The organism is Roseomonas sp. SRI_022 (assembly GCF_057586215.1).
In genome coordinates this window covers 114,364-228,255 of sequence record NZ_JBYCZL010000006.1, presented here as the reverse complement: position 1 = coordinate 228,255, position 113,892 = coordinate 114,364, and the positions used below count along the sequence as shown (strand labels likewise).

The window sequence follows — 113,892 nt, the reverse complement described above, 5'->3', positions numbered from 1 at the left end:
GGTGGATGAGGCGATTGCCGCGCTGGGCGCCGAAGCCATCGGCTGCATGGAAGCGGCGAAGGACCTGACGGTCGAGTACCTGAAGACGCGCAAGCAGTTCGGGCGGCCGATCGGGTCCTTCCAGTCGCTGCAGCATCGTGCGGCGGAGATGATGGTCTGCCTCGAGCAGGCGCGCTCCATGGCGATGCTCGCTGCGATGATGGCGAGCGAGAAGGACGATGCCGAACGGCGCCGCCAGATGCGTGCTGTGAAGGTCGAGATCGGCCGCAACGCCCGCTTCATCGGCCAGCAGACCGTGCAGATGCATGGCGGTATCGCCATGACGATGGAGTATGCCGGCGGCCACTACCTGAAGCGGCTGACCGTCATCGAGAACATGTTCGGCGACATGGACCACCACCTCGCGGCGCTGAGCGAGGAAGGTGGGGTGTTCGTGGCGGCTTGAGAAAGGAAGGTCGGGGGAGGGAACTCCCCCGATCCCCCTCCTTTTTCTGACTTCTGGCGCCGGCCGCCGAGGTCAGTCTCCAACAGACAAAAGTCGGTGGTGGATTCGGGGGAGGTGTTCCTTCCCCGTCTTTCTTACTGGTTCAACGCTGCCCAGACGGCCTCCGGCGTCGCCGGCATGTTGATGTGCTTCCCGCCCAGCGCATCCGAAATCGCGTTCATCACCGCCGGCAGCGATCCGGCACACCCAGCCTCACCGCAGCCCTTCGCTCCCAATGGATTGGTCTTGCAGGGCGACGGCGCGCTCTCGAAACCAAAGCTCGGCAGGTCGTCCGCGCGCGGCAGGCCGTAATCCATGTAGGACCCGGTCAGCAGCTGCCCGTCCTCGGAATAGGCAACGCGTTCGATCAGCGCCTGGCCGATGCCCTGCACGATGCCGCCATGCGCCTGGCCTTCGACCAGCAGCGGATTCACGATCACGCCGAAATCGTTGACCGAGGTGTAGCGGTCGATTTTCACGTTGCCCGTGTCGGGGTCGATCTCCACCTCGCAGACATGGCAGCCATTGGGATAGGCCATCGGTGCCTGGTCATAGACCGTGCGGCTGTCGAGCGCGTTCGGCACCTCTTGCGGAACCGGCCCGATCTCGCGCAGCCGCGCGGCCAGCTCCATGATGCCGATGCCGCGGTCGGTGCCGGCGATGGTGAAGCGGCCGGCGGCGAATTCGATGTCCTCGGCGGCGGCTTCCAGGATGAAGCCGGCGGCGCGCTGGCCCTTCTCGATGACGATGTCCGCGGCTTCCAGGATGGCCGCGCCGGAGGCCATCAGCGACTTCGACCCGCCGGTGCCGCCACCGGCGATCAGTCGGTCGGAATCGCCCTGCACCAGGCGGATCCTGTCGAAGGGCACGCCGAGCTTCGCGTGCAGCACCTGCGCGAAGGGCGTCCAATGACCCTGGCCGTAGTCGAGCGTGCCGGTGACGATGGTGACCGTGCCATCGGGCTCGAAGACCAGTTCGCCCTGCTCCTTCATCGGCGGTGCCGTGCATTCCAGGAAGTTGCCGATGCCGCGCCCGCGCAGCATGCCGCGGGCCGCGCTGTCGGCCTTGCGCGCCGCGAAGCCATCCCAATCGGCGGCATCCAGTGTCTTGTCGAGCAGCGTGGAGAAGTCGCCGGAATCGTAGACGGACCCCGACGGCGCGCTGAACGGGAACTGCTCCGGCCGGATGTGGTTCAGTTTGCGCAGGACGATCGGGTCGCGGCCGGTCTCGCGCGCGGCGGTTTCGATCAACCGCTCCATGAAGTAGTTGCCCTCGGGCCGGCCGGCGCCGCGATAGGCGGAGACCGGCGTGGTGTTGGTTACGACGTTCTTCGTCTCGACCAGCAGTAGCGGCGTTGCGTAATTCGACTGGATGTTCTTTGAGAAATTGCCAGTCCCCATCAGGTTTCCGACGGTGGACAGGTACCCGCCCATGTTGCCGTAGGAGACGAGCTTCACCGCCAGGAAGCGCCCATCGGCATCGAGGGCGAGCGAGGCCTCCGTCTCATGGTCGCGCCCGTGGCAGTCGGACAGGAAGGACCCCGTGCGTTCATCCGTCCACTTCACCGGGCGGCCAAGCGTCTTCGCCGCATGCAGCACGCAGGCATATTCCGGATATGCGGAAGCCTTCATGCCAAAGGACCCGCCGACATTGCCGGTGAGGATGCGGACCTTCTCGACGGGCACCTTCAGGATGTCATTGGCCATCTGGTTGCGCAGGCCGAACACGCCCTGGCTGCCGACGCGCAGGACGTAGCGGCCCTCAGTGGCATCCCATTCGCCGATCGCGGATCGCGGTTCCATGGCGCAGACGACGATGCGGTTGTTGCGAATGTTCAGCGTCGTGACATGCGCGGCCTTGGCGAAGGCCTCGGCGGTCTTCTCCGCATCGCCGTAGCGGAAGTCGAGCACGACATTGCCGGGGACGTGGTCATAGAGCTGCGGCGCGCCGGGGGCCGCGGCGGCCGAGGCCTCCGTCACCGCATCCAGCGAGTCGATGTCCATCTCCACCGCCTCGGCGGCATCCTTGGCCTGCATCTTCGTCTCGGCGACGACGAAGGCGACCGGGTCGCCGACGAAGCGCACCTTGTCGGCGGCGAGCGGCCCGCGCTGGATATTGATCAGCGGGCTGCCGTCCTTGTTCTTCAACGGCAGCACGGACCGCATCGGCCCGTACTCGGCCATGTCCGCGGCGGTATAGACGCCGAGCACGCCGGGCATTGCCTTCGCCGCCTCGGTCCCGATGCTGTTGATGACGCCATGCGCGTAGGGGCTGCGCACCATGACGCACCAGACCTGGCCCGGCACGGCGAGGTCGTCGGTATAGCGCCCCTGGCCCTGCAGCAGGATCGGGTCCTCCTGCCGCGGCACGGGCTGCCCGATCCCGAATTTCATCGTGGTGGGATCGGCCAGGATCGCATCGGGCATTGGGGGGCCTCAGGGGCTGTGAACAGATACCCCTAGGTTAGGCGCTGTTTGCTGCGCTGCAACCCGGGCACACTGCCTTGACCCCCGTATCGCCACTGCGGAGTGTCGCGCCGCAGCAGGAGGGCAGCATGGGGCGGATCGTCGTCGTCGGATCCTACAATCGCGATTCCGTGCTGACGGTGCCGCGCTTCCCGCAACCGGGCGAGACCCTGTCCGCCACCGGCATGTCCCGCTTCCACGGCGGCAAGGGCAGCAACCAGGCGGTCGCCGCCGCCCGGGCCGGGGCCTCGGTCACCATGGTCGCCGCCATCGGCGATGACGCGGCGGGGCAGGGCGCGCACGCCTTGTGGGCGGCGGAAGGCATCGATGCCCGCGCCGTGACCACCCTGCCGGACCTGCCGACCGGGGAAGCCCTGATCCTGGTTGATGCCCGGGGCGAGAACGAGATCGTCATCCTCGCCGGCGCCAATGCCGCGCTGCCGGATGCAGCGGCCACCGCCGCGGTGGCGGGTGCCGTGCTCGTCGTCGCCCAACTCGAAACGCCCCTCGCCGCCACCGAGGCTGCCTTCCGCGCCGCCCGGGCGCACGGCATCCGAACGCTGCTCAACGCCGCGCCGGCGCGCGACCTGCCAGCCGGGCTGCTCGACCTGACGGACATCCTGGTGGTGAACGAGACGGAAGCCGCGCTGCTCCTGGCACGCCATGCACCCCCCAAAGGCCTGGCCGCTTTCCTCGCGCCCCACCACGCGCGCGGCGTAGTGCTGACGGCGGGCGCGGCCGGGGCCTATTGGGCTGGACGGGACGGTGCCGTCATCCATGCGCCGGCCACCCCGACCGAGGTCGTGGACAGCACCGGCGCCGGGGACGCCTTCATCGGCGCGTTCGCCGCGGCCCTGGCATCCGGTTCGGCGGAACCGCAGGCGCTGCGGCGCGGCGTGGTGGCCGGGGCGCTCGCCTGCCGGCGCGCCGGGGCCGTGCCATCCCTGCCGCGCCTGGAGGAGATCGAGGCGGCGCTGGCTCAGTAGCGGTAAGCGTAGGGGTCCGGCGGCGCCATATAGGGCTGCGGCTGCCAATAGGAGCCCGGCGGTTGCTGATACGCCTGAGGTGGCTGCTGGTAGACCTGGGGCGGCTGCTGATAGGGCACCTGCGCACCGACATAACCCGGGCCGGGCGAGGGGTAGTAGGCCTGCGCCCCGACCGGAGCCGGGGCATAGCCCTGCGGCGCATACTGTTGCTGCGGCGGCGCATAGGTCTGGCCGTAGCCCTGCTGCGGATACCCACCCTGGTATTGCGGCGGCGTCGGCGTCGTGGCCGCACCCAGCGCGGCACCACCCAGCCCGCCCGCAAGCGCCCCGATCGCCGCACCCCGGCCGCCGCCGGCGATGCCGCCGATGGCCGCACCGGAACCGGCGCCGATCAGCGCGCCGCCGGCGGCCCGCTGAGTGGGATCGTAGGGATTGGTGCAGGCCGCCAGCAGGGCCAGCAAGCCGATGGGGATGATCCGTGCCGGATTCGGCATGGTGCGGTCCTTCCTGGGGAGTGCCCGTGATTGCCACCAGTGGTGCCGCAGCACCATGGCGGCGGTATGGCGACGCAAGGCTGGGTTGCGGATCTGGCGCCGCATACTACCGGCGCTCGAACCCCCGGCGAGGGTCGAGTGGCATGGCGGCGCCAGGGGGCGTTCCGACATAGCGCCCGGCTGGCAGCGGCCGTTCAAAGCGATTGTCGATGCTCGGGGCGGGGCGGAAGCCCCAGACCGGCGGCGGTGGCCGGTTCCAGCCCGGCGGCTGGTGCCATGCCGGCGGGCCGTACCAGATGGGTGGGCCGGCCGATACCCAGCCGTAACTCAGCGACGTGCCCGAAGGCTGCGGTGGCGGTGCGGTCGTGGTCTGCGGAATCGCCTGGCGCGGCGGCGGGGCCTCCGGCGGTGGGGTGGATGGCCCGTAGAGGATCTGCGGCTCGGTCTGGCCGTAGATCACGCGCGGCAGGGGCGGTTCGGGCGATTGCGCGAAGGAGGGGCTGCCGAGGGCCAGCAGCGCGATCAGGGCGGCGGCGGGGCTGTGGCGGTGTGCCATGGCGTTTGAACCATCCTAGCACGAAATAGTGCCCCAACGCCGTGGCGGAATTCAGACCGGCCGGTCGCCCTTCTCGACGCGCAGGGTGCGGTTATCCACGCCGGGCAGCATGCGGGCCGGATCGCGCGTGACGATCACATCGAGCACCGTCGGGCTGGCGGTGTTCGCCAACCCTTCGCGGATCGCGCCGGGCAGTTTCGACGGGTCCTCCACGCGGATGCCGTGGCAGCCGAAGGCACGGGCGGCTGCGGCGTAGTCGGTCTCCACCAGTTCCGAGGACTGGTACTTGCCCGGCCCATACACCGCATGCTGGAGCGCCTTCACATAGCCCGAGGCACCATTGTTGAAGACGCAGAGCACGTAGTTGGCGCCAACGCGGCGCGCCGTCTCGATCTCCCCGATCGTCATGTTGAAGCCGCCATCGCCGGTCAGGCCGACGACGCGGCGCCGCGGACCTGCGGCCATCTGCGCGCCCATGGCACCAGGCGCGCCATAGCCGATGGAGGCGAAGCCACGATCGGCGATGAAATGGCGCCCCGCCTTCCTGGTGTCGAACAACAGCCCGCCCCAATGCCCGGCGAAGCCGCCATCGGCGACGAGGATGTCGTCATCGGCCATGGCGATGTTCAGCTCGTTGATCAGGCGGCCGACATTGATCGGCGTTTCGTTCGATTCCAACCGGTCGGCCGCGCCGACGCGCCAGGCGGCCATCCGCGGGGCGACGGCGGCGGCGAAGTCCGCGCGGCCATCGGGCAGGGGGCCGCTCGGCAGGGCGGCAAGAAGATCTTCCAACGCCAGGCGCGCATCGGCGGCGAGTGCGACATCGGCGCGCGTCGTGCGACCGATCTCCTCCGGCACGATCTCGACATGCACGATGGGCACGCCGGCGGGCATCAGGGCGAAGCGCTTCGTCGCGATCTCACCCAGCTTGCAGCCGACGACCATCAGCAGGTCGGCTTCCGCGATGAAATCATTGGCGATGCGCGAATAGCGGCCGAACAGGCCGGCGGAGAGCGGATGCGTGCAGGCGATCGCCCCCTTGCCCGACATGGTGTGCGCGACCGGGATGCGGCCGGCTTCCGCCAGGGCGAGCAGCGCATGGTAGGCGCCGCTGACATGGATGCCGCCGCCGACCAGCAGCAGCGGGCGCTTCGCCTTCGCCAGCAGCGCGACGGCGCGGTCGAGTTCGCGTGGGTCCGGCCGGGTGCGCCGCGCCTGCGCCCGCAGCGTGCCGGGGTCGGCCCAGATCTCGTCGGCGTCGAAGGTGTGTTCGCCGTGGCAGACATCCTCCGGCACGTCGAGCACCACGGGGCCCGGGCGGCCCGACGTGGCGACGGCGAAGGCGCGGCGGACGAATTCGGGGATGCGCTTCGTGCTCTCGACGCGCATCAGCTCCTTGCAGGCGGGGCGCAGGATCTCCACCTGCCGCGCTTCCTGCGTCATGTTCTTCCAGGCGTGGTCGCGATTGGCATCGCCGGTGATCGCCACCAGCGGAATGCCCGCGTTGAGCGATTCCACGAGACCCGTGACGAGGTTCGTCGCCCCCGGCCCCAATGTCGCATCTACCACGCCGGGCCGGTTCGTCACCCGCGCCCAGGCGTCGGCGGCGAAGGTGCCGCAACGCTCGTCGTTGATCAGGTGATGCTTCAGGCCGAGCGCGCGCACTGCCTCATAGAAGGGCAGCAATTGGAAGCCACCCATGCCGAACATCGGGCCGACATGATGCGCTTGCAGCATGCGGGCCAGCGCCTCGCCGCCGGTGATGGTCAGCGTCGTGTTGGAAGTGCTCACGCAGGGCGATCCTTCATGCTGGCTTCGGCGAGCAGGGTGACGGCGTCGCGCACCGTCCCGCCGGGCTTCAGACCCAGCGCGGCGGCACGCGCGTTGACGGCGGAGACGATGCCGGTCTCGACGGCGGAACGGCCATCGCCGATCCGTGCCGTCCATGCGGAATAGGTCGCGGCCGCAATGCCGCGCGCATCCAGTGCGGGCAGACGTGTGAAGCCCGCGCCGTCGATGCCGCCATCGGCATCGTTGTAAAGCGCGGCGAAGACGGCGGCGCGCGCGGCGGTCTCGGGCCGCCCGCCCAGCAGCCCGCCATGGCTGCCGGTGACGACGACCGTGCCGTCATCGTCGGGCGTCATCAGCGAATTGGAATCCATCGCCGAGGCGCGGGCGCGGCCGGACACGCCGATGGGGAAGCGGGATTCGACGCTGTCGGGCGGATCGATCACCGGCACTGGCGCGGCGGCGAGGCGACGCGCGGCCTCCCGGCACCACATCCCCGGTTCGACACCGAGTGTGGCAGCCGCGCGGTTGACATGACTGACGATGCCGCGGCCCAGCAGGTCGAAGCCATCGCCGATGCGCGCGCTGCGATGCGAACAGCAGGCGGCGGGAATGCCGAGCGGTTGCAGGTAGTCGAGCCCCGCGATGCCCGCTGCATCGAGGCCGAGCCCCGCATCGTTCAGCAGCACGCCGGCGACGCGCGCCTTGGCCGAGAGATAGGCGGCATAGACCCCGCCATGGGAGCCGCCGACGATCACCCGCCCTTGCGCCTCCGGCCCCAGCCGGGTGACGCTGTCCACGACAATGAGCCGGTCCAGCATGGCCGCGTTCCTTCTCCCTGATGCGGGAGTAGAGCGCCGCCGAAGGGCTGGCAACAGCGGAGAGAACCGATGTCGGGCACGTCCAACGAGACGGCGCGGCGGGTTGCGATGCTGCGCGACATGGCGCGCATCCGCGCCTTCGAACGCGAAGCCGTCGCTGCCATGCGCGCGGGGGAGGCGCCGGGCGTGGTGCATCCATCGATCGGGCAGGAAGCGGTGGCGGTCGGCGTCTGCGCCAATCTGAAGCGCGCGGATCGCATCACCTCCACGCATCGCGGGCATGGGCATGCCATCGCCAAGGGCGCGGATGCGCGGGCGATGATGCTGGAACTGCATGGCCGCGCCGGCGGGTCCTGCGGTGGCAAGGGCGGGTCGATGCACATCGCGGATTTCGCGGTGGGGATGCTGGGGGCGAATGGCGTGGTGGGCGCCGGCATTCCGATCGCCTGCGGCGCGGCGCAGGCGATCCGCCTGACGAAGGAGGATGCGATCGTCGCCTGCTTCTTCGGTGATGGCGCGGTCAATCGCGGGCCGTTCCTCGAGGGGATGAACTGGGCCGCGCTGTACCGCCTGCCGGTGCTGTTCGTCTGCGAGGACAATGGCTTCGCCGCCTTCACCCGCAACAGCGCGGTGACGGCGGGCGGTGGCCCGGCGGTGCGTGCGGAGGCCTGCGGCGTGCCGGCCACAGCCGTGGATGGGGAGGACGTGCTCGCGGTGGATGCGGCCGCGGCCGAACTCGTCGCGCGGATCCGCGGCGGCGCCGGACCGCAGTTCCTGCACGCGAAGTGCTACCGGTGGGAAGGTCACACCGGCACCGATGCCGCAGCCTATCGCCCCGCCGAGGAAGCCGCTGCTGCGCGGGATCGCGACTGCATCCGCCGCCTCGCCGCGTTGCTGGATGCGACGGAGGTCGCATCCATCGAGGCCACGGCCGTCGCGGAGATGCAAGGCCACCGCGCCGCCGCCATGGCCGCGCCCTGGCCCGATCCCGGGGCTGCCTTCAGCGACGTGCAGGATGCGGGGGCGCCGGCATGACGCGCATGAGTTTCGCCGAGGCCGTGCGGCGCGCGCTCGCCGAGGAGATGCGTCGCGACCCGCTGGTCTGGGCATTGGGCGAGGACCTCGTGCAGGGCGGCATCTTCGGCCAGTACAAGGGGCTCGCCGATGAGTTCGGGCCGGAGCGCATCGTCTCCACGCCGATCTCCGAGAGCACGATCATGGGCGCGGGCCTGGGTGCCGCGCTGTGCGGCACGCGGCCGGTGATCGAGATGCGCATCGCGGACTTCACGCTCTGTGCCATGGATGAGTTGGTCAGCCAGATCGCCAAGGTCCGCTACATGTTCGGCGGGCAGGGCAGGGCGGCGCTGGTCGTACGCATGCCGCAGGGGATGTGGCGCAATTCCGCCGCGCAGCACAGCCAATGCCTGGAAGCCTGGCTGACGCATATCCCCGGGCTGGTCGTCGCCGCACCCGGCACGCCGGCCGATGCGGCGGGGCTGCTGAAATCCGCCATCCGGTCGGATGACCCGGTGGTGATGATGGAACCGAAGAACCTCTGGACGGCCGAGGGCGAGGTGCCGGAGGAGGTGTCGCCTATCCCCTTCGGTATCGCGCGCCGCGCCGCGCAGGGCAATGCGGTCACGGTCGTGACCTGGTCGGCCTGCGTGCCGGTGGTCGAGCAAGGCGCGCGCGACAGCGGCATTGCCTGCGACGTCTTCGACCTACGCAGCCTTTGGCCCTGGGATGAGGCGGCGGTGATCGCCTCCGCGCGGCGGACTGGGCGGTTGCTGGTGGTGCATGAAGCCGTGACCGTGTCGGGGTTCGGGGCCGAGGTGGTCGCGCGCGTCGTCGAGGCGCTGGGACCGGGTGGGCTTCGCGCGGTGGAACGGCTCGGCGCGGCGCGCGCGCCGGTGCCGTTCAGTCCGGTGCTGGAAGCCGCGATCCGCATCACGCCCGGGCGCGTCGCCGCCGCCATCCGCGGCATGGCGGTATCCTGACGAGCGGCAAATCCCTTCCACCGGAAGACGGAGCCGTGCAATCTCCGGCCGTGGTAGCGGTGAGGCGGAGCAGCGCCTGTTCGCGCTTGCGAACTGCGTGCATCCATGCTCGCTTCCGCGCCCCACCAATATGAGGAGGCATCAGTCATGAGCATCTCGATCGGCCAGGTCGCGCCCGATTTCGAGGCCGACACCACCGAAGGCCGCATTCGTTTTCACGAATGGATCGGCGATGGCTGGGCCATCCTGTTCAGCCACCCCAAGGACTTCACGCCGGTCTGCACGACCGAGCTTGGGACCATGGCCGGGCTGAAGCCGCAATTCGACAAGCGCAATACCAAGATCATCGGCCTGTCCGTCGATCCTGTGGACAGCCACAGCCGCTGGGCGGATGACATCCGCGAGGTGACGGGCCATGCCGTGACCTACCCGATGATCGGCGATCCCTCGCTCGAAGTGTCCAAGGCCTATGGGATGCTGCCGGCCGATGCGGGCACCACGTCGGAAGGCCGCACGGCGGCGACCAACCAGACCGTGCGCGTCGTCGTCTTCATCGGACCCGACAAGGCGGTGAAGGCCTATCTGGCTTATCCGATGACGGCCGGGCGTAACTTCGACGAGATCCTGCGCCTGCTCGACAGCCTGCAGCTGACCGCGAAGCACAAGGTGGCGACGCCGGCCAACTGGAAGCATGGCGAGGACGTGATCATCGCCGGTTCCGTCGATAACGAGGCGGCGAAGAAGCTCTTCCCGAATGGCTGGAAGGAGCCGAAGCCCTATATCCGCATCGTCCCGCAGCCGTGATCGCGGCGCGCGGATAATACTCGCACCCGACCGATCGGTCGGTGCATGCTTCCTCCCAACCAGAGGTTGGGAGGAACAGTATGTACGGCGCGCCGGGCCGGCGTTCGTTGCTGGCCATCTCCGGGGCCGCGCTGGTGGCGCGGCCCGCCATCGCGCAATCCCGCTACCCTGACCGGCCGATCCGGGTTCTGGTGCCCTGGACGCCCGGCGGGGCGACCGACATCCAGATGCGCTCGGTCTGCGAACAGGCGTCGCGGCGGCTCGGCCAGCCTGTCATCGTCGAGAACAAGCCCGGCGCCTCCGGGACGCTCGGCGCGCTGCACCTGTCGCGGGAAGCGCGACCGGACGGCTACACGCTTGGCCAGATGCCCAATGGCGTCTTCCGCATGCCGGCGATGACGGATCGCCCGCAATGGGACCCGACGCGCGACTTCTCCTGGATCATCCGCCTGGTGGGCTACATGGGCGGGGTGGTGGTGCGCCCGGACAGCCCCTGGCAGAACATGCAGGACGTCGTCGCCTATGCGCGGGCCCATCCCGGACGGATCAGCTACGGCACGCCCGGGGCGAACACCACCGACATCCAGATGACGCGCTTCGCGCGGCTCGCGGGCATCGACTGGGTGGCGGTGCCCTTCCGGGGCGCCGCGCCGAATCTGCAGGCGCTGCTGTCCGGCGACATCCACTTCTCGGCCGAGACCAGCGCTTGGGCGGATATGGCACTGGAGGGCCGGTTGCGTGTCCTCGGCGTGTGGATGAGTGAGCGCGCCGCCCGCTTCCCCGACGTCGCCACCTTCCGCGAGCAGGGCTTCGACGTGCTGGGGGAAAGCACCTACGGCATCGCCGGCCCGCGCGGCATGGACCCCGGCGTGGTGCGCATCCTGCACGATGCGTTCAAGGAGGCGCTGTACGATCCGGCGCATCTCGCGACCATCGCGCGCTTCGACATGCCGGTGCGCTACCTTGGCACCGAGGACTACGCGACGGCGGCGATGATGCAGAATGAGGAAGAGAAGCGCACGGTGCAGGAACTGGGGCTGCGGGCGTCCTAGCCCAGCCCCATCACATGCGGCAGCCATAGCGCGATGCCGGGGAAGGCGACGACCAGTGCCAGCGCGACGAACATCGCCAGGATCATCCACACCACCCAAGGGATGGTACTTTCCATCCCCACCCCCGCGATGCGGCAGGACACCATCAGGTTCACCGCCATGGGCGGGGTGAACTGGCCGATCGCGATCTTCATGGTCAGGATCACGCCGAACCAGGTCAGGTCCCACTGGAAGGAATTGGCGATCGGGATCAGCACCGGCAGCAAGATCAGGAAGGTGGACACGCCATCGAGGAACATCCCGATGACGATCAGCACAAGCATCAGCAGCCCGATCGTCCCGTATTCGCCAAGGCCGAGTCCCACCACCCAGGTCGCGATCGGCTGCACGATGCCGAGCGTCGAGGTCGACCAGGCGAAGACCGAGGCCAGCGCCACCACGATCAGGATCACGGCCGAGAGCTCCCCGGCCTCGACCAGCATCTCATAGACATCGCGGAGCGTGAGCGAGCGGTAGACCGCGAATCCGACGAACAGCCCGTAGGCGACGGCCAGCACGGCGGCCTCGGTCGGCGTGACAAATCCCGACCGCATCGCGCCCAGGATCACCACGGGCGCCATCAGGCCCCAGATCGCCTCCTTGAATGTCTGCCACACGCGCAGGCGTTCCTCGCTGCGTGCCTTGCCGCCGAAGTCCTTCAGCATTGAGATGATGACGATCGGCACGATGATCGCGATGCCGGCGAGGATGCCGGGGAACATGCCCGCCATGAAGATCGCGGGCACCGACACGCCGGGTACGAGCACCGCGTAGATGATGAAGGCGATCGAAGGCGGGATCAGGATGTCCGTCGCTGCCGCGGCCCCCACGGTCGCTGCGATGAAGGATCGCGGATAGCCATCCTTCACCATGGATCGCGTGACCACCTGCCCCACGGCCGCCGATGTGGCCGGGCCCGAACCCGAGATACCGCCGATCACCATCGCCACCAGCACGGCGACCGAGGCGAGCGCCCCGCGCCCCGCGCCGACCAGCGCGGTCGCGAAGCGCACCAGGCGTAAGGCCACCCCGGTGCGGTCGAAGACGCTGCCGACCAGCACGAACATCGGGATCGCCATCAGCGGATACTTGGCGATGCCGGCATAGACATTGGTCGGCATGGCGAAGAGTGACTGGTCGGCGAGCGCGATCGCCGTGGCCCCGGCCAGGCCGAGCGCGACAGCGATCGGCACCCCGGCGAGCAGCATGATAGTGAACAGGGCGAAAAGGGTGACGCCGATCATCGCTTCAGCCGTCCTGCCCGCGCATCAGCCGCATGAATCGTCCCGCCGCCCGCAACACCACCACGAGCGAGAGCAAGGGCAGGCAGCCGGTATAGAGCCAGTTGGGATGGCCAAGGCCGTTCGACAGCACCTCGAACCGGTACTCGTCATAGGCGAGGAGCGTGCCGTACCAGACCAGAAGCCCGAAGCAGATGATGGTCAGTACCATCGCCGCCATCTCCGCCTTGCGCCGGAAGTCGGGCGAGCGGCCATCCACCAGCACGCCGATCCGGATATGCCGCCCCGTGGCCGTCGCCAGCGCGGTGCCGAGCAGCGCGACCACCACCATCAGCGCCACCGAGTATTCCTCGGTGAAGGCGAGGGAGACATTGGTCAGGTAGCGCGTGACGACATTGGCCGAGGTGATCGCCACCATCGCGGCCATGGCGGTTGCGATCAGCACTTCCTCGACACGCAGGGAGATGCGCGTCGGGGGATTGATGCGCTCCGCGGTCGGATCGGGTTCGGCGCTCACCTCAGGATGCGGCGCTGCGGATGGCGGCTTCGGCCTTGCGGACCAGGTCGGCGCCGACGGTCTGCGACCACTTCTCATACACGGGGCGTGTCTTCTCGGCGAAGGTTCGCTTCTGCGCCGCGGTCAGCGCGGTGACCTCCACGCCGCGGGCACGCAGATCCCGGATAGCGGAATCGTCGCCGCCGTCGAGGCCAAGCCCGCGTCGCGTCAAGGCGATCTGATTGCGGCCAGCCTCCTCGGCACAGTCGCGGACCAACTGCTTGTCGGCGTCGTTGAAGCTGTTCCAGACGCTGCGGGACAGGGTGAAGATCAGCGGGTCGTTGACGTAGTTCCACACCGTCAGGTGCTTCTGCGCCAGCGTGTCCATGCGGAAGGCGAGGAACAGGTTGATCGGGTTCTCCTGCCCATCCACCGCGCCGGTGGACAGCGCGGGCTGGAGATCAGCGAAGGACATCTGTACCGGATTGGCGCCGAGGGCCTGGAAGATCTCGGTGAAGATGGCACCGGCGGCGAAGCGGACCTTCAGGCCGCGCATGTCGTCGGGGGTGCGGATGGCGTGCTTGGAGTTTGAGATTTCACGGAAGCCGTTCTCGCCCCAGGCCAGGGGCACGACCTCGCGCCGTTCCATCACGCCGAAGATATCGCGCCCGACCTCGCCGCGGATCAGCGCGTCGAAGGCCTTGTGGTCCGGCATCAGGAAGGGGAGCTGGAACAGCCCGACCTCGCGCACTTGCGGCGCGATGTTGATGGTGCTGAAGACCCCGAAATCGATCACGCCTTGGCGCATCGCGACGAGTTCGCGCGTCTGGTCGCCACCGACCAACTGGCTGCCCGGATAGACCTTCACATTGATCCGGCCGCCGGACCGCTGGGTGACGAGCTCGGCCCATTGGAAGGCGCCCTCGGCGAATGGAATCGGGCGGTTGCCGACCACCGACAGCTTGTATTCCGGCCGGTACTGCCCCTGGGCGCGGGCGAAATGGGGCAGGGCGAGGCCCGCCCCGGCGGCGCCGAGCAGCAGCGTGCGGCGCGACGCGCCGGTCCTGGTCGTGGTCATCTGGCGTTGTCTCCCATGGGCTGCGCCGGCAGGCGACGCTTGGGCGCCAGACTGGCCCGGCCGGGCCAATCCCCGCAAGCGCTTGCGGGCGCGGCCACGGCACGGCAGACGGGGGGGCAGGAGGAAACAACGCATGATCCCCACGTCGAACCTCGCCAGCCTGCTGCTGCAGACGGCGCGACGCCTGCCTGACCGCCCGGCGCTGATCTGGCGCGAGCAGGCCTGGAGCTGGTCGGTGGTGGCGGCGCGGGCGGCGGCGGTGGCGGGGGCCTTGCGCGCGCGTGGCATCGGCAAGGGCGACCGCGTGCTGGTGCATGCCCGCAACGGCAATGCGATCTTCGAATCCTGTTGGGCCTGCTGGCTGATTGGCGCCGTCTGGGTGCCGACCAATTTCCGGCTGAGTCCGCCGGAGGCAGCCTATCTGGCCGCCAATGCCGGCTGCCGCGCGCATGTCTTCGACGTCGCCTTCCCCGAGCACCGCGCGGCTGCGAAGGCAGAGAACCCCGCGTGCCTGCTGGAGGTCGCGATCGGGGAGGGGGCTGGCCTTTCCTGGGAGGATCTGGTCGCCCAGGGCGCTCCGGTTACGGAGACCGAGGCGGTGGACCGCGATCATCCCGCCTGGCTGTTCTATACCTCCGGCACCACGGGGCGGCCCAAGGGTGGGACGCTGACACATGGGCAACTCACCTTCGTCGTGGTTAACCACATCGCGGATCTGATGCCGGGGCTGACGGATCGTGATGCCTCGTTGGTCGTCGCGCCGCTGTCGCATGGCGCCGGCATCCATGCGCTGGCGCAGGTGGCGCGCGGCGCGGTGTCGGTGCTGCTGCCGGGCGAAAGGCTTGATGTGCCGGAGGCTTGGCGACTGGTCGAGCAGCATCGCGTAACCAACATGTTCACCGTGCCGACCATCCTGAACGCGCTGTGCCGCGATCCGAGCGTCGATGCCGTCGACCATTCCAGCCTGCGCCACGTCATCTATGCCGGCGCGCCGATGTACCGGGAGGACCAGAAGCACGCGCTGCGCAAGCTCGGCCCGTGCCTCGTGCAGTATTTCGGCCTGGGCGAGGTGACCGGCAACATCACCGTGCTGCCGCCAGAATGGCACAGTTTGGAGGATGATCCGGCCTTTCCGATCGGGTCCTGCGGCTATCCGCGCACGGGGATCGAGATCGCGATCCTTGATGCCGAGCACCGGCGCCTGGCACCGGGAGAGACCGGCGAGATCTGCGTGCGCGGCCCCGCGGTGATGGCCGGGTATTTCGCGAACCCTTCAGCCAATGAGGAAGCCTTCGCCGGCGGCTGGTTCCATACCGGCGACCTTGGGCATCTCGATGCGCGGGGCTTCCTGCACATCACGGGACGGCAGTCGGACATGTACATCTCCGGCGGATCGAATGTGTATCCGCGGGAGGTGGAGGAAGCGCTGCTGACGCATCCCGCCGTGGCAGAAGCCTGCGTCGTCGGCATGCCACACGAGAAATGGGGGGAGGCGGGCGTCGCCGTGCTGGTCGCGGCCGAGGGCGCGGTGATCGATCCTGCCTCGGTGATGGCACAGCTCGATGGTCGCCTCGGCCGGTACAAATGGCCGGCGCGCATCGTGGTGTGGGATGCGCTGCCGCGCTCAGGCTACGGCAAGGTGCCGAAGAACGAGGTGAAGCGATTGCTGGTGGAACGCGGCGAGGCGTAGGGCCCCGCCGCGCGATTTCTCAGCCGCGCCCCTCGAAGGGCATCTTCGTCGCCTTGATCGTCAGCGTGAAGATGTTCGATTCCAGTGGCAAGTTCGCCATGTGCAGGATCGCCTGGCCGACATGGTTCACGTCCATGGTCGGTTCGACGGCGGTTGTCCCATCCGCCTGCTTCACGCCCCGCGACATGCGCGCGGTCATCGGCGTCGCCGCATTGCCGATGTCGATCTGGCCGGCGCAGATGTCGTATTTCCGGCCATCGAGCATCACTGACTTGGTCAGCCCCGTGATGGCGTGCTTGGTCGCGGTGTAGGGTGCGCTGTCGGGGCGCGGCGCATGCGCGCTGATCGACCCGTTGTTGATGATCCGTCCGCCCTGCGGCGTCTGGTCCTTCATGATGCGGAAGGCGGCTTGGGCGCAAAGGAACGACCCGGTCAGGTTCACCGCGACGACGCGCGACCAGTCGGCGAAGGTGAGGTCCTCGAAGGCGGTGCCGGGGACGTTCTGGCCGGCATTGTTGAACAGTAGGTCCAGCCGGCCGAACTTCGACTTCACCGTACCGAACAGCGCATCGACCGCCGCCGGGTCGGCGACATCGGCGGGCACCGCCATGGCGCGGGGGCCGGCGGCGCCGGCGAGGCCGATCGTCTCCTCCAGCGCATCCTTGCGGCGGCCGGTCAGCACGACCGACCAGCCGCCGCCCAGCAGGGCGAGTGCTGCGGCGCGGCCGACGCCGGTGCCCGCGCCGGTGACGACGGCGACTTTGGTGCTCATGGGCATTCCCTCATGCTCGTGGATGGGCGGCACTCTGCGCGGGGGCGGCGTGTCAGTAAACCGCGCGCCCGCCGGAGATGTCGAAGACCGCGCCGGTCGAGAAGGAGCAATCCTCCGAGGCCAGCCAGCAGGCGAGGGCGGCGATCTCCTCCACCTCGACGAAGCGGTCCATCGGGATCTTGGATCGCATCCAGGCGATCTGCTGTTCGGTCATCTGCTTGAAGATGTCGGTCGCGGCGGCGGCCGGCGTGATGCAGTTGGCGAGCACGCCGGTCTTCGCGAGTTCCTTGCCGAGCGACTTGGTGAAGCCGATCAACCCGGCCTTGGAGGCGCTATAGTGGGAGGCATTCGGATTGCCTTCCTTGCCGGCGATGGAAGCGATGTTGACGATCCGACCATAGCCGGCCGCGATCATCCCCGGCACGACCGCGCGGGCGACAAGGTAGGGCGCGATCAGGTTCACCTCGATCACGCGGCGCCATTCGGCGGGCGGCAATTCCCAGGACGGCGCGTTGCCGCCGGTGATCCCGGCATTGTTCACGAGTATGTCCACTCGCCCATGCGCGGCGAGCGTCGCGGCCAGTGCCGTGGCGATCGCGTCTTCCCGCGTCAGGTCCAGGGCATGGGCGGAAGCGCGGCCCAGCGCGGCGGCGGCGGCATCGCCCGCCGCAGCGTCCATGTCCCACAGCGCGACAGCCGCACCCGATTCGATGGCGCGGCGCGCAATGGCCAGACCAATGCCGCGCGCCCCGCCCGTGACGATCGCCACCCGCCCTGTCAGATCCAGCCTGTTCATCCCGCGTCCTTCCCCGATGGCCGGGGCAGTCTCATCCACGGATCGAGCGACGGGAAGTGGGTCGGTAACCGGCTGGTTCCCAGGGCGCGAATTTCCCTCCTATACTCGGCGCACAGCCGGCACGAAGCCGGCGGCAAAGGGAGAGTACGTTCATGAACCGTAGGCAGTTGCTGGCCGGCGCAGCCGCTGGCGCGTCCATCCTGTCCCGCCCCTGGGCGGCCCGTGCCCAACAGGCCATCACCCTGAACGGCGCCGTCCAGTTCAACGACGACCACGTCTTCACCCGCGCCCTGGTGCGGTTCGAGGAACTGGTGAAGCAGTACTACACCGCCCAGCCGGTGAACTTCGTGCTGCACAAGAATTCCAGCCTGGGGCTGGAGAAACAGTATTTCGAATACATGTCGGCCGGCCGCGGCGCGGTGGACTATGGCATCGTCTCACCGGCGCACATGTCCACATTCAGCCGCGCGGCGCCCTTCGTCGACGCGCCCTTCCTGTTCCGCGACCTCGCCCATTGGAACGCGGTGCTGGACCAGGACATGTTCGCCCCGGTGGCGCAGGAGATCGAGCGCCGCGCCCGCGTCGGCCTGATCGGCTATGCCGGCGGCGGCGTGCGCAACATCTTCGCCAACAAGCGCATCACCAACATGGCGGAGCTCCGCGGCCTCAAGGTCCGCGTGCAGGGCGCGCCGATCTGGTCGCGCACCTTCCAGGCCGCCGGGATGTCGCCCTCGGTCATCGCCTACAACGAGGTCTACAACGGCATCCAGAACAACGTCATCGAGGCCGGCGAGAACGAGGCCGCGGGCGTCGAGGCGATGCGCTTCTACGAGGTCGCGCCCAACCTCATCATGACGCAGCACGCCATCACCATCCGGCCGATCTGTTTCGCCTCCCAGACGCTCGCCCGCCTGCCGGCGCCGTTGCAGGAAGCGATCAAGCGCGCTGGCAAGGAGGCCGGGACCTTCGGCCGGCAGGCCGAGAGCGGCGAGGATGGCCAGAAGATCGCCGAACTCGAGCGGGCGGGCCGCCTGCGGCGGGTCGAGTTCACCGAGCGCGCCGCGCTGAAGCGCGCGGTCGATCCGGTGATGGTCGCCTATGCCCGCGAGGTGGATGCGGAAGCCATCTTCAACCGCATCAACGCCACCACCGCGTGACCACCGGCGGGCCGGCGGCGATCCAGCCGCCGGCCGCCATCTCCCGAACCCTTCGGAGCCACCCATGCCCCAGACCGGCCTGCGCGGCCTGGTGCGGCGGGCGGCCGAGCTCTACGCCCGGCTGCTCTCGGCACTGCTAGCGATCTTCGTCCTCATCCTCGTCTTCCCGGTCACGCTGCAGGTCGTCTCGCGCCAGACCAGTTGGCTGCCGCACTACATCTGGACCGAGGAGATGGCGCGCTTCCTCCTCGTCTGGACCGTGATGATCGGCGCCATCGTCGGCCAGAAGGAGGGCATCCACTTCATCGTCGATCTCTGGCCGGAGCTGAAGGGCAGGGCGCGGGCCTTCATGGACATCGTCTCGGGACTGTTCGTGCTGCTGTTCGGGGCGACCTTCCTGTGGTTCGGCATCGAGTTCGTGGACTTCGCCTGGTTCCGCATCAGCGAGCTGGCGGAACTGCCGCTGTGGTTGATCCACCTGCCGTGGCCGATCCTTGGTTTCTCCTGGCTGCTGTTCGGCGGTGAGAAGTTCGCGGACGACATCCGCATCCTGATCCACGGGGAGCCGGCCTGATGGGTGGTAATGCACTGGACGCCACCCAGGCGGCCTGGATTCTGTTCGGCCTGTTCTTCACGCTGCTGGCGCTGCGCGTGCCGGTGGCCGTCGCACTCGGCCTCGCCTGCCTGCCGATCCTGGTGATCGAACAGCGCCTCGGGCCCATGGTGCTGATGCAGGAGACGTTCAACGCGTATAACTCCTTCATCCTGCTCGCCGTGCCGTTCTTCCTGCTGACGGCGAACCTGATGAATGTCGGGGGCATCACCGACCGGCTGATGACGCTCTCGCGCACCATGGTGGGGCATTTCCCCGGTGGGCTCGCGCAGATCAACGTCGTGCTGTCGATCTTCTTCGCGGGCATCTCCGGATCGTCCACCGCCGATGCCGCATCGCAGTCGAAGATCTTCATCGATGCCCAGCGCAAGGAAGGCTACGATGACAGCTTCTCGGTCGCGATCACCGCGGTCTCGGCGGTGCTCGCGGTCATCATCCCGCCATCCATCCTGATGATCGTCTGGGGCGGGGTGTTGACCGTGTCGATCGGCGCGCTGTTCCTCGCGGGTATCATCCCCGGCCTGCTGATCGGGCTGGTGCAGATGGCGACGGTGCATGCCTACGCGAAGGCACGCGGCTACCCGACCTATCCGCGCGCGACCTTCCGGGAATTCGCCTGCGCGCTGCTGGTGTCCATCCCCGCGCTGATGACCCCGGCGATCATCATCGGCGGTAAGGTCTTCGGCTGGTTCACCGCGACCGAGAGCGCCTGCATCGCCGTGCTCTACGCCGGCGGGCTGTCGCTGCTCTACTACCGGGAGATGGGGCTGAAGCAGTTGTGGGAGGCGCTGGGCGAGACCGGCCGGCTCGCCGCGGTGGCGCTGTTCTGCGTCGGCACAGCCTCGGCCTTCGGCTGGCTGCTGGCCTATTACGAGATCCCGAAGGCGATCCTGACCGGCGTGTCCGCCTGGGGCATGGGCAAGATCGCGACGGGCTTCTTCATTGCCGGGGTCTTCCTGGTGGTGGGCTGCTTCCTCGACGCGATTCCGGCCATCATCATCGTCGGCGCCATCCTCCAGCCGCTGGCCTATGGCGTCGGGATCGACCCGGTGCATTTCGCCATGATCGGCATCGTCAGCCTGGCCTTCGGCCTGGTCACGCCGCCCTATGGGCTGTGCCTGATGATCGCCTGCCACGTGGCTGGGATGCGGATGGCGGACGCGCTCAAGGATACGATGATCATGCTGCTGCCCATGTTGGGGGTGCTGATCCTGGTCATCATCTGGCCCGACGTGGTGCTGTTCCTGCCGCGACTGGTCTCGCCGGAATTCCTCAACTGACAGCGGGGCAGGGGCGCCGCACCGGGTTCGCTTGACGATCCCGGGGCGGCGCCTCAGCCTGCCGGTCCATCTCGGCGTCAAGGGCCGCTCCGGCGGGGCGGCCCGGCGTCGAGACCTACCCGTTTCGAGTGGACCGCCAGCCCATGCCCGCCCAGCGCCCGCCGCGGATCTTCATCGACGGGTACAACCTGTCTCTCCAGCAAGGCACCGGCGTCGCGACCTACGCGCGCAACCTCTCCTTCTGCTTGCGGGACCTCGGCGCCGAGGTTGGCGTGCTTTACGGCACGAAGTCATCGACCATCAGCATGAACTCGCTGATCCGCGAGATCGCCTTCTTCGATCCGCTGGCAGGGCGGCCGTCCAAGCTGGCGGAGATCGTCCACGTCATGCGACGTGCCCTCACCACGCCGCTGGGCGAGATCGCGACGCAGGTGCCGATCACCGGCCGGGTTGTGCGCGACACCTTCCGCGCCCGGCTGCCGCATTTCGATCATGTCTGGAACGTCCAGAACCTCTTCGACGCGCAGCGGCTGCACTTCAATCTCTACGTCAACCGAATGTCGGTGCATTTCCGCCATCCGCCGCAGGTCATGCACTGGACCTATCCGCTCGCGCTCAAGGCGCGCGGCGCGCGCAACATCTACACCATGCACGACCTGGTGCCGCTGCGCCTGCCTTACACCACGCTCGACAACAAGCGGAGCTACTTCCGGCTGACGCGCCAGCTCGCCCGCCGCGGCGACCACATCATCACGGTCAGCGAGGCGTCGAAGCGCGACATCGTCAGCCTGCTCGGCATTCCCGAGGAGAAGGTCACCAACACCTACCAGGCGGTCGAGATCCCGGCCCGCTTCGCCAACAAGCCGGTCGCCGACGTGAAGACGGAGGTGGAGGGCACCTTCGGCCTCGGCTACCAGAAGTACTTCCTGTTCTTCGGCGCCATCGAACCGAAGAAGAATGTCGGGCGCCTGATTGAGGCCTATCTCGCCTCCGGCGTGAAGGACCCGCTGGTGATCGTGGGCAAGAAGGCCTGGAAGTCGGAGGAAGAGCTCCGGCTGCTCTTCGAGAATGAGCATGTCCGCTACCTGATGACGCGCGACGGCATGACCGAGACGCGCTATCGCGTGCAACTGGTGGACTACGCGTCCTTCCCACTGTTGGTCAGCCTGATCCGCGGCGCGAAAGCGGTACTGTTTCCCTCTCTGTATGAAGGCTTCGGCCTGCCGGCGCTGGAATCGATGCTGCTGGGTACGCCGGTCATGACCTCCAACACCTCCTCCATGCCGGAAGTGGTGGGCGATGCGGCGATGAAGATCGATCCCTATGACGTCCGGGCCATGGTGGACGCGATTCGCGCCCTGGACACGGATGCGGAGCTGCGCGCCCGGCTGTCGGAGTTCGGCCCGCGCCAGGCTTCCCTCTTCTCGCCTGAGCGCTATCAGGTGCGGGTGCGCGACGCCTATGGCAAGTTGGGCGTGAAGTTGGGCGGCTGAGTCGGTCTATGGCATACCGCCAGCCAGGCGGAACGAGCGGGGATTGCGATGGATCAGCCAGGCCACGACAGCAGTGGCGCCACGCCCGGGGAGGAACTGCGCCAGGCTGATTCACTGCGCGACCAACGCATGTGGGACGCGGCGGTCCTTGCCTATCGCGGCTATCTGGCACGCCGGCCCGACGATTGGCGCGCCCGGGTCCAGATGGGCCATTGCCTGAAGGAGGCCGGCGACGTCGCCGCCGCCCTGGCTGCCTATCGCGAGGCCGTCGCGGGGGCGCCGAACAGCCCCGACGCGCATCTGCATATCGGCCACGCCCTGAAAATGATGGGGGAAGGCCAGGGGGCTTGGCGCGCCTATGCCCGCGCCCTGGAACTCGAACCCGACAATATCGAGGCGGCGCGCGGGGCGAAGTCGCTCGCCTTCCTCGCCTCGGCGGTATCGCGGCATGCGCGCGCGCCCGGCCAGGCGCTGCAGATCGTCTTCGACAGTTCCGACCTCGTTGCCTATGTCTATGGCAACCGCACGCCGACCGGCATCCAACGTGTGCAACTGAACGTCACGGCGCGGGCGCTGCTCGACCCGCTTGACGGCGTCGCGACGGCGGCCGTTGCCTTCGACGAGGCTTCCGGTTTCTGGCGCGAGATCGGGCGCGACCTGTTCCTGCGCCTGTGGCGCCTATCGCGCAGCGGCGGCGAGGTGGCCGACCCCGCCTGGATCGAGGTGGTGTCCGAACTGCGCCAGACCATGCGCGACGGGGCTGATTTCGTCTTTGCCCCGGGTGCGAGCCTGGTCAATCTCGGCACCTCCTGGTGGATCAAGGACTACTTCCTGCGGGTGCGCCATGTCGCCCGCCGCTATGGCGTGCGCTACGTGCCGCTGATCCACGATTGCATCCCACTGATGGCGCCCGAGCATTGTGCGCCCGAACTGGTCGAGGAATTCGCCCAGTGGTTCTCCTCCATGGCGGCGCTGGCGGATCGCGCGCTGGTCACGTCCGAGTGGTCGGCCGCCGATGCGCGGCGCATCAGCGCCGAGGTGGTGCCGGAACGCGCGCTGCCCGTGACGGTGGTCAGTCCCAATGCTGATCTGCGACAGGAACTTGGCGTCGCAGCGACGGAAGGCTGGACGCCGCGTCCAGACCTGCCGGAACCGCAGGAGAGTTTCGTCCTGTGCGTCGGCACCATCGAGAGTCGTAAGAACCACCTTCTGCTGTTCCATGCCTGGCTGACGCTGATCCGCCGGCACGGCGCGGCGCGCGTGCCGCGGCTGGTCTGCATCGGCAAGCCGGGCTGGCTCGCCGATGCGGCGATGACGCTGTGGCGCAATTCGCCGGCGCTGCAGGAACGCGTGTCCATCGCGCATGGCGTGCCGGATGTGTCGCTTGCTGCGCTGTATGGCCGCGCCATGTTCACCGTCACCAACAGCTTCTACGAAGGCTGGGGCCTGCCGGTGACGGAGAGCCTGTCCTTCGGCCGCATCCCCGTGGTCGCGCGCAACACCTCTCTGACCGAGGCGGGGGGCGATGCGGCCATCTATTTCGAGCCGGACAGCCTGCCGGACCTGCTGGCGAAGCTCGAGCGCCTGATCTTCGACGAGGCCGAGCGCGTGCGGCTGGAGGCAGTGATCCGCGACACGGTCTCGCTGCGTAGCTGGGCGGACATCGCGGACCAGGTGATGCAGGAGGTCGCAGGGCGCAGCGGCGAGGCGAGCGGTGCCGCGGTGCCGCGCCTGCAGGTGGCACCCGCCGTGATCTATCCGCTGCGCCTGACCGGCGGCGGCGCGGCGGAACGCGCCAAGGCCATGGCGGATATCGTCCGCGATGGGTTGGCCTGGCATCCGCTGGAGCGCTGGGGCTGCTGGACGCGTCCGGGCCTCGCCAAGTTGCGCCTGCCGGTCGACCCGGCCGTGGCGGATGGCCGGCTGCGTCTTTATCTCGGCTGCGTGGCGCCGCCGGAAGCGCAGGGCATCCGCCTGCGAGCCTTCGGCTCGGCCTCTCCACCCGGCCCGTTCCAGACCATCGCGGCTGAGCCGGGTGGCGAAAGCCGCTTCTCCTGTGTGCTCGACTGCGATGCGATCGGCGGGGAGGTCATTGTCGAGATCGACGGTGGGCTCGGGACCGTGATCGAGGCCGCGGACGATTCCGTCGGACGCCTGGTCGGCCTTGGTCTCACATCGTTGATGCTGTGCCGCCCGGAGGATCTCCAGGCGCGGCTCGATTTCCTGGAGCGTCAGGCCTACCGGGTGCTGGGGCCGGATCGGTAGGATATCGACTTTCGGCGGGGACAGGTCCGCGAACAGGGGCCGCGCGACACGGCCTGGAACAGGGAGACAGAATGATGGCCAGGTTCGAATTGCGACGCCGCGATCTGCTGTTGGCCTCGGCCGGTGTCTTGGCGGCGCCAGGCTTGCCGCGGGCGCAGGCGCCGGCGGTCAAGCTCGGCATCCTGCAGCCGGTGACCGGCGCGTTGTCGCAGGATGGCGAGTATGGGCGCCTCGGCGCTGAGCTCGCGATCAACGAGATCAATGCCGGGGGCGGCATTCGTGCCCTGGGTGGGGCGCGGATCGAGACCGTGTTCGGCGATGCGCGATCCAACCCCGACGGCGGCGTCGCGGAAGTCGAGAAGATGCAGGCCGAAGGCGTGCTCGCCGTGGTCGGCGGTTTCGCCAGCCCGATCTGCCTGGCCGCGTCGCAGGCGGCATCCCGCTACGACCTGCCCTATGTCGTCGATGTCGGGGTGTCGGACCAGATCGTCTCGCGCGGGCTGACCAATACCTTTCGCTTTGGGCCGGGCTTCGGTGTGGTGACCAATGCGGCGCTCGACAACCTCGTCGCGCTGAATGACGGCGCGGGCAAGCCGTCCCGCACCGTGGTGATCGTGCATGAGGACGGGCTGTTCGGGTCCGGCATGGCGCGGCTGCTGAATGCCGAACTGCCGAAGCGCGGCTTCGAGGTGCTGGAGACCATCGCGCATCCGACGCCGGCGCGCGACATGAACAACGTCGCACTGCGCATCCGCGCGCTGCGGCCGGATCTGGTGATCCCGTCCTCCTACTATGCGGAGTTCGTGCTGCTGTCGCGCACCATGCAGCAGCAGCGCATTCGGCCGAAGGGAATCTACTGCGTGCTGAACGGGGCGGCGTCGAACTACCGCTTCGTGCGGGAATTCCCTGATGCGGCGAACCTGGTGATGGACTGCAACCACTGGCCCGATCCGCGCAAGCCCAAGACGGCCGAGTTGCGCCGCGCGGTCGAGGCGCAGAACCGCTTCTGGCTCTACAACATCCCGCTCAACTACTCCGCGGTGATGCTGGTGGCCGATGCGCTGGAACGTGCGGGACGCGCCGATCGCGCGGCGTTGACCCAGGCGCTGGCGGCGACCGATGGCAGCTTTACCAAGCACATCATGCCCTATGGCCCGACGCGCTTCGTCAATGGCCAGAACCAGTCCGGCGCGCCGGTGAACACGCAAGTGCAGGGCGGCGACATCAAGGTGATCTTCCCGCGCGACTTCGCCGACGCGCAGCCGGTCTACCCCGTCACCGGCTGAGATGAACCTGCCACCGGAGATCATCCTGGAGGCCGTGCTGAACGGTCTCCTGACCGGGGCGGTCTATGGGCTGGTGGCGCTCGGTCTGACGCTGGTCTACGGCGTGCTGCACATCATCAACTTCGCCCACGGCGCGCTGCTGACGGCGGCGATGTATGCGGCCTATGTCGCGCGGACGGCGTTCGGCGTGGACCCTTACGTTGCTGCGCTGCCGCTGGCGGCGCTGTTCTTCGGCATCGGATACCTGGTGCAGCGCCTGGTGATCGGGCCGGCGAGCCGCGGCAAGGACGAGAACATCCTGCTGGTGACACTCGGCCTGTCCATCATCATCGAGAACCTGATGCTGGCGGTGTTCCGCTCCGACACGCGCAGCATCGACGTGCCCTACGCGATGGACGTCGTCGAGTTCGGCCCGGCGCTGTTGTCCTGGCCGCGGCTGGTCGGCTTCGCGGCGACGTTCGCCGTCGGCGTGGCGCTGTATCTGCTGTTGACCTTCAGCGCGACCGGCAAGGCGATCCGCGCGGTCGCCAAGGAACGCACGGGCGCGGCGCTGGTCGGCATCGATGTCGCGCATATCTACGCGGTGACCTTCGGCATCGGCACGGCGTGCCTCGCCATTGCGGCCGCGCTGCTGCTGCCCTCCTTCTATGTCTCCCCGCGCGTCGGCAACGCCTTCGTGCTGGTCGCCTTCACCATCGTGGTGCTGGGGGGCATGGGCAGCGTGGTCGGCGCGCTGGTCGGCGGGCTGGTGATCGGCGTGGTGGAGAGCCTGTCGGGCCTGTTCCTCGGCGAGAGCCTCGGCCAGATCGGCATCTTCCTGATCTTCATCCTGGTGCTGCTGGTCCGCCCGACAGGGTTGTTCGGGGCGAAGGCGTGATGCCGATCATCGCCTTCGGCGCGATGATCGCCGCGGCGCCGCTGCTGGTCGCCAGCAACGTGGTGCTGAACTTCCTGGTCTTCACCATGATCATCGCGCTGGCGGCGCAGGGGTGGAACCTGCTTGGTGGCTATGGCGGCCAATATTCCTTCGGGCATGCGGCGTTCTTCGGGACCGGTGCCTATCTGACCGCGATCCTTCAGATGCGCTTCGGGATGAACGCCTATCCGGCCTTTGCGATGGGCGTTGCGCTGGCCGCGCTGGTCGGGCTCGCAATCGGCGCGATGGCCTTCCGTTCGGGACTGAAGGGATCCTATTTCGCGTTGGTGACGCTCGCCTTCGCCGAGGTGTTCCGCGTGCTGGCCAATGCGAGTGAGATCACCGGCGGCGCGGCCGGCACCTTGATCCGGCTGCAGGCCGATCCCGCGAATTTCCAGTTCGCCGGGCGCGGCACCTTCCTTTGGGTGGCGGGCGCGCTGGTGACTCTGGCGCTGGTCGCCACACGGGCGCTGGAGCGATCCCGCCTCGGTGCACAACTCGTCGCGGTGCGGGAGAACGAGGCCGCCGCCCAGGCGCTGGGCGTCGACGTGCTGGCGGTGAAGCTGCGCGCCATCACGCTGTCGGCCGGCATGACCGGCGCGGCGGGCGGACTTTATGCGCAGTACTTCCTCTATATCGATGCCAATATCGCCTATGGCACCTGGATCTCGGTCGAGGCGCTGCTGGCGCCGATCGTCGGCGGCGCTGGTACGGTGTTCGGCCCACTGCTCGGTGCGGTGATCCTGCACGGCCTTGCCGAGGCGACGAAATCCATCGCGGGCCGCATCCCGGGCATCGATCTGGTGGTGTTTGGCATCGTGCTGATCCTGGTGGTCCGCTTCCCGCCGCGCGACATTCCCGGCCTGCTCGGACGGTGGCGGCGATGACCGGCACCGGTCCCGATCCCGCCTTCCTCGCCGTGCGCGGCGTAACCAAGCGCTTTGGTGGCCTGGTCGCGGTGAACGACGCGACGCTCGATGTCGCGGAGGCTTCGATCACGGGGCTGATCGGCCCGAACGGCGCGGGCAAGACGACGCTGTTTGCCGTGATCGCGGGTTTCGAGAAGCCGACCGCCGGGCTGGTGCTGATGGAAGGTGAGGATATCACCGGCCGCCGCCCGCATGACCTTGCGCGCATGGGGTTGGCGCGCACCTTCCAGATCGTGCAGCCCTTCGCGGGCTTGAGTGTGCGGGAGAACATCGCGGTCGGCGCCTTCCTGCGGGAGGCAAAGCGCAGCGCGGCTCTGGACGCAGCGGAGCGGGTGGCCGAGCGCGTGGGTCTTGCCGATCAACTCGACAAGCCCGCCGCCGCGCTGACGGTTGCCGGGCGCAAGCGGTTGGAGGTGGCGCGTGCCCTCGCCACGCGTCCGAAGCTGCTGCTGTTGGACGAGGTGCTGGCGGGGCTGAATCCCTCCGAGATTCGCGACATCGTCCCGGTGGTGCGCGCCATCCGCGACGGCGGCGTGACGGTGCTGATGATCGAACACGTCATGCAGGCGGTGATGAATTTGTGCGACCGGGTGCATGTGTTGGCACAGGGCCGGATCATCTGTTCCGGCACGCCGGCGGAGGTGGTCGCCGCCCCGGCGGTGGTGGAGGCCTATCTCGGCCAGGGCGCGGCGAAGCGGCTCCAGGGTGCGGGTGATGCTTGAGATCCGCGGCCTCGAAGCGGGCTATGGAATGACGACCGTGCTGCGTGGCGTGGATCTGGACGTGCCGGCTGGCCGGATCGTTGCGGTGCTCGGCGCCAATGGTGCGGGCAAGACGACGTTGAACATGACGATCAGCGGATTGGTGAAGGCGCGCGCCGGATCGATCACCTTCGAAGGCCGTCGCATCGACGGCCTGGCGCCACCTGCGATCGCTGCGGCCGGGCTGGTGCATGTGCCGGAGGGCCGCAAGGTGTTCCCCAACCTGACGGTGCGCGAGAATCTCGACCTCGGCGCCTATCGTCGGGCGCAGGCCAACCGGGCGCGCAACATGGAACGCGTCTTCGACACCTTCCCGCGCCTGAGGGAGCGCATCCGCCAGCGCGCCGGCACGCTGTCGGGCGGCGAACAGCAGATACTGGCAATCGGGCGTGGCCTGATGGCGGAACCGCGCCTGCTGATCCTTGACGAACCCTCGCTCGGCCTCTCGCCCTTGCTGGTGGAGGAGATGTTTGCCCTGATCGGTCGCCTGCATGGGGAAGGGCTCGCCATCATGCTGGTGGAACAGAATGTCGCGCAGAGCCTCGATATTGCCGATGAGGCGCATGTGCTTGAGAACGGCGCGTTCGCCATCGGCGGCACGGCGGCACAGGTGCGCGCGGACCCGCATCTGCAACGCGCCTATCTCGGATTGTAGCAGGCCATGAGCATCGACCCCGTCACGCTCGCCGTCCTCAAGGGGCGGCTCGAACAGATCGCCGACGAGATGGACGCGACGCTGTATCGCAGTGCATTCAACCCGATCATCGCCGAGGCGCGCGACGCCTGCCACGGCCTGTATCACGCACAGACCGGCGACACGCTCGTGCAGGGCACCAAGGGTCTTCCGATCTTCGTCGGCGCCATGGCCTTCGCGGTGCGGGCGGTGATCGCCAAGGTCGCAGCGGACGGGGGGCTGCACCCTGGCGACACCTTCCTGTTCAACGATCCCTACGATGGCGGCACGCATCTGAACGACTTCCGCCTGGTGCGGCCGGTGTTTCGGGACGGTCGGTTGTTCTGCTGGCTGGCGAGCGTCGGGCACTGGCTCGACATCGGCGGCAACGTGCCGGGCAACTACAACCCGCGCGCGACGGAAAGCCACCAGGAGGGCGTGCGCTTCCCGCCGGTGAAGCTGATCCGGGGTGGCGTGATGCAGCAGGATATTCTCGATATCCTGGCGGCGAACTCCCGCGTGCCGCAATCGAACTGGGGCGACCTGAACGGGCAGTTGAACGCGCTCGATCTCGGCCAGCGGCGCCTGATCGAGTTGCTGGATGAGTACGGCGATGCCGCCGCGGCGGAAGCCTTTGACGTGCTGATGGACCGCGCAGAGGCACTGATGGGCGCGGAGATCGAGGCGCTGCCCGACGGTACCTACGCCTTCGAGGATTTCCTCGACAATGACGGCGTGGTGGATGAGCCGCTGCGCATTGCGCTGACCATGACGATCGAGGGCGGTCGCATGGTGCTCGACATGTCGGCTTCGTCCCCGCCCTGCGCAGGGCCGGTGAACATCTCCGTCGCGACCACGGTCGCCGCCTGCTACGTCGCGCTGAAGCACGCCTTTCCCGACGTGCCCGCGAATGCCGGGGTGTTGCGGCCGGTGAGCGTCGTCGCGCCGGAGACGACGCTGCTCGGCGCGCGCGCGCCGCGTCCGGTCGCCGGATATACCGAGACGATCCTGCGGCTGATCGGCGTGATCTTCGGTGCGCTCGGCAAGGCGAAGCCGGATCGCGCAACCGCTGCGCCATTCGGCACCATCAATGCGCTGTCGCTGTCCGGCCTTCGGACGGATGGCACGCGCTGGGTGATGTTCTCCTTCTTCGGCGGCGGCCTCGGCGGCAATCCGGAAAGCGACGGGCTGCACCATGCGAACAACCCGATCTCGACCGCGACCATCCCGCCGGTCGAGATCCTGGAGGCGGCGAACCCGGTGATGGTGACGCAATGGGCGCTGCGGCCCGATAGCGGCGGACCCGGCCTGCATCGCGGCGGCGTTGGCGCCGTCTATGAGATCGAGGCTCTGGCCCCCGGCGCCACCGAGTTCGCCCTACTCGGCGAACGCGGTCGCTTTGCGCCCTTCGGGGTCGCCGGCGGCGCGGCCGGCGCGATGAACACCTTCCATTGGGATTCGGATGATGGCCGGCGCACACCGCCGATGGCGAGCAAGGTGGTCGGCGTCTCCATCCGCCAAGGCCAGCGCGTGCGATTGGAAAGTCCTGGTGGCGGCGGCTGGGGCGATCCGCTGGCGCGCTCGGTTGATGCCGTCGCGCGCGACATTCGGCTTGGCCATGTCAGCCGTGAGGCCGCCATCCGGGACTACGGCGTGACCGTAGCCGCGGATGGGAGCGTGTCGCGATGAGCGGCCCGATCGTCGGCGTCGATGTTGGCGGGACCTTCACCGACCTGTTCCTGTACGATGCGGAGACGGGCGCGCTGCGCACCGCGAAGGTGCCGTCGAACCGTGGCGACGAAGCCTCGGGCTTCCTCGCCGGGCTGCGCGCGCTGGGGGGCGCCGCGACGATGGATGCCGTCGTGCATGGCACGACCGTCGGCACCAACGCGCTGCTGGAACGCAAGGGCGCGCGCCTCGGTGTCATCGCCACCGTCGGCTTCCGCGACGTGCTGGAAATGCGGCGGCGAGACCGCCGCCACACCTGGGGTCTTTGGGGGGACTTCAGGCCGATCGCCGATCGTGACCTTCGGCTCGAAGTGCCGGAGCGCACCCTCGCGGACGGTACGATCCGCACGCCGGTCAACCTCGATGCCGTGCGCGATGCGGCCCGCGCGCTGCTCGCTGCGGGCGCCGAGGCGTGTGCCATCACCTTCATCAACGCCCATGCCAACGCCGCGAATGAAGCCGCGGCGGCGGAGGTCGTGCGGGCCATCTGGCCCAACCCGCATGTCTCCGTCTCCTCGGAGATCCTGCCCGAGATCCGCGAGTTCGAGCGTGGTTCCACGACGGCGCTGAACGCCTATCTCCAACCTGGCGTGGCCGGATACCTGGCGCGCCTCGAAGGCGCGCTGGCCGAGGATGGCTTCACCGGCCGCTTCCACATCGTGCAGTCGAATGGCGGCATCATGTCCACCACGACGGCACGGCGGATGCCGGTGCGCACGGCCCTGTCCGGCCCGGCAGCCGGCGTGATCGCCGCCGCCGCCATTGCCCGTGCGGCGGGGTTTGACAACGCGATCACCTGCGACCTCGGGGGCACTTCCTTCGATGTCTCGCTGGTCGCCGGTGGGCGGATGGAACTCGCCGCGCAGGCTACGATCGATTTCGGCCTGGTGATCCGGTCCCCGATGATCGAGATCACCACCATTGGTGCCGGCGGCGGGTCCATCGCGCAGGTGGATCGCGGCGGACTGCTCCAGGTCGGGCCGGAAAGCGCGGGCAGTCGACCAGGGCCGGTTTGCTACGGCCAGGGCAATGATCGGCCGACGCTGACGGATGCCAATGTCGTGCTCGGCCGCATCAATGCGGAACGGCCGATTGGCGGTGCGCTGGCGCGCCTCGATGTGGATGGCGCGCGCGTCGCGATCCAGCGTCACGTCGGCGATCCGCTCGGCCTCGACGCCATGGCCGCGGCGGAAGCGATCCTGCGCGTCGCCAACGCGAAGATGGCGGGCGCCATCCGCCTTGTCTCCATCGAGCGTGGCCACGATCCCGGCCGCTTCGTCGCACTGCCCTTCGGCGGCGGCGGCGCGCTGCATGTCGGTGCGCTGATCCGTGATGTCGGGCTGAAGGCCGCGCTGGTGCCGCGCTACCCTGGCGTGACCTCGGCGCTTGGTTGCATCATCGCCGATGTGCGGCATGACCAGGTGCGGACGCTGAATCTCGCGCTTGATACGCTCGATGCTTCGGCGCTGGACGCGCGTATGGTTACCGAGGCCGAGGCCGCGCGGGCCGTCGTCGCAGCGGCCGGCCTGCCGGTCGAGGCGATCGAGACTGTCTTCGAACTCGACATGCACTATGCCGGGCAGACCCATACCGTCGCTGTGCCGCTGCCGGTGATCCTGCAGGACGGCACGACGGGAATCACAGCGGCCACGGTGCGCGCGGCCTTCGAATCTGCCTACAGCCGCGCCTTCACCCGCCTGCTGCCGGGCTTGCCCGTGCGCATCGTCACGCTGCGCACCGCGGCGATCGGGCGGCGCCCGGCCTTTGACCTCGCGATGCTCGCGCCACCGGCGGATGCGACGATGGACGCCGCGGCACGCGGCACGAGGCCGGTCTGGTTCAGCGGGCGCTGGCACGACACGGCGATCTACGCGCGGCTCGACCTGCCGGCCGGTTCGGTCGTGGCAGGACCGGCGATCCTTGAACAACCCGATGCGACGGTCGTGGTCGATCCCGGACTTGCGGCGCGCACTGACCGATTCGGCAATCTGATCATCGAAAGGGCGTGACATGGCCCATGACGCCATCCCGGTCAGCGAGACCGCGCTGCTGCTGTGCGACCTGCAGAACGACTTCATCCATCCCGATGGTGCCTATGGCCGGGCGGGGCAGGCGGCGGCCGCGATCGCGGCGCTGCCCGCGCGCCTGAAGCCGCTGGTCGATGCGGTGCGTGCCAGGGGCGGCTGGATCGCGTCCACCCATTTCACGCTGGTGCCGGGGAAGGGCGGTGAGCCCTTCATCGCCGAGCATCTCCGCCAGATGCGTCCTTTCCTGAAGAAGGGCGATTTCGCGCCGGGGTCCTGGGGTCATGCGCTGGTCGATGACCTCGCGCCGTCGGACCTCGCCGTCGAGAAGCTCGGCTACGACGCCTTCTGGAACTCGCGCCTGGAATGGGCGCTGCGCAAGGCGGGGGTGCGGCGGCTGCTGGTCGCCGGCATCGTGACGAACGGCGGTGTCGCCTCGACCGTGCGCGGGGCGCATGTGCGGGAATTCGACGTCACGCTGCTCGAGGATGGCTGTGCCGCCTTCTCCGAGACGGTGCACCAGGCGGCAGTCGAGGGATTGCGCCCGGTCGCCACGGTGACGACCGTCGCGCAGGCGATCGCATCAATCGATGCGGGCGCCTGACAGGCGCACCACCTCGCCCCAGCGGGCGATCTCGCGTGCGACGAAGGCGGTGTAGTCGGCGCGGGACAGCGGTGGGGCCTCGGCACCGATCTCGGCGCGCCGCTGCGCGACGTCGGGCGCGGCGAGGGCGGCCAGCGCCTCCGCATGCAGCCGGTCGGCGATCGGGTCCGGCAAGCCCGCCGGGCCGGAGAGTCCGAACCAAGTCGAAGCCACCAGATCGGGGAAGCCCTGCTCGACGATGGTCGGCACATCCGGCCAGCCGGCGATGCGGTGCTCGCTCATCACCGCGAGGATACGCACGCGGTCATTGCGCCCGGCTTCCTGGAGTGTGGTGACCATCGCCTCAATCTGGTTGGCAACCACGTCGTTGAAGGCCGGGCCGCTGCCGCGATAGGGGACGTGGGTCAGCTCGATGCCGGCCAGGCGCTTGAATAGTTCCTGCGTCACATGGCTGGAGGACCCGTTGCCCGGCGAGGCGACGCGAACGCCGCCGGGATCGCGCTTCGCCCAGGCGGTGAATTCCGCGATGTTGCGCACCGGCCGGTCGGCGTTGACGATCAGCACATTCGGGATCGCCGCCAGCAGCGCGATATGGGTGAAGTCCCGCATCGCGTCATAGGGGATGGCCCGATAGACGGAGGGGCCGACGCCCTGGCTGGCGATGTTGGACACCAGCAGCGTGTGGCCGTCCGGCGCGCTCCTCGCCACGGCATCGCTGCCGATGGTGCCGCCGGCACCGCCGCGGTTCTCGACGACCACCGGCTGGCCGAGCGCGGCCGCCATGCGCTGCGCCACCAGCCGCGCGACGACATCCGTCGCGCCGCCCGGGGGGAAGGGCACCACCAGCCGCACCGGGCGTGTCGGTGCCCAGGGCGCAGGCTGGGCGCGGACCAGGCTGGGTGCTGCCAGCATCATGCCGAGGAGGATGCGACGGTTCATGACGGCTCCCTTCAGGCGACGGTGGCGGCGGCGCGCAGGCCGGTGATCATCGAGGAGCGCAGCAGATGCTCCCGCGCGCGGATGGGATCGCCGGCAATGGCCTGCATCTCCGCGAGCAACTCGGCGCGGCGGGCCGGGTCGCGCTCGCGCATGCGCGCACGGTTGCGGTCGGCCTGGGCGATGATCTCGCGCTCCGCGATGGGGCGACGGCGGCGGGTGTAGCGGTCGAGATGCGAGAGCTCCGCCTCGCCGCGCCAGACCGGCAGCAGATGCGTGGCGAGTTCGAAGGCGTCGTGGATGCCCCCATTCATGCCCATACCGCCCGAGGGCGAGTTCAGATGCGCGGCATCGCCGCACAGAAGCATCCGTCCGCGCCGATAGTCCTGCACGATGCGCTGGTGGATGCGATAGGGGCGCAGGTCCGGCACCTCATAGGCCGTGGCCTTGGGGTGGATGGCCTGGAGCTTGCGCTCGATGGCCTCGGGCGTCAGCGCGGCCTCGACATCCTCGCCGGGCGCGGTGTGCAGGCTCGCGCGCCATTTTCCAGGCACGTGCAGCAGCGAAAAGGTGCCGGAGAATGCCGGATGCTCGGTCCAGATGTAGTTGACGTTCGACAGGCCGCCGAAGGCCTCGGCGAAGTCGAAGAGCGTGGTGGCGAGGATTGTTGTCTCGGGATAGGTCTCGCCAGAGAAGGGCATCTCCATCGCACGGCGGACCACGCTGCGTGCGCCGTCGCAGCCGATGACGAAGGCGGCGCGGATCGGGTCGAAGCCACGTCCGGACAGCGTCACGCCATCGGCGTCCTGCTCGACGGCCTCCACGGCGCAGGCGAAGCGGGGCAGGGCGCCGGGATGCTCGGCGTGCATCTTCGCGAGGATCAGCCGCGACAGCTTCCATTGTTCGGCCTGCAGCCGGTAGGGATGCGCCGTGTCAGGCGCGATCACCGACAGGTCGAAGACCGCGCGCGCGCCGTCTTCGTGCCGCCGGATCTGCCAGGTCGGGGTCGTCAGCCCCTGTGCGACCAGCGGGGCGCCAAGGTCCAGCGCATCCAGCATGTCGAGCGTCGGTGGATGGAAGGTGGAGGCACGCAGCTCCTCGCTGATGTCGGCCTCGGCCTCCAGGAGCATCACGGGCAGCCCGGCGCGTGCGAGCAGCAGCGACAGCACCAGCCCCACGGGCCCGGCACCCACGATCGCGATTGCACCACGTTCCGCCGTCATCTTGACCTCACTCGTCAGACCACATCATGCAAGGCATATACCTGTGGCAATGCGTCATCGCCGTCCAGACCGCGCGATGGAAGGGGATCCCATGGCGATCGAATATGGCAGCGAGGGCCTGCTCGGCGTGCTGACGCCACAGGCCAACACGACGGTCGAACCCGAACTCGCGATCCTGCTGCCGCCGCGCATGGCCATGCTGAATGCGCGGATGACCAGCCCGAAGCGCACGATCGAGGAAAGGCTGATCGACTATGTCGACGGCCTGGATGACGCGATCGGGCAGTTCGCCAATGCGCCGGTTGGGGCGATCGCCTTCGCCTGCACCGGTGCGTCCTATCTGGTCGGTGCGGCGGCCGAGGATGCCGCCGTGGCGCGGATCGAGGCACGCATCGGCGCGCCATTCATCACCGCCGCGCGGGCGGTCTGCGATGCCTTCCATGCGCTGGGCGCACGGCGCATCGGGCTGGTCTCGCCCTATCCCGCGGCGCTGACCGAGGCCTCGGCCGCCTATTGGACCGCGCGCGGATTCTCGGTCGGACGGATCGTCGCCGCGGCGGCGCCGGAGGCCGCCTTCCACCCGATCTACGCCATGTCCGCCGGCAGTGCGGCCGAGGCGCTGTCCGGCATGTCCGGTTCCGGCGTGGAGGCCGTGGTCATGCTGGGCACCGGTATGCCGACATTGAAGCCCATCCTCGACCGGCCGGAGGTCGATGGCGCACCAGTGATCTCCTGCATGACGGCGCTTGGCTGGCGCAGTGTCGTCGCATTGCGGGGGGAGGCACCGGACGGCAGCTTTCTGCGCCGCTGGATCGCGGGGGAAGGCTGGCGCGAACGCTATGCACAGCGCATGGACGCAGCCGCGGCGGTTTGACCGGAGCCGCTGGCTGGTCGATCCTGCCGGCACCGGAGGAGACCATTCATGCCCCAATACCCCTTCACCGCCGCCGACCTCGAAGCGCTGCGCCAGTGGGATACGCCGACCATCTGCAACGCGCTCGAAGTCGTCGCGCCGCATCGCCGCGGGTATGGCTTCACCGTGCGGCCGATGACCGCGGTCGATCCGGAGCTGCCGCCGATCTGCGGCCTGGCGCGCACCGGCACGCAGCGTGCGGCCTTCCCGTCGGGCCGCAGCAAGGAAGCGGACAAGGCGATGCGCGTCGCCTGGTACGAGTACGTCGCCGATGCCGCGCTGCCGACCATCGTCTGCCTGCAGGACCTGGATGACACGCCCGGCGTCGGCGCCTTCTGGGGTGAGGTGAACAGCGCCGTGCACCAGGGCCTCGGTGCGCAGGGCGTGGTGACCAACGGTTCGGTGCGCGACCTCGACATGTTCGCGCCGGGCTTCCAGGGCATCGCGGGCGTCGTGAACCCATCGCATGCCTATGTGCATATCGTGGCGCTGAACCTGGACGTCACGATCCATGGCATGCAGGTGAAGCACGACGACGTGGTGCATGCCGACCGGCATGGCGCCGTCGTCATCCCGCACGACGTCGTCACCAAGATCCCGGCCGCCATCGACCTCGGCGCGCGGAAGGAGAAGGTGATCCTCGACATGGTGAAGTCGAAGGGCTTCAACGTGGCGAAGCTGAAGGAAGCGCTGCTGAAGTCCGAGGACATCCACTGAGGGCCATGCGCGCGCCGCTTTGTTCCGTGCTGCCCGGGTGGGTCGACCACTACGGGCACATGAACCTCGCCTACTACCTGGTGGCCTTCGATATGGCGACGGACGCGCTGTGGCCGTCGCTGGGGCTCGGGCCGGCGTTCCGCGCGCGCGGCCTCGGCACCTTCGCTGCGGAATCCTGGCAGGCCTATACGCGGGAGGTCATGGAAGGCGCGCCACTCGCCTTCGACAGCGAGGTGCTGTCCTTCGATTCGAAGCGCCTGCTGTGCCGCCACGTAATGTTCCATGCGGCTGAGGGCTGGCAGGTGGCGGAGAATGAGGTGCTGTATCTCTGCATCGACCTCGATGCCCGCCGCGTCGGCGCCTGGCCGGAGGAGGTGCTGGCACGCTTCGGCACGCACGCCACCGGCGGCGCGCCGAAGCGGCTGGCGCTGAAGCGTTAGTTCAGGCGCTCGCGGATCCGCGCAATGCCGGCCTCGGCGCATTGGTCGTCGAGATGCCCGCCGGGGGCGCCGCCGACGCCGATGGCGCCGACCACCTCATCGCCGATGCGGATCGGCATGCCGCCACCGACGATCAGGAAACCTTCGATATCGACCAGCCGCGCCGCACCGGGATTGGTGCGGACGGTCTCCAGGATCTGGCTGGTGTTGGCGCGCATGCTGACGGCCGTGTAGGCCTTGGCGCGGGCCGATGCGACGGTGTGCGGCCCGGCGCCATCCGCGCGCAGCAGCGCCTTCAAGACGCCCGAGCGGTCCACGACGGCGGCGGAGACGCGGAAGCCGCGTCCGATGCAGGCCTCGACAGCCGCGGCGACCGCCTCCGCTGCCAGGCTGGCGCTGATGTTCCGCTCGGTCACGACGCCCTGCGCAAGGCTCGTCACCGGCGCCAGGACAAGGCTGGCGAGCAGGACCAATTGGCGCATGGCGCACCCTTTCGGCGGAGTTCGGGCGCGGATGCTCGCATGCCGCCCCGGCCGCCGGAAAGGGGTGTCAGGCCGCGTGGCGCGGGACGCCGCCGACCACCGTTGCCGCCACGCGCGTGTCGCGGATCGCGGCCGGATCACAGGCAAGGATGTCGGTGTCGAGCACCGCCAGGTCAGCGAGCTTGCCGACCTCAAGGCTGCCCTTCTCCGCTTCCTCCCGCTGTGCCCAGGCGCCAAGGGTGGTGTAGGCGGCCAGCGCCTGCATGGGTGTCACGGCCTCGGACGCATCGAGGTCCGCGCCGGTCTGGCTGCGCCGTGTCACCATCGCGCCGAGCGCGGTGAAGGGATTGACGCGGCAGACGGCAAAGTCGGAATGCCCCGGGGCGGGGATGCCGGCCTGGATCAGGCTGCGATGAGGCCACATGTGCCGCAGCGCCGCCTGACCGCGATTGGCGACATAGGCCTCGCCCAGTTCGTCCATGAAGCCGGTGGCCGAGGAATCGACGAAGCCGCCGCGCTTCAGCCGCGCGAGGATCGGCGGCGTGACGTAGCAGCAGTGCTCGACCCGCATGCGATGGTCGGTGACCGGATGCGCGGCGAGCGCGGCCTCCATCACATCGAGGGCGAAGTCGATGCCACGGTCGCCCACGCCTTCGATCATCACCTGCAGCCCGGCCTTGTGCGCGGCGGTGGCGCGTTCGGTCAGGTCATCGCGATCGTACAGCAGCATGCCGGTATTCGGCACCGGCTCGCCAGGCACCGCCGCGCCGACATAGGGATCCCAATAGGCAGCGGTGCGGCCGGAGGTCGAGCAATCAGGGCACCACTCCACGCCGATCAGCCGCAGCCATTCATCGCCGAAACCGGAACGGATGCCCGCGCCGATCAGGTGCGGGATCAGCGGCTCGTCCCGGCCCGAGGCGATGATGCCCATGCGCATCCGCCAGCGCCCGTCGCGGTGCATCTGCTGATACGCGCGGATCGCCTTCGCCGGCGTCAGCGAATTGGCCACCGAGGTGATGCCATGGCGCAGGCACTCGTCCTGCACCATCTCCATGCCCTCGGCGATGTCGGATTCGCTGTCGGCGTCATGGATGGCGTTGAGGAAGATGTGCGCCGCCGTCTCCCGCACCAATCCGGTGAAGGCGCCGGTCCTCGGGTCGCGGTCGAAGGCGCCGAAGGGCGGGTCGGACGCATCCGCGGCCACGCCGCAGGCGGCGAAGGCGGCGCGGTTCGCGAGACCCAGATGCCCGTCCGTGCGCAGGATGAAGACCGGATGGCCGGCGCTCGCCGCGTCCAGTTCGTCGAGCGTCGGATAACCGCCGGAGGCACGCTCGTTCAGCCGGTAGAAGGCGCCCCAGCGGCCGGTCGGCAGGGTCTCGCAGACGCGGCGGATGGTGGCGAGCAGCGCGTCGCGCGTCGCGACGCGGTCCGGCGAAACCAGCGTCCAGGTGCGCAGGCGCACCGCATAGGAATCCGGATGCGCGTGGCTGTCCACGATGCCTGGGATGACGCGGCGGCCCTCGGCGTCCAGCACGCGCGTGCCGGAGCCGACATGATCGCGCATCGCGGTGGAACTGCCGATGGCGACGATGCGCCCGCCGGTCGCCGCCAGCGCCTCGGCCTGCGTGCCCGCCGCATCCATCGTCGTGATGCGGCCGTTGAGAAGGACGAAGTCGGCGTTCATGCGGCAGCCCTGTCCATGTGGTCGCGCAACCGATACCAGCTGCCAACGATCGGCAGGAACCAGTTCGGATTCCCGTTGTAGAGCGGCATTGTCGGGAAGTTCAGCCCGTCCAGCGCGAAGCCTTCATTGTCCGCGCCGGCGATCTTCAGTGCCGCGCGATGGCCGAGCCAGGTCGCCATCGCGACCCCGGAGCCCTGGCATCCCGCGGCATAATGGACGCCATCCTGCACGCCGATATGCGGCAGGAAGTCGAAGGTGAAGGCGACATTGCCGGTCCAGGCATGGGTCAGCCGCACATCCTTCAACTCGGGAAAGACAGCGAGCATGAAGCCGCGCAGCACGGGTGCGGCGGTCGCAGGCTCCGTGGGGCCGAAGCTTGCGCGGCCGCCCCAGAGGACGCGGTTGCCGTAAGGTGAGGGGCGGAAGTAGTTCAGCACGCGTCGCGTGTCGCTGATCATCCGGCGGCCGGGGAAGAGCCGGTCCATAGTCTCGGCTGGCAATTCCTCGGTGGCGATGATGTAGGAGCCGACCGGGATCATCCGCTTCGCGAGCCACGGCATGGCCGACCGCCCCTGGGCATCGCGTGAATAGCCATTGGTCGCAACCAGCACCGCACCGGCGCGCATCTGGCCGCGATCGGTGGTGATCAGGAAGCCGCTGCCGTCCGGCCGTATGCCGGTGACGCGCACGCCATCGATCAGGCGCGTTCCCGCGCGTTCGGCGGCGTCGGCGAGCCCGCGCGCATACTTGCCGGGATGCAGACTGCCGGAGGCCTCGGCGATCATACCGCCATGGTAGTGATCGCTGCCGAGTGCCTCTCGCTGCCGGTCCTTCGGCAGCATGTGGGTCGGCAGCCCGGTCACATCGGCAATGAACTCGGCGCGCGCGGCCAGCGCGTCGTAGTGCTTCGGCGTCCATGCCGGCACGAAACGGCCGCAGCGGATGTAGTCGCAGTCGATGCCCTCCCGCGCGATCGTCTCCTCGATGAAGGGGAATGAGGCGGCGGCGGCCCCGGCGATCGCCCGCGCACGCTCGGCGCCATAGGTCTTCTGCAGCGCGCCGGAGGCGACCTTCAGCCCACCCGAGACCATGCCGCCATTGCGCGAGGAGGCACCCCAGCCGATGCGTTCCGCATCGAGCACGGTCACCTCATGCCCCAGGCGGCGCAGCGTCAGCGCCGCCGAAAGCCCGGCATAGCCGCCACCGACCACGGCGACGCCGGCGCTGTCGGGCAGCGTGCCGTCGCGCCCGGGTGGCTCCGCCGCCTCCCACCACCAGGGGGTTGTCTTGAAGCCCGGCGCGAAGATGGGGTTCGCGGAGGTCATTGCCCGATCAGCCTGCTCATGGTGTGATTTGCACGGGAGAGTTCACGCCGGCGCAGCGACATTCGCAAGTGGCCGCACGCCCGCCCTGGCATGCGTCGTGCTTCGCGCTGTTTGCGCAATGCTGCGCGCAACGGCGCGGGCCCAGTGAGGAGAGACGGTGATGCAAAGCTTCCAGCAGGATTGTATCGAACTGGCCTTGCGCAAGTATCGCCGTGGGGAGGTCGATCGCCGCACGCTGCTTGCGGGTCTCGCCGCACTCGGTGTGGGCACTTTGGCGGGTGGGCAGGCACAGGCGCAGGCATCGCGCCGCCTGGTGATGGTGAACTGGGGCGGCATCGCCAACCAGGGCTTCGGCAATTTCTACGGTGCGCCCTTCGTCGCGGCCAATCCCGGCTGGACGGTGGAACAGGACAGCACCGGGCCATCCGCCGGACGCATCCGTTCCATGGTGGAAAGCGGCCGCGTCACCTGGGACCTGTGCGATTCCTCGGCATCCTCGTCGAACCTGCTCGGGCGACAGAACCTGCTGGCGAAGATCGACTACAACATCGTCAAGAAGGAGGACACGCTGCCGGTCGGCTTCGCGCTGGAATACGGCGCGGCGCCGTATTCGTTCAGCTCGGTGCTCTGCTACGACAGCGCGAAATTCCCGCAGGGCGGGCCGACCTCCTGGGCGGATTTCTATGATCTGCGGAAGTTCCCGGGCACGCGGCTGTTCCGCCGCGATGCGCTGGCCACGCTCGATGCCGCGCAGATGGCGCTCGGCAAGGATCCGGCGAATCTCTATCCGCTCGATATCCGCGCCACCATCCGCAAGGCCGCCGAGCTGCGCCGCAATGCCGTCTACTGGAACAGCGGCAGCGAGAGCGAGCAGTTCATGCGCACTGGTGAGGCAGTGATGGGCCAAGTCTGGCACACCCGCGCCACGGTGCTGGAAGCCGAAACGAATGGCCGTATCAAGTTCATCTGGCCGCAGGCGCTCCTGCAGGCGGGCATCTTCGTGATCCCGCGCGGCAATCCGGGTGGTGAGGGGGCGCAGCGCCTGCTTGCTTCGATGCTTGCCAACCCCGAGCCGCAGGTGGAACTGCTTAAGCTGCTGGGCAACGGGCCATGCAACCCGCGTGCTGCCGCGCTGGTGCCGCAGGAGATGCGCCGCAAGAACCCGACAGATCCGGACAATGCGCGCGTGCAGGTGGTGCTGGACGGCAATTGGTGGGGGCAGAACTACCAGCAGGCGAATGCGGACTTCATCGATGCGATCACGGGCTGACGCCGGCCCGTGATCCTGGTTGTCAAGTCTGGGGGTGAGCAGGCGCTGCCGGAGTGGCGCGCCTGCTTTGCCGAAGTTGCGCCCGATCTCGAACTGCGCTGGTGGGACGATCCGACGCTGGATCCCGCCGCGGTCGACTATGCACTGGTGTGGGATCCCGAGCCGGGACGGCTCGCGAGCCTGCCGCGACTGCGCGCCATCTTTGGCTCGGGCGCCGGCGTGGATGCCATCGTCACCGACCCGCATCTGCCGAAGCACCTGCCGCTGGTACGCTGCGTGCCGCCGGAGGCGACGCAGCGCATGGGCGAATTCGTCTGCTGGGCGGTGCTGTCGCTGAACAAGGATGCGCGGCGCATGGCGATCGGCCAGGCGAAGCGCGAATGGGATGCCTTCGATCCGCACTTCGCCGCGGCGGCGAAGACAGTCGGTATCATGGGCCTCGGCGCGATGGGGCTGCGCGCGGCGGAAATGCTGCGCGGGCTCGGCATCCCCGTGATCGGCTGGTCGCGCACACACAAGATCGTGCCCGGCATGGAGTGTTTCGCCGGCCCGGCGGAGCAGGGAGCCTTCCTCGCGCGCAGCGACGTGCTGGTCTGCCTGCTGCCGGCGACACCGGAGACGATTGGGCTGATCGCCGCGCCGCTGCTGTCGCAATTGCCGCCTGGCGCGGGGCTCGTGCAGGTCGGGCGCGGTGCGCATCAGGTGCTGCCCGACATCATCGCCGCACTCGATTCCGGCCAGTTGTCTGGCGCCATGCTCGACGTGTTCGAGACGGAACCACTCCCGGCCGACAGCCCGGCCTGGGCGCATCCGCGCATCACCGTGACGCCACATGCCGCGAGCACGCCGAGCCGCGAGGAACGCGCGCGCTACGTCGCAGGCTGCATCGCGCGCTTCGAACGCGGCGAAGCGCTGCCCAACCTCTACGTCCCCGAGCGAGGCTACTGATGGCCCTCCCGCCGCCGCCGGTGAAGCCGGACCCCGACCGCATCCAGACCGAACAGGAGGTGCGCGAGGATCTCGCCGCCGCCTATCGCCTGATCGCGCTGTTCGGCATGACGGACCTTGTCTTCACCCATCTCTCCGCGCGCGTGCCGGGGACAGGGCACCGCTTCCTGGTCAACCCCTATGGCCTACTGTTCGAGGAGATCACCGCGAGCAGCCTGGTGGCCGTGGATGCCGAGGGTGAGCCGTTGCAGGAGACATCCTGGCCGGTGAACCCGGCGGGCTTCGTGATTCATTCCGCCGTGCACCGCGCCCGTGAATCGGCGATGTGCGTCATGCATACGCATACGCTCGCGGGCATGGCGGTGGCGGCGCAGTCGGGCGGGCTGCTGCCGCTGAATCAGATCAGCATGGAGTTCGACGATCGCGTCGCGCTGCATGACTACGAGGGCATCGCGGCGGACGACAACCTGTCCGAGCGCGACCGGCTGGTGCAGGACCTTGGCGAGCGGCCCTGCATGATCCTGCGCCACCATGGGCTGCTGACGGTCGGCCGGACCGTCGCCGAGGCCTTCTACTGGATGCACTACCTGGAGCAGGCCTGCCGCATCCAACTCGCGGCACAATCCTCGGGCGTGCCGTTGGCGGTGCCGCCGGCCGGCGTGGTGCAGCGCGCGCGGGCGCAGTTCGGAACGGGCCCGACCAAGGGCTGGCTGCCCTGGCAGGCGCTGCGACGGAAACTCGACCGCGAGCAGCCGGACTACAGGACGTGAGCGCGGCCACGGGGCATGCGCTCGGCCTGCGCGGGCTGACGCGGCGATATGGCAGCTTCGTCGCGGTCGATGATGTGTCGCTGGAGGTCGGGCAGGGGGAGTTCCTGACGCTGCTCGGCCCGTCCGGATCGGGCAAGACGACGATCCTGATGGCGGTGGCGGGCTTCGTCGCGCCAAGCGAGGGTGCGGTGCTGCTCGACGGGCGGGACATCACGCCGCTGCCGCCCGAGAAGCGCAACTTCGGCATGGTCTTCCAGGGCTATGCGCTGTTCCCGCACATGACAGTCGCGGAAAACGTCGCCTTCCCGCTGCGCGTGCGCGGGATGTCGCGGGCGGAACGCGATGCGAAGGTGCGCGCGGCACTCGACCTGGTGCAACTCGGCGCCTTCGCCGAGCGGCTGCCGAAGCAGTTGTCTGGCGGGCAGCAGCAGCGCGTGGCACTGGCCCGCGCGCTGGTCTTCGATCCCAATCTGCTGCTGCTGGACGAACCGCTCTCGGCACTCGACAAGAAGCTGCGCGCGGAATTGCAGGAGGAACTGAAGGCGCTGCACCGCCGGGTCGGACGCACCTTCGTCAATGTGACGCACGACCAGGAGGAAGCGCTCTCGCTGTCCGACCGCATCGCCATCCTCAATCACGGCAAGCTGGTGCAGGCCGGCGCGCCAGGGGATTTGTACGAGCGGCCGCGCACGCGCTTCGTCGCCGACTTCCTTGGCAAGTCGAACTTCCTCGAAGGCACGGTCCGCCAGCCCCATCCGGGTGGCTTCACGCTGGAAGCGGGGGGCGCGCGGCTTGCCGTGGCGCTGTCGGCCGGGACGGCGGCGCCGGCGGCGGGGACGCGCAGCCTGCTCTCGCTGCGTCCGGAGAAGATCACGGTGCTCGGGGAAGGCGAGGAGGCGGACAACGTCGTCGAAGGCCGCATCATTGCCTGGGCCTATCTCGGGGCGGGCTTCTCGCTGCGCATCGGCACGACGGAACTTGGCGAGATCCGCGCCAACCTGCCGAGTTGGCGATCGGCCTTTGCCCCTGCGGAGGGGCTGTCACTGCGCCTGGGCTGGGCCGCCGAGGCCGCTGTCCCGGTCGCGGAGGACCTGACGTGAGCACCACGGGCCGCCTCGGCATCGGCTGGTGGCTGCTGATCCTGCCGGCCTTCGCGCTGCTGCTGGCCTTCTACATCGCGCCCATCGTGCAGGTGCTGGCGATCAGCGTCACGGAGCCAGAACCCGGCTTCGGTAACTATGAGCGCATCCTGACGTCCGGCGCCGTGCAGCGGGTGATCTTCACCACGCTGCGCATCTGCGGCATCACCACCGTGCTGGCGCTGCTTCTGGGCTATGCGATCGCCTATGCGATCACGCTGTCCTCGCCCCGCGCGCGTGGATGGTGGATCCTAGCGGTGCTGGTGCCGTTGTGGATCTCCGTGCTGGTGCGCGCCTTTGCCTGGGTTACGCTGCTGCGGCGGCAGGGCCTGGTGAACAACACGCTGATGAATGCGGGGCTTATCAGCGAACCGCTGCCGCTGGTCTGGAATGAATTCGGCATCGTGGTCGGCATGGTGCACTACATGGTGCCCTTCGCCGTACTGCCGATGCTGGCCTCGATGCGGGAGATCGATCCGCGGCTGCTGGCCGCCGCGCGCGGCCTCGGGGCAAGTCGCGGCGAGGTATTCCGCCGTGTCTTCCTGCCGCTGTCCATGCCGGGCGTGATCGCGGCCGGCGTGCTGGTCTTCATCTTCTCGCTGGGCTTCTACATCACGCCGGCGATCCTGGGTGGCGGCAAGACGCTGATGGTCGCTGAATGGATCAGCCTGCAGATCCTCGACCTGATCCGCTGGGGATTGGGGACGATGATGGCGACGGTGCTGGTGCTGGCGATCCTGGTGACGCTCGCGGTGTTCTCCCGCATCGTCGACCTGCGGCGCATCTTCGGGGCGGGGGCCTGACGCGATGGACGGGACATACAGCCCCGGGCCGGCGGGACGCGGCATCGCCTGGGCCACGGCGGCCTATCTGGTGCTGCCGATCCTGATCATCCTGCCGGTGGCGCTGACCGACCAGCGTTACCTGTCGCTGCCGCAGGACGGCATCTCCTTCCGGCACTTCGCTACCGTGCTGACCTCGCCGGAATGGCTCGGGTCGATCTGGCAGTCCTTCACCATCGCTGTGGCGGCGACCGTGCTATCGGTCACGGCGGGCACGCTCTGCGCCATCGGGTGCTGGCGCATCTCCCGCCGCTCGACAGAACTGGTGCGCGTGTTGATGCTGCTGCCGCTGATCATCCCGTCGATCGTCTATGCGATCGGGCTGTACCGGTATTTCGGGCCGCTCGGGCTGCTGGACCGCTTCCTTGGCGTGGTGATTGCGCATGGGGTGACGGGGATTCCCTATGTGGTGATCACCGTCTCCACCGCACTCGCGGCCTTCGATCCGCGGCTGGAGCAGGCGGCGCGTGGCATGGGTGCATCCCTGTCGCAGACGCTGCGCTGGGTGATCCTGCCACGCATCGCGCCGGGCATCTTCTCGGGCGCGATCTTCGCCTTCATCCATTCCTGGGACGAACTGGTGATGGTGCTGTTCATCGCATCGCGCGATGTCTTCACCCTGCCGCGGCGGATCTGGGATGGCATCAACGAGAATCTCGACCCCGCCATGGCGGCGGTGGCCGTGCTGCTGATTCTGTTCACGCTGCTGCTGCTGATGGCCGATCGCGCCCTGCGTCGCCGCAGCGAAGGCTGACTTCAACCAGGAACCGGGAGAGACGCGCCATGTCCAGCGCGATGTCCGAATTCGACCACCGATACAACATGCTGATCGAGCGCTTCGCCAGCGAAGCCGAGCCCGCATTCAACAGCGAGGCGGAACAGGTCTTCGGCTGGGGTCGCCGCTGGGGCTGCAATTCCGATATCGGCCGGCTGCGCGTGGTGCTGATGCACCGTCCTGGCGAGGAGATGAAGGTCCTCGAGACCCTGCCGCTGATCCCCGAACTCGGCGCCTATGGCGACCCCGCGACGGGGGCCTATTGGCGCGGGGAGGTGATCCCGACACTCGCCGACCAGCAGGCGCAGCATGACGCGCTTGCCGCTGCGCTGCGCGAGGAAGGCGTCGAGGTGGTGATGCTGAACCGCACCGCGCCGGGGCGGCACAAATCCATCTACACGCGCGATTCCTGCATCGCGGTGGATGGCGGTGCCATCGTCACCCGCATGGGCCCGCGCATCCGCCGCGGCGAGGAACGTCCGGTCACGGAAACGCTCGGCGCGCTCGGCATGCCCGTGCTGCGCACCATCCACGGCACGGGGCTGATGGAGGGCGGGTCCTTCGCCTATGTCCAGCCTGACGTTGCGGTGATCGGCATTTCCTCCCGCGTCAATGAAGAGGGCGCGCGCCAGGTCGAGGAGGTGCTGGCCGTCCAGGGCACGCGGCTGATCCGCGTGCAGATCCCCGGCTACCGCCTACATATCGACGGCGCCTTCGTGATGATCGACCACGATGTCGCGCTGGTGAACCCCGTGACGCTGCCCTTCGTCTTCATGGAGGAGCTGAAGCGGCTGGGCATCCGCATGATCCCGCTGAACCACCAGGACCCGTCCTGGGCGATCAACTGCCTTGCCGTTGCGCCGGGCCGCGTGCTTATGAGCGACCAGGTCGGACCACGCACGCAGGAAGCGCTGGACAAGGCAGGCATCAGCGTGCGGCTGGTCAATTACGACAAGGTCTATCTGGGTGGTGGCGGCATCCATTGCTCGACCTCCCCCTTGGTGCGCGATCCGATATGAATGGGTGGCCCGTCTGGCATCCGCCACCGGCGGGCCGATCGCCCTATTATGCCGCCCCGGGCCTTCCCGGCTTTTCCTACTGCCTCTACGTCCCGAGGCAGCGGCCGGAGGGGCCGGCGCCGCTGATCGTCGCCATGCATGGCAGCGATCGGCGTCCGGAGGTGATCCGCACCCTGCATGCGCCGCTGTGCGACCGGACCGGCGCGGTGGTGCTGGCTCCGCTCTTCCCGATTGGCGCCGTCGCGCCCGATGACGAGCCGGGCTACAAGCTGTGCGTCTTCCGTGGCGTACGCTACGATCTGGCGCTGCTCGCGATGGTCGCGGATGCGGCAACGCGCCTGCCGCTCGCCATCGACCGCTTCATCATGACGGGCTACTCGGGCGGTGCGCAGTTCGTCCTGCGGTTTCTGTTGTTGCATGCGGACCGCCTGGACACGGTCTCGATCGGTGCACCGGGCTACATCACGCTGCTGGACGACAGCCTGCCCTGGTGGGCCGGTACGGGAGACTTCGTCGCCACCTTCGGCCGCGAGCCTGACATCGGGGCCATCCGGGACGTGGCGATCCAACTCGTCATCGGCACCAGGGATACCGCCCTGGACCAGATTGCGGTGCCGCAGGGCGATCCGCGGCTGATGAACGCGGTGAGGCGGTCAGGCAGGACGCGCATCGCGCGTATGCGGACGCTGGAGGCCAATCTGCGCGCCGCCGGCTGTCATCCTCGGATGGACTGGGTGGAAGGTGCGGCGCATGCGGTGCGCCATACCTTCCCCACTGTCGAGGCCTTCCTCGCGGCGCGCCTCGCCACGTTCAGCCGGGCAGAACTCGTTCTGCCATGACGCCGCGGCAGTCCATCTCGTAGTCCAGCCCCTCGACGGGCGGGCGGCAATGCTGCCAGGTCAGGCCATGGCGGGCAGCGCCGCGGGCGACGACCTCCTCCGTCAAGGCCGGCGGCATCGGGTAGACGGTGTAGGCCTGCACCCCCGTCGTCGCGCCCCAGCCGAAGCCGAGCAGTGCCATCCGGCGTTCCATCTCGCCCAGGACATGGCGGCCCTTCTTCAGCATGCCCTCGGGCGAGGTGTCGCCATAGGCGACCGTGTTCTCGCGATAGGTGCCCTTGCCCTCCACCGATTCACCGCTGCCGGCGACGACGAAGGATGGTGCCGCATCGGCGTCCGGCACGGTGTAGCAGAAGGCGTGGAAGCCTGGTTCGGCGGGTGGGGCAACGCGCGGGCAGACATTGCTGCGCGCGACGGGGTTATGGCCATCACGCAGGATGCCCCATTGGCCCAGCACTGTCGCATAGCCGGTGTTGAAGACGCGGAAGCCATCCTCGCTGAACGGTGCGGGGGATCGCAATTCGCAGGCCGCGAAGGCCGTGCGCGGACGGCCGATGGTCGCCAGGTGGGCCGCGATCCGGCGCCAGCCCTCCGCCATCGGCACCGGGTTCGCGAAGCGCACGCGTTCCAGCCGGAAGCCGGGCAGGGCGGCGACCCCACCGGAATACTGCGTCACCGCGGGGATGAAGCGGTATCCGGCGTTCGTGTTATCGATCGTGCTCATCGCTTGGTCACGCCCCAGAAGACCGGGATGATCGTCGGGCGCAGCCCTTCGACATTGGCGCGATGCGCTGTCAGCGTGCGGTACTGCCCGGCATTGATATACGGCAGCGCCTGGTAGGCGCGAGCGTGGACGCGTTCCAGGATCTCGCGGCGCTTCGCGGGATCGGCTTCCTCCCACCAGGCGGCGCGCAGGCGTTCCAGTTCGGCATCGCAGGGCCAGCCGGCCGGCGCCGCCTCGCAGGTCGCGGCGAGATACACGTTCACCAGCGGGTTCTGCGAGTCGAGCACATTCGCGATCGTCACGAACAGGTTCCATCCGCCCTGGTCGATCGGTTCCCGCCGGTTGCGCCGCTGCGTCACCGTCGCCCAGTCGGAGGCGACGACATCCATGTTCAGCCCGGCGCGGCGCATATTCGCCGCCATGGTCAGCACCACGGCATTGTTCGCCGACCAGTCCGCGGCGTTGAGGAACACCACGCGCTCGCCATTGTAGCCGGCCTCCCGCAGCAGAGCGCGCGCGCGCTCGATATTGACGGCGCGCAGGCCCTCGGCGCCTGCCGAGCTTTCCAGCGGCGTGCCGCAGAGGAAGTAGGCGGGGCAATAGGGCACTTGCTCGGATGGCGGCACGCCGATCGCCTGCAGGTTCTCCTCCTGGTTCACCAGATGCAGCAGCGCCTGGCGTGCGCGCGGATCGTTGAAGGGCGGGATGTGGTGGTTCGGCCGCAACCAGACCATGGAGCCCACAGGGTTCAGCGCGAAGGTGCGGATGTTGCGGTTGCGCTGAAGCACCGGCATCACGTCCGGGGAAGGCTGCTCGATGAAGTCGATCTCACCCGATTGCAGCGCGGCGGCTTGCGTCGCTGGGTCGGAGATGCCGAGCCATTCTACGCGTTCGAGCATCACCACCTTGCCGCCGGCCAGCCCATCCGCCGGTTCGCTGCGCGGGCGATAGGCGGGGTTACGGACATAGACGGCGCGCTCACCGGGCAGGAAGTCCTGCGCTCGGAAGATGAAGGGGCCCGACCCCGTCGCATCGGTGATCGAGGTGTTCGCTGGCGTATTCGCGATGCGCTCCGGCATGATGAACAGCGCGCTCGCGGTCGAACGCGCCAGCGCTTCCGTCACGAGACCGAAGGGGCGGGACAGGCGCAGGGTGAACGTCCGGTCGTCCACCACATCCAGTGCGGCGGTGGCGGCGAGCAGCGCGCGGCCGGCGATGTCGCGTTGGCCCCAACGGCGGATCGATGCGACGGCATCGGCCGCGCGCACTGGTTGGCCGTCATGGAAGGCGAGGCCCTCGCGCAAGGCGAAGCGGTGCGTCATGCCATCGGCCGAAGCCTCGTGGCTCTCGACCATCTGCGGCCGCGCGACGCTCTGGCTGTCGAGGCCGAACAACTGGTCATAGACCAGGAAGCCATGGTTGCGGACGATGGCCGAGGTCGAGACGACCGGATCGAGGCTCGGCAGCGGGCTGACCAGCACGATGCGGAGGTTGCCGGAGGGCGCGGGTTGCTGCGCCTCGGCGGCCTGCTGGAAGCCGAGCAGCGCGACGGCTGCCGCCATGAGTGTTGTGCGGAAACTGGCCAATTCTGCCTCCCATTCGCGCGAGCACAGCCATCATGCCAGCCCCGCCCGACTTGTCCAAGGCACGCCCTGGACGTCGCGCGCGCAGCGGCCTTGAATGCGGCGATGACGCCGAAGGGACCGGCATGACCTTTTCTCTGCTTGGACGGTGTGCGCGAACGGGGCAGTTCGGTGCGGCGGTGACGACATCTTCGATCGCGGTCGGCACCCGCGTGCCGTTCCTGGCTGCCGGGCTCGGCGGCGTATTGACGCAGCACCGCACCGATCCGCGGCTCGGGCCGCGCGGGCTCGACCTGTTGCGGTCGGGCTGCTCGGCGGCGGAGACGGTGGCGGCGCTGGTGGCCTCCACCCCCGACCATCGCTGGCGGCAGATCGCGGTGATGGATGCGCAGGGACGGACCGCGCATTTCGACGGGGAACGGGTGAAGCCTTCGCGCAGCGTGTCGCATGGCAAGGATGTCGTCGCGCTGGGCAATATCCTGGCAACCGAAGGCGTGGCCGTTGCGATGGCCGAAGCCTTCCTGGCCAGCGCCGAGCAACCGCTCGCCGAACGCCTGGTGCGCGCGCTGGAGGCCGGGGAGGCCGCGGGTGGCGAGCACGGCGACGTAACCTCCGCCAGCCTGACGGTGGTGGACCGCGAGTGCTTCCCTTATGTCGATCTGCGAATCGACAAGGCGGAGGGTCCGATCCCGAAGCTGCGCGCGCTGTGGGAGGAATACGCCCCGCTCGCCGACGGCTTCGTGAAGCGGGCGATCGATCCCGAGGACGCGCCGATCATCTGATGGATCCGCTGTTCGACCCCGCTGATTTCCGCATCCCGCCCGGCGTCGCGCATGTCTGCGCGGCGGGCGAGACGCCGTTCCTGCGTCGCCACGATGCAGCCTTCGCGGCCTATGCCGAGGACAAGTCGGTCGGCTCCCCCGGCCGCGCGCGGCAGGAGGAGCGGATGGCCTCCGCACGGCTACGAGCCGCGCGGCTGTTCGGCGTGGAGGCCGGCGATATCGGCTTCGTCTCCTCGGTCGCCGAGGGCGTCTCGATGATTGTCGAGAGCATCGGCTGGCGGGATGGCGATGAGGTGCTGGTCGATCCCGACGAATATCCCTCCGTCGCGGCGCCGCTCGCGCAGTGGGGCGTGACGCTGCGCTTCGCGCCGATGCTGGAACCGGCCACCGTTGCCGCGGCCGTGACGCCGCGCACGCGCATGATCGCGGTCAGCGCTGTTTCCTTCCTTACCGCAGCCCGATACGACCTGGTCGCGCTGCGCGCGGCGGCGGATCGGGTTGGCGCGCTGCTGGTGGTGGATTTCACGCAAGGCGCGGGCTGGATGCCGATCGACGCGTCCGTCGCCGATTTCGCGTTTTCTGCCACCTACAAGTGGCTGCTAGGGACGACAGGCACGGCGATCGGGTTCTGGAACCGTGCGCGGCAGCCAGGCTGGGCGCCCGGCACCGCGGGGTGGCATTCGATCGCATCCATGGGTCGGCCGGATTGGTCGCGTGCGCCGGAACTGCTGCCCGACGCCGGCCGCTTCACGCGTGGCAATCCCGCGCATCTCGGGCTCTATGTGCTGGATGGTGCGCTCGACTACCTGGAGCATTTCGGAACGCCCGCGATCGAGCGTCATGTGCAGGCGCTGACGGTTGCCATGCTGGCGCGGCTGGCCGAAGCCGGCATTCCGTCCACCACGCCGTCCGACCCGCGCCACCATGGCGCGAGCGTCTGCGTGCAGTCGCCGCAGGCCGCGGCGATCGTCGCCGGGATGGAACGCCGTGGCGTGCTGGCCTGGAACGGGCGCGGCCGGGTCCGCGTGTCCTTCCATGGCTACAACGGGACCGAGGACATGGCGCGCGCCTCCGATGCGCTGATCGCCGAATGGCGCGCCGCGACGAACACCTAGGAGGAAACGCCACATGCGCATGAAGGCCGCCGTCCTGTTCGAACAGGGGCTTCCCCGGCCCTACGCCAAATCCCTGCCGATGGTGGTCGAGGAGGTCGAGCTCGATCCGCCGGGACCGGGCGAATTGCTGATCGAGGTCGCGGCGGCTGGCCTGTGCCATTCCGACCTGTCCACCATCGAGAACCAGCGCCCGCGCCCGCTGCCCATCGTCATCGGGCATGAGGGCGCGGGCATCGTGCGTGAAGTCGGGCCCGGCGTGACGGACCTCAAGGAGGGCGACCACGTCGTCACCGTCTTCGCGCCGTCCTGCGGCAATTGCCGATACTGCGTGCGGGGGCGGCCGAACATCTGCCCGACCGGCAACGTCTTCCGCGCGGCGGGACAATTGCCGACCGGCACGCGGCGGCTGAAGCGGCTGGACGGCACGCCGATCAATCACAACTCCGGTCTGTCGCTCTATGCGCAGTATGCGGTGGTGGCGCGGCGCTCGGCGGTGAAGATCGGCAAGGACATCCCGCTGGACGATGCGGCGATCTTCGGATGCGCGGTGATGACCGGCGCGGGCGCGGTGCTGAACACCGCGGGCCTGCAGGCCGGCGAGGCGGTCGCCGTGGTCGGGCTCGGCGGCGTCGGCATGAATGCGTTGTTCGGTGCCGTCGCGGCAGGGGCTGAGCGCATCGTCGCCATCGACACCAACCCGCAGAAGCTGGAACTCGCGAAGCAATGGGGTGCGACCGACGTCTTCCTCGCCGGCAACGAGGATTGCGCGGCGCAGGTGCGCGAGGCGACGGATGGCGGCCTCGACACCGTTATCGAGACGGCGGGGTCCATCCCGGCCATGCAACTCGCCATCGCCATCACCGCGCGCGGCGGCGAGACGATCAGCGCCGGGCTGCCCAACATCAACGCGCAGGTGTCGTACCTGCACGCCTCCATGGTCAGCGAGGAACGCTCGATCCGCGGGTCCTACATGGGGTCCTGCGTGCCGGAACGCGACCTGCCGCGGCTGCTTGGCCTGTATCGGCGCGGCAAGCTGCCGGTGGACAAGCTGAAGACCAGCCACATCACGTTCGACCAGATCAACGAAGGCTTCGACCTGCTCTCCGATGGCAGCGTCCTGCGCCAGATGCTGCGGCCGAACGCCTGATTCGCTGACTGCCCGCTGCATGGGCGGCAATTGCCCATGCGGCGTGCAATGCGCCCTGCCTTGCAACATCGCCGCGCCATGGCAGGGTGGCGGCGATGTCTTTGCCCGTCGTTGCAGTCGTCACCCATCAACGCTCGCGGGGCGGTGCCGCCCTGCGTTTCGCGGTGGCGCGTGGTGCGACGCGGCTGATCGACCTGCACCAGGCCGCACCGATGCGGATCCTGTTCCCCGATCCCGAGCCGGGGGAGCCGCCACTCGCTGCGCTGGTGAACACGGCGGGCGGGCTGGCGGGCGGGGATTCGGTGACGGTGGATGTGGCGCTGGATGCCGGTGCACATGCCGTGGTCAGTACGCCGGCGGCCGAGAAGATCTATCGCAGCCTGGGTGCGGAAACCTGCATCGCGACGCAGCTCGATATCGCCGCCGGTGCGACGCTGGAATGGCTGCCGCAGGAGACGATTCTGTTCGACGGCGCGCGGCTGGCTCGGCGGCTGGATGTGGACGTCGCGCCGGATGCGACGCTGTTGCTGTCCGAGATGCTCGTCTTCGGCCGCCACGCGCGTGGTGAGGCGCTGCGCGAGGGCAGCCTGGCCGATATCTGGCGGGTCAGTCGCGGCGGGGCGCTGCTGTGGGCGGATGGCCTGGCGTTGGGGCAAGGGATGCGGGCGCGTTTGGATGACCGCTTCGGCTTCGCCGCTGCGCAGGCCTGCGCGACGCTGCTGGTGGTGTCGCACGCGCCGCTGACCGAGGCGCGCGACGCAGCGCGGGAGGCCGGCATCGCTGCCACGCTGCCGCGGCCCGGTGTGCTGCTGCTGCGCTGGCTGGGCGGTGCGGCGGCGGTCCGCGACGGGGTGGCCGATGGTATTCGCCTGCTGCGATCGCGGGTGCTGGGGGCGGCGCCGGTCCTGCCGCGGGTGTGGACGTGTTGAACCGGGCCTGGCCATGATGGCGCGCGTCTTGCTGCGCGTCGCGCGCCTTGCTGCGTGTCGTGGCGGCCGGCGGAGGAGCGCAAACGGATGAACCTGACGCCTCGGGAAAAGGACAAACTGCTGGTGGCGATGGCGGCGATCGTCGCGCGCCGCCGGCTCGATCGCGGGTTGAAGATGAACTTCCCCGAGGCGGTGGCGCTGATCACCGATTTCGTGGTGGAAGGCGCGCGCGACGGGCGCAGCGTGGCCGAGCTGATGCGCGATGGCGCGAAGGTCCTGACGCGCGACCAGGTGATGGAGGGCATCGCCGAGATGGTCGCCGAGATCCAGGTCGAGGCCACCTTCCCGGATGGCACCAAGCTGGTGACGGTGCATGAACCGATCCGCGACGCGGTTCCGGTGAGGGCGAAGCCGGGCGCGAAGAAGCCTGCGTCACGTGTCGCCGCGAAGGCCGGGCCGGCGGTGAAGAAGAAGCCCACTGCCAGGACGACGAAACCCAAGGCGAAGCCGAAGGGAGCCCGCCGATGATCCCGGGCGAGATCCTCCCCGCCGCCGGGGATATCGAACTCAACGCCGGCCGTGCCGCCATCGAGATCGAGGTGGCGAACACGGGAGACCGCCCGGTGCAGGTGGGCAGCCACTACCACTTCGCCGAGACCAACCCGTTGCTGCGCTTCGACCGTAACGCGGCGCGCGGCAAGCGGCTCGACATCGCCGCCGGCACCGCGGTGCGCTTCGAACCGGGCCAGACGCGCCGCGTGCGGCTGGTGGATTTCGCCGGCACCCGCACCGTGCACGGCTTTCGCGGCGAAACGGAAGGAGCGCTCTGAGCATGGCGACACGCATCTCCCGCGCCGCCTATGCCGGCATGTATGGCCCGACGACTGGCGACCGCGTGCGGCTGGCGGATACCGACATCGTCATCGAGGTGGAGCGCGACCTCACCACCTATGGCGAGGAGGTGAAGTTCGGCGGCGGCAAGGTCATCCGCGACGGCATGGGCCAGTCGCAGGTGACGCGCGCGGATGGCGCGATGGACACCGTCATTACCAATGCGCTGATCCTCGATGCCGTGACCGGCATCGTGAAGGCGGATGTGGGGCTGAGGGACGGGCGCATCGCGGCGATCGGCAAGGCGGGTAACCCGGATACGCAGCCGGGCGTCACCATCATCATCGGCCCGGGCACGGAGATCATCGCCGGCGAGGGCAAGATCCTCACCGCCGGCGGTATCGATCCACACATCCACTTCATCTGCCCGCAGCAGATCGAGGAGGCGCTGGCATCCGGCGTCACCTCGATGTTCGGCGGCGGGACCGGGCCGGCGCATGGCACGCTCGCCACCACCTGCACGCCGGGGCCATGGCACCTCGCGCGCATGTTGCAGGCGGCGGAATCCTTCCCGATGAATCTCGGCTTCCTCGGCAAGGGGAATGCCGCGCTGCCGGCCGCGCTGGAGGAACAGATCAAGGCCGGTGCCTGCGGCCTGAAGCTGCACGAGGATTGGGGCACCACGCCCAAGGCGATCGACACCTGCCTGTCGGTGGCCGATGCGATGGACATACAGGTCGCGATCCATACCGACACGCTGAACGAATCCGGCTTCGTCGAGGAGACGATCAAGGCGATCCGCGGCCGCGTCGTTCAGGCCTTCCACACCGAAGGCGCGGGTGGCGGGCATGCGCCGGACATCCTGCGGCTGGTCGGCGAAGCCTGCATCCTGCCGTCCAGCACCAACCCGACCATGCCCTATACGGTGAACACGGTGGATGAGCATCTCGACATGCTCATGGTCTGCCATCACCTCGACCCGCATATCGCCGAAGATGTCGCCTTCGCCGAATCCCGCATCCGCAAGGAGACGATCGCGGCCGAGGACATCCTGCACGACATCGGCGCGATTTCGATGATGTCCTCCGACAGCCAGGCGATGGGCCGTGTCGGGGAGGTCATCATCCGTACCTGGCAGACCGCCCACAAGATGAAGGTCCAGCGCGGCCGGCTGCCGGAGGAGAAGGGCGACAACGACAATCGTCGCGCGCTGCGCTACGTCGCGAAATACACGATCAATCCGGCGATCAGCCAGGGCGTTGCCGATCACGTCGGCAGCATCGAGACCGGCAAGCTCGCCGATCTCGTGCTGTGGTCGCCGGCCTTCTTCGGCGTGAAGCCGGAGATGGTGCTGAAGGGCGGGGCTATCGCCATGTCGCTGATGGGCGACCCGAACGCCTCCATCCCGACACCGCAGCCGGTGCACTACCGCCCGATGTTCGGCGCCTTCGGCAAGGCACGCACCGCAACGGCGCTCACCTTCGTCTCCCAGGCCGCGCTGGAAGCCGATATCGGCGGGCAGATCGGGCTGAGCCGGCCGCTCGCCGCCGTGCGGAACTGCCGCGGCGGCATTTCAAAGCGGTCCATGCTCCACAATGACGCGCTGCCACGCATCGAGGTTGATGCGGAGACATACGAAGTGCGCGCGGACGGCGTGTTGCTGGTCTGCGAACCAGCCAAGGTGCTGCCGATGGCGCAGCGTTACTTCCTGTTTTGAGGCTGACGATGGACCAGGAGAACATTCCCCGCGCAACGACCGTCCATCGTGTCGGCGATTGGCCGGAAGCGGAGGCACGCGACGCCGTGCTGGTGGATTTCGATGATCGCTTCCGTCGCAGGAAGCTCTACACGGGGCAGGGTGGGCTCGCCTTCCTGCTCGATCTTCCCGAGGCGACGGTGCTGCGGGAGGGTGACGGGCTGGCGCTGGCGACCGGCGGCTATGTGCGGGTGAAGGCGGCGCCGGAGCCGCTGGTCGAGATCACGGCGACGAACCATGAGCATTTCGCGCGCCTCGCCTGGCATCTCGGCAACCGCCATTTGCCGACGCAGATCGACGGCGAGCGCCTGCTGATCCGCGATGATCATGTTATCGTCCACATGCTGGAAGGGTTGGGGGCGACGGTCCGCAAGGTGGACGCGCCCTTCGATCCGGAAGGCGGGGCCTATGGCGAGCACAACCACAACCCGGGCCATAGGCACCAGCACCACCACCACGATCACGGCGACCACCACCATCACCACGACCACGAACACTGCGACCACCAGCACTGAGGCGCTTTACCGGCTGCTGGCCTGGCTTTCGCCGGCCTATCCGGTCGGCGCCTATACCTACAGCCATGGGCTGGAGACGGCGGTGGAGGACGGCGCAGTGCGCGACCGCGCCGATCTCGTCGCTTACGTCGCCGCGGCGCTACGGGACGGGGCAGGGCGCGTCGATGGGGCACTGCTGGCGGCCGCGCACCGCGCCATGGCGGCGGGCAGGCCGCGCGTTCTGGATAGGGTGGCGGAACTCGGCGCCGCCTGGCGCGGCACGGCGGAAACCGCGCTGGAGGCCGAGGCACAGGGCACGGCCTTCCTGTCGGTCACGCTTGCCGCCTGGCCGGAACCGCGGCTGGCCGCCTTCGCCGCACGGCATCCGCGCCGGATCGTCCATGCCGTCGCCTTCGGTGCGGCGGCGGCGGCGCATGGCGTCGGGTTGCGGGACGCGGCCTTCGGCTATCTCTCGGCTTTTGCGGCCAACCTGGTCTCGGCCGGGGTAAGGCTGGTGCCGCTCGGTCAAACGGACGGGCAGATGGCGACGGCGGCGCTGCTGTCGGTGGTCGCTGCGGCGGCGGATGCCGCCCTGGCTGCCGATCTCGAGCGGCTCGGCACGGCAAGCCCGGCGCTCGACCTGTTCTCGATCAGACACGAAACCCAGTACACAAGGCTATTCAGGTCATGAGCGCTTCGGATTCCGGCCGGCCGATTCAGACCTCCGCGCGCGAGGCGCGCTCCGGTCATCGGACGGCCAATGGCCCCTTCCGCGTTGGCATCGGCGGCCCCGTCGGCTCCGGCAAGACCGCGCTGACCGAGCGCCTGTGCAAGCATCTGCGCGACCGTCACGACATCGCGGTCATCACCAACGACATCTATACCAAGGAGGATGCGGAATTCCTCACCCGCGCCGGCGCGCTGGACCCCGCGCGCATCGCCGGTGTCGAGACCGGCGGCTGCCCGCACACGGCGATCCGCGAGGATGCCTCGATCAACCTGGCCGCCGTGCACGACATGACCGAGAAATTCCCCGGCCTCGAAGTGCTGTTCATCGAAAGCGGCGGGGATAACCTCGCCGCCACTTTCAGCCCGGAACTGGCTGACCTGACCATCTACGTCATCGACGTCAGCGCGGGAGACAAGATCCCGCGCAAGGGCGGGCCGGGCATCACGCGGTCAGACCTACTGGTGATCAACAAGATCGACCTCGCGCCGCTGGTCGGCGCGGATCTGTCGGTGATGGACCGCGACGCGCGCAGGATGCGTGGCGCGCGGCCCTTTGTCTTCACCAATCTCAAGGACAACAAAGGCGTTGCCGAGATCGCAGATTTCGTCCTTCGCCAGGGGGGAATCGCGGCATGAGCGTGCAACGCCGCCATGCCGTGATCATCGGCATGGGCCTGATGGGCTGCGATATCGCGGCGATCTTCCTCGCCGGCGGCTGGCGCGTCACCGCGGTGGAGCCCAACGCGGGGCATTGGCCGCAGGCCGAGGCGCGCGTGCGGGCCTCCATCGGACAACTTGATGGCGATGTCGCCGAAGCCGCGCATCTGACGCTCCTGGCCTCGGCCGAGGCGCCCGACTACACCTCCGCCGAGATCGTCGTCGAGGCGATCCCGGAGAAGCTCGCGCTGAAGCAGGCGCTGTTCGCGCAGCTCGACACGCTGGTGCCGCCGGACATCGCGGTTGTCTCGAACGCGTCCGGTTACCGCATCACCGACATCGCCGGGCATATCGCGACGCGCGCGCGATGCGCCAACCTGCACTTCTTCCTGCCGGCGCATCTGGTGCCGGGCGTGGAGGTCGTGCAGGGCGAGCACACCGACCCCGCCATCTGCGATGCGGTCGCCGCCATCATGGATGGGCTCGGCCGTAAGGTGATCCGGGTGGCGAGGGACGTTCCGGGCTTCCTTGCCAACCGCATCCAGCATGCGCTGATGCGGGAAGCCTTCTCGGTGATCGACCAGGGCCTGGCCTCGGCCGAGGATGTGGACAACGCCGTGCGCTATTGCTTCGGCTTCCGCTACCTCGCCGCCGGGCCGATCACGCAGAAGGAACTGGCGGGACTGGAGACACAGTTGGAAGCGGGCAGAACCATCTACCCCTCGCTCTGCAACAGCCCTGATCCCAGCCCGACGCTGGCGCGGCTGGTGGCGGAGAACCGGCTCGGCCCCAAGACCGGCCGGGGGTTCCGGGACTGGCCGGCGGATGTGACGGCCAAGGAACGGGCGCGATACGAACGCGCCCTGCTCGCGGCCGTGCGCATCCTGCGCGAAGAAGATTGACGGGCGGGCGGCGCCGCTTCCACCGTCCGCCCTGACGAGGGAGGAAACACCATGGCGGACCCGATCCCCTATCGGCCAGTCGAGGCAGGCAGCCAGCCACCGCTCGACCTGCCGAGCTACCTGAGCACCGGCAAGCGGCATCCTGATGCCGCGCCGATCCGTATCCCGACCACGCTGACCGAAGCCTCCGCGCCCCGTTTCGCGACGCCGTGGTATGCACCGCATGCCGACCTTTCGATCGTGGACGGCAAGACTGCGATGGGCGAGCGCATCATCGTCGCAGGCCGCGTGACAGACGAGAACGGCCGCCCGGTTCCCCGGGCCATGGTCGAGGTCTGGCAGGCCAATGCCTCCGGCCGCTACCACCATGCGCGGGACCAGCACGATGTGCCGCTTGACCCGAATTTCCTCGGGCGAGGACGGGTCTTCACCGATGAGGACGGGACCTATCGCTTCACCACCATCAAGCCCGGCGCCTATCCCTGGCGCAATCCGGGGCCGGGCTGGCGCCCGCAGCACATCCATTTCGGGCTGCACGGCAATGGCTTCGCGCAGCGCATGATCACGCAGATGTATTTCCCCGGCGACCCGCTGCTCGCCCTCGACGCGGTGTTCCAGGGGGGCGGCGACGCGGCGGCGCGCAATCGCCTGGTCTCGGTTCTGGACCCCGACCTGATGCAGCCCGACTGGGCGCTCGGCTACCGCTTCGACATTGTCCTGCGCGGCCGCGCGGCCACCCCCTTCGAGAATGCCTGACATGACGCATGCGACGGCAAGCCAGACCGCCGGCCCCTTCTGGCATATGATCGACTTTCCGGAATGGGCCGATCTGCTCCGCGTGGATGGACCCAATGCCGGGGCGACGGGGCAGCGCATCATCCTGACCGGGAGCATCACCGACGGCGCCGGCGCCGCGGTGGCCGATGCGATGGTCGAGATCTGGCAGGCCGATGCGGATGGCCGCTATGATTCCGACTTCCATGGCTTCGGCCGCTGCGCCACTGATGCCGCCGGCACTTTTCGCTTTGCGACAGTGAAGCCGGGCGCGGTGCCGGGGCGGGGCAACAGCACCCAGGCCCCGCACATCGTCATTGCCATCTTCGCCCGCGGGCTGATGGCTGGGGTGACGACGCGCGCCTATTTCGCCGGCGACCCATTGCTGGCCGAGGACCCCGTCCTTGCCCTGGTGCCGCAGGCGCGCCGCGGTACGCTCGTCGCGCGCGAGGAAGCGGCCGGCACCTGGCGTCTCGACATCCGCCTGCAGGGCGAGGGGGAGACGGTATTCCTCGAGGCCTGAGCACGCTGCATTGCAACAAGAATCACCGCATTGCCGATACATGCGCCTTGGGGCAGCATTGCCCCAAGCCGTTGAACGGCAGGGAGTGACCAACAGGAATGCCTATGGCAGTTGAGCGGCGGCCCGTTGCCGGTCGCAGTTTTGCGGATCATCAGGGAAGCAGCGTTTCCTTCCTCGCCAGACGGCATCCAGCCCAAGGGAGGCAGCGCGCGTGAAGCCGACGGACATCGCGTCCCCGGACTATTTCCACAAGGTCGTCGATTGCCAATGGGCCTGCCCGGCCCATACGCCGGTGCCGGAATACATCCGGATGATCGCGGCGGGGCGTTACGCCGACGCCTATATGGTCAACTGGCAGTCCAACGTCTTCCCCGGAATCCTCGGCCGCACCTGCGACCGCCCCTGTGAGCCCGCCTGCCGGCGCGGCCGGGTGGAGGAGGAACCGGTCGCGATCTGCCGCCTCAAGCGCGTCGCCGCCGACAACAAGGGCGATGTCAGCCATCGCATGCCGCCGATCCCCGAGCAGCGGAACGGAAAGCGCATCGCCTGCATCGGCGCCGGCCCGGCGAGCCTGACCGTCGCGCGCGACCTCGCCCCGCTGGGCTATGAGGTCCACGTCTTCGACGGCGCGGCGAAGGCCGGCGGCTTCATCCGCCAGCAAATCCCACGCTTCCGCCTGCCAGAGGAAGTGATCGACGAGGAATGCGGCTACATCCTCGATCGCGGCGGCGTGGTTAGCCACATGAACCGGCGCGTGGACAGCCTGAAGGGGCTGTTGGCCGAAAGCTATGACGCGGTCTTCGTCGGGTCCGGTGCGCCGCGCGGGCGGGAGCTCGATGTGCCCGGCCGCCAGGAAGCGGCGGCGAACATCCACCTCGGCATCGACTGGCTCGCTTCGGTGTCCTTCGGGCACGTGACGTCGATCGGCAAGCGCGTGATCGTGCTTGGCGGCGGCAACACGGCGATGGATTGCTGCCGTTCGGCGCGTCGCCTTGGTGGCGATGACGTGAAGGTCGTCGTGCGGTCGGGCTTCGAGGAGATGAAGGCCTCCCCCTGGGAGAAGGAGGACGCGATGCATGAAGGCATCCCGATCCTCAACTTCCTGGTGCCGAAGGAAGTGCTGCACGACAATGGCCGCCTGACCGGCATGGTCTTCGAGAAGGTGGCCGCGCAATACGACGAGAAGGGCCGCCGCAGCCTGAAGCCGACCGGCGAGCCGGACGTCACCATCGAATGCGACGACGTGCTGGTGGCGATCGGGCAGGAGAATGCCTTTCCCTGGATCGAACGCGACGCTGGCGTCGAATTCGATCGCTGGGGCCTGCCGAAGCTGAACGAAGCCTCGCTGCAATCGACGTTGCCGCAGGTCTTCTTCGGCGGCGATGCGGCCTTCGGCCCGAAGAACATCATCTGGGCCGTGGCGCATGGCCACGACGCGGCGGTGTCGATCGACCTGTTCTGCCGTGGCGAGGATGTGGCGAACCGCCCGCCGCCGGAGACGCGCATCGCCAGCCAGAAGATGGGCATCCACGAATGGGCCTATGACAACGAGGTCTCGCTCGATCTGCGCTTCAAGGTGCCGCATCTGCCGACCGAGAAATCGCTGCGCGACATCACTGCGGAGGTCGAACTCGGCTTCGATCGGGAGATGGCGTATCACGAGACGCAGCGCTGCCTGAACTGCGACGTGCAGACCGTCTTCACGGCGAAGCTCTGCATCGAATGCGATGCCTGCGTCGACATCTGCCCGACGGATTGCATCACCTTCACCGAGAATGGCGAGGAGGATGATCTCCGCACGCGCCTCAAGGCGCCGGCGGTGAACACCTATCAGGATCTCTACGTTCAGGATGGCCTGAAGACGGGCCGTGTCATGGTCAAGGACGAGGACGTCTGCCTGCACTGCGGCATGTGCGCCGAGCGCTGCCCGACCGGTGCCTGGGACATGCAGAAGTTCCTGCTCGAGACCGCGAAGCCGAAGGCGCACGCATGCCACAGCCGATAACCGCGACGAACGACTTCGTCGTCAAATTCGCGAACGTCAACGGGTCGGGTTCCGCCTCCGCCAACGGGCTCTTCGCGAAATCCATCATGCGCATGGGCGTGCCCATCGCGTCGCGCAACATCTTCCCCTCGAACATCCAGGGCCTGCCGACCTGGTTCGAGGTGCGCGTCTCCGAGGCTGGCCACATGGGCCGGCGCGGCGGCGTGGACATGATGGTCGCGATGAACCCGCAGACCTGGGACCGTGACGTCGCCGAGATCGAGCCCGGCGGCTACCTGTTTTATGATTCGACGCGGCCGATGCCAAAGTCGAAGTTCCGCGACGACATCACGGTGATCGGCTGCCCGCTGACCGAGATCACCAACAACGCCTATTCCGACCCGCGGCAGCGGCAGTTGTTCAAGAACATCGTCTATCTCGGCGCGTTGTCGGCGCTGCTCGACATGGATGTGGAGGCGGTGAAGGCCTCCATCGCGGCGCAGTTCAAGGGCAAGGAGAAACTCGTCCCGGCGAACTACGCGGCGTTGGAGATGGGTCGCGACTGGGCGCAGGCGAACCTGCAATGCCCGATCGGGCTGACGCTGAAGCACGCCGACAAGGTGGGCGACCGCATCTTCATCGATGGCAACGGCGCAGCGGGGCTCGGCGCGGTCTATGGCGGGGCGACGGTCTGCGCCTGGTATCCGATCACGCCCTCCACCTCACTGGCCGAAGCCTTCGAGAAGTACTGCACCCGCCTGCGCAAGGACCCCGGGACCGGGGAGAAGCGCTACGCCATCGTGCAGGCGGAGGATGAGCTTGCGTCGATCGGCATGGTGATCGGTGCGGCCTGGAACGGTGCGCGCGCCTTCACCGCAACCTCCGGTCCCGGCGTGTCGCTGATGCAGGAATTCCTCGGCCTCGCCTATTTCGCCGAGATCCCCGCCGTGTTGTTCGACGTGCAGCGTGCGGGACCGTCCACTGGCATGCCGACGCGCACGCAGCAATCGGACCTGCTCTCCGCGGCCTATGCCAGCCATGGCGACACCAAGCACGTCATGCTGCTGCCTGAAGACCCGAGCGAGTGCTTCACCTTCGGTGCGGATGCCTTCGACCTCGCCGACAGGCTACAGACGCCGATCTTCGTCATGCTCGACCTCGACATCGGCATGAATGACTGGCTGTGCGAGCCCTTCACCTGGGACCCGAACCGCAAGATGGATCGCGGCAAGGTGCTGACCGCCGCGGATCTCGACATGGTGGCAGGCTTCGGGCGGTATCGCGACGTGGATGGGGACGGCATTCCCTACCGCACCTGGCCGGGCACGCATCCGGAGAAGGGGGCGTTCTTCACGCGCGGCACCTCGCGCGACCGGGAAGCGCGCTACACCGAGGATGGCGGCCCCTATGTCGATAACATGCAACGGCTGCTGAAGAAGTTCCACACGGCGAAGTCGCTCGTGCCGCGCCCCGTCACCCGCGCCGCGAAGGAAAAGGCGCGCGACGGTGTCATCTACTACGGCTCGACCTCCGCCGCGATGAAGGAGGCGCTGTCGGCGCTCGAAGCCCAGGGCGTGCATCTCGACGCCATGCGCATCCGCGCCTTTCCCTTCCACCAGGATGTGGCCGATTTCATCGCCGCCCATGACCGCGTCTTCGTCGTGGAGCAGAACCGCGACGCGCAGCTGCGTACGCTGCTGGTGAACGAGGAAGAGATCGATCCGGCGAAGCTGGTGCCGGTGCTGCACTACGACGGCACACCGATCACCGCCCGCTTCATCCAGGCCGCCATCGCCGATCGTGCGTCCTCGGCCAATGTCCTGCCCTTCCGCAAGGCCACGCCATGAGCTTCCTGCCAAAGCCCAAGCTGCACCATCCGATGCTGCCGACCAATGCGGTCGGGCTGACGCGGCGCGAATATGAAGGTGCGATCAGCACGCTCTGCGCCGGCTGCGGACATGATTCGATCAGCGCGGCGATCATCCAGGCCTGCTTCAACCTGGCCATCCCGCCGCATCGCATCGCCAAGCTGTCGGGGATCGGCTGTTCGTCCAAGACGCCGACCTACTTCCTCGGCGCCGCGCATGGCTTCAATTCCGTGCATGGGCGCATGCCCTCGGTGCTGACCGGGGCGTACCTTGCCAACCGAGAGCTGATCTATCTCGGCGTGTCCGGCGATGGCGACAGCGCGTCGATCGGCTTCGGGCAGTTCGCGCATTCCATCCGCCGCGGCGTGAACATGACCTACATCGTCGAGAACAACGGCGTGTACGGGCTGACGAAGGGGCAGTTCTCCGCGACGTCCGACAAGGGGTCCGTCGCGAAGAAGGGCACGGTCAATTCCGACCAGCCGATCGACCTCGCCGCCATGGCCGTCCAGCTTGGCGCCACCTTCGTCGCGCGCTCCTTCTCGGGCGACAAGGACCAGCTCGTGCCGCTGATCGAGGCCGCGCTGCTGCACCAGGGTGCTGCCTTCATCGATGTCCTCAGCCCCTGCGTCGCCTTCAACAACCATCCGGGCAGCACGAAGTCCTACGACTATGTGCGCGAGCACAATGATGCGCTGAACCGCCTGGACGTGATGCTGCCGCGGCAGGAGATCACGGCGTCCTACGCGCCCGGCGCATTGACAGAGGTTGTGCAGCATGACGGCAGCATCCTGCGCCTGCGCAAGCTGCATGACGGGCACGACCCGACCGACCGCGCATCCGCCATGCACTACCTGATGGAACGCAAGGCGGCCGGCGAGATCGTCACCGGCCTGATCTACGTCGATCCGGAGCCCTCCGCCCTGCACGACAATCTCGGCACCGTCAGTGGGCCGCTGAATGCATTGAGCGATGCGGAACTCTGCCCTGGCGTGGATGCGCTGGCGAAGGTCAACGCCTCGCTGCGCTGATGGCGCGCCGGCCCGCCACCCTGTTCCAGGACCGGCGGGCCGCCGGGCAGCGTCTGGTGTCGCTGCTCGCAGATCTCCATCCGCGCGATCCCATCGTCTACGGCCTTCTGCGCGGTGGGGCGGCGGTTGCTGCCCCGATTGCCGAGGCGCTCGGCGCGCCGCTGATGCCTTTCCTGGTGCGCAAGCTTGGCGTGCCCTGGAACCCGGAACTGGCCTTCGGCGCGCTGGCCGAGGGCGCGCCCGAGCCCATCCTGAACCCCGCCGTCATCAGCGCCTGCGGGTTGACGGGCGCCCAGATCGCCGCGGTCCAGACGCAGGAGGAACAGGAGCTGCGCCGTCGCGCCGCGCTGTACCTGGCCGGGCTGCACCGCCCGGACCCGCGCGGGCGTACCGCTATCCTGGTGGATGACGGGCTGGCGACTGGTGCGAGCGCCCGCGCCGCGCTGCGATCCTTGCGTCATCAGGGCGCCGGGCCACTGATCCTCGCCGTTCCGGTGGCTCCCGCCGACAGTATCGCGGACCTCGCGGCCGATTGTGAGCGCATCATCTGCGCCGAGATTCACGACATCCCCTTCGGCATCGGCGCCTGCTACGCCGACTTTCATCAGTTGGAGGACACTGAGGTCCTCGCCCTGCTGCGCGCCAATCCCGGGAAGGAATCGCCATGACCGCCATGCCTGCCACCGGCCGCGCCCGAGCGGATCTCATGGCCGAACTCACCGCGCGCAAGGCCGGTGATCGCGACTGGCGCCGCGGCCGGCTCGCCGTCTATTTCTATTGGTTGGATGAGGAACTCGAACGCGTCCAGCAGGAGGCCTATCTCGCCTTCTGGACCGAGAACAATCTCGGCCAGCGCGCCTATCCCTCGCTGAAGTCGATCGAGGACGAGGTCATATCCATGGCCTTGTCGCTGCTCGGCGGCGGCGAGCGGGCAGGGGGCACCTTCACCTCCGGCGGGTCGGAGAGCATTTTCCTCGCCATGATGGCAGCGCGGAACAAGGCGCGCGCGCAGCGCGATGTCACGCGGCCGAACATCGTGTTACCAAACAGCGCGCATCTGACCTTCGATCGCGCGGCGGAGGCACTCGGCATGGAAGTGCGCCGCGTGCCGATCGGCCCCGACCTGCGCGCCGATGTCGATGCGATGGCCGCGCGGATGGATGCGGATACCGTCGCGATCGTCGGCTCCGCGCCGAACTACCCCTTCGGCACCTTCGACCCGATCGCGCGCCTCGCCGCACTGGCCGCGGACCGTGGCAGCTGGATGCATGTCGATGCCTGCGTAGGCGGCTTCCTCGCGCCTTACGTGCGACGCCTCGGGCATGCCGTGCCGGCCTTCGAACTCTCGGTGCCGGGCGTCACGTCACTGTCCGCCGATATCCACAAGCATGGCATGGCGCCGAAGGGGGCGTCGCTGCTGCTGGTCGCCGATGCGGCGGATCGCGAATGGCACAAATTCGAAAGCCGCGCCTGGCAGCGCGGGCCTTATGCCGCCTACACCACGCAGGGCACTCGGCCGGGCGGCGCGGTGGCGGCGGCCTGGGCGGCGATGAACTTCCTCGGCGATGAGGGCTATCTCCGCTGCGCGCGGCTGATCATGGAGGCCAAGGCCATCATGACCGCGGGCATCGGCGCCATTCCGGGCCTGGCCATCCTCGAACCCTCCGACCTCTGCATCTTCGTCTGGCGCGCCAGCGATCCGGCGCTGGATGTGGGCAAGGTCGCCGCTGCGCTCGATGCCGAGGGCTGGCTGGTCGGCCGTCAGCAGGAACCTGACGGCATCCACCTGCATCTGAACCCGATCCATCGGGAGGTCGCGGAAGACTACGTCGCCGCCGTCGCGCGCGCGGTCGAGGCGGCTCGCGGTGGCGCCACGCAGCGGATCGGCGCGAACGAACGCACCTACTGACCGCTACAGAAACTTCGCGACGACGTCGGTCGAGGACCTCTCCCCGATCGCGTCGAAATGCGCGTCGAGGAATGCTTCCGCCCGCGCCACGCCCAGTGCGCGCAGGTGATGCAGGAAGCCCATGCTCGCATTCATCTTGGAACTCGCATTGAAGGCAGCGAGTTCCTCCTCCGCATCGACGGTATGGATGAAGCAGCGCATGTAGCGATCCTTCGGCAGGTCGCCCTTGTCGATCAGGTCCGTCACGAAGCGGATCATCCGCATCTCGCGCATCAGGGAGGAATTGAAGGCCAGGGTGTTCATCCGATCCACGATGGCGCGGATGTCGCGCGGCACCTCGGGGATGTTGATCGGGTTCAACTGCACGATCAGGATATCCGGCGCGCCGCCCATATAGATCAGCGGGAAGATCGGCGGGTTGCCGCAATACCCGCCATCCCAGTAGTGCTGGCCTTCCACCTCCACGGTGTGATGCAGCAGCGGCACGCAGGCGGAAGCGAGCACCGCCGCCGCACTCATCTCCGCACGCTCGAAGACGCGGAGCCTTCCAGTCAGCACATTCGTCGCGCAGACGAACAGGGCAGGGCCCGGCGCGCCACGCAGGCGTGTGAAATCCACCACGGCCTCGAGATGCTCGCGCAACGGGTTCGCATTGGCCGGGTTCAGCTCATAGGGTGAGAACTGCCGCATCAGGATGTCGGCGAAGCGCCACAACGGCGAGAAATCCATGTTCCCCGCGCTGAACATCTGGTCGAACGGCGTCGGCTGGATCGGCGACATCCGCGCGATCTCGCCCACACCTTCCCAGAAGACATCAAGCCGCCGCCGCGCTTCCGCCGGCCCGCCGGTGATCAGCCCATCGGTCAGCACCGCAGCGTTCATCGCCCCGGCGCTGGTGCCGACCACGGCCTCGACCTCGATCCGGTCGTCGGCCAGCAGCCGGTCCAGCACACCCCAGGTGAAGGCGCCATGTGACCCGCCGCCCTGCAGCGCCAGCTTGATGCGCTTGCGGTTGCTCATTTGCTGTCGAGCCGCGTGACCGGCGACCAATCCGCCGGTGGACCATGCGGGTGCCGCGCGATGCGCTCGGCATAGGCCGCGACCAGCGGGTCCCTCGCCGGGTCGCCAGCCTCGCGCAGTGCTTCCCTTGCGCGGTCGAACTGCCCGGCGCGGAAGGCGCGGATCGCCTCGCCCCAGGCCGGCAGACGCGCAACCAGCGCGCGATCCGCGAGCAGCGGCGCCTCCTTCGGATCGGACGCGACGGACAGCCCGACCAGCTCATGCACCTCCAACGGATCTTGCGAGCCCTTGGCCAGCACCAGGTCCACCGGGCGGAACACGAAGCCGCTGCCTGCACCGATGCGCGTCGATTCCGAAACCAGGATCTGCGTCCCGTACATCTTGTTCATCCCCTCGAGCCGCGAGGCGAGGTTCACCATCGACCCGATCGCCGTATAGGCCATGCGGTCGGTCGAACCGACATTGCCGACCACCGCCTCGCCACTGTGCACACCGAAGCGCGTATGCAGTCGCGGCCAGCCGCGCGCGGCGAATTCCTCCTCCAGCCGCAGGGTCAAATGGCGGGCGTGCAGCGCGGCGCGGCAGCCATGCAGCGCATGTGCGAGGTCGCGCTTCGGCGCATTCCAGATCGCCATCACGGCGTCGCCGATATACTTGTCGATGGTCGCCTGGTGCTCCAGCAGGTCGTCGGTCAGCGCCTGGAAGTAGGTGGAGGTGATGGACATCAGCTCCTCCGGGTCCATGCGCTCGGCGATGGTGGTGAAGCCCTGCACGTCGGAGAACATCACCGTCAGCCGCCGGCGTTCCCCGCCGAGCTTCACCTCCGCGCCCTCGGCCATCAGCTTGCGCACCAGGTCACGCGGCACATAGACGCTGAACAGGCGCAGGGCGGATTTCATCCCGCCCATCGCCTCACCGAGCGCGGTCACCTCCGCTGCGCCGCCCTGCGTGATGACGGAGTCCGCGAGGTCGAGACGCCGGATCGACTCCGCCTCCCGGCCCAGCGCGCGCAGTGCCGCGGTGACGCGCAGCGCGACGAACCCGGCGCCGGCCACACCCGCCAGCAGCCCCACGCCTGCCAGTGCAACCGCGGTCGTCGGCACGCCGGTGCTCAGCGCCAGCGCGGCCAGCAGCAGCGCGGCGCTGATCGACACCACGGCCAGTAGCAGGACGAGCAGGGAAGTACCGCGCGACCGCGCCCTCATGCGTCGCTGCCTGCCCAGGCCAGCAAAGCGTCGGCATCGCCGGGGTCCATGGCGTCGAGTGCCGCCGCCGCATCCTCCATCGTCGCCCCCGGCAGCCTGAGCCGCCGCGCGACCCCAGCATAGGCAGAAAGCTGCGCTCCCCGCAGCGCGTCGAGGCCGAGCGCCTCTGCCGGTAGCGTCGCTGGCGGCATCAGTTGCAGCAACCCGACGCGGGCGGCATGTGTTGCCACGCCCTCGGCCGAGGGTTGCCCGGCCGCGGCCAGTTCACGCGCCAGGAGACGGCTCAGCCGCGGCCCGAGCACCGGCAGGCTGCTGCCGAACAGGTCCGCCTCGCGCGCCAGCCTGCCGGCGAGGTCGGGCGCTTCATCATCCTCCCACGGCCAGGTGGTGGCGAGCACGATGCGCCGCAGCGTCGCGATATCTTCGGGCGCCAAGCCCTCTGCTGACGCGATCGCGGCGGCCGCGTCGGCGGAGCGGCGTTCCAGCACCCCGCGCTCCGCATAGACCTGCCCGTCATGCAGCAGGTCATGCGCCGTCATCGCCGCCACGGCGAGCGCTGCCTGATGTGGCGTGAACAGCCCGAACCGCCGGGCGGCCCCGGCGAGCCATCCCATGGCGATCGCCGCCTCCGCCTGATGGTGGCGGTCGTGATAGGCGGGCTCCGTTCCGGGTGCGAAGTCCGCGCCGTGACGTTCCACCGCCTCGGCGATGGCGAGCGCTGTGCGCATGACAGGCGAGGGGGCCGGCGCGGCGCCGACCGCAGCCGCCAGCGCCAGCGCCACGGCTGCCGGCACATCCGGCACCCCGTCACGCCGCGCCAGCATCCAGTGTTCGGCCCGTCGCAGGGCCGCGCGCGAGAAACCCGCCCGCAGGGCCAGGTCCAGGACCTCGATGCTCGTCTCCGCCGCAGCGGCCATGGCTACCGTCGGAAGTGGGCCGGCATCCTAGACCGCGATTCGTCCGTCTTGGGAGACAGCGTTTGCAGGTTTCGGGTGATGCCGTCAGGCAGCCGCCGGCTTGGGCCCGAGGCCGAGCACCCCGCGCAGCCGACCAAGCATCTCCCGCGCCTTGTCGCCGAGCTCGTCATCCGGCCCCGCGACATGCTCCACGGCGGAGAGCGCCTTGCGCCGTTCCGCCGCCGAGGCCAGGAGCGTCGGCACCGCGGCCAACGCTTCCTCCCGCAGCAGCGTCACGATCACCGTCTGTTCGCGGATCATCGCCTGGCGCGCGGCCGGGCTCATCCCCGCGAAGGGTGGTTCGGTGGTCAGCAGCGTGTTCGACCGGGCGAGGCGGGAGCGCCGCACGCCGCCACGCGCATCGGCGAGCAGGATCATCATGCGGATCACGGCCTCGGCGTAGCCGCCGGCCTCGACGCGGCTGCGCGCCTCGTTGAGTTGCGCCGGTTCCACCGAGATCGACCTCCGCGCCGCCTCGGCTTCCTCGGCGCTTTCGTCGCCGGTGACGCCAGCGGCCGCGAGGCCGCCGAAGATGGCGTGGAAGGCGATCTCGCTCCAGGCGTCGCGCATGTCACGCCACGCGTCGATGCCGCGCTCCACGCCGTCGGCCCAGGCCTTCTCGGCCGCGAGGAAGGGGTTGCCCTTCTCGGCCGGCGTCCGGTGCTGCCGGGCGAGGCTCGCCATGGCGCGCACCGGCATCATCCATGGGTTCATGTCGCTGAACAGGTAGCGGCGCATGCGCATCGGGCTCGCCTGCCGGCGCGCCTCGGCCGAGGATTCATTGGCGAATTGCCGCACCACCGGGGAGACCAGCACGTCATAGAGGTTCTGGTTCATCTCCGAGATCTTGGCGACGGCTGGGAAGGCCTCGTTGCCGACCTCGCCGGAGATCGCGCGGATATCGGCGATCTTCCGCTCGACCAGTTCGACCTGCCATTCCTCATTGCTGCCGGTCCCGTCATGGCCGGTGATCTTCATCTCATAGAGGCCCGGAGCCACCGCCTCGATCATCTCGAGCGTGGTGGCGATCTCGGTGTGCTCCTTCTTGGCGATCGCGCCGGAGACGAAGATGCCGAGATGGCCGATCTGGTCGTGCAGCAGGTAGACGATGGTCTGGCCGAGCGACTTGATCTCCTGCTCGTCGCGATACACGTCGGCGATCCAGCGCAGCGCCTGGCCGACCGGGGTGATGTTGTCACCCGACGAGGCGAAGACGATGACCGGCGCCTTCACCTCGCGCATATTGAAGGTCTCGCCGCCGCCCGAGGCGATCTGCCCGGTCGAGAAGCGGTTGCCGATGAACAGGTTGTCGACGATCCAGCGGATCTCGTCGCGCGTCATCAGGAAGTAGCCGCCCCACCAGCGCTCGAATTCGAGGAAGCGGTCCGCCTCCGTATCGACCTTCGCATAGAGGTCGAAATACTTGCGAAACCAAGTGTTGCCCGGGGACAGGCTCTCGAAGTTGGAGACCAGCGAGGCGCCGTCGAACTTGCCGTTGCCGAGGTCGGCCATCAGCGAGGCCGGCCAGCCGCCACCGGCAAGGCCGCCGAGGTAGCGCATCGGGTTGCGCCCCTTCTCACCCGCCCAATAGGACAGCGGCGCACCGTTCAGCACCAGCGCGCCCACCGCGTCGGGTGCCGCGGCGCCAAGCATCATCGACGCCCAGCCACCCTGGCAATTGCCGATCACGACGGGCTTCGGGGCGGCGGGATGGTCGGCGGCGATGCGGGAGAGAAAGGCGGCCTCCGCCGCCGTCACGTCGAGGATCGTCTGCCCCTTCTCCGGCTCACGGTAGAAGATGACAAAATAGACTGGGTGGCCGCGGCGCAGCGCGACGCCGACCTGGCTGTCGGACTTGAAGCCGCCGATGCCGGCACCGTGGCCGGCGCGCGGGTCGATGATGACGAAGGGACGCAGCTTGGGGTCAGGCTTCGGATAGCCTTCCGGCGGCGTGATGCGCACCAGCGCGTAGTTCACCGGCCGGGTCAGGCTGCGGCCGTCGACCACCGTTTCGTGGTCGAAGAACAGCACGGGCGGGCAGCCCGCCTTCTCATGCTCCACGAAGTTGTTGCCGGCCTCGCGCATCACGTCCCAGAACATCACGAGGCGCTGGGCGGCATCGGTCGCATAGGCCTGCGCGTCCTGCAGCAAGGCCGCGGGGGTACGGTTGAAGGCCGCGGCCGCCTCACGCAGACCGGCCATGGCCTGTTCCGGCTGCATCGCCGGCATCAGCGCCGCGGTGTGGCGGCTGACCACATCGGTCATGTCGCGCACCTGATCGAGCACGCGGGTCGCGGTCTCGCTGGCCTTCTCCAGGACTTCCCTGGTCGGCAGGGCGGCGGTCTTCGGCATGTTTGCGTTCCCCTTGTCCGCCCCTTGTGATCCCCCGGAGGCCCCGGTTCAAGTGCTTTTGCTGCGGCGCAACAAAACCAGGGCGTGGCGGGCGATCATCGCTTCCTCATCCGTGGAACGAACCAGCACGCGGGTGCGCGCGCCGGGGGGCGAGATCTCCCGCTCATTGGCCGCATTTCGGGCGGGGTCGATCGCGATGCCAAGGAAGCCGAGCCCCTCGCAGATCCGCGCGCGCAGGCTGCGGGCGTTCTCCCCGATACCGGCGGTGAAGACCAGGGCGTCGAGGCCGCCGAGGGCGGCCGCCAGCGCGCCGACCTCCCGCCGCACGCGCCAGGCGAAATAGGACAGCGCCCCGGCGGCGCGGGGGTCGTCACTGGCTTCCAGGTCACGCACATCCTGGCTGATGCCCGACATGCCCTTCAGCCCGCAATTGCCGTAGAGCAGCTTCTGGATTGCGGCGGCGTCCATGCCTTCGGCCGTCAGCAGGTGCAGCAGCACGCCGGGGTCGATCTGCCCGCTGCGGGTGCCCATCGGCACGCCGTCCAACGCGGTGAAGCCCATGGTGCTGTCCACGCTGCGCCCGCCCTGCATCGCGCAGAGCGACGACCCGTTGCCGAGATGCGCGACGACGACGCGCCCCGCGGCGAGCGCCGGTTCTTCCTCTGCCAGCAGGCCCGCGATGTATTCGTATGACAGGCCGTGGAAGCCGTACCGCCGGATGCCGCGATCGTAGAATTCCGGCGGCAGGGCGAAGGTGTCGGCCTCCCACGCATGGGTGCGGTGGAAGGCGGTGTCGAAGCAGGCGATCTGCGGAACGCCGGGCAGGCGCCGAGTCGCTGCCGCGATCCCCGCGAGGTTGTGCGGCTGGTGCAACGGGGCGAGGGCCTGCAGGTCCCGCAGCCGTGCCATCACGGCGTCATCGACCAGGACTGGTTCCGCATGGTCCGGCCCGCCATGCACGACGCGATGGCCGACCGCGATGATGCGGCGCCCTTCGATGACGCGTTCCAGCCCGCCCATGATCACTTCCAGCGCGGCGGCATGGTCGGCGACGTCGGGCCCGGCCCAGCGGCGATCGGCCAGCACCTTGCGCTGCGTGTCGCGCGCGATCAGGTGCGGCGAAGCGCCGATGCCCTCCATCTGGCCGTCGAGGCGCGGCTCCGCCTCCCCATCCACCACCTCGAACAACTCGAACTTGATGGAGGAGGAGCCGGCATTGAGGACGAGGACCGCCTCGCCGCCGCTCACTGGACAAGCTCCTTCAACCGCGACACGCCGGAGCGGCGCCAGTAGCCGTACAGCACGGCCAGGGCGGCGGACACCAGGCGGGCGTGCTCGTCATCCGCGCGGCTGGTCAGCATCACCGGCACCCGCGCGCCGAGCACGATGCCGCCGGTATCGGCCTGCGAGAGGAAGACCAGCTGCTTCGCCATCATGTTGCCGGCCTCGAGGTTCGGGGCGATCAGTACATCGGCGCGACCGGCGACCGTCGAATGGATGCCCTTGGTGCGCGCCGCCTCGAGGTCGACGGCGTTGTCCATGGCGAGCGGACCATCCACCAGCCCGCCCTTGATCTGGCCGCGATCGGCCATCTTGGCGAGGGCCGCGGCATCGACCGTGGACGGGATGGCGGGGTTGATCGTCTCCACCGCCGAGAGCACGCCGACGCGCGGTTCCTCCATGCCGATCGCGCGCGCGAGGTCGATCGCGTTCTGCACGATATCCGCCTTGGTCATCAGGTCCGGCAGGATGTTGATGGCGGCGTCGGAGATGACCATCAGCCCGTCATGGCCGGGGATGTCGAGCACGAAGGCATGGCTTATCCGCCGCCCCGCCCGCAGGCCGCCATCGGATTTGGTGACGTGGCGCAGCACCTCGTCCGAATGGATGTTGCCCTTCATCACCGCCTCGGCCTTGCCTTCATGCACCAGACAGACGGCGCGGGCGGGTGCGTCATGCGCGTCGGCCACGTCCTCGATCCGCACGCCGGTGAGGTCCCAGCCGAGCTTCTTCGCCTCGGCGCGGATCTTCGCCTCGGGGCCGACCAGGATCGGCTCGATCAGGCCCTCCTTCGTGGCTTCCCACGCACCGCCGAGGGAAGCCTCGTCAGTTGGTGCGGCGATCGCGGTCGGCATGGCCGGCAGGTTGCGGCAGGCGGCCAGCAGGCGGGAGAACTTGCCCCGTGGGGCGAGCGAGATCTCCGGAATGACGATGCCGTCGGTGACGATGCGGGTCGGCGGCGGCCTGACCAGCGCGGTGCCGTCCACGACCAGCGTGCCGTCCTCCTTCTCCAGCCGGCAGGACAGGCGAAGGGTGCCGCCGGCGACCTTCTCCTCGACCTTCACGATCGCTGTCACGACCTCGCCGGCATGCACCGGGCCGTGGAAGGTGAAATCCTGCGCGCGATAGACCGTGCCCGGTCCCGGCAGCTTGTTGCCCAGCACCGCCGAGAACAGGGAGCCGCACCACATCGCCGGCGCGACCGGCGCGCGGCCGAGTTCCTGCTCGGATTCCCCGGGCAGGTGGACCGGGTTCAAATTGCCTGAGGCATGGGCGAAGACGATGAGGTCATTCGGCGTGCAGACGCGCGTGACGCGCGCCGTCTCGCCGACCGCGATCTCGTCCCAGGACCGGCCGATCGCGGCGGGGGCGCTGAAGCTCACAGGGTCATCTCCGGGATGCTGTCGGGAAGGATCAGGGGAGCCGTGGTGACCGCGAGGATAGCATCGACCGTCACCCCCGGCGCGCGTTCGCGCAGCACGAGGCCGTCGGGCGTCGGCTCGATCACCGCGAGGTCCGTCACCACCAGGCTGACGGGACGGGAGGAGGTCGGGGGCAGCGTCAGTTCCGGCACGATCTTCGCGGCACCCTTGGCGGCGTGCTGCATGGCGACGACGACACGGCGCGCCCCGGCCACCAGGTCCATCGCGCCACCCATGCCGGCGACCATCTTCCCCGGCACCATCCAGTTGGCGAGCCGGCCCTTCGCATCCACCTCGAGCCCGCCCAGCACCGTCATGGCGAGATGCCCGCCACGGATCAGCGCGAAGGAGGTCGCGCTGTCGAAGGCGAAGGCGCCGGGGATGGCGGAAATGAAGCCGCCCCCCGCATCGGTGAGGTTCGGGTCCTCCATGCCCTCGGGCGGACGGGCGCCAAAGCCGATGATGCCGTTCTCGCTCTGGAAGGCGACGAGCATGCCCTTGGGGACGTGGTTGGCGACCAGGGTCGGCAGCCCGATGCCCAGATTGACCAGTGTGCGGTCCCGCAGTTCCTGCGCGACCCGGCGGGCGATGATTTCCTTGGCGTCCATCTCAGTGCGGCCTTTCCACCAGATGCGTCACCAGGATGCCGGGTGTGCGGACATGGTCGGGCGGGATGACGCCGATCGGCACGATCTCGTCCGGCTCGGCGATCACGGTATCGGCGGCGAGCGCCATCAGCGGATTGAAGTTCTGCGCCGTCAGCCGGTAGGTCAGGTTGGCGTAGTAGTCGGCCTCGAAGCAGTGCAGCAGCGCGATATCGGCGCGCAGCGGCTTTTCCAGAAGGTAGTCGCGACCGTCGACGGTCAGCACCTGCTTGCCCTCGGCCACCGAGGTGCCGACGCCAGTCGGCGTCAGGAAACCGCCCAGCCCCGCGCCGCCGGCGCGGATGCGCTCGGCCAGCGTGCCTTGCGGCACGAGGTCCACCTGCATCTCGCCGGCGATCATCTTCTGCTGCGTGACGGGATTGGTGCCGATATGGCTGACGATGGCGCGCGCCACGCAGCCCGCGACGACCAGCCTGCCGATGCCGAGGTCGGGCCTGCCGGTGTCATTGCCGATCACCGTCAGGCCCTTGGCACCGCGCGCCACCAGCGCGTCGATCACGCGCTTTGGGGAACCGACGCCGAGGAAGCCGCCGATCATGACCGTCGCGCCATCCGGCACGAGCTCGGCCGCCTGTTCCGCCGTGAGGGGTTTGCGCATCGTCGTCAGGCCACGTTGTGCAGGCCGGCATCGACATAGATCGTGTCGCCGGTCATGCCGCTGGACGCACCGCCCACCAGGAAGGAGACGACGCGCCCGACCTCACCGATATCCACCAGGCGATGCTGCGGCGCGCGTTCCTGCGCCATCTGCACCAGCTCGTCGAACTGCGCGATGCCGGAGGCGGCGCGGGTCTTGAGCGGACCGGGGGAGACGGCGAAGACGCGGATCCCTTTCTCCCCCAGCTCATCCGCCGCATAGCGGACGGAGGCTTCGAGCGCGGCCTTCACCGGCCCCATCACGTTGTAGTTCCCGACCACCTTGTCCGCGCCGTAGTAGGACATGGTCACCAGCACGCCGCCTGCGGACATCAGCGGCTCGGCAAGCTTTGCCATGCGCAGGAAGGACCAGCAGGACACATGCATGGCCTGGGAGAAGCCCTCGGCCGAGCAATCCACCACGCGGCCATGCAGATCCGCGCGCGGGGCGAAGGCGATGGAGTGGATCAGGAAGTCGAGCCGGCCCCATTCCTTCCCGATGCGTTCGAACAGGGCTTCGAGCTGACCGGGCTGCTGGACGTCGAGCGGGGCGATGATCGCTGCCTGCAGAGCCTCGGCCAGTGGGCGGACATGCTTGTCCGCCTTCTCGTTCAGATACGTAACGGCGAGGTCGGCGCCGAAGGCGCGCAGCTTCACCGCGCAGCCATAGGCGATGGAATCCGCGTTCGCGATGCCAACCACCAGGCCGCGCTTGCCCTTCAGCATGTCGCCGACGCGGCTGTCCGGGTCCCAGACGCGGGGCAGGGGGTCGGTCGGGCGAGGGGCATGGGTCATCGCGTATCTCCAGTTCCGGCCGCCGGATGCCACGGCTCGCGCCGTCGCGCCTTGACCTAGAACATATTCGCGCTTCGGCACCACCGCAGATTTGCTGCGACGCAACGACGTCTGCGTATGGACCCGGAGGGGGCGGGATGGTTCGCTGGTTGCCAAGGCAGGAGGAAGCGCCGCGATGAAGGGTGTCGTCTTTACCGGTGACCGCAAGCTTGAGCTGATGGATTTTCCCGATCCCACGCCGGGGCCGGGCGAGGTGGTGCTGGAGATCCGTGCCTCCGGCATGTGCGGTTCCGACCTGAAATTCTATCGCGCGCCGGGCGGGCCGGGGCGGACGGCGGCGCTTGGCCTGGGCGCGACTTCGGGGCCCATCATCGCCGGGCATGAACCCTGCGGCGTGGTCGTCGCGGTGGGGCAGGGCGTGGCGCCGAACCAGGCCTGGGTCGGCATGCGCGCCATGCAGCACCATTACCGCGGCTGCGGCGTCTGCCCGCAATGCAACACCGGCTGGATGCAGTTGTGTGACGAAGGCGTGAAGGAGGTCTATGGCGCGACCGGCCATGGCGCTCATGCGCGCTACCTGAAGGGCCCCGCGCGCACCATGGTCGAATTGCCCGAGGAACTGTCCTTCGAGACGGGGGCGGCGATTTCCTGCGGCACGGGCACGGCCTGGGGGGCCTTGCAGCGGTTGGGGCTGATGGGCGACCAGACCCTCGTGGTGTTCGGGCAGGGGCCGGTCGGGCTGTCGGCCACGCTGCTGGCGGCGAAGATGGGCGCGCGGGTGATCGCACTCGACACATCCCCCGAGCGCTTGGCGCGGGCGAAGGATTTCGGCGCCGACTTGCTGATCAACCCGGCCGAGACCAACGACGTGCTGGGCGCGATCAAGCAGGCGACGCATGGGCTCGGTGCGCATGCCTCGCTCGATGCGTCGTCGAACCCGCTGGCGCGGCGCCAGGCGGTGCAATGCGTGCGCACCTGGGGCAAGGCCTGCTTCGTGGGGGAGGGCGGGGAGGTCACCCTCGATGTCAGCCCCGACATGCTGCGCCGGCAGGTGACGCTGATCGGGTCCTGGACCTTCTCGACCGTCGGGCAGGCGGAATGCGCGCGCTATATCGCCGATCGCGGCGTGAACGTGGATGCGCTGTTCACCCATCGCTGGCGGCTCGACCAGGCGGAGGAAGCCTACCGGTTGTTCGACCGGCAAACCGACGGCAAGGGCGTGATCCTGCCCATGTGAACAGCGGCCGCCCGCGGTCGGTGGAAGGCCGGCCGCGGAGCGGATAGGGTTCCGCGCCATGCGTCTGATCTTTGTCTATGGGCCCGTGGCGTCCGGAAAGCTCACCATCGCGCGGCAGGTCTCCGAGCGGACCGGCTTGCCGGTGTTCCACAATCATCTTGTCGTCGATGCTGTGGCGGCCGTGTTTCCCTTTGGATCGACAGCCTTTGCTGAACTGCGCGAACGCTTCTGGCTGGACATGCTTTCGGCAGCCGCCGAAGCGGGGCAATCGCTGATCTTCACCTTCGCCCCGGAACCCACAGTCGCCGAAGCATTTCCGGACCGCGTGTCGCGCCTGGTGGAAGCGGCCGGCGGCAAGGTCATCTATGTCGCCCTGGACATCGCGCCTGACGAGCAGGAACGCCGGCTCGTCGATCCAAGCCGCGCGATGTTCGGCAAGCTCCGATCCCCGGAGATCCTGCGTGGCCTTCAGGCGTCCATGGCTGCCTGCATGCAGGCCATGCCGCCGCCCAGCATCCGGATAGACACCGCGACGACCACCCCGGCCGAAGCCGCCGACGCGATTGTTGGGGCGTTGCAAAGGATCGACGGGACGATGGCCGTCGGAGCTTCCGACGGCTGACCGCCCCGGGCAGCTACGGTCGCCGGTTTCACCTTGAGCGCGAGGCACAGTCGATGACTGCCGCCACATGACGCGAAGTCTGACATACGGGCGCCCCGCCTTGCGCAGCCGCTCGGCACGCCCGAAGGTGCGGCGCGCGCCATTCAGAGGACACGCCATGTACATCGAACACCGCCAGTACACCTTCCATCCGGGCAAGCAGCCGCAATGGGTCGGGGCCTTCGACAAGTTCGGCTTCCCCTCCTCCCAGCGCACCCTCGGCGCGCCTTCGCTCGGCACCTTCGTGGCCGATGTCGGGCCGATCAACCGCTTCGTCTTCATGCGCGGCTGGGATGACATCGACACCCGCGACGCCGGCATCGCCGCGCGCGAGGCGGATCCGCAGTGGGACGAGTTCAAGAAGGCCTCGGCCGGCGCGCTGATGGCGCAGGAGGTGAAGTTCCTGAAGCCGACCTCCTTCTCCCCGATCCAGTCGGCCAAGGGCTTCAAGTTCGAGCGCAAGATCGCCGGCACCGGCATGGTGGTCGATCACCGCACCTACGACTTCCATCCCGGCAAGATGCCGGCCTGGATCAAGGCCTATGAGGAAGTCGGCCTGCCGGTGCAGCAGCGCCTGCTCGGCCAGTTGCTGGTCTTCGCGGTGACCGAGATCGGGCCGATCAACCAGGTGGTTTTCTGCTGGCTGTATGAGAGCTATGGCGACCGCGACGCCCGCCGCACCGCCATGGCCAACGACCCGCAGTGGCAGGAATTCGGCAAGATGGTCGGGGGCCTCGGCGCGCTGAAGCAGCAGACGGTGATGGGGCTGCGCCCGACCTCCTTCTCGGTGGTGAAGTAGGTGGATCGGCTGGATGGGGCGGCCCAGGCGTCCCATCCAGTCGTGAATTTTAAGATTTTAGGATTTTAAGCTTTTAGCCCTTTATTGCTTTACCGTACGGCGGGCGCACTGCGCCCTATGTCGGGTGTGACCATAGCAGGAACATTGTCCTTGGTCCACTCCAGCGACGCGGTTGACCCCCTTCAGATCGCCGCGCGCATCGAAGATCGAGGCGCCGGCGCCGACGATACAGGACCTCGGTGTCGCCTTCGGCCAGGGCTTCCTGTTGCGCCCGGTGGCTGACCCGCAACCCTTGCCCTTCCGCGCCCGGCAGCGCAGGAAGCGGCCATGACGGAGCCCGCCCCGCCACGACTCGCCGTGGTGATCCCCTGCTACAACGAGGCCGCCAACGTCGCCCCCATGGTGGAGCGGCTGGACGCGGCGCTCGCTGGCATCGCCTGGGAAGCGATCTTCGTCGATGACGACAGTCCGGACGGCACCGCCGCCCGCGCCAAGGCGATCGCCGCGCGCGATCCACGCATCCGCTGCATCCGCCGCATCGGCCGGCGCGGCCTCGCCTCCGCCTGCGTGGAGGGCATCCTGTCCAGCGCGGCGCCCTATGTCGCGGTGATCGACGGCGACCTGCAGCATGACGAAACGATCCTGCCGCAGATGCTCGCGATGCTGGAGGGCGACCAGGCCGAGGTGGTGATCGGCAGCCGCAACGTCGTTGGCGGCGCGATGGGTGAGGGCCTGTCGCCGGTCCGCCGCATGGTTTCCGATGGTGGCGCCGCACTCGCCAATGCTGCCCTGCCGGTGAAGGTCGCTGACCCGATGAGCGGCTTCTTTGCCCTGCCGCGCGACCTGTTCGAAACCATCGCCCCGAAGCTGACCGCGACGGGATTCAAGATCCTGCTCGACATCCTGCTCTCGGCCGGGCGGCCGCTGCGCGTCGCCGAGATCCCCTACACCTTCCGCGCGCGGGAAGCCGGCGAGAGCAAGCTCGACGCCGCCGTGCTGCTGGAATTCGGCGGACTGCTGGCGGACAAGGCGCTGGGCGGGATCGTGCCGCTGCGCTTCATGGCCTTCGCATTGGTGGGCGGCATCGGCGTGCTGGTGCATCTGCTGGTGCTCGGCCTGCTGCACGGGATCGGGCCACTCGGCTTCTGGCCGGCGCAGTGGATCGCCACCTTCGTCGCCATGACCGCGAATTTCCTGCTCAACAACCGCATCACCTATCGCGACCGGCGGCTGCGCGGGGCTGCGCTGCCACGCGGGCTGCTGCTGTTCTACGTCGTCTGCGGCATCGGCGCGGCGGCCAATGTCGGCATCGCCGGGCTGCTGCTGCGCGACGGGCTGCTGAACTGGGGGCTTGCCGGCGCGGCGGGGGCACTGCTGACGGTGGTGTGGAACTACGCCGTTTCCTCGACCCTGGTGTGGCGGCCGCGCTGATGGGCTGGCTCGCCGCCCTGGCGGCGCTGACGCTGCTGCGCCTGGTCGTCTGCGCCATCCTGCCGTTGGCGCCGGACGAGGCCTATTACTGGGTCTGGTCCCGCGATCTGCAGGGCGGCTACCTGGACCACCCGCCGATGGTGGCGCTGTTCATCCACGCCGGGACGTTCCTGGCCGGGGAGACGGCGCTCGGCGTACGGCTGATGGGGCCCCTGTGCCTGGCGATCGGCTCGGTGATGCTGGCGCGCGCGACGGAGGATCTGTTCCCCGGCCGCAAGGCGGGCCCCTGGGCGGCGGCGCTGTTCAACGCAACGCTGCTGGCCGGCGTCGGCGCGGTGGCGATGACGCCCGACACGCCGCTGATCGCCTTCTGGACCGCCACGGTCTGGGCGCTGGCGCGGCTGCACCGCAGCGGCGACGGGCGCTGGTGGCTGGCGGTCGGCGCCTTCGCGGGTGCGGCGCTGCTGTCGAAATACACCGCGGCGCTGCTCGGCCTCGGCATCGTGCTGTGGCTGCTGCTGGACCCCGCGGCGCGGCGGTGGTTCCTGCGTTGGCAACTTTGGGCGGGCGGGGTGCTGGCGGTCGCGGTCTTCTCGCCGGTGCTGCTCTGGAATGCCGGGCATGATTGGGCGTCCTTCGCCAAGCAGGGCGGGCGGGCCGGCACGGTCGAGGCCGGTCGGGCGCTCCGCTACCTCGGCGAATTGATCGGTGGGCAACTCGGCCTCGCGACGCCACTGGTCTTCGTGCTGTGCGTCGCGGGGGTGGCAGCAGCGGCCGCGCGCTGGTGGCGTGAGCGCGACGGCGCGGCGCTGCTGATCGCCGCGCTGACCATACCCGGCGCTGCGATCTTCCTGTGGCAGGCGACGGGCAGCCGGGTGCAGGGGAATTGGCCGGCGATCCTGTACCCGGCGGGCGCCATCGCCGCCGCTGCACTGCTGGCCGCGCCGGGATGGCTGCGGCTGCGGACACCGGCGCTGATCCTCGGCGGCGTGATGACGGCCGGGGTCTACCTGCAGGCCGTCGCCGCGCCGCTGCCGTTGCCTCGGCGCAGCGATCCGACGCTGGCGCGGCTCGGCGGCTGGGACGGGTTCCTGGCGGATCTGGACGCGGCGATGGCGCGCGAGGGTGCGGCGTTCGTGGCGGCGGAGGAGTATGGCCTTGCCGCCGTGCTTGCCTTCGGGCTGCCGCGCGGTCGGGTCGTGATCGCAATGGATCCGCGCTGGCGATATTTTTCGCTGCCCACCCCGGCACCGGGCGTAACCGGCCTGCTGCTACGCAGCGAAAGGCGTGGTGAAGGACCCCCTCTCTGGCCGGATGCGCAGGCATTGCCGGACGGGGTGGGGCGTCTGGTCCGCAGCCGCCATGGCATCGAGGCGGAGGCCTATCGCCTCCACCGGGTCACGACGGCGACGGGCCAGCCCCCGGCGGCGCTCTTGCCAAGGCCGGGGTCCTGACGCGACGCTTGACCTCGGGCCGGGAAGGCCGATCTCCGAGGCATCACGGAGGGTTAGACATGCCGATCCGCATTCCGCGTGGCTGGGAGATCCCTGAAAGCGCGGCGAGCCCCGAGCACCTGGTGTTCGGCCGCCGCAAGGCCTTCGGGCTCAGTGCCGGGCTGATCGCCGCGGCGGGGCCGTTCGCCGCGCAGGCTGCGGATGGCCTGCCGCCGGCCATGCGCAACACGCGCTACGTGGCCGGGCGCGACATTTCCGCCGAGCGCGACGCCACCACCTTCAACAATTTCTATGAGTTCGGCAGTGACAAGAGCATCAGCCGCGAAGCCCAGCGCATGCCCCAGCGGCCCTGGACCGTGAAGGTCGAGGGCATGGTCGAGACGCCGCGCGAATTCGGCATCGAGGACCTGCTGCGGACCATGCCGATCGAGGAGCGCGTCTATCGCCTGCGCTGCGTCGAGGCCTGGTCAATGGTGGTGCCCTGGACCGGCTTCCCGCTCTCGGCGCTGCTGTCGCAGGTGCGCCCGCTTGCCTCGGCGAAGTATGTGGTGTTCGAGACGGCGCAGATGCCCGCGGTCATGCGCGGGCTGCGCCAATCCTGGTATCCCTGGCCCTATATCGAGGGCTGCACCGTCGAGGAGGCCGGCAACGAACTGTCCTTCATGGTCGTCGGCGCCTACGGGAAGCTGCTGCCGCCGCAGAATGGCGGGCCGATCCGCTTCCACCAGCCGTGGAAATACGGCTTCAAGGCCGGCAAGAGCATCACGCGCATCACCCTGACCGACCGGCGCCCGGTGTCCTTCTGGGAACGTATCCAGGCGCAGGAATACGGCTTCTGGGCCAATGTGAACCCCGAGGTGAGCCACCCCCGCTGGAGCCAGGCGAGCGAGCGGGTGATCGGCACCAGCGAACGGATCCCGACCCGGCTGTTCAATGGCTATGGCGATTTCGTCGCTTCGCTGTACACGGGACTCCAGAACGAGCGACTCTGGGCATGAGATGATCCTGCGGCTGATCGGATTGCTGTTCGGCGCCGCGGCGCTGGTGATGGGGCTGTCCTTCGGATGGAGCTGGCCGCTCAGCGCCGTGCTGGGGCGGGTCAATCCCGGCGCGCTGACGAACTTCCAGACCTTCGTGCAGCGCGTCATCGGCCAATGGTCCTGGGACGGGATCTTCGGGCCGGTGCTCGGCATGCCGGCCTGGGGCGCCCCGGCCACGATCGGCCTGATGTTGTTCCTGATCAGCGCGATGCGGCCCGGGCGGGGATAAGCGAGGCCCCGCGCCGGGTCCCGGGGCGCTATTCGATGCGGGCGCCGGAGATCTCCACCAGCCGCTGCCAGCGCGGCGTCTCGTCGCGGATCAACTGCGCCGCCGCCGCCGGGCTGTCGCTCAGCACGATGCCATAGCCGAGCGGGCGCAGCCGCGCGACGAATTCGGGCTGGCGGGCGACGGCCTGGGTCGCTTCGAACAGCCGTTGCACGATCGGGGCGGGCGTGCCGCCGGCCGCCGAGACGACGTTCCAGTTGACCAGCGAATGATCGCCGAGGCCGAGATCGGCGAACGCCTTCATGCCCGGCAGGTTCGGCAGCAGCGGAATCGGGTCGGCGGAGGAGACGGCGAGCGCCTTGAACTTGCCGCTCTCCACATGCGGCATCAGCGCCGGCATGACGTCGAACATCATGTCGATGGTGCCCGCCACCAGGTCGTTGATGGCCGGTCCGCCGCCGCGATAGGGCACATGCAGGATCTTCGCGTCGGCGAAGCGGTTGACCGCTGAGATGTTCAGGTGGGACGAGGTGCCCGAGCCCGAGGAGCCCATGCGGAGCTGCTCGGGATGGGCGCGGGACCATTGGATCAGCGCGCGGAAGTCAGTCCATCCGTTGCGCTGCGCCGTTTCGGCATTCACCACGCAGAGCAGCGCGCCGTCCGTCAGCTGCGTGATCGGCATCAGGTCGCGCTGCGGGTTGAAGGGCATGCGCGCATGCATGAACTGCGCGGCGCAATAGGTCGTCGCGCTCAGCAGGCCGATGGTCGCACCATCCTTGTCGGATTTGGCGACGGCATCCGCCCCGATCAGCCCGCCGGCGCCGGCCCGGTTCTCGACCACGACGGTCTGGCCGAGCACGGGGCCGAGGCGTTCGGCAAAGAGCCGGCTGGTGATGTCCACCGCGCCGCCGGGCGGGAAGGGCACGATGGCGCGCATCGGGCGGCCGCCGGCGATGGGTTGGGCGTGAAGGAGGCCCGGCGCGGCGAGGACGCTGGCAGCGCCACCGAGCAGGGCTCGGCGGTGGACGGATCGGATGGTCGCCATGGCTGGAGTCTCCGGCTTCATTGATTGACGCGGCGGAGCCTGCCGCGACTGCGCCCGGCGGGGAAGGGGCGCCCCGTCGGCCAAGGTCAGCCGCGGGACAGCGCGTCCCGCGCCGCGGCGATGGCGCGATGGGTCGCTGGCGTCAGGTCGTAGCCGGCGAAGTCCTCCGGCGCGGCCCAGGCCACCTCGCTGACATCGTCGCCGGCGCGTGCCTCGCCGGCGATCCAAACCGCTGCGAAGTCGATGATCGTGTAGTGGTACAGCGCACGGCCATCGTCATCGCGGCTGATGGCATCGACGACGATGGCGAGCGCCATGGGGCCGACCTCGACGCCGGCTTCCTCATGCAACTCGCGCCGGGCGGCTTCCTCGGCGGTCTCGCCGACATGCTGCGCGCCGCCGGGCAGGGACCAACTGCCGATGCGCGGCGGCTTGCCGCGGCGCACGAGCAGCACCTGCTCGCCACGAAAGACTATGCAGCCGATACCGACCCAGGGTCGGTCGGGGTATTCGCGGCCGGTCACTGCGGCCGAGCGGGCGTCTCGCCCTCGGGCGCCTCGGCGCCCGGGGCTTCGGCCGGGGTCGGCGTCTCCTCCTGCCGGCGCAGGTCCGTGATCTGCGGGACGAAGGATTTCTCCTTCCACGGCCCGACCTGATAGGCCCAGCCGCGCCAGCGGGCATTGAAGCGCGTCGCCTCGTCGTCGCCCTCGGCGGCCAGCGTGATCCAGATCGACTCACCGTCCTTGCGCGGGCGCACCACGATGGCGAGGTTGTCGGTCAGTTCGAAGCGGCCTTCGCCCAGCGCCTCGCCTGGGATCTCGGCCTCGGGCTTTACGTCGAGGAAGGTGAGGAACTCGAAGGCGCGGCCGACCTCGTCGAGGTTCGTCTCATCGGTCGGCGGCGCGTCGGCGGGTTCGGTGACCTGCAGCTTGCCGTCGGGTTCGCCGGTGCGGGTCAGCACCAGCGGCGGCTGGCCGGTGCGGTTCACCGCCACGCGGCGGACACGCTCACGCGGGATATTCGCGATGTCGCGGTCGAGCCAGAGTTGCGGGTCGGAATCGACGGGGATGCGGCCTTCAGCGAGCCAGGCCTGATTGTCGCCGGGGCGGCGCACGAAGGCGCTTTCCGGCACATTGCCCTGGGTGCGGACGCGGCGGCGGCCGATGACGAGTTCGGCGATCACCGCGCCCTGCGCATCCAGGACGCGCAGCAGCGTCGCGGTCGATCCCGCCTTGGTCGGATCATCGAGGCCGAGCCGGTCCAGCATCTCCGGATTCGCCGTGCGCGGTTCGATCAGGCGCAACTCGGTCAGGCCGGTGAGCAATTCGCGCACCTTCTCCTGCCGCACCGGATAGCTACCCTTGGCGGGCAGCACCCAGGTGTCGCCACGGCGCGTGACCTCAAGCGTGCCGTCATGGCGGGTCGCGACGATCTTCGCCGCCGCCTGGAGCCGCTGGGCGAGACCAGGGAAGGCGAGCGCCGCGCCGCCCGGGGAGGGCGCCGGCACTTCGTTCGGGTTCAGCAGCAGCGCGCCGCCGACAGCGACGACGGCGGCGCCGCTGAGAAGAAGAAGGGTGCGACGTTGCATGGGTCGTTCCCCCTCAGGACCGCGCGGCGCTGCGCCGGCGCGACCGCACGACGCCGAGGCCGATGGCGAAGACCGCGAGAAGCAGTGGCACCGCGGCGATGTTGAGGATGCGGATCCACACCTCCATCCCCTCGATGTCGCGGCGCAGGTCGAGCTGCACGGCGCGCAGCTGCTGGCGCGTCTGCAGGATCTGCGCGCGGGCGGCGTCGATCTCCGCGCGCTGTTCCGGCGTGATCACCGCGGCACCCTGGCCGCGCTCACCGCCCTGGCCCTGGCGGAGTTCGCGCAGGCGGCGTTCGGTCTGCTGCAGGCGTTCGGTCAGCTCGCGCTCGGTCTGGCGGAAGCGCGCATCGGCGTCGCGGCGGATGTCGTCCACCACCGTGAAGGGGCGGATCGATTCACCACGGGACCGCAGCGAGATCAGCGCATCGCCGCCCGCGAAGGTATCGACCAGGTTCGCTACCAGCGAGCCGTTGTCGCTGAATGGCGTGGCCACCTGCTGGCCGAAGAAGTCCTGCACGCGCACCCAGAAGCGGTCTTCCAGAACGTCGGCATCGGCGAAGACAACGAAGTTGGCGGCACCCTCGCTGCGCGCGCGATGGGCAGGGAAATCGGCCGGGCGCTCCGCCCCTTCGGGGACCGGCGGCGGGCCATCGGGGAAGGCGGAGGTCAATTCGCCCCGCACCCGCGCGGCGATCGTCCGTTGCAGGTTCTCGGGGCGGAATTCCGCCAGGATGCGCGCCGGATCGGGGTTCTCGCGCACGCGCTCGACATTGGCGAGCATGCTGCGCGTGCTGCTCTGCAGCAGTGGCACGAAATCGATGCTCGCCCCATCGCGCCGGCGCAGATGGCCGGCCGAGGCGACCGTCACCTGGTTCAGCTGCGCCGTCGCCACCTCGGCATTGTTGATGGAATCGCCCTGCATGTTGAACCAGGCGAGGTAATCCACCGCCTGCACCCGGTCATTCGGGTTGGCGCGCACGCGCCAGGCGCCGCGCAGGTCGAGCACCACCGCTTCGTTCGGCGCATCGATGCCCCAGGCATTCAGCAGGCGGTTCAGTTCGGAGGCGGTGCTCGCCGGCGGGCGGCCGCCAGGGCCGGGGCGCCCAGCCTGGCCTTCCGAATGCGGATCAACGAAGACGATCAGCTTGCCGCCGCGCATGACGAACTGGTCGATCGCGTATTGCGTCGCATCCGGCAGGTTCTGCGGATGCACCACCATCAGCACCTGTACCGTCTCCGGGATGACCTGCGCATCCAGCGCCACATCCTGCACGGTGTAGAACTGCCGCAGGGTCTGCATCACCGCATAAGGCTGCGGTGCCGGACCGCCGCGCATCATCATCATCATGCGCGGATCGCCGTTCATCGGCAGGGAGGACATGACGCCGACCACCGGCCGCCGCGGATTCGACAATTCATAGACCAGCCGCGTCAGGTCGAATTCCAGGAAGCGTTCGCGCTCGGGCTGGAAGAAGGGGATCGACCGCTCATCGTCCAGCATGTTGCTGCCGGCGAGGCCGAAATAGATCTGCTCGCCCGACTGGTCGACCGGCACGCCCTGCATGCCGAAGGCGAGGGCGCGGTCCTCGGTCTCGCTGAAGGGCTCGGGGTCGAGCACTTCCAGTCGCACCTTACCGCCGGAGACGGCAACATATTCCTCGAGCATCGCGCGCACGCGCTCGGCATAGGAGCCATAGGCCGGTACCGCCGCGCCAAGGCGACGGGAATAGAACAGCCGCAGCGTCACGGGATCCTGCAAGCCGCGCAGCACGGACGCCGTGCCGCCCGACAGCGTGTAGAGATGCTGCTGCGTCAGGTCGATGCGCACCCGCGGCGCGAGCCGGTCCGCCAGCATGTTGACGCCGACCGCAAGGGCCGCGGCCGCGACCAGGCCGAGCGCCGAGGACCAGATCCGGCGCGTGCCCGGACGGGGGGAGGAAGTGCCGCTCATCTCGGTCAATCCGCCTTCCGGTGGTCGATGACCACGGCATTCACGAACAGGAAGAAGCCCATGAAGGACCCGAAGAACACGATGTCGCGCAGGGCGATGACGCCGCGCGTCAGGCTGTTGAAGCGTTCGGTGATGGACACCGCGCGCGCCACCTCGGCGAGGACGGGCATGCGCTGGGACAGGAACTCGGTCACCACCGGGCTGCCCGCCGCGGCGAAGACGAAGCAGACGGCGACCGCCAGCACGAAGGCGACGACCTGGTTCTTGGTCATCGCCGACATCGCCGCGCCGACCGCGAGGAACGCCCCGGCGACCAGCAGGCAGCCCGCATAGCCCGCGAGGATCACGCCGTTGTCGGGGTTGCCGAGGTAGTTGACCGTCAGCACCAGCGGGAAGGTCAGTGCCAACGCGATGGCACAGAAGGCCCAGGCGGCGAGGAACTTGCCGAGCACCGCCTGCCATTGCGGCAGCGGCAGTGTCAGAAGCAATTCGATCGTGCCGAGCCGGCGTTCCTCCGCCCACAACCGCATGGTCAGGGCCGGGACCAGGAACAGGAACAGCCAGGGCACGAAGGTGAAGAACGGCCCTAGTTCCGCCTGCCCGCGAGCGAAGAAGCCGCCGAGCGTGAAGGTCAGCGCGCCCGCCATCATCAGGAAGATGACGATGAAGACATAGGCGACGGGGGTGGCGAAATAGCCGGCGAGCTCGCGCCGCGCGACGATCAGCGCGCCCATCAGGCGGCTTCCTTCGGCATGGTCAGGTCGCGGAACACCTGTTCCATCGACTGTCCCGCGGCGACCAGCGCCTGCGGCGTGGAGTCCGCCAGCACGCGCCCGCCCGCGATGATGATGGCGCGCGAGCACACGGCATCCACTTCCTCGAGGATATGGGTGGAGATCAGGATCGCCTTCTGCGGCGCCATGCGGCGGATCAACTGCCGGACCTCGTGCTTCTGGTTGGGGTCGAGGCCATCGGTGGGTTCGTCCAGCACCAGCACGGGCGGGTCGTGCAGCAGGGATTGCGCGAGGCCGACGCGGCGCTTGAAGCCCTTGGACAGCGTCTCGATCGGCTGCAACTGCACGCCTTCGAGCTGGGTGAGTTCCATCGCATCCTCGACCCGCTCCGCGGCCTCGATGCCGCGATACCCACGGATGCGGGCGACGAATTTCAGGAAGGCGGTGACGGTCATCTCGGGATAGGTCGGCGCGCCTTCGGGCAGATAGCCGAGGCTGCGCTTGGCCGCGACCGGCGCGTCAACGACATCCTTGCCGCAGATCCGCGCGGTGCCGACGGTCGGCGTCACGAAGCCGGCCAGCATCTTCATGGTGGTGGATTTGCCGGCGCCGTTCGGGCCGAGGAAGCCCACGACTTCGCCCCGGTCCACCGAGAACGACACATCGTCCACGGCCGTGAAGGCGCCGAAGCGCTTGGTCAGGCGCTCGATCTCGATCAAGGCGGGCAAGGCGGGACTCCCCTGTGGTCGCCAATCCGGTCGGTGGGCTTTGCGGGCGGCCGGCGATTTGACCCGTGCGGGGACGGGATGCAACCCCCCGGCACGTAACGCGGGTCGCAGACGGTGCGCGGCCGGATCGAGGATACAGGCCGGGAGAGGAACCCCCATGCGCCACGCCGTCCTGCGACTCGCGCTGCTCGGGATCGTGCTTGCGGCGGCCGGATGCAGCGGGCGCTGCGGCATCTTCGACCGCGGCTATCCGCTCTGCGGCGTCTAGCCTGCGTCGGGCGGGGCCATGCTGACGTCCGGACCGAAGACCGCGAGCGGGATGTGGATCGCCGGGCAAGACGGCATCGCCAGAGTCGCGTCACAGTCCGGGGTCCTTCGGGGCCGCGATTCGGACAACGAGGCGCCGGCAACCGGCGATTGCCACATGGGCGCGACCTTGGCGATCTGCCGCAAGCTGCGGCTGTTCTTGCCTGGCTGTCATCAATGCGGAAGCGCATGTTCCAGCCCGAATTCACTTCCGCGGATCGTCCAAGGGTTCTATTTGTTCCGTTATCAAAATCGATGGCGCCAACAGCATGGAGGACCGCGACGTGGAGCAGGTGCCTTCAGGGGAAGCGGAGGCCATCGCCCTCATCGTTGCCGAGGCCGAGCGGCGGGTGCGGGAGGCGGCGCAGGATGCGCCGGCGCGACGCGACGCCCATCCGAAGCCGCACGGCATCGTCAAGGCCAGCTTCCGGGTGCTCGATTCCGTGCCGCCGGAATTGCGTGCCGGCGTCTTCGCCGAACCCCGCGAGTTCGAGGCCTGGATCCGCTTCTCCAACGGGTCCGAAACCCCGGCGCCGGATGCCAAGGGGGATGGTCGCGGAATGGCGATCAAGCTCCTCGGCGTAGCCCGGTCGCCCTCCGGCACGCAGGACTTCGTGCAGATCAACTTCCCGGCATTCTTCGTGCGCGACGCAGCGGATTACGTCGCCTTCACCACCGCGAAGCCGAACTGGCGGTTCTTCGTGCCAGGTCTCAACCCCTTCGGTTGGCGGCTGCGCGAGGCGCTGACCGGCCTGCGGATCACGCGGCAGCCCGCGCGCAATCCGCTGAACATCCAGTATCACACCATGACACCACTGTTGTGCGGCGGGGTCGCCTGCAAGGCGTCGTCGCGCCCGGTCCCGCCGTTGTCGCCGCATGAGGCGACCGAGGGCGCCGACTTCCTCCGCGCGAACCTCGCGGCGCATCTGGCGCAGGGGCCGGCGCAGTTCGATTTCCTGCTGCAGCCGCAGACCGACCCGCAGGCCCAGCCCATCGAGGACCCCCGCATCATCTGGGATGAGACGGCCGCGCCCTTCGTGCCCGTCGCGCGCATCATCATCCCGCAGCAGGTCTCCAACACGCCCGAGCGCGACCGCTTCGGCGAGAACCTGTCCTTCACCCCATGGCATTGCCTGCCGGAGCACCGCCCTCTCGGCGGCATCAACCGGGTGCGGCGGGCCGTCTATGAGGCGATCTCGGTACTCCGCCACGAGATCAACGGCGCGCCGCGCGCCGAACCGGTATCCACCGAGGAGCAGGCCTGAAGGGAGGCACGCACCATGAGCTGGTTTGAACGCAACATCATCAAGCCCATCGGCAACGCCATCGACGGCATCGCCATCCTGGACGGGGCGGCAACGCATTTCGTGGTGAACGGCGCGGTCGGCGTCACGCGCTCGCGTCCGCATCCGTGGAGCACCTTCGCCGATTACGTCTGCTGGGACGGCTTGACCGATCGCGGCTATCTCGGGCGCCATCTGCCGCCGTCGGATCTCGGTGCGCTGCCGGAGTGGGAACAGGTGCAGGCCCTGTTCGCGCGGCCCGAGGGCAAGCAGCGCCTGTCGACGAAATCGACCTGCCTGTTCCCCGCCTTCGCGCAGTACCTGACCGATGGGTTCATCCGAACGCTGCCGACCAATGCCGCCCGGACAACCACGAATCACGAGATCGACCTTTGCCCGCTCTACGGGCGCACCCGCGACCAAACGCTGGCGCTGCGCCTGCTTGCCGAAACCGCCGGAAAGCGCGGTCGGCTGAAGTCACAGATGATCGGCGATGAGGAATTCGCGCCTTTCCTGTTCCAGGACGACAGGAAGACCATCAAGCCAGAATTCGCGGCGCTTGACGCGCCGCTGATGGTCCCGATGCAGAAGACGCCGCCAGACCAGCCCTGGCCGCCTTCCTATGCCAAGACAGAAACTATCTTCGCCTTCGGTGGCGACCGGGCCAATTCCACACCCTTCACCTCGATGATGAACACCCTGCTGCTGCGCGAGCACAACCGCCTCGCCGCCAATCTCGAGGCGCAGAACCCCGGCTGGAACGACGAACGCGTCTTCCAGACCGCGCGCAACATCACCATCGTCCAGTTCATCAAGCTGGTGGTCGAGGAATACATCAACCACATCACGCCACTGCCCTTCAGCATCGGCGCCGATCCCTCCGTCGCCTGGGGTGCGAAGTGGAACCGCCCAAACCGAATCACGGTCGAGTTCAGCCTGCTCTACCGCTGGCATTCGGCCATGCCGGACACGCTCGACTGGAAGGGTCAGATCATCGACATGGGTGCGTTCCAGTTGAATAACGCCCCTCTGCTGACCGTCGGGCTCAATGACGCCTTCGAGATCGCCTCCGCTCACGCGGCCGGGCACATCGGCGCTTTCAACACGGCGGCGCCGCTGCTGCCGATCGAGCGGCTCTCGGTCACGCAGTCCCGCTCCAACCGCCTCGCGAGCTACAACGACTACCGCGAGGCCTTCGGCATGGAACGGGCCGAATCATTCGGGGACATCAGCAAGAACGAGGAGATCCAGACCAAGCTCGAGCAATTGTACGGCACGCCCGACCGGGTCGAGTTCTACCCCGGCCTCTTCGCGGAGGACACCGTGGGCAATGGTGTGCTGCCGGGCCTGCTGATGTCGATGGTGGCGGTGGATGCGTTCAGCCAGGCGCTGACCAATCCTCTGCTGTCCGAGCATGTGTGGACCAGGGCGCCGGAAGGAAAGACCTGGCCGGATGCCTTCACGGAGTGGGGGCGCGAGGAGATCGCGCGGACCCACAAGCTGCGGCACATGCTGACGCGCAACGTGAAGCGGCGCGGCAGCGGTGCGGTCGAGATGACGCAGGCCGGCTGGCGCTACGGGGCCTGAGGCCGCTCGGGCGCCGCGCCGTGGCGCCGCCGGCGGCTACCCCGCATCGAGCGGCGCCATGGTGATGTCGTGTCCGAACAGGGCGAGCAGCAAACGCGTGGCCTGACCGCGCGTCGAAGCCAGATCGGGGTCGCGCCCCAGCAGCACTTCCGCGTCGCGATGCGCGATCTCGACCAACCGCGCATATTCCTCCCGGTCCTCGCGGGGATCGAGCAGCCGTGCCCCGGGAAGCCCCGCCTGGCGGGCGCCGAGCGCATCGCCGCCGCCGCGTGAGCGCAAATCCTCCTCCGCGATCACGAAGCCGTCGTCGGAATCGCGCAGCACCAGCAGCCGCCGCTTTTCTCCTTCCGTCAGCCCTGGCGAATGGACCAGCAGGCAGGAGGACGGCTTCGACCCGCGCCCGACCCGCCCGCGCAACTGGTGCAGCGCGGCGAGGCCGAAGCGTTCGGCCTGCTCGATCAGCATGATGGTCGCCTCGGGGACATCGACGCCGACCTCGATGACCGTGGTGGCGACCAGGATCTTCGTCTCGCCGGCGGCGAAGGCGGCCAGCGCGGCCTCGCGCACCGCGATGTCCTGCAGGCCATGGGCAAGTCCCACCTGGCCCGGGAAGCGGGCGCCGAGTTCGGCGAAGCGATCTTCGGCCGCGACGGAGTCGTCGCGTTCCGATCCGCTGATGGCGCGCACGACCCAATAGGCGCGCTCGCCCCGCCCAATCGCGTCGCCCAGCCGGTCGACGATCTCCGGCAGCCGGTCCTGACTGACGACGCGGGTCGCGATGGGCTGGCGGCCGGGCGGCTTCCCGGCGAGGCGGCTGACCGCCATCTCCCCCCATTGCGTCAGCAGCAGGGTGCGCGGGATGGGGGTGGCGGTCATCACCAGCATGTCCACCGCGTCGCCCTTCTCGGCCAGCATCAGTCGCTGGGCGACGCCGAAGCGATGCTGTTCATCGACCACGGCCAAAGCGAGGTCGAGGAAGACGACACCTTCCTGGAACAGCGCATGGGTGCCGAGCACCAGCGGGATCGACCCGTCGGCGAGGCCGGCCAGCACGCGCTTGCGCTCCTTGCCCTTCACCGATCCGGTCAGCAGCGCGACCTTCACGCCGGCGGCGTCGCACAATTTCTCGAAAGTCCGCAGATGCTGCCGGGCGAGCAGTTCGGTCGGCGCCATCAGCGCCGCCTGAGCCCCGGCCTCGGCCGCGCGCAGCATCGCCATGACCGCGACCAGCGTCTTGCCGGCGCCGACATCGCCCTGCAGCAGCCGCAGCATCCGGCGCGGGGCGGCGAGGTCGGCGTCGATCTCGGCAATGGCCTGGCGCTGGGCCTCGGTGGGCGGGAATCCGAAGGCAGCGAGCGCCTTCGCCCGCAGCACCTCGCCCCCGCCCAGCGCGCGGCCCGGCCGTTCGCGGGACCGCCGCCGCACCAGGCCGAGCGCCACCTGGCCCGACAGCAATTCGTCATAGGCCAGCCGGCGACGCGGGGCCTCGCCGGGTTCGGCCTCCGGCGCCTGGATGGCGCGCAGCGCGGGGCCGAAGCCGGGCCAGCCCTCACGACGCAGCAGCGGGGCGTCCTGCCATTCCGGCAATTCCGGCAGCAGCACGAGCGCCGCACCCATCGCCCGCGTCACCTGCGGCAGGGACAGCGCGCCGGTCAGCGGCCAGACCGGCTGGATCGCCGGGATGCCGTCCGCCTTGGCCGAAACCTGCGGGTTCACGATGACCCAGTCGTCGCCCTCATCCTTCAGGCTGCCGGCGAACCAGCGTGTCGCCCCGACCGGCAGGGCCTTCTCCGCCCAGGCCTTCTGCCAGTTCATCAGGAAGGCGGTCAGTGCCTCGCCCCCGGCCTCGCAGCGGACCCGGACATAGGGGCGCCCTTGCGCCGAGCGGCCCGGCTTGTGGGACCCGATGACGACCGGGATCAGGGCCTCGGAATCGGGCAGCGCCTGGGATGGGCGTTCGATGCGCCGCCGCGTCAGGTAGCGCTCCGGCAGGTGCAGCAGCAGGTCGAGCACGCGGGACCCGCCCGCGGCCTTGGCGATCAGCCGGGCCTCGTTCTCCTTCACCCCTTTCAGTTCGGCGATCGGCGCCATCAGCGGCGTCAGCGCATTGACGCCCGCATTGCTGCCAGGGGGCAAAGTCGCATCTGGTCGGGCTGACACGATTCCCATCGGCCTCTATATGCCAGGGCTGAGCCCATGCCCGAACCCCAGGACCTCGATCCCCGCCGCCGCCGTCTCGTCTACCGGGCGCTGCACCGCGGCACCAAGGAAGCCGATTTGATGATCGGCGGCTTCGTCGCGCGCAACATCGCCGAATTCACCGAGGCCGAGTTGGACGCAATCGAGGCCGTGTTGGAACATTGGGATGTGGATTTGGCCGATTGGCTGTCCGGCCGCCGGCCCATCCCGCCCGAGGCCGATACCCCCATGATGCGTCGCATGGCCGCCGAATGCGGCCGTACGGGTGCGGGCGTGCCCCCAGGGGCAGAACGGTGAGGGCCGTCACCGTCCACGGCGCCCCGGAAGGCTTCGACGCCCTTCTGCTGTGCCGTCGCCGCGCGGAAACCGATGCCCCCGTCGTCCATATCTGCCGCGACGATGCCCGCATGGCCCGCATGGCCGAGGCGATCGGCTTCTTCGCCCCCGAGGTCGAGGTGCTGCGCCTCCCGGCCTGGGACTGCCTGCCCTACGACCGCGTCTCACCCAACCCCGAGATCGTCGCCGAGCGCGTCGCCACCCTGACGCGCCTGCTGGAGCAGCCGGCCCGCCCGCGCATCCTGCTGACCACGGTGAATGCCGCCGCCCAGAAGGTGCCGCCGCCCGCGACCTTCGACGGTGCGACCATGGCCCTGAAGAAGGGCGGGCGCGTCGCACCCGAAGCCCTGACCGCCTTCCTGGAGGCGAATGGCTACCACCGCACCGGCACGGTGATGGAACACGGCGAATACGCCGTGCGCGGCGGCATCGTGGACCTGTATCCGGCCGGTGAATCCGACCCCGTGCGGCTCGACCTGTTCGGCGACGAGATCGAGGATCTGCGCCGCTTCGACACGGCGACCCAGCGCAGCGGCAAGGTGGTGCCGGAACTGCGCCTGCGCCCGGTGGGGGAGGTGTTCCTCGACGAGGCATCCCGCGCGCGCTTCCGATCCGCCTATCGCGAATTGTTCGGCGCGGCGGCGGCGGAGGACCCGCTCTATGTCTCGGTCAGCGCCGGCCGCAAGCATCCGGGCATGGAGCATTGGGCCGGCCTGTTCCACGACGGCATGGTTGCGCTGCTCGACTACACGCCCGGTGCGAGCGTCAGCCTGGACCATCAGGCGGATGACGTCGCCACCGCGCGCTTCGACATGGTGGCCGACCACTACCAGGCGCGCCGCGTGCCGGTGCGCGTCGCGGAAGGGGAGGTGCCCTATCGCCCCGCGCCGCCGCGCACCCTGCATCTCGACCGCGAGGATTGGGACGAGATGCTGGGCCGCGGCCAGGTGCTGCAGTTCAGCCCCTTCACGGGTGGGGCCGAGGGCGCGCAGGGGATCGAGGCCGGCGGGCGTCCCGGCCCGCTGCTGACCGATGCGCGCGCGGCCGGGGAGAACGTCTTCACCGCCTATGCCGGGCTGGTCGGCGCGCATCTGAAGGCGAAGCGGCGGCCGCTGCTGGCCGCCTGGACCAAGGGATCGCGGGAGCGCCTCGCCAACCTGCTCCGCGAGAACAGCATTGCGGCGGCAGTGGCCGAGGATTGGAAGACCGCCCGGGCGCTGCCTGAAGGCATCGTCGCCCTGGTGGTGATGGGCCTGGAGCGCGGCTTCGTCGCCGATGGCATCGCCGTCACGGCCGAACAGGACATCCTCGGCGAGCGCATCGCCCGGCCGGCACGCCGCCGCCGCCGCGCCGACCAGTTCATCGCCGACGCCACCGAGATCGCGGAAGGCGACCTCGTCGTGCACCAGGACCACGGCATCGGGCGGTATGAGGGCCTGACCACCATCGAGGTCAGCAGCGCCCCGCATGACTGCCTTCGACTGACCTATGACGGCGGCGACCGGCTGTTCGTGCCGGTCGAGAACATCGAGATCCTGTCGCGCTTCGGCACGGAAACGGCGGGCGTGGCGCTCGACAAGCTCGGCGGCGTGTCGTGGCAGAACCGCAAGGCCAAGGCGAAGTCGCGCATCCGCGACATGGCGGGCGAGCTGATCCGCACCGCCGCGCTGCGCCGGATGAAGGACGGCACGCTTGCAACGCCGCCCGAGGGGCTGTGGGATGAGTTCTGCGCCCGCTTCCCCTTCGCCGAGACGGAGGACCAGGCGCGCGCCATCGCCGATGTGCTGGAGGACCTGTCCGCCGGCCGGCCGATGGATCGCCTCATCTGCGGCGATGTCGGCTTCGGCAAGACCGAGGTCGCTTTGCGCGCCGCCTTCGTGAGCGCCATGAGCGGGTCGCAGGTGGCGGTCGTGGTGCCGACGACGCTGCTCGCCCGCCAGCATGCCCGCACCTTCACCGCGCGCTTCCAGGGCTTCCCGGTGCGCGTCGCGCAGCTGTCGCGCATGGTCACGGCCAAGGAAGCCGCGGAGGTCCGCGCGGGCCTGAAGGACGGGACCGTCAACATCGTCGTCGGCACCCATGCGCTGCTGGCGAAGGGCATCGAGTTCGGCGATCTCGGCCTCGTCATCGTCGATGAGGAGCAGCATTTCGGCGTCAAGCACAAGGAAGCGCTGAAGGCGCTCAAGACCGACGTGCATGTGCTGACGCTGACGGCGACACCCATCCCGCGCACGCTGCAACTCGCCCTGACCGGGGTGCGGGAGATGAGCGTGATCGCGACGCCGCCGATCGATCGCCTGGCCGTGCGCACCTTCATCATGCCCTGGGACCCGGTGGTCCTGCGCGAAGCGATCCAGCGCGAACGCTTCCGCGGCGGCCAGGTCTTCTGCGTGGTGCCGCGCATCGAGGACATGGCGAAAGTCGCCGAACGCCTGACCGAGATCGTGCCCGAGGCGCGCGTGGTGCAGGCGCATGGCCGCATCAGTCCGACCGAGCTCGAACGCATCATGACCGAGTTCGGCGACGGCAAGCATGACGTGCTGCTGGCGACGAACATCATCGAGAGCGGGCTCGACATGCCCGCGGTGAACACGCTGCTGATCCACCGCGCGGACATGTTCGGGCTGGCGCAGCTGTATCAGATCCGCGGGCGCGTCGGGCGCGGCAAGCTGCGCGGATACGCCTATCTCACCTGGCCGCAGTCGCACCGGCTGTCCGCCGCCGCGGAGAAGCGGCTTGAGGTGATGCAGACGCTCGATAACCTCGGCGCAGGCTTCACGCTCGCGTCCCACGACCTCGACATCCGTGGCGCGGGCAACCTGCTGGGCGAGGAACAGTCGGGTCAGATCCGCGAAGTCGGCATCGAACTGTATCAGCAGATGCTCGAGGAGGCGGTGGCCGACATCAAGGCGGGGCAGGGCAGGGACGGCAGCGATTCCGAACGCGACTGGACGCCGCAGATCAATCTCGGCCTGCCGGTGCTGATCCCCGAGACCTATGTCGCCGACCTGCCGGTGCGCCTTGGGCTGTATCGCCGCATCGGCGCGCTCGCCTCGGATGCCGAGACGGATGCGATGGGGGCGGAACTGGCCGACCGCTTCGGGCCGGTGCCGGCGGAGGTCGAGAACCTGCTCCAGGTCGTCGCCATCAAGCGGCTGTGCCGGGAAGCGGGGGTCGAGAAGCTCGATGCCGGGCCGAAGGGCGTGGTGCTGTCCTTCCGCGGCAACCGCTTCGCCGATCCGGCCGGGCTTGTCGGCTGGGTGACGGCTCAGAAGGCGCAGGTGAAACTGCGGCCCGATCACAAACTCGCGCTGTTGCGGGAGATGGACCTGCCGCAGCGTGTGAAGGCGGCGCGGGACCTGCTGACCTCGCTCGCACGGCTGGTGCGCCGCGCCCGCGCGGCCTGATCGCCGGCAGGGCGAACGGTATCGCGCGGAGGGTTGGCGCGCCGGCTGCGCGCCGGACATGGGCGGGCGGCCAGTTGCCAGCCGGCCCGGCCGGCCGTAAGCGAGTATCATTCCGACCGAGGTGCCTCCCTGATGATTGTTGCGTTTTCCCGGCCGGCCCGCCTGGCCTCCCTGGCGGCTGCTGCCTTCCTGCTCGTTGCCGGGGGACCACCGCCCGATCGCACCACCACCACGCGCCAGCGGGCCCTGCCGGCGGCGTCCGCACCTGCGCCGGCACCGGTGTCGGAGCCCGCGCCGGTGCCGGGGCCCTTGGTGAGCGCCCCCGCCGCCGCCGTGGCCGCCGTCGCGGCGCCGGACCTGTCGCACCTTTCGCCCGCCGATCGCGCCCGCGCGCTGGCCGATGCACGGCCCTGGTCGGGCACGCTGTTCGTCGGTTCCTCGGTGGCGGACGGCAAGCTGCGCGACCTGATCGTGTCCCCCTGGACCGGGTCCTGGGGCGACGACACGCTGGTCGGCGGCGCCGTGCAGTACCGCCTCGGTCGCTTCTGGCGCTTCTTCACCGTGGATCTGGAAGCCGGCAGCGCCTACCGCTTCGGCGACACGGAGGGCGGCGAGTTCTGGGGGGCGGTCTATCTCCGCTACGACGGCTTCCCCTGGTCGAACTACGTCTACACGACCATCGGCCTGTCCATGGGGCCTGACTTCGTGACGCGGCTGCCGCAGGTGGAACGGGGGACCGATGCGCGGCCGGAGCAGAACCAGTCCGCCTGGCTGAACTTCTTCTCGCCGGAACTGACCCTGGCACTGCCCGAATACCCGCAATACGAACTGGCCTTCCGCTACATGCACCGCAGCGGCATCTTCGGCCTCTACAACGGGGTATGGGAGGGCGCGAACTCCTTCGTGCTCGGCTTCCGCTACCGCTTCTGAGCATGACGTACGCGCAGACCGTCGCCCTGGTGCGACGGCTGCACGACATCTGAAGCAGCGGGGACGCCGCGGCGATCCCCGAGGCCTATGCGTGCGGCTTCGTCGCGCATAGGCCCAAGGGCTGAGGCGAACCGCCCGGCCATCACGACCAACATGCCGACACTGCGCGCGGTGGAACGCATTTGCGCCTCCTGCCCCGACTAGCCGGGGAGGCGGAGGGTGTGGTGTTCGGAGGCGATCGCATCGTGGTGCGCTACACCTCGACCGTCATGCGATCCGGACCGTTCCCAGATCGCCAGCGGGGCAGGGCTCGCGTCAGGGTCGCTGAGGTCTCGATCGTCCGCATCGCCGGGCGATGGTGCCCGAACGACGCTCTGGTGTTCTTCAAGCAACTGGACAGCGTGGACGCGTCGCGGCTGGGATCGATGCGCTTCCTTGACGCACGAGCGCACCCGTTCGGACGGCCGGCCAAGACGCAACGTTGCGTGGCACGAAGCGGCGGGCGGCAGACAGCGAGTGTCCTCCGAAACACCGCGCAACCGCACCAAGGACCCGCCCCGATCCACGAGCGCTTGCGCGCCCATCTCGACGGCCATGCACGACGCTACAATGCATGGAGCGAAGTGGCTGGCGGCTGTGGGCGAGTGTGCACTGATGTGCCACGTAATCGGATCGAGGCCTTGCCTCGATCCGCGAGCGCAAAGCGGGACCGCGCCCATCCCGGCAGCGGCCGCACCGCAACAGTGCATGGCGCGAAGGCAAGGGCCGCGGATGCGGCCCGCCCGCAGTCTGAGGGACAAAAGAAAAATGGTGGGCGCACGTGGGATCGAACCACGGACCTCCTGCGTGTCAAGCAGGCGCTCATACCACTGAGCTATGCGCCCCCCGTCCCGGCGGGGCCGCCTCCTTAGACGCGGTCGGCTGACCGCGCAAGGCCCCCCGGGATTTTGTTCACGCCTCGACCAGCGCGACGTCGAGAAGGCGTTCCAGAACCTCGGGTTCCTGGGCTCCGGCGATGGCGTGGCGGCCGGCCACGACGAAGCAGGGCACGCCGTTGATGCCCAGGCGGTGCGCCCGCAGATTCTCCGCATGCACGGCATCCGCATCGGCAACCGATTCGAGGAAGCGATGCACCCCCGCATGATCCAGCCCGACCCGCATGGCGAGCTGCACCAGCGTATCGACATGGCCGAGATCCGCGCCCTCGGCGAAGTGGCCGTGGAACAGCGCATCGACCATCGCCTCGCCCAGGCCCTCGCGCGCCGCGAAGCGCACCAGGCGATGGGCATCGAGGCTCGAAGGCATGCGCCGGATGCGGTCGAAGCGGAAGGGCACGCCCTCCGCCAGGCCGAGCTCGGCGATGGTCGTATGCAGGCGCCGGGCGCGTTCCTCGCCGCCGAACTTCCGGGTCAGGAATTCCTGGCGCGGCAGTCCCGCCGCGGGGATGTCCGGGTTCAACAGGAAGGGCCGCCAGACGATGTCCACCAGGATGTCCGGCCGCGCCCGCAAGGCCCGCCGCAGCCGCCGCGTGCCGAGGTAGCACCAGGGGCAGACGAGGTCGAAGACGACCTCCACCTGCAACCGAGCGCGAGGGGGAACGAGAAGGTTCACGACGCGATCCTAGAGCAGCGTCCCATCGGGTGCCACCGCCGCTCGCCGGCCGCGCTCAGGGCGCCCCGCCGGGGGAGCGCGCCGGCGGCGGTGCCGCAAGCCTCACCCGGTCCCCGCCTTCCGCAAGCGCCTGCCGGTAGGCCGTCAGCGCGGCCGAGATCGCTTCCTCGAGCGCGGCGGGTTCCGCGCCGTCGCCCACCACGGCAATGCCAACGCTGACCGCCACGCGTCGGCCGCTCATCTCCGGATCGACCATCCGCTCGGAGGCGAGGGCGCGGAGGCGGGTCGCGACGCGCTCGGCCGATTCACCCGTGGCTGCTGGCAGCAGCGTGCCCAATACGTCGGGTTCGACATGGCCCGATAGGTCCCCGGCGCGCGTCGCATCACCCAGGATGGTTGCGAGGCTGCGCAGCATCTCGGCCGCCTGGCCGGGGCCACGCCGGTCAAGGATATGCGCGAGGCCATCGACCCCGGCAACAAGCATGACCGCGGGCGATCCTTCCCGGCGACAGCGGGCGAGGGCCGGGATGATCTGGCGCAGCAGCAGTGGGTGGTTGGGCAGGCCGGTGGTGGGGGCGAAGGGGGCGTCGCGCGCCGCATCCCGCGCCACGGCGTCGCGGTGGCGCAGCGTGCGCAGGAGGACGATGACGAGTGTGGGCAGCGTGAGTTGCGGAACCAGCCGCGCCAGCGCCTGCCATCCCAGCGGCGGACCGGCAGTGAAGTCCAACCCCAGCACGACAGCATTGGCCAGGAGTGCCACCGTACCGAGGACTGACAACTGCGCACGGCGTTGGTCGTGATGCCACTGGAACGTAGTGCGAAGTGCGAGGACGGCGACAGCGGCGGACAGCAGAATGGCCACCAGCTGTGTCGCCGCGAGGACCAGCGGAGCAGAGTTCAAGATTGCATGCCCATATCCAGGGGGACGGTCTGACCGACCCCCCTATTGGCTGCCATGCCCAAATGCACCGCCTCCTGGCGGCGACCATAGACCCGCGCCGCGGGACAATGCCAGAGCGTGCCAGATGGCCGGCAGCGACGCCGCCACCCGGTACGTTGTCAGAGCAGGAAGTCGGTGCCGGACAAGCTGCCGACACCCAGCAGGGTGATCGCCATATCAACCGTATTGTCGCCATTGGCGTCGAACAGCACGTCCGTGCCTCCCGCGACTGCGGTATGGCGGACTGATGCAATGCCGCCGCCGACGAAGCTACCGGACCCGGCCCAGAAGAACGCCTGGTTCCCGGCCGTGCCCGTGTTGGCGTCGATCCAGGCGACGTCGATGCGGTCGGTTCCGGTAACAAAATCAGCAATTACGTCACGTGTCGCGGCAGCGCTGTCGGCAAGCGCGAGATAGCGGAATCGATCAGCCCCATCCCCGCCTGCCAGAGTATCGGCGCCGGCATTGCCATACAGCGTATCGTTGCCATCCCCGCCCGACAGGGCATTGGCCAGCGCGTTACCACGCAACTCGTCATTGTGGATGGAACCGCGCAGGCTCTCGATCTGGACATAGACGTCGCCCAGCGCGTCCCCGGTATTCGCGCCGGGGGCATCGAGCCGGGCGATCACGGCCGCCGCGGCCGTGCTGTAATCCGCGAGATCGGTACCGTTGCCACCAACCAGGCGATCGGCGCCCGCGCCGCCATTGAGCGTGTCGTTGCCGTTCATGCCGAACAAGCTGTCCGCCCCGCTGCCGCCTGCAGCCACGTCGTCCAGCGCGCCGAGCACCGCCCGGTCCGCCCCGAAACCGAGGGTGATGTCGAAGCGTTCCGCCCCGGTCACTTGGGTTCCGTCGCCGACCAGCGTCGTCACTGCCCCGGCATTAACGAAGTTGAAGATGAGCGGCCCGGTGGCCGTGGCACGGTTGAGCACGGCGAGGTCGGTTCCGAGGCCGGCCACGAGCAGATCAACGCCGCCATAACTCTCAAGCCGGTCATCGCCGTCTGCACCGAACAACTGGTCGTTGCTGTATATCGGGCCGACCGGCTCGTCATCGATCAGCGTGTCGTTGCCGGTGCCTCCGAGGAGGCGATCCCCACCATTGCCGCCACGCAGCAGGTCATCGCCGGTGTCGCCGCCCAGCGTGTCCTGCCCATCGCCGCCTTCGAGCGTGTCGTTACCGCCACCACCGACCATCCAGTCATGGCCGCCGAGGCCACTGACGATGTCGCTGCCTTCTCCGCCGAAGAGATAGTTGTCGACCGTATTGCCTATGATGGTGTTGTCGAGCTCGCTGCCGCGGCCGAGCCGCGCCGTGCCGAGCAGCAGGAGACGCTCGAAGTTCAGGCCTTCGGCCAGCGTCCAATTCACGGTGGAGCGGACTTCGTCCGTGCCGTTGCCATTCGCCTCGGACAGCACGTCGGCGGTCGAGTCCACGTAATAGATGTCGTTGCCGAGGCCGCCCGACAGTGTGTCCGCGCCGGTGCCGCCGTCGAGCGTGTCGTCGCCCGACCCGCCCGTGAGAGAGTCCGTGCCGCCGCCGCCGAACAGCAGATCGTTCCCGTTGTTCGCGGTGACCACATCCGACAGGCCGCCAGTGGCGATGGTATCGTTGCCGTTGCCGGTCGTGATGTTGAAGCGCTCGACGCCCGTGCTCCGGGCTCCGTCCCCGACCAGCACCGTCTCAAGCAAGGCGTTCGTGAAGTTGAAGCTGAGTGCGATCGACGCGTTCGACCGGTTGAGGGTGAGCAGATCGATCCCCAGCCCACCATCAATGCTGTCCGCGCCGGCGTTGCTGGTGATGGTGTCGTCGCCATCACCACCGTTCAGCGTATCCAACGCAATGTTGGAGCTGTTGTCGCCGTCTACGAGCTGATCGTTATCCGCACCGCCAAAGAGTTGATCCTCGCCAAGGCCGCCGTCCAGGTTGTCGGCGCCGGCGTCGCCGAACAGGCGGTCGGCTCCACCCGAGGCCGTCAGCCGGTCATTGCCATCGCCGCCCTGCAGGGTGTCATTGCCGGAACCGGCGGAGATCTGGTCGTCGCCTGCCGCACCCGAGAGGGAATTCGCGCCGTCACCGCCGGTGATGTTGTCATTGCCGGACCCGGTGACGATTACATCGGCCGCGCTGCCGGTCGTGATGGCAAAGGACTCCACGCCGCGGACATTCGTTCCGTCGCCCACCAGTGCCGTGACGGCTTCCGCGCCTGCGAAGATGAAGGTCAACGATCCCACCGCACTGGACCGGTTCAGCGTCAGCCGATCCACACCATCGCCGCCATCGATGGAATCCGAGCCGCGCTGGCTCGTGATATTGTCGTCATTGGCGCCACCGAGCAGCGTGTCATCGGACACGTCGCTGCTGGAATCGCCATCCGTCAGCTGGTCGTTCCCGTTGCCGCCATCGAGGAGATCGCTCCCCTCACCACCGGCGAGATTGTCGTTGCCATCACCGCCGGACAGGGTATCGAGCCCCGTTCCACCCGTCAGGACATCATTGCCGCCGCGGCCCGAAAGCACGTCGTCGCCGGCATTGCCCGTCAGGCGATCGACACCATCACCAGTGGCGATGGTGTCCGCGCCGGTACCGCCTGCGATGATGAAACGCTCGATCCCGCTGACGACGACGCCGGCCCCGGACATCGTCGCGGCCAGATCGACGGACTGGACATCGAGGCCGAGCGCGGCACCGATGAAGGAGCGGTCGATCTGGGCCTCATCATCCCCGTCGCCGCCGTCGATCGTGTCCGCACCGGCATTGCTGATGATGACGTCGTTGCCTTCGCGGCCGTCGATGATGTCGGCGCCGGCCTCCGTGCGGGTGTCACCGTCATTGATCCGGTCGTTGCCGCCGCCGGCATCCATGACATCGGAGCCGAGGCCTCCATCGAGCGAATCATTACCGGTACCCGCATCGAGCGTGTCGCTGCCGCGACCGCCCAGCACGATGTCATCGCCCTGGTCGGAGATGAGCAGGTCGTTGCCGTCATTGCCTTCGAGCAGGTCGGTACCCCAGCTCGTGATAACGAAGTCGCCGCCACTGCCGCCACGGAAGGTGAAGGACTCAACGCCAGTGACGGTGGTGCCATCGCCCTCCACCGTGCTGAGGGCATCGGCGCCGCCGAAGATGAAGGTCAGCGACACCAGGCTGAAGGCGCGGTCGATCACGGCACGGTCGATGCCAAGTCCGCCATCGATCAGATCGCTGCCATTCATCGAGGCGAGCGTGTCATTGCCAACGCCGCCCAGGAGCGTGTCGATCGACGATGCGGCGGCGCTGTCGCCGTCGGTCAGGCTGTCATTGCCCTCGCCGCTGGACAGGCTGTCGGCGCCAAGACCGCCATCCAACGTGTCGTTGCCGATGCCGCCGTCGAGAATGTCGGCATCGGTCCCGCCATTCAGCTGGTCGTTGCCTGCGCCGCCCGAAAGCGTGTCGTTGCCGGCCTGTCCCGCCAACCGGTCATCACCGTCGGCACCGTTGATGCTATCGTCGCCGCCGCCGCCGTCGAGAAAGTCGTTCCCCGTCTCGCCGAAGATCGAGTCCGAGCCACCGAGGCCATAGATCGCGTCCGATCCACCACCGCCCAGGATCGTGTCATTGGCGCTGTCGGAACTCTCAATCGTTGTCGGGCCGCCATAAATGATGTCATCGCCTGACGATCCGATGAGGCTGTCAGGAGTGGTGTTTCCGAACAAATTCGCCATACGAAAGGGCTCCCGGTCGGCGATTCCTGGCGCTTGTTGCGCCTGTGCGGGAGTGAAGATTGCGTAAATCTTGAGAAAATAGAAGAAACAAATGATCCCAATTTATCGACACGGATCATGAATGGGATGCATGGTGCCCATGGCTACGTACCGAAGGGATGGCAGCACTCGCTGCGCCCATCCGGTACGGATCAAGATCTATCCGATAACGCAATTACGCCAGCTACGGCTGACCGATGCGCGAAGCAGCATCGCGCCAACGCGCGGAGAACAGTCAGATCTGGCGGATGGGGTGGGATTCGAACCCACGAGGGCTTGCACCCTGGCGGTTTTCAAGACCGCTGCCATAGACCACTCGGCCACCCATCCAGACGCGACCGGCCTACTCGCCGGCCAGGCGCGCGGCCATCATCGGCGCGCCGAGACGCAGCATGCCGTGGACGTCGGCGGCCTTGTCGAGGTTCAGCACCGCATCCGCAAGCGCCTTGGCGCGCTCCGCGCCCAGCACCGCATCGGCCAGGCCGTGGAACTTCGCGCGGATCTCGGCCTCGGTCAGGAAGTTGGCGGGTTCGCCCTTCGGCACATTGACCTTCTTCACGAAGGTCTGGCCGCGCGCTTTCACCGTTAGCTTGCCCGACATGTATTCGGGGAAGTCGGACTCAACCTCGTCATCTTCGACCGGCAGGATCTTCTTCATCAGGCCGCGCAGGTCGGCATCCTGCAGCCAGGCGTAGCTGTCCCAGCCGAAATGGCCGCGGGCCAGCGCGCAGGCCACCACGAAGGGGCCGGAGAACTGGCCATCCACGATGTTCTGTGGGTTCTGCTTGTACTGCGTCGGCGCGCCCACCAGCAGCATGCCCTTGTTCGGCAGGCCCATGGTGACGCTCTCGATCTCCTCGGTCTTGAGACCGAGCTCTGCGCGCAGCGCCAACGCCGCGTCCACATTGGCGTGGCCGTAGCGGCAGGACGGATAGGGCTTCACCGCCGTCTCCATCAGTTCCCACTCGCTGCCGAGGTTGCGGATGGCGCGTTCCGGCGTCGGGTTCGGGGCATAGGCGCGCAGGAAGCCAGCACGGCCTTCCAGCGCCTCGCCGGCGCCGCGGAAGCCCTCGCGCGCCAGCGACGCGGCGGTCAGTCCGTTCAGCGCCGACCAGCCGACCTGGAACCGCTTTGTCCACGCGCCATTGGCGAGGAACTGCAGCGAGCCGGCGGCCTGGGACAGCGCGATGCCGAAGGCGTCCTCGACCTGCGCGGCCGACAGGCCGAAGACGCGCGCCGCCGCGGCCGCCGCGCCGAAGGCGCCGCAGGTCGCGGTCGGGTGGTAGCCGCGGTCGTAATGGTCGCCGCCGGGCAGGGACAAAGCGAGCCGGCAGGTCACCTCATAGCCGGCGACGATCGCGCCGAGCACGGTACGGCCATCCGCGCCCACCATCTCGGCCGCGGCGAGAGCCGCCGGGATCACCGGAGCTCCGGGGTGCAGCGTGCCGGCGGCATGGGTGTCGTCGAAATCGAGCGAATGGGCCGTGGTGCCGTTGACCAGCGCCGCACCCGCGGGGGTGTAGCGCGCCGAGTCGCCGAACACCGCCGCCGAACCCGCCGCAAGGCCGAGCGAGCGCACCGCGGCCAGCAGCGGCGCCGTGCTCTCGGCATCGTGACGCCCGCGCAGCATGTTGCCGACGAGGTCGAGGACCAGGAAGCGCGTGCGCTCCTGCAACTCGGCCGGCAACGTTTCGAAGCGGATCGCGGCGGTGAAGGCGGCGAGGTCGCGCGTTACGGCAGCCATGGCGTTTGTCCTCCGGTCTATCGCTGCGCTTGTAGCACTCCCGGCGTAACGGCCAAGGCATGCAACTGGCGTTTGCGTCCCGGCGGGACGCATGGCACCTCACCGGTATGATCACGCGCCGCATCCTCCTCGCCGCCGCGCCGCTCGCCGGTTGCGCGGCCTCGCCCCCCGCCAGCACGCCGGCCGCGACGGCCGCACCGGCGCCGGCCGCGCCGCAGCCCAGCGCGCCCGAATACCAGCCGGTCGCCTCGGTGTCGTTCGACCGCTTCGTCGAAGGGGTGAAGACGGAAGGCCGGCGGCGCGGCCTGTCCCAGACCATGCTGAATACCGCCTTCGCCGGGGTCCGGCCGAACCAGCGCGTCATCGAACTGGACCGCCGCCAGGCCGAAGGCGGCATGGCGTGGGAGGAATATCGCGACCGCATCATGGTCTCGCCGACCCGGGTGCAGAACGGTCGCCGCAACTACGCCGAGAATGCGGAACTGCTCCGCCGGATCGAAGGGCGCTTCAGCGTCTCCCCGCGCGTCATCGTCGCGATCTGGGGGGTGGAGACGAATTTCGGCGGCAATACCGGCGGCTTCAAGGTGGTCGAGGCACTGGCGACGCTCGCCTGGGAAGGCCGCCGCGCATCGTATTTCCGCACCGAGCTGTTCGCCGCGCTGAAGATCCTGGACGACGGGCACATCCGCAACGACCGCATGATGGGCTCCTGGGCCGGCGCCATGGGCCAGCCGCAGTTCATGCCGACCAACTTCGAGCGTCTTGCTGTCGATTTCGACGGGGACGGGCGGCGCGACATCTGGGACAGCCGGCCGGATGCGCTGGCTTCCATCGCCAATTATTTCCAACGCAACGGCTGGCGCGCCGGCGAGCCCTGGGGCCTCGCGGTGACGCCGCCGCCCGGCTTCAACGCGGCGGGCGCGGATAACACCATGCGCCCGATGCGCGACTTTGCGCGAATGGGCTTCCGCACCGAGGCTGGCGGCGCGCTGCCGGATGGGCCGGAGGCGCAGGTCGTGCTGCCGAACCGCGGCAATGGCCAGGTCTTCCTCGGCCACCACAATCTGCGGGTGATCCGGCGCTACAATTCGCCGGTGAATTACGGCCTTTCGGTCGGACTGCTGTCGGACCGCGTTGCGTGAGGGTGCGCTTCCTCCTGCCGCTGCTGTTGGCCACCGCCTGCAGCAGCGAGCAGCCGCGCTACCTGGTCGGCGAGCCCTACAGGATGGGTGGCGTCTGGTCCTATCCGCGGGAGGATTTCGCCCTGGTCGAGACCGGGCTCGCGACGCGCCAGGCCGGGCCGGGCTGGAATACGCCGACGGCGAATGGCGAGGCCTGGAGTTCGTCCCGCGCGCTCGCCGCCCATCGCACGCTGCAATTGCCGGCGGTGGTGACGGTGACGAATCTCGAGAACGGCCGTGCCCTGACGCTGCGCGTGAATGACCGCGGGCCGGCCAATCCGGGCCGGGTCATCGGGCTGTCGGACCGCGCGGCGGACCTGCTCGGCATTCCCGCCGGCGGCAGCCCGCAGGTGCGGATCGAAGTCGATGGCGAGCGGAGCCGTGCGCTCGGCGAAAGGACGCTTGGCCGCCCGCCCGAAGCGGTGGCGATCGAGACCGCCCCGCGTGCGGCCGTGGCCGCGGAGAGCCTCGACCCACTGCCCGGCGCGCGCACGGCCGGCCAGCGTGCCGTCGTGACGGCGGTTGCCGCCACGGCACCGGTGGCATCCGCGCCGCCGCCCGAGGTCGTGCTACCCGAAACCGTTGCCACCGGTGCGCCGCGCCCGGGCCGAATCCTTGTCGAGGCTGGCATCCTGTCGCGCGCCGATGCCGCGCAGCGCCTTGCCGCCCGCGTCCCTGGGGCACAGGTGGAAGCCTTCGGCCCGCGCCGCGACCAGCGTTACCGCGTACGCGTCGGGCCCTTCGCCACCGCCGCACAGGCCGACGCGGTGCTTGAGCGGACTCTGGCCGGGGGAGTATCCGGTGCACGGATCCTGGTGGACTGAGATGACGCGCCGGAAGCAGGAATTGCCCGCATGACCGATCGACGCACGCTGCTCGGCGGAGCCCTGGCCGGGCTGGTCGGCCCGGGGCTCGCGACGCCCGCCTTGGCCCAGCAACGCCCGGCACAAGGCGGCCGGCGCGGCGCGGCGCCCGCGCGCCCGGCGGGGTCGCCGGCGGATACGCCGCTCGGCCCGGTCGATGTGCAGGCGCGTCAGGCGCTGATCGTGGATTTCGCCACCGGCGCCACGCTTCTCGAGAAGAACGCCGATGAGCGGATGCCGCCATCGTCGATGTCCAAGCTGATGACGATGTATGTCGTCTTCGAGAAGCTGAAGGCCGGGCAGTTGCAGCTCGACCAGTCGCTGCCGGTCAGCGAGCGGGCCTGGCGCATGGGTGGGTCCAAGATGTTCGTGGACCTCGGCGCGCAGATCCGCGTCGAGGACCTGATCCATGGCGTCATTGTGCAGTCGGGCAACGATGCCTGCATCGTGCTGGCCGAGGGCATCAGCGGCAGCGAGACGCAATTCGCCGAGCTGATGAACGAGACCGGGCGGCGGATCGGGCTGACCAACAGCAGCTTCCGCAATTCCACCGGCTGGCCGGACCCCGAGCACCGCATGACGGCGCGTGACCTCGCGACGCTGGCGCGGCGGATCATCTTCGACTTCCCGGATTACTACGCTTTCTACAATCAGCGTTCCTTCCGCTACAACAACATCACCCAGGAGAACCGCAACCCGCTGCTGGCGCGCGTCGCCGGGGCGGATGGCCTCAAGACCGGCCATACCGAGGAAGCCGGCTATGGCCTGACCGGCAGTGCCAAGCGCGGTGACCGGCGGGTGATCCTGGTGGTCAATGGCCTTCCTTCGATGCGCGCCCGCGCCGAGGAATCGGAACGCCTGATGGAATGGGCCTTCCGCGAGTTCGAGGCGGTTGTGCTGTTCCGCGCCCAGGACACGATCGAGGAAGTCCCGGTCTATCTCGGCGAGCGGTCCAAGGTGCCGATGGTGGGCGGGCGCGACCTGGTGCTGACACTGCCGCGGCAATGGCGGTCGCGGCTGCAGGTTCGCCTGCAATACGACGCGCCGCTGACTGCGCCGGTCGCGCGAGGGCAGCAGATCGGCGAGATGCTGGTGGGCGGGCAGGGCGTGCCGGAACTGCGCGTGCCGCTGCTGGCCGGGGCGGATGTCGAGAAGCTGGGCCTGATCTCCCGCATCCCGGCGGTGGTCAGCCAGTTCGTCTTCGGAACGCGGGGCTGACGGCGGGGTTCCGTCGCTCGCCCGGCCGGACCATCCTTCCCGCATGACGATGACCGGTCGGTTCATCACGCTCGAAGGCGGCGAGGGGGCAGGGAAGTCCACCCAGGCTCGCCGCATCGCCGCGGCACTCGCTGGCAGCGGCCTGCCGGTGCTGCGCACGCGCGAACCAGGCGGCACACCCGGCGCCGAGCGCATCCGCGACCTGCTGCTTGGCCACGGCCCCTGGGACCCGGTGGCGGAGGCGATGCTGCATTTCGCAGCGCGGCGCGAGCACTTGGCGAAGACGATCCGGCCCTTCCTCGAGGCCGGGGGTTGGGTGGTCTGCGATCGCTTCGCGGATTCGACCCTGGCCTATCAGGGTGCGCAGGGCTTACCGCGCGAGGTCTGGGCCCGGCTTGCCGATGTCGCGCTGGATGGCTTCGCGCCGGATGCGACGCTGGTGCTCGACATGCCGCCGGAGGACGGCATGGCCCGTGCCGCGGCGCGCAGCGGGGCAGATCGCTACGAACGAATGGGCGTGGCCTTTCACGCGCGGGTGCGGGCCGGCTTCCTGGCGATCGCGGCGGCTGAGCCGGGGCGATGCGCGGTGGTGGATGCCTCGGGCAGTCCCGATGCCGTGTTCGCGGCGATCGGGACGGCGCTGCGGGCGCGGCTCGGGGTGGTGCTGTGAGGCGGAGGGGCTCTGCCCCTCCGGGCCACCCCGCCAAAGGCCAGTGGCCTTTGAAATGCCAGCATTTGGCGCTGCGTGGCAATGGTGCGCCGACTGGCCTGCGGACATGACCGACCCGCGCGCCACCCCCGATCTGGTCGGTCATGACGACGCGGCCCGCACCCTGGAGGACGCAGCCCGTTCCGGCCGCCTCCATCACGCTTGGCTGATCTGCGGTGCGCCGGGCATCGGCAAGGCGACGCTCGCCTGGCGCTTCGCTCGCTGGCTGCTGGCGGGCATGCCGGAGGCGACG

102 protein-coding genes, 2 tRNA genes and 1 pseudogene (2 of these 105 cut by a window edge) are annotated in these 113,892 nt (G+C 68.8%); 66 read left to right on the top strand and 39 right to left on the bottom strand.

All coding sequences use genetic code 11. The features are described 5' to 3' along the window. Positions 1-445: the 3' portion of an acyl-CoA dehydrogenase family protein gene (locus tag AC2YHJ_RS08305; RefSeq protein WP_487395271.1), read on the top strand. 698 nt of this gene lie to the left of the window's left edge; 445 of the gene's 1,143 nt are visible here — the last part of the coding sequence; its start codon lies off the left edge, out of view; the stop codon is at positions 443-445. Between the two features lie 134 nt (positions 446-579). Here the strand turns inward: AC2YHJ_RS08305 and AC2YHJ_RS08300 are convergent, their stop codons facing one another. Further along, positions 580-2,910, bottom strand: coding sequence for a xanthine dehydrogenase family protein molybdopterin-binding subunit (locus AC2YHJ_RS08300; RefSeq protein WP_487395270.1), 2,331 nt, complete (start codon positions 2,908-2,910; stop codon positions 580-582). 128 nt (positions 2,911-3,038) lie between these two features. On the opposite strand from AC2YHJ_RS08300, the gene AC2YHJ_RS08295 reads away from it, so the two are divergent. Beyond that, positions 3,039-3,935, top strand: a complete 897-nt coding sequence (locus AC2YHJ_RS08295) for a ribokinase (protein WP_487395269.1) — start codon at positions 3,039-3,041, stop codon at positions 3,933-3,935. Here the strand turns inward: AC2YHJ_RS08295 and AC2YHJ_RS08290 are convergent. From AC2YHJ_RS08290 to AC2YHJ_RS08275, 4 genes are all read right to left on the bottom strand, one after another. Continuing rightward, positions 3,929-4,429: a YMGG-like glycine zipper-containing protein gene (locus AC2YHJ_RS08290; protein WP_487395268.1), complete on the bottom strand. Its 501-nt coding sequence runs from the start codon at positions 4,427-4,429 to the stop codon at positions 3,929-3,931. The two genes, AC2YHJ_RS08295 and AC2YHJ_RS08290, sit on opposite strands and share 7 nt — an antisense overlap. 106 nt (positions 4,430-4,535) lie before the next feature. After that, the gene (locus AC2YHJ_RS08285) at positions 4,536-4,985 is read right to left on the bottom strand and encodes a hypothetical protein (RefSeq protein ID WP_487395267.1); all 450 of its coding nucleotides are present in this window, start codon (positions 4,983-4,985) and stop codon (positions 4,536-4,538) included. A gap of 51 nt (positions 4,986-5,036) precedes the next feature. Then, a complete protein-coding gene (locus AC2YHJ_RS08280; protein WP_487395266.1) occupies positions 5,037-6,776 on the bottom strand; it encodes a thiamine pyrophosphate-binding protein in 1,740 nt (579 codons plus the stop codon). Further along, positions 6,773-7,594, bottom strand: a complete 822-nt coding sequence (locus tag AC2YHJ_RS08275; protein ID WP_487395265.1) for a hypothetical protein — start codon at positions 7,592-7,594, stop codon at positions 6,773-6,775. The genes AC2YHJ_RS08280 and AC2YHJ_RS08275 overlap by 4 nt, the downstream gene beginning before the upstream one ends. Before the next feature lie 69 nt (positions 7,595-7,663). Between AC2YHJ_RS08275 and AC2YHJ_RS08270 the strand changes: the two genes are divergently transcribed. The 4 genes from AC2YHJ_RS08270 (at position 7,664) to AC2YHJ_RS08255 (ending at position 11,447) form a co-directional block, all read left to right on the top strand. Next, entirely contained in the window at positions 7,664-8,629 is a 966-nt protein-coding gene (locus AC2YHJ_RS08270; RefSeq protein ID WP_487395264.1) for a thiamine pyrophosphate-dependent dehydrogenase E1 component subunit alpha, read from the top strand. Beyond that, a complete protein-coding gene (locus AC2YHJ_RS08265; protein ID WP_487395263.1) occupies positions 8,626-9,591 on the top strand; it encodes an alpha-ketoacid dehydrogenase subunit beta in 966 nt (321 codons plus the stop codon). Before AC2YHJ_RS08270 ends, AC2YHJ_RS08265 begins: the two co-directional genes overlap by 4 nt. Before the next feature lie 147 nt (positions 9,592-9,738). After that, positions 9,739-10,395 carry a peroxiredoxin gene (locus AC2YHJ_RS08260; protein WP_487395262.1) on the top strand — a complete coding sequence of 219 codons (657 nt, stop codon included), beginning with the start codon at positions 9,739-9,741 and terminating at the stop codon, positions 10,393-10,395. Positions 10,396-10,475: 80 nt separating this feature from the next. Then, positions 10,476-11,447, top strand: a complete 972-nt coding sequence (locus tag AC2YHJ_RS08255) for a tripartite tricarboxylate transporter substrate binding protein (RefSeq protein WP_487395260.1) — start codon at positions 10,476-10,478, stop codon at positions 11,445-11,447. On the opposite strand, the gene AC2YHJ_RS08250 is transcribed toward AC2YHJ_RS08255, so the two are convergent. From AC2YHJ_RS08250 to AC2YHJ_RS08240, 3 genes are read right to left on the bottom strand one after another with little or no spacing between them, the layout of a single operon-like run. Further along, on the bottom strand, positions 11,444-12,730 hold the full coding sequence (locus AC2YHJ_RS08250) for a TRAP transporter large permease (RefSeq protein WP_487395259.1): 1,287 nt from the start codon (positions 12,728-12,730) through the stop codon (positions 11,444-11,446). The genes AC2YHJ_RS08255 and AC2YHJ_RS08250 overlap by 4 nt on opposite strands. Positions 12,731-12,734: 4 nt before the next feature. Further along, the gene (locus AC2YHJ_RS08245) at positions 12,735-13,244 is read right to left on the bottom strand and encodes a TRAP transporter small permease (RefSeq protein ID WP_487395258.1); all 510 of its coding nucleotides are present in this window, start codon (positions 13,242-13,244) and stop codon (positions 12,735-12,737) included. Position 13,245: 1 nt separating this feature from the next. Then, a complete protein-coding gene (locus AC2YHJ_RS08240) occupies positions 13,246-14,301 on the bottom strand; it encodes a DctP family TRAP transporter solute-binding subunit (protein ID WP_487395256.1) in 1,056 nt (351 codons plus the stop codon). Positions 14,302-14,434: 133 nt separating this feature from the next. Between AC2YHJ_RS08240 and AC2YHJ_RS08235 the strand changes: the two genes are divergently transcribed. After that, a complete protein-coding gene (locus tag AC2YHJ_RS08235) occupies positions 14,435-15,991 on the top strand; it encodes an acyl-CoA synthetase (RefSeq protein ID WP_487395255.1) in 1,557 nt (518 codons plus the stop codon). A 19-nt stretch (positions 15,992-16,010) separates the two neighbouring features. On the opposite strand, the gene AC2YHJ_RS08230 is transcribed toward AC2YHJ_RS08235, so the two are convergent. Further along, entirely contained in the window at positions 16,011-16,763 is a 753-nt protein-coding gene (locus AC2YHJ_RS08230; RefSeq protein ID WP_487395254.1) for an SDR family oxidoreductase, read from the bottom strand. A 52-nt stretch (positions 16,764-16,815) separates the two neighbouring features. Beyond that, positions 16,816-17,559, bottom strand: coding sequence for an SDR family NAD(P)-dependent oxidoreductase (locus AC2YHJ_RS08225; protein WP_487395252.1), 744 nt, complete (start codon positions 17,557-17,559; stop codon positions 16,816-16,818). Positions 17,560-17,711: 152 nt separating this feature from the next. Between AC2YHJ_RS08225 and AC2YHJ_RS08220 the strand changes: the two genes are divergently transcribed. The 13 genes from AC2YHJ_RS08220 (at position 17,712) to AC2YHJ_RS08160 (ending at position 33,288) form a co-directional block, all read left to right on the top strand. After that, the gene (locus AC2YHJ_RS08220) at positions 17,712-18,716 is read left to right on the top strand and encodes a TRAP transporter substrate-binding protein (RefSeq protein WP_487395251.1); all 1,005 of its coding nucleotides are present in this window, start codon (positions 17,712-17,714) and stop codon (positions 18,714-18,716) included. Between the two features lie 64 nt (positions 18,717-18,780). Further along, positions 18,781-19,290 carry a TRAP transporter small permease gene (locus AC2YHJ_RS08215; RefSeq protein ID WP_487395250.1) on the top strand — a complete coding sequence of 170 codons (510 nt, stop codon included), beginning with the start codon at positions 18,781-18,783 and terminating at the stop codon, positions 19,288-19,290. Beyond that, a complete protein-coding gene (locus AC2YHJ_RS08210) occupies positions 19,290-20,609 on the top strand; it encodes a TRAP transporter large permease (RefSeq protein WP_487395248.1) in 1,320 nt (439 codons plus the stop codon). The genes AC2YHJ_RS08215 and AC2YHJ_RS08210 overlap by 1 nt, the downstream gene beginning before the upstream one ends. 143 nt (positions 20,610-20,752) lie before the next feature. Further along, positions 20,753-22,102: a glycosyltransferase family 4 protein gene (locus AC2YHJ_RS08205; protein WP_487395247.1), complete on the top strand. Its 1,350-nt coding sequence runs from the start codon at positions 20,753-20,755 to the stop codon at positions 22,100-22,102. Between the two features lie 48 nt (positions 22,103-22,150). Further along, entirely contained in the window at positions 22,151-24,367 is a 2,217-nt protein-coding gene (locus AC2YHJ_RS08200; protein ID WP_487395246.1) for a glycosyltransferase family 4 protein, read from the top strand. Between the two features lie 71 nt (positions 24,368-24,438). After that, the gene (locus AC2YHJ_RS08195) at positions 24,439-25,653 is read left to right on the top strand and encodes an ABC transporter substrate-binding protein (RefSeq protein WP_487395244.1); all 1,215 of its coding nucleotides are present in this window, start codon (positions 24,439-24,441) and stop codon (positions 25,651-25,653) included. A 1-nt stretch (position 25,654) separates the two neighbouring features. Next, positions 25,655-26,530 carry a branched-chain amino acid ABC transporter permease gene (locus AC2YHJ_RS08190; RefSeq protein WP_487395243.1) on the top strand — a complete coding sequence of 292 codons (876 nt, stop codon included), beginning with the start codon at positions 25,655-25,657 and terminating at the stop codon, positions 26,528-26,530. Then, positions 26,530-27,456: a branched-chain amino acid ABC transporter permease gene (locus AC2YHJ_RS08185; protein WP_487395241.1), complete on the top strand. Its 927-nt coding sequence runs from the start codon at positions 26,530-26,532 to the stop codon at positions 27,454-27,456. Before AC2YHJ_RS08190 ends, AC2YHJ_RS08185 begins: the two co-directional genes overlap by 1 nt. Further along, positions 27,453-28,220: an ABC transporter ATP-binding protein gene (locus AC2YHJ_RS08180; protein WP_487395239.1), complete on the top strand. Its 768-nt coding sequence runs from the start codon at positions 27,453-27,455 to the stop codon at positions 28,218-28,220. The genes AC2YHJ_RS08185 and AC2YHJ_RS08180 overlap by 4 nt, the downstream gene beginning before the upstream one ends. Continuing rightward, entirely contained in the window at positions 28,213-28,914 is a 702-nt protein-coding gene (locus AC2YHJ_RS08175; RefSeq protein ID WP_487395238.1) for an ABC transporter ATP-binding protein, read from the top strand. Before AC2YHJ_RS08180 ends, AC2YHJ_RS08175 begins: the two co-directional genes overlap by 8 nt. Positions 28,915-28,920: 6 nt before the next feature. After that, the gene (locus AC2YHJ_RS08170) at positions 28,921-30,621 is read left to right on the top strand and encodes a hydantoinase B/oxoprolinase family protein (RefSeq protein WP_487395237.1); all 1,701 of its coding nucleotides are present in this window, start codon (positions 28,921-28,923) and stop codon (positions 30,619-30,621) included. Further along, entirely contained in the window at positions 30,618-32,669 is a 2,052-nt protein-coding gene (locus tag AC2YHJ_RS08165; protein WP_487395236.1) for a hydantoinase/oxoprolinase family protein, read from the top strand. Before AC2YHJ_RS08170 ends, AC2YHJ_RS08165 begins: the two co-directional genes overlap by 4 nt. A 1-nt stretch (position 32,670) precedes the next feature. Beyond that, a complete protein-coding gene (locus tag AC2YHJ_RS08160) occupies positions 32,671-33,288 on the top strand; it encodes a cysteine hydrolase family protein (protein WP_487395235.1) in 618 nt (205 codons plus the stop codon). Here AC2YHJ_RS08160 and AC2YHJ_RS08155 read toward each other — a convergent pair. Together AC2YHJ_RS08155 and AC2YHJ_RS08150 are read right to left on the bottom strand one after the other, a co-directional pair. Further along, positions 33,268-34,227: a Bug family tripartite tricarboxylate transporter substrate binding protein gene (locus AC2YHJ_RS08155; protein WP_487395234.1), complete on the bottom strand. Its 960-nt coding sequence runs from the start codon at positions 34,225-34,227 to the stop codon at positions 33,268-33,270. The two genes, AC2YHJ_RS08160 and AC2YHJ_RS08155, sit on opposite strands and share 21 nt — an antisense overlap. 11 nt (positions 34,228-34,238) lie before the next feature. Further along, positions 34,239-35,447: an FAD-dependent oxidoreductase gene (locus AC2YHJ_RS08150; protein ID WP_487395233.1), complete on the bottom strand. Its 1,209-nt coding sequence runs from the start codon at positions 35,445-35,447 to the stop codon at positions 34,239-34,241. A gap of 91 nt (positions 35,448-35,538) precedes the next feature. On the opposite strand from AC2YHJ_RS08150, the gene AC2YHJ_RS08145 reads away from it, so the two are divergent. Genes AC2YHJ_RS08145 through AC2YHJ_RS08135 form a run of 3 tightly spaced genes read left to right on the top strand, consistent with a single transcriptional unit; the run spans position 35,539 to position 37,517 of the window. Continuing rightward, on the top strand, positions 35,539-36,321 hold the full coding sequence (locus tag AC2YHJ_RS08145) for a maleate cis-trans isomerase family protein (protein WP_487395231.1): 783 nt from the start codon (positions 35,539-35,541) through the stop codon (positions 36,319-36,321). Positions 36,322-36,369: 48 nt separating this feature from the next. Then, a complete protein-coding gene (locus AC2YHJ_RS08140) occupies positions 36,370-37,077 on the top strand; it encodes an RraA family protein (protein WP_487395229.1) in 708 nt (235 codons plus the stop codon). A 5-nt stretch (positions 37,078-37,082) separates the two neighbouring features. Beyond that, entirely contained in the window at positions 37,083-37,517 is a 435-nt protein-coding gene (locus tag AC2YHJ_RS08135; protein ID WP_487395227.1) for an acyl-CoA thioesterase, read from the top strand. Here the strand turns inward: AC2YHJ_RS08135 and AC2YHJ_RS08130 are convergent. The 3 genes from AC2YHJ_RS08130 to AC2YHJ_RS08120 form a co-directional block, all read right to left on the bottom strand. Continuing rightward, positions 37,514-37,999, bottom strand: a complete 486-nt coding sequence (locus tag AC2YHJ_RS08130; RefSeq protein WP_487395226.1) for a GlcG/HbpS family heme-binding protein — start codon at positions 37,997-37,999, stop codon at positions 37,514-37,516. The two genes, AC2YHJ_RS08135 and AC2YHJ_RS08130, sit on opposite strands and share 4 nt — an antisense overlap. A gap of 67 nt (positions 38,000-38,066) precedes the next feature. Beyond that, the gene (locus AC2YHJ_RS08125) at positions 38,067-39,686 is read right to left on the bottom strand and encodes an amidohydrolase (protein ID WP_487395224.1); all 1,620 of its coding nucleotides are present in this window, start codon (positions 39,684-39,686) and stop codon (positions 38,067-38,069) included. Next, positions 39,683-41,011: an NAD(P)/FAD-dependent oxidoreductase gene (locus AC2YHJ_RS08120; RefSeq protein ID WP_487395223.1), complete on the bottom strand. Its 1,329-nt coding sequence runs from the start codon at positions 41,009-41,011 to the stop codon at positions 39,683-39,685. Before AC2YHJ_RS08120 ends, AC2YHJ_RS08125 begins: the two co-directional genes overlap by 4 nt. A 160-nt stretch (positions 41,012-41,171) precedes the next feature. On the opposite strand from AC2YHJ_RS08120, the gene AC2YHJ_RS08115 reads away from it, so the two are divergent. The 8 genes from AC2YHJ_RS08115 to AC2YHJ_RS08080 are packed head-to-tail and all read left to right on the top strand — an operon-like array spanning position 41,172 to position 48,613. Further along, positions 41,172-42,281 (top strand): extracellular solute-binding protein, encoded by a 1,110-nt coding sequence (locus tag AC2YHJ_RS08115; RefSeq protein WP_487395222.1) that lies wholly within the window; start codon positions 41,172-41,174, stop codon positions 42,279-42,281. A gap of 9 nt (positions 42,282-42,290) precedes the next feature. After that, the gene (locus tag AC2YHJ_RS08110; protein ID WP_487395220.1) at positions 42,291-43,229 is read left to right on the top strand and encodes a 2-hydroxyacid dehydrogenase; all 939 of its coding nucleotides are present in this window, start codon (positions 42,291-42,293) and stop codon (positions 43,227-43,229) included. Continuing rightward, positions 43,229-43,999, top strand: coding sequence for a class II aldolase/adducin family protein (locus AC2YHJ_RS08105; RefSeq protein WP_487395217.1), 771 nt, complete (start codon positions 43,229-43,231; stop codon positions 43,997-43,999). Before AC2YHJ_RS08110 ends, AC2YHJ_RS08105 begins: the two co-directional genes overlap by 1 nt. Next, entirely contained in the window at positions 43,996-45,099 is a 1,104-nt protein-coding gene (locus AC2YHJ_RS08100) for an ABC transporter ATP-binding protein (RefSeq protein WP_487395216.1), read from the top strand. The genes AC2YHJ_RS08105 and AC2YHJ_RS08100 overlap by 4 nt, the downstream gene beginning before the upstream one ends. Continuing rightward, a complete protein-coding gene (locus AC2YHJ_RS08095) occupies positions 45,096-45,941 on the top strand; it encodes an ABC transporter permease (protein ID WP_487395215.1) in 846 nt (281 codons plus the stop codon). The genes AC2YHJ_RS08100 and AC2YHJ_RS08095 overlap by 4 nt, the downstream gene beginning before the upstream one ends. Positions 45,942-45,945: 4 nt before the next feature. Beyond that, positions 45,946-46,734, top strand: coding sequence for an ABC transporter permease (locus AC2YHJ_RS08090; RefSeq protein ID WP_487395214.1), 789 nt, complete (start codon positions 45,946-45,948; stop codon positions 46,732-46,734). A gap of 29 nt (positions 46,735-46,763) precedes the next feature. Then, on the top strand, positions 46,764-47,774 hold the full coding sequence (locus AC2YHJ_RS08085; protein WP_487395213.1) for a dimethylarginine dimethylaminohydrolase family protein: 1,011 nt from the start codon (positions 46,764-46,766) through the stop codon (positions 47,772-47,774). Continuing rightward, on the top strand, positions 47,771-48,613 hold the full coding sequence (locus tag AC2YHJ_RS08080; protein WP_487395212.1) for an alpha/beta hydrolase: 843 nt from the start codon (positions 47,771-47,773) through the stop codon (positions 48,611-48,613). Before AC2YHJ_RS08085 ends, AC2YHJ_RS08080 begins: the two co-directional genes overlap by 4 nt. Here AC2YHJ_RS08080 and cnbZ read toward each other — a convergent pair. Further along, positions 48,585-49,337, bottom strand: a complete 753-nt coding sequence (gene cnbZ / locus AC2YHJ_RS08075; RefSeq protein WP_487395210.1) for a 2-amino-5-chloromuconate deaminase CnbZ — start codon at positions 49,335-49,337, stop codon at positions 48,585-48,587. The two genes, AC2YHJ_RS08080 and cnbZ, sit on opposite strands and share 29 nt — an antisense overlap. Next, the gene (locus AC2YHJ_RS08070; protein ID WP_487395209.1) at positions 49,334-50,899 is read right to left on the bottom strand and encodes an ABC transporter substrate-binding protein; all 1,566 of its coding nucleotides are present in this window, start codon (positions 50,897-50,899) and stop codon (positions 49,334-49,336) included. Before AC2YHJ_RS08070 ends, cnbZ begins: the two co-directional genes overlap by 4 nt. A gap of 146 nt (positions 50,900-51,045) precedes the next feature. Between AC2YHJ_RS08070 and AC2YHJ_RS08065 the strand changes: the two genes are divergently transcribed. From AC2YHJ_RS08065 to AC2YHJ_RS07980, 18 genes and pseudogenes are all read left to right on the top strand, one after another. Beyond that, positions 51,046-51,702 carry a DUF1028 domain-containing protein gene (locus AC2YHJ_RS08065; RefSeq protein ID WP_487395208.1) on the top strand — a complete coding sequence of 219 codons (657 nt, stop codon included), beginning with the start codon at positions 51,046-51,048 and terminating at the stop codon, positions 51,700-51,702. Then, the gene (locus AC2YHJ_RS08060; RefSeq protein ID WP_487395207.1) at positions 51,702-52,817 is read left to right on the top strand and encodes an aminotransferase class V-fold PLP-dependent enzyme; all 1,116 of its coding nucleotides are present in this window, start codon (positions 51,702-51,704) and stop codon (positions 52,815-52,817) included. Before AC2YHJ_RS08065 ends, AC2YHJ_RS08060 begins: the two co-directional genes overlap by 1 nt. A 13-nt stretch (positions 52,818-52,830) precedes the next feature. Then, the gene (locus AC2YHJ_RS08055; protein WP_487395206.1) at positions 52,831-53,964 is read left to right on the top strand and encodes a zinc-dependent alcohol dehydrogenase family protein; all 1,134 of its coding nucleotides are present in this window, start codon (positions 52,831-52,833) and stop codon (positions 53,962-53,964) included. Positions 53,965-54,059: 95 nt separating this feature from the next. Then, entirely contained in the window at positions 54,060-54,893 is an 834-nt protein-coding gene (locus AC2YHJ_RS08050; RefSeq protein ID WP_487395205.1) for an urease accessory protein UreD, read from the top strand. 87 nt (positions 54,894-54,980) lie between these two features. Continuing rightward, positions 54,981-55,280: pseudogene (locus AC2YHJ_RS08045) on the top strand (urease subunit gamma); the annotation flags it as partial. A gap of 137 nt (positions 55,281-55,417) precedes the next feature. Then, a complete protein-coding gene (locus AC2YHJ_RS08040) occupies positions 55,418-55,723 on the top strand; it encodes an urease subunit beta (RefSeq protein ID WP_487395204.1) in 306 nt (101 codons plus the stop codon). A 2-nt stretch (positions 55,724-55,725) separates the two neighbouring features. After that, positions 55,726-57,441, top strand: a complete 1,716-nt coding sequence (gene ureC / locus AC2YHJ_RS08035) for an urease subunit alpha (protein WP_487395203.1) — start codon at positions 55,726-55,728, stop codon at positions 57,439-57,441. An 8-nt stretch (positions 57,442-57,449) separates the two neighbouring features. Next, a complete protein-coding gene (locus tag AC2YHJ_RS08030) occupies positions 57,450-57,995 on the top strand; it encodes an urease accessory protein UreE (protein ID WP_487395201.1) in 546 nt (181 codons plus the stop codon). Beyond that, positions 57,889-58,665, top strand: a complete 777-nt coding sequence (locus AC2YHJ_RS08025) for an urease accessory protein UreF (protein ID WP_487395200.1) — start codon at positions 57,889-57,891, stop codon at positions 58,663-58,665. Before AC2YHJ_RS08030 ends, AC2YHJ_RS08025 begins: the two co-directional genes overlap by 107 nt. Further along, positions 58,662-59,339: an urease accessory protein UreG gene (gene ureG / locus AC2YHJ_RS08020; RefSeq protein WP_487395199.1), complete on the top strand. Its 678-nt coding sequence runs from the start codon at positions 58,662-58,664 to the stop codon at positions 59,337-59,339. The genes AC2YHJ_RS08025 and ureG overlap by 4 nt, the downstream gene beginning before the upstream one ends. Next, positions 59,336-60,262 carry a 3-hydroxyacyl-CoA dehydrogenase NAD-binding domain-containing protein gene (locus tag AC2YHJ_RS08015; protein WP_487395198.1) on the top strand — a complete coding sequence of 309 codons (927 nt, stop codon included), beginning with the start codon at positions 59,336-59,338 and terminating at the stop codon, positions 60,260-60,262. Before ureG ends, AC2YHJ_RS08015 begins: the two co-directional genes overlap by 4 nt. Positions 60,263-60,313: 51 nt before the next feature. After that, a complete protein-coding gene (locus tag AC2YHJ_RS08010; RefSeq protein ID WP_487395197.1) occupies positions 60,314-61,018 on the top strand; it encodes a dioxygenase family protein in 705 nt (234 codons plus the stop codon). A gap of 1 nt (position 61,019) precedes the next feature. Further along, on the top strand, positions 61,020-61,559 hold the full coding sequence (pcaG, locus tag AC2YHJ_RS08005; RefSeq protein WP_487395196.1) for a protocatechuate 3,4-dioxygenase subunit alpha: 540 nt from the start codon (positions 61,020-61,022) through the stop codon (positions 61,557-61,559). A gap of 211 nt (positions 61,560-61,770) precedes the next feature. Further along, positions 61,771-63,564, top strand: a complete 1,794-nt coding sequence (locus AC2YHJ_RS08000; protein WP_487395195.1) for an FAD-dependent oxidoreductase — start codon at positions 61,771-61,773, stop codon at positions 63,562-63,564. Beyond that, positions 63,549-65,390 carry a 2-oxoacid:acceptor oxidoreductase subunit alpha gene (locus AC2YHJ_RS07995; protein ID WP_487395194.1) on the top strand — a complete coding sequence of 614 codons (1,842 nt, stop codon included), beginning with the start codon at positions 63,549-63,551 and terminating at the stop codon, positions 65,388-65,390. Before AC2YHJ_RS08000 ends, AC2YHJ_RS07995 begins: the two co-directional genes overlap by 16 nt. After that, positions 65,387-66,442 carry a 2-oxoacid:ferredoxin oxidoreductase subunit beta gene (locus AC2YHJ_RS07990; protein WP_487395193.1) on the top strand — a complete coding sequence of 352 codons (1,056 nt, stop codon included), beginning with the start codon at positions 65,387-65,389 and terminating at the stop codon, positions 66,440-66,442. The genes AC2YHJ_RS07995 and AC2YHJ_RS07990 overlap by 4 nt, the downstream gene beginning before the upstream one ends. Further along, entirely contained in the window at positions 66,442-67,110 is a 669-nt protein-coding gene (locus tag AC2YHJ_RS07985) for a phosphoribosyltransferase (protein WP_487395192.1), read from the top strand. The genes AC2YHJ_RS07990 and AC2YHJ_RS07985 overlap by 1 nt, the downstream gene beginning before the upstream one ends. Next, positions 67,107-68,351, top strand: a complete 1,245-nt coding sequence (locus AC2YHJ_RS07980; RefSeq protein WP_487395191.1) for a pyridoxal phosphate-dependent decarboxylase family protein — start codon at positions 67,107-67,109, stop codon at positions 68,349-68,351. The genes AC2YHJ_RS07985 and AC2YHJ_RS07980 overlap by 4 nt, the downstream gene beginning before the upstream one ends. 3 nt (positions 68,352-68,354) lie before the next feature. Here the strand turns inward: AC2YHJ_RS07980 and AC2YHJ_RS07975 are convergent, their stop codons facing one another. The 9 genes from AC2YHJ_RS07975 to fabI all read right to left on the bottom strand — a co-directional run bounded on the left by AC2YHJ_RS07975 (position 68,355) and on the right by fabI (position 78,682). Further along, positions 68,355-69,371 (bottom strand): patatin-like phospholipase family protein, encoded by a 1,017-nt coding sequence (locus tag AC2YHJ_RS07975; RefSeq protein WP_487395189.1) that lies wholly within the window; start codon positions 69,369-69,371, stop codon positions 68,355-68,357. After that, positions 69,368-70,576 carry an adenylate/guanylate cyclase domain-containing protein gene (locus AC2YHJ_RS07970; protein WP_487395188.1) on the bottom strand — a complete coding sequence of 403 codons (1,209 nt, stop codon included), beginning with the start codon at positions 70,574-70,576 and terminating at the stop codon, positions 69,368-69,370. Before AC2YHJ_RS07970 ends, AC2YHJ_RS07975 begins: the two co-directional genes overlap by 4 nt. Next, complete coding sequence (locus AC2YHJ_RS07965; protein WP_487395187.1) at positions 70,573-71,493, bottom strand: hypothetical protein; 921 nt, start codon at positions 71,491-71,493, stop codon at positions 70,573-70,575. Before AC2YHJ_RS07965 ends, AC2YHJ_RS07970 begins: the two co-directional genes overlap by 4 nt. A gap of 84 nt (positions 71,494-71,577) precedes the next feature. Continuing rightward, positions 71,578-73,884, bottom strand: a complete 2,307-nt coding sequence (locus AC2YHJ_RS07960) for a DUF3141 domain-containing protein (protein WP_487395186.1) — start codon at positions 73,882-73,884, stop codon at positions 71,578-71,580. A 48-nt stretch (positions 73,885-73,932) separates the two neighbouring features. Next, complete coding sequence (locus AC2YHJ_RS07955) at positions 73,933-75,132, bottom strand: acetate/propionate family kinase (protein ID WP_487395184.1); 1,200 nt, start codon at positions 75,130-75,132, stop codon at positions 73,933-73,935. After that, positions 75,129-76,547 carry a bifunctional enoyl-CoA hydratase/phosphate acetyltransferase gene (locus tag AC2YHJ_RS07950; RefSeq protein WP_487395182.1) on the bottom strand — a complete coding sequence of 473 codons (1,419 nt, stop codon included), beginning with the start codon at positions 76,545-76,547 and terminating at the stop codon, positions 75,129-75,131. Before AC2YHJ_RS07950 ends, AC2YHJ_RS07955 begins: the two co-directional genes overlap by 4 nt. Beyond that, the gene (locus AC2YHJ_RS07945; protein ID WP_487395181.1) at positions 76,544-77,194 is read right to left on the bottom strand and encodes a 3-oxoacid CoA-transferase subunit B; all 651 of its coding nucleotides are present in this window, start codon (positions 77,192-77,194) and stop codon (positions 76,544-76,546) included. Before AC2YHJ_RS07945 ends, AC2YHJ_RS07950 begins: the two co-directional genes overlap by 4 nt. Before the next feature lies 1 nt (position 77,195). Beyond that, complete coding sequence (locus AC2YHJ_RS07940; RefSeq protein ID WP_487395180.1) at positions 77,196-77,849, bottom strand: 3-oxoacid CoA-transferase subunit A; 654 nt, start codon at positions 77,847-77,849, stop codon at positions 77,196-77,198. Positions 77,850-77,854: 5 nt separating this feature from the next. After that, complete coding sequence (gene fabI / locus AC2YHJ_RS07935) at positions 77,855-78,682, bottom strand: enoyl-ACP reductase FabI (protein WP_487395179.1); 828 nt, start codon at positions 78,680-78,682, stop codon at positions 77,855-77,857. A gap of 175 nt (positions 78,683-78,857) precedes the next feature. Between fabI and AC2YHJ_RS07930 the strand changes: the two genes are divergently transcribed. The 7 genes from AC2YHJ_RS07930 to AC2YHJ_RS07900 all read left to right on the top strand — a co-directional run bounded on the left by AC2YHJ_RS07930 (position 78,858) and on the right by AC2YHJ_RS07900 (position 85,533). Next, positions 78,858-79,919, top strand: coding sequence for a zinc-dependent alcohol dehydrogenase family protein (locus AC2YHJ_RS07930; RefSeq protein WP_487395177.1), 1,062 nt, complete (start codon positions 78,858-78,860; stop codon positions 79,917-79,919). Between the two features lie 58 nt (positions 79,920-79,977). Continuing rightward, positions 79,978-80,541, top strand: coding sequence for a P-loop nucleotide/nucleoside kinase family protein (locus AC2YHJ_RS07925; RefSeq protein ID WP_487395175.1), 564 nt, complete (start codon positions 79,978-79,980; stop codon positions 80,539-80,541). Between the two features lie 157 nt (positions 80,542-80,698). Beyond that, on the top strand, positions 80,699-81,379 hold the full coding sequence (locus AC2YHJ_RS07920) for an NIPSNAP family protein (RefSeq protein ID WP_487395173.1): 681 nt from the start codon (positions 80,699-80,701) through the stop codon (positions 81,377-81,379). 327 nt (positions 81,380-81,706) lie between these two features. Beyond that, on the top strand, positions 81,707-82,810 hold the full coding sequence (locus tag AC2YHJ_RS07915) for a glycosyltransferase (RefSeq protein ID WP_487395171.1): 1,104 nt from the start codon (positions 81,707-81,709) through the stop codon (positions 82,808-82,810). Beyond that, complete coding sequence (locus AC2YHJ_RS07910; protein ID WP_487395170.1) at positions 82,765-84,264, top strand: glycosyltransferase family 39 protein; 1,500 nt, start codon at positions 82,765-82,767, stop codon at positions 84,262-84,264. The genes AC2YHJ_RS07915 and AC2YHJ_RS07910 overlap by 46 nt, the downstream gene beginning before the upstream one ends. 59 nt (positions 84,265-84,323) lie before the next feature. Continuing rightward, positions 84,324-85,262: a protein-methionine-sulfoxide reductase catalytic subunit MsrP gene (msrP, locus tag AC2YHJ_RS07905; RefSeq protein ID WP_487395169.1), complete on the top strand. Its 939-nt coding sequence runs from the start codon at positions 84,324-84,326 to the stop codon at positions 85,260-85,262. 1 nt (position 85,263) lies between these two features. Continuing rightward, complete coding sequence (locus AC2YHJ_RS07900; RefSeq protein WP_487395168.1) at positions 85,264-85,533, top strand: hypothetical protein; 270 nt, start codon at positions 85,264-85,266, stop codon at positions 85,531-85,533. A 28-nt stretch (positions 85,534-85,561) separates the two neighbouring features. Here AC2YHJ_RS07900 and AC2YHJ_RS07895 read toward each other — a convergent pair whose 3' ends face one another. The 6 genes from AC2YHJ_RS07895 to AC2YHJ_RS07870 all read right to left on the bottom strand — a co-directional run bounded on the left by AC2YHJ_RS07895 (position 85,562) and on the right by AC2YHJ_RS07870 (position 91,579). Beyond that, positions 85,562-86,575, bottom strand: a complete 1,014-nt coding sequence (locus AC2YHJ_RS07895; protein WP_487395167.1) for a Bug family tripartite tricarboxylate transporter substrate binding protein — start codon at positions 86,573-86,575, stop codon at positions 85,562-85,564. An 86-nt stretch (positions 86,576-86,661) separates the two neighbouring features. Further along, on the bottom strand, positions 86,662-87,099 hold the full coding sequence (locus AC2YHJ_RS07890; RefSeq protein WP_487395166.1) for an NUDIX hydrolase: 438 nt from the start codon (positions 87,097-87,099) through the stop codon (positions 86,662-86,664). Next, on the bottom strand, positions 87,096-88,163 hold the full coding sequence (locus AC2YHJ_RS07885) for a DUF4340 domain-containing protein (protein ID WP_487395164.1): 1,068 nt from the start codon (positions 88,161-88,163) through the stop codon (positions 87,096-87,098). The genes AC2YHJ_RS07890 and AC2YHJ_RS07885 overlap by 4 nt, the downstream gene beginning before the upstream one ends. A 13-nt stretch (positions 88,164-88,176) precedes the next feature. Beyond that, entirely contained in the window at positions 88,177-90,117 is a 1,941-nt protein-coding gene (locus AC2YHJ_RS07880) for a GldG family protein (RefSeq protein WP_487395163.1), read from the bottom strand. A gap of 5 nt (positions 90,118-90,122) precedes the next feature. Continuing rightward, complete coding sequence (locus AC2YHJ_RS07875) at positions 90,123-90,851, bottom strand: ABC transporter permease subunit (RefSeq protein ID WP_487395161.1); 729 nt, start codon at positions 90,849-90,851, stop codon at positions 90,123-90,125. Continuing rightward, the gene (locus tag AC2YHJ_RS07870) at positions 90,851-91,579 is read right to left on the bottom strand and encodes an ABC transporter ATP-binding protein (protein WP_487395159.1); all 729 of its coding nucleotides are present in this window, start codon (positions 91,577-91,579) and stop codon (positions 90,851-90,853) included. The genes AC2YHJ_RS07875 and AC2YHJ_RS07870 overlap by 1 nt, the downstream gene beginning before the upstream one ends. Positions 91,580-92,154: 575 nt before the next feature. On the opposite strand from AC2YHJ_RS07870, the gene AC2YHJ_RS07865 reads away from it, so the two are divergent. Together AC2YHJ_RS07865 and AC2YHJ_RS07860 are read left to right on the top strand one after the other, a co-directional pair. Beyond that, positions 92,155-93,150 carry a catalase family protein gene (locus AC2YHJ_RS07865; protein ID WP_487395157.1) on the top strand — a complete coding sequence of 332 codons (996 nt, stop codon included), beginning with the start codon at positions 92,155-92,157 and terminating at the stop codon, positions 93,148-93,150. 15 nt (positions 93,151-93,165) lie between these two features. Beyond that, the gene (locus AC2YHJ_RS07860) at positions 93,166-94,755 is read left to right on the top strand and encodes a peroxidase family protein (protein WP_487395155.1); all 1,590 of its coding nucleotides are present in this window, start codon (positions 93,166-93,168) and stop codon (positions 94,753-94,755) included. Between the two features lie 36 nt (positions 94,756-94,791). Here AC2YHJ_RS07860 and recG read toward each other — a convergent pair whose 3' ends face one another. Next, positions 94,792-96,924: an ATP-dependent DNA helicase RecG gene (gene recG / locus AC2YHJ_RS07855; protein WP_487395154.1), complete on the bottom strand. Its 2,133-nt coding sequence runs from the start codon at positions 96,922-96,924 to the stop codon at positions 94,792-94,794. A gap of 27 nt (positions 96,925-96,951) precedes the next feature. On the opposite strand from recG, the gene AC2YHJ_RS07850 reads away from it, so the two are divergent. The 3 genes from AC2YHJ_RS07850 to AC2YHJ_RS07840 all read left to right on the top strand — a co-directional run bounded on the left by AC2YHJ_RS07850 (position 96,952) and on the right by AC2YHJ_RS07840 (position 101,627). Continuing rightward, on the top strand, positions 96,952-97,251 hold the full coding sequence (locus AC2YHJ_RS07850; RefSeq protein ID WP_487395152.1) for a succinate dehydrogenase assembly factor 2: 300 nt from the start codon (positions 96,952-96,954) through the stop codon (positions 97,249-97,251). Further along, on the top strand, positions 97,206-100,697 hold the full coding sequence (gene mfd, locus AC2YHJ_RS07845) for a transcription-repair coupling factor (protein WP_487395151.1): 3,492 nt from the start codon (positions 97,206-97,208) through the stop codon (positions 100,695-100,697). The genes AC2YHJ_RS07850 and mfd overlap by 46 nt, the downstream gene beginning before the upstream one ends. Positions 100,698-101,009: 312 nt before the next feature. Next, entirely contained in the window at positions 101,010-101,627 is a 618-nt protein-coding gene (locus tag AC2YHJ_RS07840) for a hypothetical protein (protein ID WP_487395150.1), read from the top strand. An 808-nt stretch (positions 101,628-102,435) separates the two neighbouring features. Here AC2YHJ_RS07840 and AC2YHJ_RS07835 read toward each other — a convergent pair. The 6 genes from AC2YHJ_RS07835 to AC2YHJ_RS07810 form a co-directional block, all read right to left on the bottom strand. Continuing rightward, positions 102,436-102,511 (bottom strand) — tRNA-Val (locus tag AC2YHJ_RS07835). A gap of 67 nt (positions 102,512-102,578) precedes the next feature. After that, on the bottom strand, positions 102,579-103,238 hold the full coding sequence (locus AC2YHJ_RS07830; protein WP_487395148.1) for a DsbA family oxidoreductase: 660 nt from the start codon (positions 103,236-103,238) through the stop codon (positions 102,579-102,581). Positions 103,239-103,293: 55 nt separating this feature from the next. Further along, on the bottom strand, positions 103,294-104,139 hold the full coding sequence (locus tag AC2YHJ_RS07825) for a GGDEF domain-containing protein (protein WP_487395147.1): 846 nt from the start codon (positions 104,137-104,139) through the stop codon (positions 103,294-103,296). A 158-nt stretch (positions 104,140-104,297) separates the two neighbouring features. Next, positions 104,298-107,885 carry a beta strand repeat-containing protein gene (locus AC2YHJ_RS07820; RefSeq protein ID WP_487395146.1) on the bottom strand — a complete coding sequence of 1,196 codons (3,588 nt, stop codon included), beginning with the start codon at positions 107,883-107,885 and terminating at the stop codon, positions 104,298-104,300. A 281-nt stretch (positions 107,886-108,166) separates the two neighbouring features. Next, positions 108,167-108,254, bottom strand: a tRNA-Ser gene (locus tag AC2YHJ_RS07815). Between the two features lie 13 nt (positions 108,255-108,267). Continuing rightward, the gene (locus AC2YHJ_RS07810) at positions 108,268-109,668 is read right to left on the bottom strand and encodes an MmgE/PrpD family protein (protein WP_487395144.1); all 1,401 of its coding nucleotides are present in this window, start codon (positions 109,666-109,668) and stop codon (positions 108,268-108,270) included. A 107-nt stretch (positions 109,669-109,775) separates the two neighbouring features. Here AC2YHJ_RS07810 and AC2YHJ_RS07805 point away from each other — a divergent pair, with 107 nt between their 5' ends. The 5 genes from AC2YHJ_RS07805 to AC2YHJ_RS07785 all read left to right on the top strand — a co-directional run. Beyond that, positions 109,776-110,810: a lytic murein transglycosylase gene (locus tag AC2YHJ_RS07805; protein ID WP_487395142.1), complete on the top strand. Its 1,035-nt coding sequence runs from the start codon at positions 109,776-109,778 to the stop codon at positions 110,808-110,810. Beyond that, entirely contained in the window at positions 110,807-111,673 is an 867-nt protein-coding gene (locus tag AC2YHJ_RS07800) for a septal ring lytic transglycosylase RlpA family protein (protein WP_487395139.1), read from the top strand. The genes AC2YHJ_RS07805 and AC2YHJ_RS07800 overlap by 4 nt, the downstream gene beginning before the upstream one ends. A 30-nt stretch (positions 111,674-111,703) precedes the next feature. After that, positions 111,704-112,930 (top strand): D-alanyl-D-alanine carboxypeptidase family protein, encoded by a 1,227-nt coding sequence (locus tag AC2YHJ_RS07795; RefSeq protein WP_487395138.1) that lies wholly within the window; start codon positions 111,704-111,706, stop codon positions 112,928-112,930. Between the two features lie 49 nt (positions 112,931-112,979). Then, on the top strand, positions 112,980-113,600 hold the full coding sequence (tmk, locus tag AC2YHJ_RS07790; RefSeq protein WP_487395286.1) for a dTMP kinase: 621 nt from the start codon (positions 112,980-112,982) through the stop codon (positions 113,598-113,600). 106 nt (positions 113,601-113,706) lie between these two features. After that, positions 113,707-113,892, top strand: the beginning of a protein-coding gene (locus AC2YHJ_RS07785; protein WP_487395136.1) for a DNA polymerase III subunit delta'. 813 nt of this gene lie beyond the right edge of the window; only the first 186 of its 999 coding nucleotides appear in the window; it begins with the start codon at positions 113,707-113,709; the stop codon falls past the right edge of the window.

Coding starts and splice junctions, on each gene's coding strand:
- AC2YHJ_RS08080 (WP_487395212.1), top strand. CDS start 47,771: ATGAATGGGTGGCCCGTCTGGCATCCGCCACCGGCGGGCCGATCGCCC.
- AC2YHJ_RS08300 (WP_487395270.1), bottom strand. CDS start 2,910: ATGCCCGATGCGATCCTGGCCGATCCCACCACGATGAAATTCGGGATC.
- AC2YHJ_RS08230 (WP_487395254.1), bottom strand. CDS start 16,763: ATGAGCACCAAAGTCGCCGTCGTCACCGGCGCGGGCACCGGCGTCGGC.
- AC2YHJ_RS08105 (WP_487395217.1), top strand. CDS start 43,229: ATGGCCCTCCCGCCGCCGCCGGTGAAGCCGGACCCCGACCGCATCCAG.
- AC2YHJ_RS07820 (WP_487395146.1), bottom strand. CDS start 107,885: ATGGCGAATTTGTTCGGAAACACCACTCCTGACAGCCTCATCGGATCG.
- AC2YHJ_RS08055 (WP_487395206.1), top strand. CDS start 52,831: ATGCGCATGAAGGCCGCCGTCCTGTTCGAACAGGGGCTTCCCCGGCCC.
- AC2YHJ_RS08155 (WP_487395234.1), bottom strand. CDS start 34,227: ATGAACCGTCGCATCCTCCTCGGCATGATGCTGGCAGCACCCAGCCTG.
- AC2YHJ_RS08260 (WP_487395262.1), top strand. CDS start 9,739: ATGAGCATCTCGATCGGCCAGGTCGCGCCCGATTTCGAGGCCGACACC.
- AC2YHJ_RS07945 (WP_487395181.1), bottom strand. CDS start 77,194: ATGGACGCCAAGGAAATCATCGCCCGCCGGGTCGCGCAGGAACTGCGG.
- AC2YHJ_RS07925 (WP_487395175.1), top strand. CDS start 79,978: ATGCGTCTGATCTTTGTCTATGGGCCCGTGGCGTCCGGAAAGCTCACC.
- ureC (WP_487395203.1), top strand. CDS start 55,726: ATGGCGACACGCATCTCCCGCGCCGCCTATGCCGGCATGTATGGCCCG.
- AC2YHJ_RS08160 (WP_487395235.1), top strand. CDS start 32,671: ATGGCCCATGACGCCATCCCGGTCAGCGAGACCGCGCTGCTGCTGTGC.
- AC2YHJ_RS08190 (WP_487395243.1), top strand. CDS start 25,655: ATGAACCTGCCACCGGAGATCATCCTGGAGGCCGTGCTGAACGGTCTC.
- AC2YHJ_RS07810 (WP_487395144.1), bottom strand. CDS start 109,668: ATGGCTGCCGTAACGCGCGACCTCGCCGCCTTCACCGCCGCGATCCGC.
- AC2YHJ_RS07940 (WP_487395180.1), bottom strand. CDS start 77,849: ATGCGCAAACCCCTCACGGCGGAACAGGCGGCCGAGCTCGTGCCGGAT.
- AC2YHJ_RS08015 (WP_487395198.1), top strand. CDS start 59,336: ATGAGCGTGCAACGCCGCCATGCCGTGATCATCGGCATGGGCCTGATG.
- AC2YHJ_RS07970 (WP_487395188.1), bottom strand. CDS start 70,576: ATGAGGGCGCGGTCGCGCGGTACTTCCCTGCTCGTCCTGCTACTGGCC.
- mfd (WP_487395151.1), top strand. CDS start 97,206: ATGCGGCCGTACGGGTGCGGGCGTGCCCCCAGGGGCAGAACGGTGAGG.
- AC2YHJ_RS08145 (WP_487395231.1), top strand. CDS start 35,539: ATGGCGATCGAATATGGCAGCGAGGGCCTGCTCGGCGTGCTGACGCCA.
- AC2YHJ_RS08240 (WP_487395256.1), bottom strand. CDS start 14,301: ATGACCACGACCAGGACCGGCGCGTCGCGCCGCACGCTGCTGCTCGGC.
- AC2YHJ_RS07885 (WP_487395164.1), bottom strand. CDS start 88,163: ATGCAACGTCGCACCCTTCTTCTTCTCAGCGGCGCCGCCGTCGTCGCT.
- AC2YHJ_RS08270 (WP_487395264.1), top strand. CDS start 7,664: ATGTCGGGCACGTCCAACGAGACGGCGCGGCGGGTTGCGATGCTGCGC.
- AC2YHJ_RS08195 (WP_487395244.1), top strand. CDS start 24,439: ATGATGGCCAGGTTCGAATTGCGACGCCGCGATCTGCTGTTGGCCTCG.
- AC2YHJ_RS07930 (WP_487395177.1), top strand. CDS start 78,858: ATGAAGGGTGTCGTCTTTACCGGTGACCGCAAGCTTGAGCTGATGGAT.
- AC2YHJ_RS08255 (WP_487395260.1), top strand. CDS start 10,476: ATGTACGGCGCGCCGGGCCGGCGTTCGTTGCTGGCCATCTCCGGGGCC.
- AC2YHJ_RS08205 (WP_487395247.1), top strand. CDS start 20,753: ATGCCCGCCCAGCGCCCGCCGCGGATCTTCATCGACGGGTACAACCTG.
- AC2YHJ_RS08235 (WP_487395255.1), top strand. CDS start 14,435: ATGATCCCCACGTCGAACCTCGCCAGCCTGCTGCTGCAGACGGCGCGA.
- AC2YHJ_RS08265 (WP_487395263.1), top strand. CDS start 8,626: ATGACGCGCATGAGTTTCGCCGAGGCCGTGCGGCGCGCGCTCGCCGAG.
- AC2YHJ_RS08200 (WP_487395246.1), top strand. CDS start 22,151: ATGGATCAGCCAGGCCACGACAGCAGTGGCGCCACGCCCGGGGAGGAA.
- AC2YHJ_RS07865 (WP_487395157.1), top strand. CDS start 92,155: ATGGAGGACCGCGACGTGGAGCAGGTGCCTTCAGGGGAAGCGGAGGCC.
- AC2YHJ_RS08225 (WP_487395252.1), bottom strand. CDS start 17,559: ATGAACAGGCTGGATCTGACAGGGCGGGTGGCGATCGTCACGGGCGGG.
- AC2YHJ_RS07960 (WP_487395186.1), bottom strand. CDS start 73,884: ATGCCGAAGACCGCCGCCCTGCCGACCAGGGAAGTCCTGGAGAAGGCC.
- AC2YHJ_RS08180 (WP_487395239.1), top strand. CDS start 27,453: ATGACCGGCACCGGTCCCGATCCCGCCTTCCTCGCCGTGCGCGGCGTA.
- AC2YHJ_RS07920 (WP_487395173.1), top strand. CDS start 80,699: ATGTACATCGAACACCGCCAGTACACCTTCCATCCGGGCAAGCAGCCG.
- AC2YHJ_RS07805 (WP_487395142.1), top strand. CDS start 109,776: ATGATCACGCGCCGCATCCTCCTCGCCGCCGCGCCGCTCGCCGGTTGC.
- recG (WP_487395154.1), bottom strand. CDS start 96,924: ATGGGAATCGTGTCAGCCCGACCAGATGCGACTTTGCCCCCTGGCAGC.
- AC2YHJ_RS08120 (WP_487395223.1), bottom strand. CDS start 41,011: ATGACCTCCGCGAACCCCATCTTCGCGCCGGGCTTCAAGACAACCCCC.
- AC2YHJ_RS07980 (WP_487395191.1), top strand. CDS start 67,107: ATGACCGCCATGCCTGCCACCGGCCGCGCCCGAGCGGATCTCATGGCC.
- AC2YHJ_RS08125 (WP_487395224.1), bottom strand. CDS start 39,686: ATGAACGCCGACTTCGTCCTTCTCAACGGCCGCATCACGACGATGGAT.
- AC2YHJ_RS07990 (WP_487395193.1), top strand. CDS start 65,387: ATGAGCTTCCTGCCAAAGCCCAAGCTGCACCATCCGATGCTGCCGACC.
- AC2YHJ_RS08040 (WP_487395204.1), top strand. CDS start 55,418: ATGATCCCGGGCGAGATCCTCCCCGCCGCCGGGGATATCGAACTCAAC.
- AC2YHJ_RS08150 (WP_487395233.1), bottom strand. CDS start 35,447: ATGACGGCGGAACGTGGTGCAATCGCGATCGTGGGTGCCGGGCCCGTG.
- AC2YHJ_RS08030 (WP_487395201.1), top strand. CDS start 57,450: ATGGACCAGGAGAACATTCCCCGCGCAACGACCGTCCATCGTGTCGGC.
- AC2YHJ_RS08295 (WP_487395269.1), top strand. CDS start 3,039: ATGGGGCGGATCGTCGTCGTCGGATCCTACAATCGCGATTCCGTGCTG.
- AC2YHJ_RS08210 (WP_487395248.1), top strand. CDS start 19,290: ATGGGTGGTAATGCACTGGACGCCACCCAGGCGGCCTGGATTCTGTTC.
- AC2YHJ_RS07860 (WP_487395155.1), top strand. CDS start 93,166: ATGAGCTGGTTTGAACGCAACATCATCAAGCCCATCGGCAACGCCATC.
- AC2YHJ_RS07895 (WP_487395167.1), bottom strand. CDS start 86,575: ATGGCGACCATCCGATCCGTCCACCGCCGAGCCCTGCTCGGTGGCGCT.
- AC2YHJ_RS08115 (WP_487395222.1), top strand. CDS start 41,172: ATGCAAAGCTTCCAGCAGGATTGTATCGAACTGGCCTTGCGCAAGTAT.
- AC2YHJ_RS08250 (WP_487395259.1), bottom strand. CDS start 12,730: ATGATCGGCGTCACCCTTTTCGCCCTGTTCACTATCATGCTGCTCGCC.
- AC2YHJ_RS07795 (WP_487395138.1), top strand. CDS start 111,704: ATGACCGATCGACGCACGCTGCTCGGCGGAGCCCTGGCCGGGCTGGTC.
- AC2YHJ_RS07900 (WP_487395168.1), top strand. CDS start 85,264: ATGATCCTGCGGCTGATCGGATTGCTGTTCGGCGCCGCGGCGCTGGTG.
- AC2YHJ_RS08085 (WP_487395213.1), top strand. CDS start 46,764: ATGTCCAGCGCGATGTCCGAATTCGACCACCGATACAACATGCTGATC.
- AC2YHJ_RS07975 (WP_487395189.1), bottom strand. CDS start 69,371: ATGAGCAACCGCAAGCGCATCAAGCTGGCGCTGCAGGGCGGCGGGTCA.
- AC2YHJ_RS07915 (WP_487395171.1), top strand. CDS start 81,707: ATGACGGAGCCCGCCCCGCCACGACTCGCCGTGGTGATCCCCTGCTAC.
- AC2YHJ_RS08135 (WP_487395227.1), top strand. CDS start 37,083: ATGCGCGCGCCGCTTTGTTCCGTGCTGCCCGGGTGGGTCGACCACTAC.
- msrP (WP_487395169.1), top strand. CDS start 84,324: ATGCCGATCCGCATTCCGCGTGGCTGGGAGATCCCTGAAAGCGCGGCG.
- AC2YHJ_RS08010 (WP_487395197.1), top strand. CDS start 60,314: ATGGCGGACCCGATCCCCTATCGGCCAGTCGAGGCAGGCAGCCAGCCA.
- AC2YHJ_RS08165 (WP_487395236.1), top strand. CDS start 30,618: ATGAGCGGCCCGATCGTCGGCGTCGATGTTGGCGGGACCTTCACCGAC.
- tmk (WP_487395286.1), top strand. CDS start 112,980: ATGACCGGTCGGTTCATCACGCTCGAAGGCGGCGAGGGGGCAGGGAAG.
- AC2YHJ_RS08285 (WP_487395267.1), bottom strand. CDS start 4,985: ATGGCACACCGCCACAGCCCCGCCGCCGCCCTGATCGCGCTGCTGGCC.
- AC2YHJ_RS08175 (WP_487395238.1), top strand. CDS start 28,213: ATGCTTGAGATCCGCGGCCTCGAAGCGGGCTATGGAATGACGACCGTG.
- AC2YHJ_RS08140 (WP_487395229.1), top strand. CDS start 36,370: ATGCCCCAATACCCCTTCACCGCCGCCGACCTCGAAGCGCTGCGCCAG.
- ureG (WP_487395199.1), top strand. CDS start 58,662: ATGAGCGCTTCGGATTCCGGCCGGCCGATTCAGACCTCCGCGCGCGAG.
- AC2YHJ_RS08185 (WP_487395241.1), top strand. CDS start 26,530: ATGCCGATCATCGCCTTCGGCGCGATGATCGCCGCGGCGCCGCTGCTG.
- AC2YHJ_RS08170 (WP_487395237.1), top strand. CDS start 28,921: ATGAGCATCGACCCCGTCACGCTCGCCGTCCTCAAGGGGCGGCTCGAA.
- AC2YHJ_RS07965 (WP_487395187.1), bottom strand. CDS start 71,493: ATGGCCGCTGCGGCGGAGACGAGCATCGAGGTCCTGGACCTGGCCCTG.
- AC2YHJ_RS07995 (WP_487395194.1), top strand. CDS start 63,549: ATGCCACAGCCGATAACCGCGACGAACGACTTCGTCGTCAAATTCGCG.
- cnbZ (WP_487395210.1), bottom strand. CDS start 49,337: ATGAGCACGATCGATAACACGAACGCCGGATACCGCTTCATCCCCGCG.
- AC2YHJ_RS08090 (WP_487395214.1), top strand. CDS start 45,946: ATGGACGGGACATACAGCCCCGGGCCGGCGGGACGCGGCATCGCCTGG.
- AC2YHJ_RS07985 (WP_487395192.1), top strand. CDS start 66,442: ATGGCGCGCCGGCCCGCCACCCTGTTCCAGGACCGGCGGGCCGCCGGG.
- AC2YHJ_RS08050 (WP_487395205.1), top strand. CDS start 54,060: ATGTCTTTGCCCGTCGTTGCAGTCGTCACCCATCAACGCTCGCGGGGC.
- AC2YHJ_RS08220 (WP_487395251.1), top strand. CDS start 17,712: ATGAACCGTAGGCAGTTGCTGGCCGGCGCAGCCGCTGGCGCGTCCATC.
- AC2YHJ_RS08070 (WP_487395209.1), bottom strand. CDS start 50,899: ATGGCGGCAGCCGTCGCGCTGCTCGGCTTCCAGCAGGCCGCCGAGGCG.
- fabI (WP_487395179.1), bottom strand. CDS start 78,682: ATGACCCATGCCCCTCGCCCGACCGACCCCCTGCCCCGCGTCTGGGAC.
- AC2YHJ_RS08130 (WP_487395226.1), bottom strand. CDS start 37,999: ATGCGCCAATTGGTCCTGCTCGCCAGCCTTGTCCTGGCGCCGGTGACG.
- AC2YHJ_RS07880 (WP_487395163.1), bottom strand. CDS start 90,117: ATGAGCGGCACTTCCTCCCCCCGTCCGGGCACGCGCCGGATCTGGTCC.
- pcaG (WP_487395196.1), top strand. CDS start 61,020: ATGACGCATGCGACGGCAAGCCAGACCGCCGGCCCCTTCTGGCATATG.
- AC2YHJ_RS08060 (WP_487395207.1), top strand. CDS start 51,702: ATGGATCCGCTGTTCGACCCCGCTGATTTCCGCATCCCGCCCGGCGTC.
- AC2YHJ_RS08215 (WP_487395250.1), top strand. CDS start 18,781: ATGCCCCAGACCGGCCTGCGCGGCCTGGTGCGGCGGGCGGCCGAGCTC.
- AC2YHJ_RS08290 (WP_487395268.1), bottom strand. CDS start 4,429: ATGCCGAATCCGGCACGGATCATCCCCATCGGCTTGCTGGCCCTGCTG.
- AC2YHJ_RS07850 (WP_487395152.1), top strand. CDS start 96,952: ATGCCCGAACCCCAGGACCTCGATCCCCGCCGCCGCCGTCTCGTCTAC.
- AC2YHJ_RS08275 (WP_487395265.1), bottom strand. CDS start 7,594: ATGCTGGACCGGCTCATTGTCGTGGACAGCGTCACCCGGCTGGGGCCG.
- AC2YHJ_RS07875 (WP_487395161.1), bottom strand. CDS start 90,851: ATGGGCGCGCTGATCGTCGCGCGGCGCGAGCTCGCCGGCTATTTCGCC.
- AC2YHJ_RS08025 (WP_487395200.1), top strand. CDS start 57,889: ATGGCGAGCACAACCACAACCCGGGCCATAGGCACCAGCACCACCACC.
- AC2YHJ_RS08065 (WP_487395208.1), top strand. CDS start 51,046: ATGACCTTTTCTCTGCTTGGACGGTGTGCGCGAACGGGGCAGTTCGGT.